Source organism: Pseudobutyrivibrio sp. AR14 (assembly GCF_900101325.1).
Classification (GTDB): Bacteria; Bacillota; Clostridia; order Lachnospirales; family Lachnospiraceae; genus Pseudobutyrivibrio.
Window position 1 is genome coordinate 115,343 of record NZ_FMUY01000005.1, and the last position, 86,206, is coordinate 201,548.

General features: G+C 40.0%; 78 protein-coding genes (1 of these 78 only partly in view). 13 read left to right on the top strand and 65 right to left on the bottom strand.

Translation table 11 applies throughout. The annotated features are described in order from the left end of the window. From BLP50_RS06040 to BLP50_RS06090, 11 genes are all read right to left on the bottom strand, one after another. Window positions 1-2,884 carry the 5' portion of a hybrid sensor histidine kinase/response regulator gene (locus tag BLP50_RS06040; protein WP_090152546.1) on the bottom strand. Its footprint begins 734 nt before the window's first position, so only the first 2,884 of its 3,618 coding nucleotides appear in the window; it begins with the start codon at window positions 2,882-2,884; the stop codon falls past the left edge of the window. Between the two features lie 27 nt (window positions 2,885-2,911). Then, entirely contained in the window at window positions 2,912-5,029 is a 2,118-nt protein-coding gene (locus BLP50_RS06045) for an HD domain-containing phosphohydrolase (RefSeq protein WP_090152549.1), read from the bottom strand. A gap of 194 nt (window positions 5,030-5,223) precedes the next feature. Then, complete coding sequence (locus tag BLP50_RS06050) at window positions 5,224-6,588, bottom strand: PFL family protein (RefSeq protein ID WP_090152552.1); 1,365 nt, start codon at window positions 6,586-6,588, stop codon at window positions 5,224-5,226. Window positions 6,589-6,636: 48 nt separating this feature from the next. Next, window positions 6,637-6,912, bottom strand: a complete 276-nt coding sequence (locus tag BLP50_RS06055) for an ACT domain-containing protein (RefSeq protein WP_090152555.1) — start codon at window positions 6,910-6,912, stop codon at window positions 6,637-6,639. 182 nt (window positions 6,913-7,094) lie between these two features. Beyond that, on the bottom strand, window positions 7,095-7,895 hold the full coding sequence (locus BLP50_RS06060; RefSeq protein WP_090152557.1) for an MBL fold metallo-hydrolase: 801 nt from the start codon (window positions 7,893-7,895) through the stop codon (window positions 7,095-7,097). Window positions 7,896-7,913: 18 nt separating this feature from the next. Further along, window positions 7,914-9,983 carry a cell division FtsA domain-containing protein gene (locus tag BLP50_RS06065; protein ID WP_090152560.1) on the bottom strand — a complete coding sequence of 690 codons (2,070 nt, stop codon included), beginning with the start codon at window positions 9,981-9,983 and terminating at the stop codon, window positions 7,914-7,916. Between the two features lie 4 nt (window positions 9,984-9,987). Next, window positions 9,988-10,590, bottom strand: coding sequence for a dephospho-CoA kinase (gene coaE, locus BLP50_RS06070; protein ID WP_090152563.1), 603 nt, complete (start codon window positions 10,588-10,590; stop codon window positions 9,988-9,990). A gap of 105 nt (window positions 10,591-10,695) precedes the next feature. After that, window positions 10,696-13,398: a DNA polymerase I gene (polA, locus tag BLP50_RS06075; RefSeq protein WP_090152566.1), complete on the bottom strand. Its 2,703-nt coding sequence runs from the start codon at window positions 13,396-13,398 to the stop codon at window positions 10,696-10,698. 45 nt (window positions 13,399-13,443) lie between these two features. Next, on the bottom strand, window positions 13,444-15,237 hold the full coding sequence (locus BLP50_RS06080) for an aminopeptidase P family protein (protein WP_090152569.1): 1,794 nt from the start codon (window positions 15,235-15,237) through the stop codon (window positions 13,444-13,446). Then, a complete protein-coding gene (locus BLP50_RS06085) occupies window positions 15,227-16,513 on the bottom strand; it encodes a glycoside hydrolase family 5 protein (protein ID WP_090152573.1) in 1,287 nt (428 codons plus the stop codon). Before BLP50_RS06085 ends, BLP50_RS06080 begins: the two co-directional genes overlap by 11 nt. Before the next feature lie 35 nt (window positions 16,514-16,548). Continuing rightward, the gene (locus BLP50_RS06090) at window positions 16,549-16,755 is read right to left on the bottom strand and encodes a hypothetical protein (RefSeq protein WP_090152576.1); all 207 of its coding nucleotides are present in this window, start codon (window positions 16,753-16,755) and stop codon (window positions 16,549-16,551) included. Window positions 16,756-16,907: 152 nt separating this feature from the next. On the opposite strand from BLP50_RS06090, the gene BLP50_RS06095 reads away from it, so the two are divergent. Next, window positions 16,908-17,153, top strand: a complete 246-nt coding sequence (locus BLP50_RS06095) for a helix-turn-helix domain-containing protein (RefSeq protein WP_090152578.1) — start codon at window positions 16,908-16,910, stop codon at window positions 17,151-17,153. 12 nt (window positions 17,154-17,165) lie between these two features. Then, a complete protein-coding gene (locus tag BLP50_RS06100; protein WP_090152581.1) occupies window positions 17,166-17,450 on the top strand; it encodes a hypothetical protein in 285 nt (94 codons plus the stop codon). Window positions 17,451-17,496: 46 nt separating this feature from the next. On the opposite strand, the gene BLP50_RS06105 is transcribed toward BLP50_RS06100, so the two are convergent. After that, window positions 17,497-17,691 (bottom strand): hypothetical protein, encoded by a 195-nt coding sequence (locus BLP50_RS06105; RefSeq protein WP_090152584.1) that lies wholly within the window; start codon window positions 17,689-17,691, stop codon window positions 17,497-17,499. 294 nt (window positions 17,692-17,985) lie between these two features. Between BLP50_RS06105 and BLP50_RS06110 the strand changes: the two genes are divergently transcribed. After that, window positions 17,986-19,866, top strand: a complete 1,881-nt coding sequence (locus BLP50_RS06110) for an OPT family oligopeptide transporter (RefSeq protein ID WP_090152587.1) — start codon at window positions 17,986-17,988, stop codon at window positions 19,864-19,866. Then, window positions 19,856-20,194, top strand: coding sequence for a PqqD family protein (locus tag BLP50_RS06115; protein WP_090152590.1), 339 nt, complete (start codon window positions 19,856-19,858; stop codon window positions 20,192-20,194). The genes BLP50_RS06110 and BLP50_RS06115 overlap by 11 nt, the downstream gene beginning before the upstream one ends. Window positions 20,195-20,259: 65 nt before the next feature. Here the strand turns inward: BLP50_RS06115 and BLP50_RS06120 are convergent, their stop codons facing one another. From BLP50_RS06120 to BLP50_RS06130, 3 genes are all read right to left on the bottom strand, one after another. Further along, window positions 20,260-21,429, bottom strand: a complete 1,170-nt coding sequence (locus BLP50_RS06120) for a MalY/PatB family protein (protein ID WP_090152592.1) — start codon at window positions 21,427-21,429, stop codon at window positions 20,260-20,262. A gap of 16 nt (window positions 21,430-21,445) precedes the next feature. Beyond that, window positions 21,446-22,330: a DUF3737 family protein gene (locus tag BLP50_RS06125; protein ID WP_176753701.1), complete on the bottom strand. Its 885-nt coding sequence runs from the start codon at window positions 22,328-22,330 to the stop codon at window positions 21,446-21,448. A 98-nt stretch (window positions 22,331-22,428) separates the two neighbouring features. Next, window positions 22,429-24,054, bottom strand: coding sequence for an Mbeg1-like protein (locus tag BLP50_RS06130; protein ID WP_090152597.1), 1,626 nt, complete (start codon window positions 24,052-24,054; stop codon window positions 22,429-22,431). Window positions 24,055-24,211: 157 nt separating this feature from the next. On the opposite strand from BLP50_RS06130, the gene BLP50_RS06135 reads away from it, so the two are divergent. Next, window positions 24,212-24,904 carry a phosphatase PAP2 family protein gene (locus tag BLP50_RS06135; protein ID WP_176753702.1) on the top strand — a complete coding sequence of 231 codons (693 nt, stop codon included), beginning with the start codon at window positions 24,212-24,214 and terminating at the stop codon, window positions 24,902-24,904. Here the strand turns inward: BLP50_RS06135 and sdaAA are convergent. The 3 genes from sdaAA to BLP50_RS06150 are packed head-to-tail and all read right to left on the bottom strand — an operon-like array spanning window position 24,873 to window position 28,291. Next, window positions 24,873-25,739, bottom strand: coding sequence for an L-serine ammonia-lyase, iron-sulfur-dependent, subunit alpha (gene sdaAA / locus BLP50_RS06140; RefSeq protein WP_090152604.1), 867 nt, complete (start codon window positions 25,737-25,739; stop codon window positions 24,873-24,875). The two genes, BLP50_RS06135 and sdaAA, sit on opposite strands and share 32 nt — an antisense overlap. 17 nt (window positions 25,740-25,756) lie before the next feature. Then, window positions 25,757-26,425 (bottom strand): L-serine ammonia-lyase, iron-sulfur-dependent subunit beta, encoded by a 669-nt coding sequence (gene sdaAB / locus BLP50_RS06145; RefSeq protein WP_090152605.1) that lies wholly within the window; start codon window positions 26,423-26,425, stop codon window positions 25,757-25,759. A gap of 15 nt (window positions 26,426-26,440) precedes the next feature. Beyond that, entirely contained in the window at window positions 26,441-28,291 is a 1,851-nt protein-coding gene (locus BLP50_RS06150; protein ID WP_090152608.1) for a DUF4163 domain-containing protein, read from the bottom strand. Window positions 28,292-28,507: 216 nt separating this feature from the next. Here BLP50_RS06150 and BLP50_RS06155 point away from each other — a divergent pair, with 216 nt between their 5' ends. Continuing rightward, window positions 28,508-30,361: a diguanylate cyclase domain-containing protein gene (locus BLP50_RS06155; protein WP_090152611.1), complete on the top strand. Its 1,854-nt coding sequence runs from the start codon at window positions 28,508-28,510 to the stop codon at window positions 30,359-30,361. A gap of 28 nt (window positions 30,362-30,389) precedes the next feature. Here BLP50_RS06155 and BLP50_RS06160 read toward each other — a convergent pair whose 3' ends face one another. From BLP50_RS06160 to BLP50_RS06200, 9 genes are all read right to left on the bottom strand, one after another. Further along, window positions 30,390-30,695 (bottom strand): YolD-like family protein, encoded by a 306-nt coding sequence (locus BLP50_RS06160; protein ID WP_090152615.1) that lies wholly within the window; start codon window positions 30,693-30,695, stop codon window positions 30,390-30,392. Next, the gene (locus BLP50_RS06165) at window positions 30,688-31,959 is read right to left on the bottom strand and encodes a Y-family DNA polymerase (RefSeq protein WP_090152619.1); all 1,272 of its coding nucleotides are present in this window, start codon (window positions 31,957-31,959) and stop codon (window positions 30,688-30,690) included. Before BLP50_RS06165 ends, BLP50_RS06160 begins: the two co-directional genes overlap by 8 nt. A 726-nt stretch (window positions 31,960-32,685) precedes the next feature. Next, a complete protein-coding gene (locus BLP50_RS06170) occupies window positions 32,686-33,237 on the bottom strand; it encodes a hypothetical protein (protein WP_090152621.1) in 552 nt (183 codons plus the stop codon). An 8-nt stretch (window positions 33,238-33,245) separates the two neighbouring features. Then, a complete protein-coding gene (locus tag BLP50_RS06175) occupies window positions 33,246-34,079 on the bottom strand; it encodes a metal ABC transporter permease (RefSeq protein WP_090152624.1) in 834 nt (277 codons plus the stop codon). After that, the gene (locus BLP50_RS06180; protein ID WP_090152627.1) at window positions 34,073-34,753 is read right to left on the bottom strand and encodes a metal ABC transporter ATP-binding protein; all 681 of its coding nucleotides are present in this window, start codon (window positions 34,751-34,753) and stop codon (window positions 34,073-34,075) included. Before BLP50_RS06180 ends, BLP50_RS06175 begins: the two co-directional genes overlap by 7 nt. A 12-nt stretch (window positions 34,754-34,765) precedes the next feature. Further along, entirely contained in the window at window positions 34,766-35,794 is a 1,029-nt protein-coding gene (locus BLP50_RS06185) for a metal ABC transporter substrate-binding protein (protein WP_090152630.1), read from the bottom strand. A gap of 93 nt (window positions 35,795-35,887) precedes the next feature. Continuing rightward, the gene (locus tag BLP50_RS06190; protein WP_090152632.1) at window positions 35,888-36,196 is read right to left on the bottom strand and encodes a hypothetical protein; all 309 of its coding nucleotides are present in this window, start codon (window positions 36,194-36,196) and stop codon (window positions 35,888-35,890) included. A 62-nt stretch (window positions 36,197-36,258) separates the two neighbouring features. Further along, window positions 36,259-37,128, bottom strand: a complete 870-nt coding sequence (locus tag BLP50_RS06195; RefSeq protein ID WP_176753703.1) for a hypothetical protein — start codon at window positions 37,126-37,128, stop codon at window positions 36,259-36,261. Window positions 37,129-37,247: 119 nt separating this feature from the next. Beyond that, window positions 37,248-37,808 (bottom strand): biotin transporter BioY, encoded by a 561-nt coding sequence (locus BLP50_RS06200; RefSeq protein WP_090152638.1) that lies wholly within the window; start codon window positions 37,806-37,808, stop codon window positions 37,248-37,250. A gap of 223 nt (window positions 37,809-38,031) precedes the next feature. On the opposite strand from BLP50_RS06200, the gene BLP50_RS06205 reads away from it, so the two are divergent. From BLP50_RS06205 to BLP50_RS06215, 3 genes are all read left to right on the top strand, one after another. Next, window positions 38,032-38,637, top strand: coding sequence for an HAD family hydrolase (locus tag BLP50_RS06205; protein WP_090152641.1), 606 nt, complete (start codon window positions 38,032-38,034; stop codon window positions 38,635-38,637). Between the two features lie 84 nt (window positions 38,638-38,721). Further along, window positions 38,722-39,495 (top strand): histidinol-phosphatase, encoded by a 774-nt coding sequence (locus BLP50_RS06210; RefSeq protein WP_090152645.1) that lies wholly within the window; start codon window positions 38,722-38,724, stop codon window positions 39,493-39,495. 39 nt (window positions 39,496-39,534) lie between these two features. Further along, window positions 39,535-40,317, top strand: a complete 783-nt coding sequence (locus BLP50_RS06215) for a histidine phosphatase family protein (RefSeq protein WP_090152648.1) — start codon at window positions 39,535-39,537, stop codon at window positions 40,315-40,317. 34 nt (window positions 40,318-40,351) lie between these two features. Here the strand turns inward: BLP50_RS06215 and BLP50_RS06220 are convergent, their stop codons facing one another. After that, window positions 40,352-41,041: a flavodoxin family protein gene (locus BLP50_RS06220; protein WP_090152650.1), complete on the bottom strand. Its 690-nt coding sequence runs from the start codon at window positions 41,039-41,041 to the stop codon at window positions 40,352-40,354. A 193-nt stretch (window positions 41,042-41,234) separates the two neighbouring features. On the opposite strand from BLP50_RS06220, the gene fliB reads away from it, so the two are divergent. Further along, a complete protein-coding gene (gene fliB, locus BLP50_RS06225; protein WP_090152653.1) occupies window positions 41,235-42,311 on the top strand; it encodes a flagellin lysine-N-methylase in 1,077 nt (358 codons plus the stop codon). Between the two features lie 43 nt (window positions 42,312-42,354). On the opposite strand, the gene BLP50_RS06230 is transcribed toward fliB, so the two are convergent. The 5 genes from BLP50_RS06230 to BLP50_RS06250 all read right to left on the bottom strand — a co-directional run bounded on the left by BLP50_RS06230 (window position 42,355) and on the right by BLP50_RS06250 (window position 49,914). Then, the gene (locus BLP50_RS06230; RefSeq protein WP_090152656.1) at window positions 42,355-44,466 is read right to left on the bottom strand and encodes a glycoside hydrolase family 36 protein; all 2,112 of its coding nucleotides are present in this window, start codon (window positions 44,464-44,466) and stop codon (window positions 42,355-42,357) included. A gap of 12 nt (window positions 44,467-44,478) precedes the next feature. After that, on the bottom strand, window positions 44,479-45,309 hold the full coding sequence (locus BLP50_RS06235) for a carbohydrate ABC transporter permease (protein WP_090152659.1): 831 nt from the start codon (window positions 45,307-45,309) through the stop codon (window positions 44,479-44,481). Window positions 45,310-45,313: 4 nt separating this feature from the next. After that, window positions 45,314-46,201 (bottom strand): carbohydrate ABC transporter permease, encoded by an 888-nt coding sequence (locus tag BLP50_RS06240; protein WP_242869226.1) that lies wholly within the window; start codon window positions 46,199-46,201, stop codon window positions 45,314-45,316. 77 nt (window positions 46,202-46,278) lie between these two features. Further along, window positions 46,279-47,577 carry an ABC transporter substrate-binding protein gene (locus BLP50_RS06245; protein WP_090152661.1) on the bottom strand — a complete coding sequence of 433 codons (1,299 nt, stop codon included), beginning with the start codon at window positions 47,575-47,577 and terminating at the stop codon, window positions 46,279-46,281. Window positions 47,578-47,712: 135 nt separating this feature from the next. After that, complete coding sequence (locus BLP50_RS06250) at window positions 47,713-49,914, bottom strand: alpha-galactosidase (protein ID WP_090152665.1); 2,202 nt, start codon at window positions 49,912-49,914, stop codon at window positions 47,713-47,715. A gap of 161 nt (window positions 49,915-50,075) precedes the next feature. On the opposite strand from BLP50_RS06250, the gene BLP50_RS06255 reads away from it, so the two are divergent. Beyond that, a complete protein-coding gene (locus tag BLP50_RS06255) occupies window positions 50,076-50,936 on the top strand; it encodes an AraC family transcriptional regulator (RefSeq protein WP_090152668.1) in 861 nt (286 codons plus the stop codon). Between the two features lie 44 nt (window positions 50,937-50,980). Here the strand turns inward: BLP50_RS06255 and BLP50_RS06260 are convergent, their stop codons facing one another. The 25 genes from BLP50_RS06260 to BLP50_RS06380 all read right to left on the bottom strand — a co-directional run bounded on the left by BLP50_RS06260 (window position 50,981) and on the right by BLP50_RS06380 (window position 77,017). Further along, window positions 50,981-51,733 (bottom strand): amino acid ABC transporter ATP-binding protein, encoded by a 753-nt coding sequence (locus tag BLP50_RS06260; RefSeq protein ID WP_090152671.1) that lies wholly within the window; start codon window positions 51,731-51,733, stop codon window positions 50,981-50,983. A 13-nt stretch (window positions 51,734-51,746) separates the two neighbouring features. Next, complete coding sequence (locus BLP50_RS06265) at window positions 51,747-52,424, bottom strand: amino acid ABC transporter permease (protein ID WP_090152674.1); 678 nt, start codon at window positions 52,422-52,424, stop codon at window positions 51,747-51,749. 21 nt (window positions 52,425-52,445) lie between these two features. Continuing rightward, the gene (locus BLP50_RS06270; RefSeq protein ID WP_090152676.1) at window positions 52,446-53,294 is read right to left on the bottom strand and encodes an amino acid ABC transporter substrate-binding protein; all 849 of its coding nucleotides are present in this window, start codon (window positions 53,292-53,294) and stop codon (window positions 52,446-52,448) included. Between the two features lie 16 nt (window positions 53,295-53,310). Beyond that, a complete protein-coding gene (locus tag BLP50_RS06275) occupies window positions 53,311-54,453 on the bottom strand; it encodes a trans-sulfuration enzyme family protein (RefSeq protein WP_090152679.1) in 1,143 nt (380 codons plus the stop codon). A 134-nt stretch (window positions 54,454-54,587) separates the two neighbouring features. Continuing rightward, window positions 54,588-55,073 (bottom strand): peptide-methionine (S)-S-oxide reductase MsrA, encoded by a 486-nt coding sequence (gene msrA, locus BLP50_RS06280; protein ID WP_090152681.1) that lies wholly within the window; start codon window positions 55,071-55,073, stop codon window positions 54,588-54,590. Window positions 55,074-55,088: 15 nt separating this feature from the next. Then, on the bottom strand, window positions 55,089-55,367 hold the full coding sequence (locus BLP50_RS06285; RefSeq protein ID WP_090152684.1) for an acylphosphatase: 279 nt from the start codon (window positions 55,365-55,367) through the stop codon (window positions 55,089-55,091). Window positions 55,368-55,461: 94 nt separating this feature from the next. After that, window positions 55,462-56,352, bottom strand: a complete 891-nt coding sequence (locus BLP50_RS06290) for a hypothetical protein (RefSeq protein ID WP_090152686.1) — start codon at window positions 56,350-56,352, stop codon at window positions 55,462-55,464. Window positions 56,353-56,495: 143 nt separating this feature from the next. Then, entirely contained in the window at window positions 56,496-57,278 is a 783-nt protein-coding gene (locus BLP50_RS06295) for an AAC(3) family N-acetyltransferase (RefSeq protein ID WP_090152689.1), read from the bottom strand. A gap of 22 nt (window positions 57,279-57,300) precedes the next feature. Then, on the bottom strand, window positions 57,301-57,753 hold the full coding sequence (locus BLP50_RS06300; RefSeq protein ID WP_090152692.1) for a GNAT family N-acetyltransferase: 453 nt from the start codon (window positions 57,751-57,753) through the stop codon (window positions 57,301-57,303). Window positions 57,754-57,787: 34 nt separating this feature from the next. Continuing rightward, window positions 57,788-58,408, bottom strand: a complete 621-nt coding sequence (locus BLP50_RS06305; protein WP_090152695.1) for a radical SAM protein — start codon at window positions 58,406-58,408, stop codon at window positions 57,788-57,790. 8 nt (window positions 58,409-58,416) lie between these two features. Beyond that, on the bottom strand, window positions 58,417-59,295 hold the full coding sequence (locus BLP50_RS06310; RefSeq protein ID WP_090152697.1) for a hypothetical protein: 879 nt from the start codon (window positions 59,293-59,295) through the stop codon (window positions 58,417-58,419). Between the two features lie 77 nt (window positions 59,296-59,372). Next, window positions 59,373-60,905: a ribosomal protection-like ABC-F family protein gene (gene abc-f, locus BLP50_RS06315; RefSeq protein ID WP_090152700.1), complete on the bottom strand. Its 1,533-nt coding sequence runs from the start codon at window positions 60,903-60,905 to the stop codon at window positions 59,373-59,375. 510 nt (window positions 60,906-61,415) lie between these two features. Continuing rightward, window positions 61,416-62,696: an AGE family epimerase/isomerase gene (locus tag BLP50_RS06320; protein ID WP_090152703.1), complete on the bottom strand. Its 1,281-nt coding sequence runs from the start codon at window positions 62,694-62,696 to the stop codon at window positions 61,416-61,418. A 28-nt stretch (window positions 62,697-62,724) separates the two neighbouring features. Next, window positions 62,725-63,528: a Cof-type HAD-IIB family hydrolase gene (locus BLP50_RS06325; protein ID WP_090152706.1), complete on the bottom strand. Its 804-nt coding sequence runs from the start codon at window positions 63,526-63,528 to the stop codon at window positions 62,725-62,727. Between the two features lie 4 nt (window positions 63,529-63,532). Continuing rightward, complete coding sequence (locus tag BLP50_RS06330) at window positions 63,533-64,516, bottom strand: carbohydrate kinase family protein (protein WP_090152708.1); 984 nt, start codon at window positions 64,514-64,516, stop codon at window positions 63,533-63,535. 90 nt (window positions 64,517-64,606) lie between these two features. After that, the gene (locus BLP50_RS06335) at window positions 64,607-65,746 is read right to left on the bottom strand and encodes a substrate-binding domain-containing protein (protein WP_090152711.1); all 1,140 of its coding nucleotides are present in this window, start codon (window positions 65,744-65,746) and stop codon (window positions 64,607-64,609) included. 23 nt (window positions 65,747-65,769) lie between these two features. Continuing rightward, window positions 65,770-66,975, bottom strand: coding sequence for a sugar ABC transporter permease (locus BLP50_RS06340; RefSeq protein ID WP_090152713.1), 1,206 nt, complete (start codon window positions 66,973-66,975; stop codon window positions 65,770-65,772). 32 nt (window positions 66,976-67,007) lie between these two features. Beyond that, window positions 67,008-68,543: a multiple monosaccharide ABC transporter ATP-binding protein gene (gene mmsA / locus BLP50_RS06345; RefSeq protein ID WP_090152716.1), complete on the bottom strand. Its 1,536-nt coding sequence runs from the start codon at window positions 68,541-68,543 to the stop codon at window positions 67,008-67,010. 36 nt (window positions 68,544-68,579) lie between these two features. Beyond that, window positions 68,580-69,803, bottom strand: coding sequence for an ROK family transcriptional regulator (locus BLP50_RS06350; RefSeq protein WP_090152719.1), 1,224 nt, complete (start codon window positions 69,801-69,803; stop codon window positions 68,580-68,582). Window positions 69,804-70,176: 373 nt separating this feature from the next. Beyond that, complete coding sequence (locus BLP50_RS06355; protein ID WP_090152722.1) at window positions 70,177-70,866, bottom strand: MgtC/SapB family protein; 690 nt, start codon at window positions 70,864-70,866, stop codon at window positions 70,177-70,179. A gap of 24 nt (window positions 70,867-70,890) precedes the next feature. Then, window positions 70,891-71,952, bottom strand: a complete 1,062-nt coding sequence (locus BLP50_RS06360) for an ABC transporter ATP-binding protein (RefSeq protein WP_090152726.1) — start codon at window positions 71,950-71,952, stop codon at window positions 70,891-70,893. Window positions 71,953-71,970: 18 nt separating this feature from the next. Continuing rightward, window positions 71,971-73,683 (bottom strand): ABC transporter permease, encoded by a 1,713-nt coding sequence (locus BLP50_RS06365; protein ID WP_090152729.1) that lies wholly within the window; start codon window positions 73,681-73,683, stop codon window positions 71,971-71,973. A 66-nt stretch (window positions 73,684-73,749) separates the two neighbouring features. Beyond that, window positions 73,750-74,886: an ABC transporter substrate-binding protein gene (locus BLP50_RS06370; protein WP_090152731.1), complete on the bottom strand. Its 1,137-nt coding sequence runs from the start codon at window positions 74,884-74,886 to the stop codon at window positions 73,750-73,752. 102 nt (window positions 74,887-74,988) lie between these two features. Then, window positions 74,989-75,642 (bottom strand): potassium channel family protein, encoded by a 654-nt coding sequence (locus BLP50_RS06375; protein ID WP_090152734.1) that lies wholly within the window; start codon window positions 75,640-75,642, stop codon window positions 74,989-74,991. Between the two features lie 10 nt (window positions 75,643-75,652). Continuing rightward, window positions 75,653-77,017 carry a TrkH family potassium uptake protein gene (locus tag BLP50_RS06380; protein WP_090152736.1) on the bottom strand — a complete coding sequence of 455 codons (1,365 nt, stop codon included), beginning with the start codon at window positions 77,015-77,017 and terminating at the stop codon, window positions 75,653-75,655. Window positions 77,018-77,209: 192 nt separating this feature from the next. On the opposite strand from BLP50_RS06380, the gene BLP50_RS06385 reads away from it, so the two are divergent. Then, on the top strand, window positions 77,210-78,052 hold the full coding sequence (locus BLP50_RS06385) for a DegV family protein (protein ID WP_090152740.1): 843 nt from the start codon (window positions 77,210-77,212) through the stop codon (window positions 78,050-78,052). A gap of 21 nt (window positions 78,053-78,073) precedes the next feature. On the opposite strand, the gene BLP50_RS06390 is transcribed toward BLP50_RS06385, so the two are convergent. From BLP50_RS06390 to BLP50_RS06410, 5 genes are all read right to left on the bottom strand, one after another. Further along, a complete protein-coding gene (locus tag BLP50_RS06390) occupies window positions 78,074-78,814 on the bottom strand; it encodes a response regulator transcription factor (RefSeq protein WP_090152744.1) in 741 nt (246 codons plus the stop codon). Between the two features lie 9 nt (window positions 78,815-78,823). Further along, window positions 78,824-80,482 carry a sensor histidine kinase gene (locus BLP50_RS06395; RefSeq protein WP_090152747.1) on the bottom strand — a complete coding sequence of 553 codons (1,659 nt, stop codon included), beginning with the start codon at window positions 80,480-80,482 and terminating at the stop codon, window positions 78,824-78,826. Between the two features lies 1 nt (window position 80,483). Next, a complete protein-coding gene (locus BLP50_RS06400; protein WP_090152749.1) occupies window positions 80,484-81,587 on the bottom strand; it encodes an extracellular solute-binding protein in 1,104 nt (367 codons plus the stop codon). Between the two features lie 104 nt (window positions 81,588-81,691). Next, window positions 81,692-82,975 (bottom strand): Gfo/Idh/MocA family protein, encoded by a 1,284-nt coding sequence (locus BLP50_RS06405; protein ID WP_090152752.1) that lies wholly within the window; start codon window positions 82,973-82,975, stop codon window positions 81,692-81,694. Window positions 82,976-83,240: 265 nt separating this feature from the next. After that, entirely contained in the window at window positions 83,241-84,080 is an 840-nt protein-coding gene (locus tag BLP50_RS06410; protein ID WP_090152755.1) for a sugar phosphate isomerase/epimerase family protein, read from the bottom strand. Between the two features lie 411 nt (window positions 84,081-84,491). On the opposite strand from BLP50_RS06410, the gene BLP50_RS06415 reads away from it, so the two are divergent. Then, window positions 84,492-85,136, top strand: coding sequence for a DUF4867 family protein (locus BLP50_RS06415; RefSeq protein ID WP_090152758.1), 645 nt, complete (start codon window positions 84,492-84,494; stop codon window positions 85,134-85,136). 89 nt (window positions 85,137-85,225) lie between these two features. On the opposite strand, the gene BLP50_RS06420 is transcribed toward BLP50_RS06415, so the two are convergent. After that, window positions 85,226-85,852 (bottom strand): flavodoxin family protein, encoded by a 627-nt coding sequence (locus tag BLP50_RS06420; protein WP_090152762.1) that lies wholly within the window; start codon window positions 85,850-85,852, stop codon window positions 85,226-85,228. Window positions 85,853-85,855: 3 nt separating this feature from the next. Then, complete coding sequence (locus BLP50_RS06425) at window positions 85,856-86,053, bottom strand: hypothetical protein (protein WP_090152765.1); 198 nt, start codon at window positions 86,051-86,053, stop codon at window positions 85,856-85,858. Between the last annotated feature and the right edge of the window lie 153 nt (window positions 86,054-86,206).

An 86,206-nucleotide genomic window follows, 5' to 3' on the forward strand; every position in this document is an offset into this window, starting at 1 on the left:
TAAAGGTAACACTTCCCTTTTTGGTGTACTTTACAGCGTTAGAAAGGAGGTTCAAATTAATCTGTTTTAACTTTCCAATATCTCCATACAAGCCTCTTGGCAACCTATCATCTACATCAATATTGAAAAGCAATCCCTTTTGATCACACCTTGTACGTATCATTTTTATCATGTTACGAATTTCTTCCTCCAGATTGTAATCCTGTTCAACAAGATGTATCTTTCCAGATTCGATTCGTGACATATCAAGTACATCATCGATTAACTTCAAAAGTGATTCTGATGCAGACTTAATGCCAGAAGCATAATTCATCATTGCCCTGTGATAAGAGGCAGGTATATCGCTAGCATCCTCACGCATCATCATTTCATCCATACCCATAATGGTATTGATAGGGGTTCTAATTTCATGAGACATATTGGCAAGGAATCGGGACTTAACAGAGTTTGCTTTCTCCACTTCCGCCTTGGCAGCCTGAATTTCTCTATACTGTCTGCGAATAACAGTCCCTGTCATGACTCTCCATACCAAAAGGCCTACCACTATTGCAATAAGAGCAACTATAAGAACCCTAAACACCATTAGCTCTGTAAGCTTTGGCTGTTTTTCAATTAAAAAGACTTCATCCTGATATAAAGTACCATTGCTCTCATCTAGAACCTGAATATGAAGCTTGTAATCTCCGTATTTGAGGCCTGTATACTCAAGGGCTGACATATCTGATTGATTGGCTGTTATACCTGAATCCTCATTCCCTTCAAGATACATATGTATCAATGGGTTGGACAGATTGTAATTAACAATAGATGCATTAATCTGAATACGTCCATCTGTGGCTGGAATCACATAGGTACCATTTTCATCAGGTTTAATCTCCTTATCATCCACCACTATACTTTTTACTGCCACTTTAATTCTTCCTGTATGGTGGGAGAAATTATTAATATATACTTTGTTTACGCCGCTTCGACCTGCTATATACAGATTTCCACCATCCAACTCACTAAATGAATTTCCTGTTGGAACACTTGTAAGACCTGTATCACTATTGTAGAATCTGTATTCAAAAGTTTCCTTCTGAATCATGTCATTTGCATTGGCGCAATATATTCCGTTTGAGGCTAAAACCCATGCATTATCCTCTAAATCTAAATAAATATCAAAGTTATTTGAATAAGGGAAATTCTTGATTTCGTATACAACTCCATCCTTCATATATTGGATTGAATTTGAAGTAATAATCCAATATATGCCTCGCTTCTCATCCCTTTTTATTCGAAGAATTACATCAGAGGTAAGGCCATCTTCCCTGGTAATCTTTTTTGCCTTACCATCAACCACACTATACATGCCACCGCCATCGGTGCCCACAAGTATTTCTCCGTCGAATCCCTCTTCTACTGTGAGAATAACGATATTGTCCATACCGTTTTCCTCTGTTATGGTCTTCTCCAGCTGGCCCATTCTCATAATTGCAACACCTTTATTGGTACCAATTATAACTCGGCCGTCAGCTGCAAGAATTCCACATCGAACTCCATCGCTAATAAAGCCATTTTCTTCATTGAAATTAGTAATGACTCCATCTTTGGAATAATGAACTAGTCCCTTTGCATTGTTATAGCAACAAATCCAAAGGTCATCCCAATAATCTCTTAAAATGCAGCGGATTCTTGTATCTCCAATATATTCAGTCAGCTCATTTTCTACAGGCTCCATTCGTTTGATATCAATTATTCGAAGCCCCTTGTCTGTGCCAACATATAGGTTATCCCTGTATAAGCATGTGGCGTTAACAACCTCAGGCTCAATGCCAGCCATGTCAGTTATGTCTTGGAAATTGTTTGTCACAATCTTAGCCACGCCCTGCCTTGTGGATACTAGCCAGAGATTTCCTTGATAGTCAGACTCAACCATCTCAATGGAACTGTCTATTGGCAAATGCTCCACCAATCTATACTTGCCTCTTGGATCAAAATACCCTACCTTGTCGTCAGCAATTGCCCAAATAGTCTCACATTCTCTAGAAATCCAACTTACATTAAGAGCAGGTGACACATCCATTTCTACATTCACGTCAAAAGTATTTCCATCTGCGCCAAAAAAGCCAGCATATACTTTTCCTTGGTCGTTACCTACGTATATATAGTCATCAGTACTATCTTCTGCATAGACAGAAGTAATCTTTCCTATACCAAGACTTTCTCCAGCATTAAATGAAACTAATTTTTTATCTTTTATTAAGAACAACTCTCCATTTTTAGTGGCACCTACAATCTGGCCTTGTCTGGTACAGTAGATTCTATTGATATAGCAATTTTTAAGGTCCTCATCCTCCATAACTTTAATGGTGCCATCTTCTAAATAGCAAATACCACCAGTTGTTGCTATATAGATAATCCCATTTTTATCCTCTGCAAAGCCACGAATTGAAGATGAAGGAAGTCCATCTTTATATGTGTAACGTTTAATATCTTCCCCAGATATTACAGCTACACCATTATCATTTGTTCCTACCCAGATTTTGCCTGATTTATCTTCAAAAAGAGTCTTTCCACTAGTAAGTCCCTTTGAAGAATCCATTCTCACAAAATTGGTTCCATCATATCTGATAATGCCGCTATAACTTCCTATCCAAATATAGCCATCTTTATCTGCCAAAATGCAACTGGCATCTGATGTTGGCATTCCATTGTTTGCATCATATAGCTGTGCTGCATAACCTTCCCCAAATATTTGCTTAGATGCCGCATATCCGCCACCAAAACGAGACGCCGTTTCAGTCTCAGGGATGTCATCAGCAAAAGCAACAAAGCTGCCCATGGTAAGTCCCATGGCCAGCGCAAATGCCCCTATATATTTAGCAAACTTTTTATTCATCATATGAATCCCCCTTTAGCCCCTCTTACGTCAGTCCTCTTGATATCTTCTAAGTACTAACCTAACCTCTTCTTCTGCCTCTGCAAATACTTCTACGCACTTTGGATCAAAATGAGTCCCTGATTCCTGCTTGATAATATCGATAGCCTCTTCAAAAGGCATTGCTTCCTTGTATATACGCTTTGAAGTAAGAGCATCGAACACATCTGCCACTGCCATTACTCTAGCTGAAAGTGGAATCACCTGGCCCTTTAGACCTTCTGGATATCCATTTCCATCCCACCACTCATGGTGATATGCAGCCATGTTCCTAGCCTCTTTTAGGTAGTTTTCACCCTTAACTGTATTAATCGCCTTCTCCATAATGTTCTTGCCAGCCGTTGTGTGAGTCTTCATAATCTCATACTCATCAGGAGTAAGCTTGCCTGGCTTATTTAATACAGTATCTGAAATGTTTATTTTTCCAATATCGTGAAGTGGCGCAGACATTACTACATCATTCATGAATTTTGGAGTGAGCTTACCTTCATAGTAGCCCTTTTTCTTAAGTCCCTCTAGGATAATCCTTACGTAGTCTGCAGTCTTTTGAATGTGATAACCTGTGTCAGAATCACGATTCTCCACCATGTCAGCCATGGTCACAATAAGACCATTTTGCATCTGGTTAATAGTCTGGTTCTGATAGCGAATGTCATTGACCTGCTCAGCAGTATCCTCCGTCATCTTACAAAGAGCATTGTAAAGATTTTCTAGCTCGTCATCTGTTTTAATCTTAAGTCTCTTGATTTTCTTAACATTGTCCTGAAGAACAGCCTGATTATCCATTTCATACATAAAACTATTGGTACAATCAACCATAGCATTAATAGGATGAACAAGATAATATCTGGAAACCCATAGGCCGATAGCCAATATTACAGCTAAATAGCCTGTAAAAATCAGAACAATTCTAATCAAATACTCCTTGATGAAATCGGAAATAATATCCATAGATACATCTGCTCTCACATAGCATTTCGTAACACCATCTGCATCTTCAACTGGATGCATGATAGTATTTTGCCAGCCAAATGTTTGACCAGACTGGATATCCTCAATTTCCTCTCCCGCCAAAAGTCTATCAATATATGGAACAAATGCCTCATCAAAAGGAATCACCTTTCCAAAGGCATCCTCAGTTTCTTCCAAATCATTTACATCAAATACAACCTGTAATCCATCTTCCCTAATAATGTAGACGTATAAATGCTTAATTCCAGGATAGTTATTTTTAACAGCAGTAAGGCGCAGCTTTGTCTCAACATAGCCCTTAGACTCCTGTCCTCGCTTAGAAAATTCTTCGATTCTGTTTACATCTATTTCAGTTGCCGCTAGGCGCACAGCTCCATGAGCATTTAAAGTATATTCCTTTTTAGTATGTTCAAAATAAATGCTCATACTAATCAGTACCATGACAATAGTAATAGCTACCGCTGCTCCCACAAGAAGTCTGGTAAATCTTCTCTGAAGCTTTCCGCTTTTCTTGCTTAATGCCCCATATTTTCTCATTGTCTCCCTAGAAAGAGGCCTCTGCTTCCAACCGAGATTTCTAAGTGTGTTTATCTTTTTAACTGGAATGAATTTGACAACTGAAAGTACCACAAAAACAGCAATACCCTTGTCAACAATATTTAAGCCTGAATTTAAAAGGAAAAAGTTAAAATAGTAATTAGTTCCAATAGAAGAAGTAAGCAGATCACATGCATCTGAAACTGATGCAAACTCAGGCTTACCAAGAAGCAACAATTGAATACTTGCTCCAAGAACGCCTCCAAGAAGACCAATTAGAAATGTAAATTTGATTATGTTAGAAATTTTTTTATTATCTCTATCTGTACTATAGTATGAAGAAATAATAGCTATAAACATGCTAATTAAGGTATAGTACATAGCCATACCATCAAAAATGACGCAAAAAAGATTTGTAAACACTGCCACAATCAAAGCTGGTAGAGTGCCTGCTATAAAGGCAACTCCAATAGTCCCTATAACATCTAAATAAATGGGAAAATTGAGTCTAGAAGCCAAGAATGCAAAAACAACGTTTACAAGAATACCACCTGCAATGGTGGCAATCATCATAAGCCTAGCCTTTGAAATTTTACTCATTATTTATAGCCCCTACTATTTAATCATATAAATTATAGCAAACCCCTTGCCATCAATTGTGAATAAACAGTTACTATTCATAATTATGGCCTGCCATAATCTATTGTATTCTCACAACAAAATTGTAATTGCAATGCACACATCCCTATTATATCAAAAAAAGACGACCAGTTAACCGGTCGTCTAAAAAATTTTTAATTTTTAAATGAATGGATAGGAGCTGGAATACGTCCCTCTCTGTTAACAAAGTCTGCGCAAGAGAACTTATTAACTGGCATGATTGGTGCATAACCAAATAATCCACCAAACTCTACTGTATCACCAACAGTCTTGCCAATTACTGGAATAAGTCTTGCAGCTGTAGTCTTCTGATTAACCATACCAAGTGCCATCTCATCAGCAATCATACCTGAAATTGTAGTTGCTGGAGTATCACCAGGAATAGCAATCATATCAAGTCCTACTGAGCAAACACAAGTCATAGCCTCAAGCTTCTCAAGTGTGATTGCACCAGCCTCAACAGAATTAATCATACCCTGATCCTCTGAAACAGGAATGAAAGCACCTGAAAGACCACCTACATAAGAGCTAGCCATAACTCCGCCCTTCTTAACCTGATCATTAAGCATAGCAAGAGCAGCTGTAGTACCTGGAGCACCTGCATACTCAAGACCGATTTCACATAAAATATCTGCTACCGAATCTCCGATTGCTGGAGTAGGTGCAAGGGAAAGATCAATAATACCAAATGGAATACCAAGACGCTTAGATGCTTCCTGAGCAACAAGCTGTCCAACACGTGTTACCTTGAAAGCAGTCTTCTTGATTGTCTCGCAGAGAACCTCAAAATTCTCTCCTCTAACCTTTTCAAGAGCCTTCTTAACAACACCTGGGCCTGAAACACCAACATTTATAATAGCATCTGCTTCAGTAACACCGTGGAATGCACCAGCCATAAATGGATTGTCGTCTGGAGCATTACAGAATACAACAAGCTTCATACAGTCAACAGAATCTCTGTCCTTTGAACGATCTGCAACCTGAAGAAGAATGTCTCCCATGAGACGAACAGCATCCATGTTGATACCTGTCTTAGTAGAAGCTAAATTAACTGAACTACAAACTCTCTCAGTCTCGCAAAGAGCCTGTGGAATTGAACGAATAAGCATCTCATCTGCTGTAGTCATACCCTTTGAAACAAGAGCAGAGTAACCACCGATAAGATTAGCTCCAACAGCCTCAGCTGCCTTATCAAGAGTATGTGCAAGTGTAACGAAATCCTCTGGCTTCTTGCAAGCAGCACCACCAATAAGAGCAATAGGAGTAACTGAAATACGGCGGTTAACAATAGGAATACCGTAGTCTCTTTCGATTTCCTTAGCTACCTTATCCAAATCCTTAGCTACAGTAGTGATGCGGTTATATACATTTTCATTAACCTTCTTAAGATCTGAGTCAATGCACTCAAGAAGGCTTATACCAATGGTGATTGTGCGGACATCAAGAGTCTGCTCCTCCACCATCTTATTAGTCTCAATTACCTCTTTTAAAGTTACCATGAAAATTTACTCCTTATAGTGAATACGGGAAAGTTGCACCCATGTAAATTAAATACGGTGCATTTCGTCGAAGATTGCCTGCTTCTGTGCCTTTACCTGAACTCCGATTTCGTTGCCAAGGCTCTCTAAATCCTTCTGAATATCTCCAAAATTCTTTGTAGCTTTTTCAATATCAACAATCATCATCATGTTGAAGAATCCCTGAACAATTGTCTGTGTAATATCAAGTACATTCACACCATTTTCAGCCAAATAAGTACAAATACGAGCAATGATACCTACAGTATCCTTACCAACTACAGTAATAATAACTTTGTTTTCCATTTTTTTCCCTTTCTATACTACGTTGGTTACGATAACAATCCTTGACCTACTTGTCAGTTACGGCAACAAGCCTTAGTATTTCTCCGGTCATCTAAAACGATTCCCTTGAGAAATCTAAGAGCTTGCTACCTACTGACGAGGTCAACAATTGTTATCTACCAACTTACTCACATAGTTACATATTATACGATTACGCGTTCGGATACCTCCGAGCGTGATGCGACGGTGATATCGAAATCTGAGCCTGAATATGGTGTCGCCTTGTCCATGGTAACCTCAAGGCGAACTGTCTCATAAGCTAAATCAGGGTAATTATTTTCATGGCTGAGATGCCCTAAAAATATATGCTTAATATTGTCATGAAGCACCTGACTAAGCAACTGACCACTGGCTTCATTTGAAAGATGTCCGTATTTTCCAAGGATTCGTTGCTTGAGCGGATATGGGTAAGCCCCCACCTCAAGCATATGAATATCGTGATTTGCTTCCAAAAGCATAGCATCCAGATTTGTTAAATTTTCAACAATATAGCCATCATAATAACCTAAGTCAGTGCAGACTGCAACCTTAGATTTAGTATTTTCTATACGATATGCAACTGGATCTGCAGCATCATGGCTAATCTTAAAAGGGTGAATATTTAGACTACCTATAGAGAAATCCTCATCAGCCTTGATAACATGAAAAAGTGTGTCATCAATAGCTCCGAGGCTTTTCATAGAACGTATTGCCCTAATGGTACCAGCAGTTGCATAGATTGGAATGTGATATTTTCTGGAAATCACTCCAAGCCCTGCCACATGGTCAGAGTGCTCATGGGTGACAAGTAGCCCCGCCATATCAGCTGTGGTGTAATCATATTGATTCATACCTGCCTCAATGCGCTTTCCAGAAATTCCAGCGTCTATCATTACATGAGTGCTGTCATCTCCAACACAAATACAATTTCCGCTGCTACCACTTGCAATACTAAAAAAATCCATTACCTAAAATCCTTTGTTTTATAAAGAAGACCATCTGATTTCCACTTCATCATTTTCCTGAAGTGTGTCAGAGTATCCACATTTTTGTCCATTAATCATAGTGATTAGTGAACGACCATTGCTCTCGCTTGGGTCAAAATCAATTACATTATATATATCTACGAAGATGTACTCCTTTTTGCCCTTAAGAGTTACCTTTTTGCCGTTGATTGTAACAGGCATATCAAGAAGCTCGTCTTTCATCTTAGTGTGTACATCTGAGACTGTCTCAGGCTCTGTTGGAACAAAGTCCTCTGGAAGACCCTCACCTTCTTCTGCCTCGTAGTCTCCAAAGGCAACTGGAGTAGTTGTAGTCCAATCGATAACGAAATTCTCATATACAAGAGAATCCAAGCTAGATGGACGGTTGTTAACCAAAATCTCGTAACGCTCATCCACATTAACATCCATAAACTCAGCCAACTGGCCTACTGTGTAGAATGGACGAGTCTCAATAACATCTCCCTCTTTTACCGAGTATGTAGGTGGCTCCATAGAACCATTAACCTCAACAAACTTAGGACACTTAACTCTGTGACCGCACACTGTAAAGTAGAGATACTCAGTTGTGAACTCAGCCAAATCAGCTATTGTTCCATTGCCTCCTGCTCCAACGGTAGATGGAGTAAGCTCAATATCACAATTGAACTCAAGAGGTGTATTGATGCCAACTGGCTTGCCGTTCATCTTGACAACTGCTGACTCCCCTTCTGTACCGCGAATCATTCGAGATACGCCATTGACTGTGAAATTAATCTCTCGACCACGACGTGGGAAAAGCTGCTCAGCAGAAAATCCTGCCTGCATAGCAGCATCCACAATTGTAAGCTGTCCATTATCATAGAGCTTCATCATCTCTCCATTGAAGTGAATCATGATGAAGTTGTTCTTGGTCTCAAAGTAATTCAAGCAGATTCCGATTGGTGTAACAAGAAGAGAATCCTTTTTAATATCATCCTGCTCAAAAATGATATTTTTCATAACCTCTTCTCCTCGAAGAGCCACACGCTCGCTAACTATCTTAAGCTCATCAGCAAGAGCATCTGTAAATCCATGAATCTTGCCGCCACCGCCTACTACGAATGCTGCTGAAACTGACTTGTCGCCATTGAGCTCCTTAATTTTAGCAGCAACCTCTGCAGCGATCTTTTTCATGATTGGGTCTGTAAGCTTCCAAACATCCTCTGATTTAATAGTGTGAGAAATGCCCATGATATCCTCATAAGTAATATCTCCCCCCTCAGTTGATGCACGCTTTATTGTCTCCGCTGTGGCGAAGTCAACAAGGAACTCGTGTACAAGCACCTCAGTAAGCTCGTCTCCAGCCATAGGAATCATACCATAAGCAATAATGCTGCCGTCCTTAGTCACACAGATATCAGATGTACCTGCTCCCACATCAATAAGAGCAATATTAAGCATTCTGAAATTCTGTGGAATAGCCACATTAATAGCTGCAATAGGCTCCAGTGTAAGGTTGGCAACTGAAAGTCCAGCCTTGCCAACTGCAGAATAAAGACCATCTACAACATCCTCAGGAAGGAAGGTAACAATAATATCCTCTCCGATAACATCAGCCTTGTGATCCTCAAGAGATGAGAATGGGTCTCCATTTAAATAGTATTTAACAGTAGAATATCCAACGCAGAAAAACTTGTATTTATTGTCTTCATCGCCCTTAATCTCCTTGCCGGCCTGCTCAATGCCAAGCATATCAAGGGTATGTAAATCCTCTCCAGTAACAACTGTCTCTTCAGGAAACTCAAGTTCCACGTGAGTTGTAATTGTACGAAGTACACGACCAGCGGCAGCTATACATACTTCCGAAAGAGTAAGACCTGTCTGCTCCTGAAGCTCCTTTTTAACCTCTTCACAAGTAGCTCCTACTCTGCCGATATCATGAATCTGACCATCAAGCATAGCTCTGGTATCATGTTCTTTAAGATTCTGGGCAATTACGTGAAATTCCTCGCCATCTAAATATCCTACAGTACCAATAACATTTCTAGTACCAATATCTAGACCAAAAACGATATCTTTCTTCTCCATAAACTTAGTCCCCTTTAGACTTAATATATTTTCTAAGCTGCTCTAATGTCTCCTGTGGGCTACCACTATTGTCGATGACAAAATCGCAATTAGCTCTAAAACTTTCATCGCTTCGCTGACATGCAATCATATTTGCAATGCGTTCCTTAGAGTACCCTCTGGATTCCATAAGACGCTTTTCTCTGATTTCAACGGTGGCAAAAACATACCACATCTCATCCACAAGTTTACCATAACCACATTCTATGAGCAATGCAGCCTCAAAGAAAAAGTACTCTATATTGTGCCTGTGCCGCTCACATTCTACCTGATTTAGTACTTCAGCCTCAACAGCGGGATGAACAATAGAATTGACCTGCTGTCTTAAGTCATTATCCTCAAACATAAACCTAGCCATCTTAGGTCTGTCTATTTGACCCTGAGCATCTAAAATGCTCTCCGGCCAGCCCAGTGCCACAACTCTGTCAAAGCACTGGTGTCCTGGTGTCATAAGCTGGGCCGCCACCTCATCAGCCAGCAGTACCTTGCAGTTGAAATTTTCCTTAAGAAGGGTAAGCACTGTGCTCTTGCCAGCACCTACGCCTCCGGTTATACCTATAAAATACATACATTACTCCTGCATACGGGAAAGCTAGGCCCATGCAAATTGCCTGCGGCAATGGGCCTGCTGTGGCAAGCGTTTCTGCAATCAAGTTGCAGAAATCACTTGCTTTTAATGAGCCTCCAGCCAGTTAGAGCCTTCGTTCATATCTATCTCTAATTTAACAGAAAGCTCAGCTGCATTTTCCATCTCTTCTCTAATAACAGATTCCACTTTTTCCTGCTCGTCGATATATGTTTCAACTAGAAGTTCATCGTGAACCTGAAGCAAGAGCTTGGACTTAAGTCCCTCTGCCAAAAGTCTGTCATGAACCTTGACCATGGCGATTTTGATAATGTCAGCTGCAGTTCCCTGAATAGGAGAATTCATAGCCACTCTCTCACCAAACTGTCTGTTCATAAAATTAGATGAGTTAAGCTCTGGAACAGGACGACGTCTTCCATATAGTGTAACTGCATAGCCCTTTTCCTTGGCACTTGACTTGAGTCCTTCAAGGAATGTATGCATCTTAGGGTATGCCTTAAGATAATTATCTATATATTCCTGTGCCTCTTTGCGCCCAACTCCAATATCCTTAGCAAGACCAAATGCGCTGATACCGTACACTATTCCAAAATTAACAGCCTTGGCGCTGCGGCGCTGTAAGTCAGTAACCTGATCAAATGGAGTGTTAAATACAAGTGATGCAGTAGAACGATGAATATCCTGCCCTGCCTTAAAAGCTCCGATAAGATTGTCATCCCCTGACATATGTGCAAGCACTCTAAGCTCAATCTGCGAATAATCCGCATCTAAGAACACGCATCCATCCTTTGGATAAAATACTCTTCTGATTTCCTTGCCAAGCTCCATTCTAATAGGGATATTTTGAAGGTTTGGCTCGATAGAACTGATGCGTCCTGTGGCAGTAACTGTCTGCATAAAAGTAGAGTGAACTCTGCCATCTTCGCCAACACATGGCTGCAATCCATCTGCGTATGTGCTCTTAAGTTTGGCAAGCTGTCTATACTCTAGGATGCTACCAATGATTGGGTTGGCAGGAGCCAGCTCCTCAAGCACATCTGCTGCAGTAGAATAACCAGTCTTGGTCTTCTTGCCCCCCTCTATTCCCATTTTCTCAAACAAAACCACACCAAGCTGCTTAGGAGAATTAATGTTAAATTCCTCACCAGCCTGGGCGTATATATCCTTTTCAAGCTCCTCTATTCTGGTGGAAAGCTTCTGGCTGAACTGAGCCAACGCTTCCTTGTCCATGGCGATACCCTGAATCTCCATATCAAAAAGAGTATAGAGAAGTGGCATCTCGATATCTGTAAATATATGTCCCATGCCAGCTGCTTCGATCTCTGCCATCACCTTTTCAAAGGCCCCATATGCAACGTAAGCCTCGTAGCAAGCATATGTGGTAACAGCCTCAAGTAAGCTATCATCTAAAAGAGCGTCCTTCAGCTTTTTCTTGCCAAATAAATCAGCTGCCGCTGGAATGATAATCCCAAGCATCTCATTTGCTACATCATCAGCTGTGTATTCCTTTTTAGTAGGATTAAGAAGGTAAGCTGCAACTGAAACATCAACTGCATTAGGGAAAATCTGGGACTTACCGCCCTTTTCCATAACTGCCTTTTTCTCATCATCTGACAAAATATTAGTAATCAGGTGCATTACATTTTTCAAATCCCAAAAGCACAGTCTCACACCGGCCTTGCAAATTTCCATTAACTTGTGGCACAGATAATCTGCAGAAATAAATCCCTGACATTCTACGTAAACAGTGCTCTCTCCGTCAGAAAGTGCTGCTCCGCGAATCACCTTATCATCCCCTGCCATAATGCTGGCACCGATAAAGGCCTTACCTGTCTTTTTAATATCCTCAAAGAATGTCTCTACTTCTGAGAAATCATTGACACGCTTAAAGCTATCAGCAGTGTTGTCTGTAACACTTGCGGTATCTGTATTTTCAAATCTAGGAAGAAGCTTTTTAAGCTCATATCTCTTACAGAGCAAATATGCCTCTTCGGTAAATAGATTGCCAAGCTTTGTAGAGCCCTCTTCTAATTCTATTGGAGCGTTGAGATTGATAGTGGCAAGCTCCTTGGAAAGAACTGCTGTATCCCACTGCTCTATAAAATTATCAACCACCTTAGCCTTTTTCATCTCTGAAACATGGGCGTGGCACTCTTCGATAGAGCCATACTGAGCAATCCACTTAAAGGCTGTCTTCTCACCAATACCTGCAACTCCCGGAATATTATCAGATGAATCTCCCATAAGAGCCTTTACGTCTATGTATTGCTTTGGAGTAACTCCGTAAGCTTGCTCAAAATCCTTAGCAAAATAGTTCTCTATTTCTGTACCTGTCTTTTTGGTCTTTGGGATAGAAATCTTTATTTTGTCTGTGGCAAGCTGGAGCAAGTCTCTATCTCCAGAGACAATTGTCACATCCATGCCCTTTTCCTGACCTATGCGAGAAAGTGTACCTAGGATATCATCAGCCTCCCAGCCTTCCATTGTAATTACAGGAACTCCCATAGCCTTGAGAATCTCCTGAATACGAGGCACCTGCTCTCTAAGTTCAGGGTCCATAGGCTTTCTTGTTCCCTTGTAGGCGTCGTACATCTTGTGTCTAAATGTAGGCGCATGTACATCAAAGGCAACAGCAAAATTATCTGGCTGCTCATCCTCGATAAATTTAAACATCATATTAAGAAAACCAAAAATGGCGCCGGTGTGTTCTCCGGCGCTATTTGTTAAGTCTGGTAATCCATAATAAGCTCTATTTAAGATGCTGTGACCATCCATTAAAAGTAACTTCATATCATCATCCTCTATAAACCATGTTCGTTACAGCTAAAAGCTGCTTTATATATCTCTAGTCTCACTAACCAACCATGCATATTCCTCATCAGTAAGGTATGGCTTAAGAGTATCACGAACCATGGCATGGTAATCGTTGAGAGTCTTCTTCTCTGCCTCTGTCATCATCTCAGGTATAACTGGATCAAGATCGATTGGGCAATATGTGATTGCCTCAAAGTGACGGAAGTCGCCGTACTCTGTAGTCTCACCAGCCACGCAAAGAAGCTCATTTTCAATTCGGATGCCAAATCCATCCTCTATATAAAGACCTGGCTCATCTGTTGTAATCATACCTGGCACAAGCTCTGCAGCATTCTGTCCCTTTGGTACTCTCCAACGGAAATTATTAGGTCCCTCGTGAACATTTAAAATATGTCCAACACCATGGCCTGTACCACAGCGATAATCAAGTCCCATATCCCAAACAGGTCCACGTGAAAGCACATCCAAGTTGGCTCCTGTAACACCCTTAGGAAAATTAGCAGCAAGAAGTCTCAAATGGCAACGAAGCACTACAGTATAGTACTCTTTCATCTGCTGAGTAAGTGGTCCAAGAGCAATTGTACGAGTGATATCAGTAGTACCCTCAAGGTAGTGTGCTCCTGAATCAACAAGTAAGAATCCCTCTGGCTTAAGAGTAGCCTCTGAGCCTGGCTTAGCACTATAGTGCATCATAGCAGCATTGCCGCCATAGGCAGAGATTGTACCAAATGAAAGATCCAGGAAATTCTCCTGCTCTCTTCTTCTAGCTTCATAATAATCAGAAGCAGTAATCTCTGTCATTGGCACCTTGCCAATATTTTCCTTTATATATTTAATTGCCTTTGTGCAGGCAACGCCATCCTTAATATGAGCTATTTTAGTATTCTTAATCTCTGTCTCATTCTTAATAGCACGCATAAGCTCAGATGGGTTCTTGCCATCGATGATTTTAGCTGAGCCCTTAAGCTCCTTGACAATGTTGTAATTAATAAGGCTCTCATCCAGAAGAACTCTTCTGTCAGCCATATCAGCACTCTGCATATAGTGATATACCATATTGTAAGGATAGAGCTTGACGCTATTGTCATTGAGATAACTCATAACCTCCTCAGGCCAGTTAGTTGTGTCTGTAAAGAGAATTACACTATCGTCTGTAATAAGAAGGAAAGACAAAAATACAGGAACATTTTCAATGTCATTTCCTCTGATATTTAAAATGTATGCTATATCATAAAGGCTTGAAATAAGGTGTGCATCAGCCTTTTTCTTTTTCATCTTGTCTCGGATGCGGTATATCTTAGCCTGCATGCTCTCTCCTGAGTACTCATCCTCAAGCACCCAAGTAGTAGCCTTTGGAAGTTCTGGTCTGTCCTCCCAAATGATATTTACCAAATCCTCTGTTGTAAAAAGTGTACCCTGCTTTTCAGTTGCAATATCATAATACTTAGCTGCATTTTTAGCAGAAACACATCTGCCGTCAAATCCAAGGCAACCCGCCTCTTCAAAATGTTTTTCGATGAATTCATCTATTTCTGGAACACCTGGCTCACCGATTCTCTCAAGAATAATCTCTGAATCAGCTATCTGCTTGGCAGCCTGAACGAAATAACGTCCATCAACCCAAAGGTGTGCCTCTGTCTTAGTTATAATTGCTGTGCCAGCAGAACCTGTAAATCCTGTAATAAAGCTGCGAGCCTTAAAATGCTCTCCAACATATTCTGAAGAATGGAAGTCATCTGTAGGGATAAGGTACATATCAATCCCCCTTCCACTCATTAATTCTCTGAGCTTTGCAATTTTCTCGTTAGTTGTCATTTTCTGTTTTGTTCCCCTCTGAAAGTTTGTCGAAGAAATACTTGCCCTCCTCTGAAAGGTCCTCATATTTCCAATCTAATGTACTCTGGCAATCTGCGCTAATGAGAGCTGAGCCCTCGTCCTTATTGGAAAGATTCCAGATACATGATGATAATTTATACTCGTCTATAAGGTCATACCATTTTTTTGCTTCCTTAGTGTCAACACTTCCGTTGCCATCTGCAGACACAAGTCCATACTCGGAAATGAACACTGGAAGGCCTGCCTCAAGGGCGCTCTCCAGCTCCGCTCTAGCATCATCCTTGTGGCTTGCTGCATAGAAATGATATGTATACATGATATTTTTGAAATTAAGCGGATCATCCTGAACTGACTCTAAATCGCTAGACCACTCAGGTGTGCCCACCAAAATAACAGCATCAGAATCTACGTTTCTGATTACTGGAATAACTTCCTTAGCGTATGATTTAATATCTGACCATGTAGTATCACCATTAGGCTCGTTGCAGATTTCGTATATTACATTGTCATTACCCTTATATTTGCGAACCATCTCGCCAAAGAACTGTATAGACTCTGCCTTGTATGTGTTAGGATTCTCATCGTTTAATGTATGCCAATCAATGATTACATACATATCATTCTCTGTAGCAGCATCAACTGCGCTACAAATTTTGTCCATCAAATCCTTTTGATTGTCACTGCCACCAACACAGTATCCGTTGTAATCGCTAGTATACATAGCAAGACGGATAACATTGATTCCAAAATTGTTTCTAAGGCTTGCAATAGTCTCAGATGTAGCAAACTCAGGGAACCAATTGATTCCGTGGGTACTGATACCAGTAAGCTGTACTTCCTTGCCATGTGAGTCTACAAGCTTGCCATCTGATACAGAAAGTGCACCGTAATAGTCCATTTTCACACCAGTATTAGCAATGCCATCCTCTGAAAGCAATGAATCAAAATCAACATCCTGCTCTTCTTCAGTGGTCTCTGGCTCCTCTACAGTAGTCTCAGGCTCTGGCTTAGTCTCCTCTGTCTCTACACTAGGCTTAACCTCTGGCTTCTCCTCCACTACTACTTCCTCAGGTTCTGATACTGTCTCTTCCTTAGAGAAAGCGATGGTATTATCAGCAGAGGTAACATTCTTAATCTGCCAAGGATATGAAACTATCCCCTTGTAATAACAAACTCCAAAAATGCCACCTACTATAGCTATGGAAAAAATCACTGCAAATATAAATGCACCAAATTTCTTTTTCTTAGAAACCATAACAACCTCCACATCAAATGATTCAAGTCAAAATTTTAGTCGAAAGTAATCTCAGCCTCTCCGCCGTGTGAATACTGAATGTAATCGTAAAGTCTAGAACTTGTAAGTAAATCTAATGCCTCAAGATCAAAATCATAATCTGCAAAATCAACTTCTTCTATAAACTTATCTAACTCCTCGTTGCTGAGGGAATTAACATAATCTTTGATTTCTACAATTGTTTTTCCTGTTAAATCGTACATATTAAAACCTCTTTCTATTTAAAAAATTAAAAAATATCTCAGTAAAGATTATAGTACATTCCACCTATTAAAAAAAGGATGTTTTTGTTGTGAATACTATTGTCTTGTGTTATCATATATGATAACTTAATAATATAAAACTGAGGTATGCCATGAAGAATCGATATTCAGATGGAGTTGTCACGCCCCAGGCATTAGCGGCTCGTAATTCCATCGCTAAGGAGCTTCGTGACACCCGCCACCAGCTTAATATGACTCAGTCAGCACTGGCTGACATAGCCGGCACCAAAAAGTCCAATATCTCCCGTATGGAGAGCGGCAAATACAATCCATCCCTGGATTTTCTGGTGAAGGTTGCCAATTCAATGGGGAAAAAAATAGACATTCATTTAAACTAAAGGACAGGACATATGAATAAGAAGCCAAAACTTTCAAAGAATATCGGAAATGATGTGGTCCTTTGTAGAACCACTAATAGAATCGTATCTAACAGAACCTCTGAGTTGCTTTTAGAGCAGTCAGTTGCTTTCACTAAGTCATGGCGCAGGGTTCCTTTCTTTAGACGCAGAATTTACAATGGAGCAAGCCGAGTCTGCATTATCTCCATCAATAGGACTCAGTACTCTAGAGCCCGTCGTATCTTGGACCTTCTTGAGGAGCGAGACTACAACAGACTTAAGCTCAACGTAATTTAATACTAGCATAAGTAAAAAAGAGTGATGAAAACATCACTCTTTTTCTTTAGGCTATGCTTAATGATTTCTTTTGCAATACAGTAATATTTGATGAACCCAATTTATCTGAAGCTGGCATGCTTACGATCTTGAGAGTGTTTCGCGCAACAAACACTGTCTTGATACCACTCAGAAGCAAGTCCTCAGCTTTTCTGTACAAATCTTCTGGTCCTGTGCATGTAATGATCTCACCTACTGTCATTCTCGTGCCTCCCCTATTCAATTAATAAGCCCTACTTTTGTTACATGTCCGTCTAAGACGACTTTTTACCCTACATTTATTATGTCGTCACGAACATGTTTTATATTACCCTCTAGGCCCTGAAAAGTCCACTTTTTAATTGTGAACTTTTCGTGATTTTTTCGCGGGTTTGAGTCATATTTCTCAAATGTGAATTTAAGTTTTGCTTTAGCGCTTTAATACATCAAATTGCAAACACTTTAAAGTGTCGGTATAATTTAAACCGATATTTAAAAATAAAGGAGAGTATATGACATGAATGAGGAATTCAAACCTTATATTCCTGCCAGTGAAATAACACCAGAGATGACACCTACATCTATAATCATGGGTATCCTCTTAGCCGTTATCTTCGGTGCAGCGAATGCTTATTTGGGACTTCGTGTAGGTATGACAGTATCTGCATCTATCCCAGCAGCCGTTATTTCAATGGCGGTTATCCGTGTTATCATGAGAAAGGATTCAATCCTTGAGAGTAACATGGTACAGACAGTCGGTTCAGCCGGCGAGTCACTTGCAGCTGGTGCAATCTTTACAATGCCAGCACTTTTCATTTGGGCAAAGGAAGGTGTAATGGACACTCCTTCACTTGTTACTATTACAGTAATCGCCCTCTTCGGTGGTTTACTTGGAGTATTCTTCATGGTACCACTTCGTAGCGCACTTATTGTACAGGAGCACGGTGTTCTTCCTTATCCAGAAGGAACAGCTTGTGCAGAGGTTCTTCTTGCCGGTGAGGAAGGTGGTTCTTCTGCTAAGGCAGTATTCCTTGGTATGGGAATCGGTGCTATTGTTAAATTCGTAGTTGATGGTCTCGTTGCTATCCAGAGCGTATTCACAGTTAAAATCGAGGCACTTAAGACAGAATTCTCAGCAGAGGTTTATCCTGCTCTTGTTTCTGTAGGTTATATCTGCGGACCTAAGATTTCTGCTTACATGTTTGCCGGTGGTATCCTTGGATGGTTCGTACTTATCCCAGCAATCGTTACATTCGGTGGTGACATCGTTATGTATCCTGCAAGCGTTTCAGTAGCTGAGCTTTATGCTACAAGCGGTGCTGCAGCAATCTGGTCTAACTACATCAAGTACATCGGTGCTGGTGCCGTTGCTTCAGCTGGTATCATCAGCTTGATCAAGACACTTCCACTTATTGTTAGAACTTTCGTAGCTTCTATCAAGAGCATCAAGACAGCTGGTCAGACTTCTAGCGAGCGTACAGCTCTTGATTTAGATATCCGCGTAGTACTTGGCGGAATCCTTTTACTTATCCTTGCAATCTGGCTTGTACCTGCAGTACCTGTTACATTAGTTGGTGCAATCATCATCGTAATCTTCGGTTTCTTCTTCAGTGCCGTAAGCTCACGTATGGTTGGTCTTGTAGGTAGCTCAAACAACCCAGTTTCAGGTATGACAATCGCTACTATCCTTATTGCAACAATCATCCTTAAGGTTCTTGGCGACACAGGCGTACACGGTATGCAGGGTGCTATCGCAATCGGTTCTGTTATCTGTATTGCAGCATGTATGGCTGGTGATACATCACAGGATTTAAAGACAGGTTACATCCTTGGTGCTACACCTAAGAAGCAGCAGATCGGTGAGATCTTCGGTACTATCGCAGCAGCTCTTGCAATCGGTGGTGTTATGATTCTTCTTGATTCAGCATATGGCTTTGGTTCAGATGCTCTTGCAGCTCCACAGGCTACAATGATGAAGATGATCATCGAAGGTGTTATGAACGGCAAGCTTCCATGGGCACTTATTTTCATCGGTGCATTTATTTCAATCGTTGTTGAAATCCTTGGTATTGCAGCACTTCCTGTTTCAATCGGTCTCTACCTTCCACTTGAGCTTTCTTCAACAATCATGATTGGTGGTCTCATCAGAAAGTTTGCTGACAAGAAGTTCGGTGCTCAGAACGATGAGTCAGGAAAGGGTATCCTCTTCTGCTCAGGTCTTATCGCTGGTGAGGGTATCGTAGGTGTATTACTTGCTATCCTTACAGTAACTGGTCTTACAGATGCTATGAACTTAAGCGCGGTAATTCCTACAGGAAATATCCCAGCACTTATTCTTATCATCCTTGTATCAGCAGCTGTTTTAAAGTCAGCAATGGGAAAAAAGAATGAAAAATAATAACAATTATTTAGATTTTGTATATGCTATAAAAGAAGACTTGTCCTGGTCCACAAATGAATCGGGACAGGTAGTTGTAGAAATGGAAAATAAGGGCTTTACCAATCGTATAGCTCAGAAGTTTTTCAAAAAGCCGGCTGTTAGCCATATCACTTTAGAAGGACTTGGAAGTTTTATCTTCTCTTCTATCGATGGCAAACGCAGCATCTATGACATAGGCCTTCTAGTCCACGATAAATTCGGTGATGAAGCAGAGCCTCTTTATGAGCGCCTCAGCACCTACATGAAGCGACTAGACCAGCTTAATTTCATACACAAAGTTGAATAGTTAAATAGGTAAGACCCTAGCAAGCGCTAGGGTCTTATTTTTAATAGTTGTTCACACAATATTAATTAATGCGCGTTAATCATGTTTATTCCAGCTTTCAAGCGTTCTAGTCCATCCATAAGAGTAGCTTTTGGACAGGCAACATTCATTCTAAGGAAGTATCTGCCGGCCTCACCGTATTCAATACCCTCGGTGATATATAATCCTGTTTCCTTTCTGATGAAATGAGCCACCTCATCGCTTGATTTGCCAAGTGATTTAATATCAATCCAAACTAGGTATGTCGCATCCCCCTTTACAACAGAAATACCAGGGATTTCCTTTGCCACATAATCCTCTACTATCTTTCTATTTTCAAATACATACTGACGCATCTCATCAAGCCAATCTGCCCCCTTAGTAAAGGCAGCAATTGTAGCAGTCTGCGCAAATACATTTGGCTCTGCAACCTCGTCAGTATTAAGTGCTCTCCATACCTTGTGTCTAAGGAAAGGATTAGCAGAAAAAACAGCTGATGTCTGAAGTCCGGCAATATTAAACGCCTTAGTAGGTGCAATGCAGGTAATACTGTTCATCGCGCAATCCTCAGATACTGATGCAAAAGGAATGTACTCAGTACCAGGGGCTGTAATATCGCAGTGAATCTCGTCTGAAACAACAACTACTCCGTATTTCTTGGCAAGCTCACCCACTTTTGCCAAAGTCTCTCTATCCCAGATTTTAGATGCTGGGTTCTGTGGGTTGCACAAAAACATAAGAGTAGCCTGTGGATTAGCCATCTTTTCCTCTAGGTCCTCAAAGTCCATTGAATACTCTCCATTCTCATATTTCAATGGATTCTCAAGAGGCTTACAGCCGTTATTTACAATGCTGTTAAAGAAAATATTGTAAACCGGCGTCTGTAGGATAACCTTTTCATTAGGTGTAGTAAGCTTTCTAACAATCGAAGAAAGAGATGGAATTACACCTGTGGAGAAAACCAGCCATTCCTTTTGGATTGTAAAATTATGGCGATTCTTCCACCAATTTTGATAAGCGCTATACCACTCTGGAACTAAATCAGAATAGCCAAAAACACCGTGCTCTATTTTTGCACTAAGAGCCTCTCTAATCTCAGGAGCAGCCTGAAAATCCATATCAGCCACCCACATAGGAAGCTCGTTTTCAGCCACATCCCACTTTAAAGAACCGCTGCCTCGTCTATCAATCTGCTTATCAAAATCGTATTTTCCCATATATATGCCTCCAGTTCTAGTTAGTTCGTCTCCATTCAACCACATCCTGCTTCTCGCCGATTGCATCACATGTAATCTTAGTATTAGATGGGTCTACCTGATCCTTTTCAACGATAAGTGTCTTAATCTCTGCCGCCTTAATCTCTCCGCTTTCTGGATTAAATACACTGTCTATTTTATTTGTTATCTCTGCATCAATATTCTTAGCATATTCAAATGCTAAAGTTGTATTAATCAACTTGCAGTTTTTCATTGTAATAGTATCAATATAGCAAAGTCCCTGGAGACTTTCGATTGTACAATTTACAAATGTAAGATTCTTTGAATTCCAACCTAAGTACTCACCACAGATATAAGAATCGTAAACAGTTACATTCTCTGCATTCCAGAATGAATCCTTAGAAAGTAAAACTGAATTTCTGATAGTGATATTTTTAGCACCATCAAAAGAATAATTACCGTCAAGTCTGAGGCCATCAACCTGAATATTCTCGGAGTTCATTGCAAAATAATGACCCTTGGCATTGACATTTTTAAGAGTAATATTTTTGCAATTCCAGAATGTCTCCTCCGCATTTGTAAGAGAAACATTATCGAGTGTTACTCCGTCACATCTGCGGAAATTCTTTGGTGCTGTAATAAGAGAGTCCTTAACTGTAATGTTATTGGTGTACCAAACTCCGGAACGTCCCATCTCAAGCCAATTACAGTTTTGAATCAGAACATTGTTAGAATACCAAACTGGGTATTTATATTTGAATTGAGAATTATATATCTCTACATTTTTGCTCTCCTTTAGTGGTGACTCACCCTCGTCAAAAATGCAGTCATATATCTTGGCGCCATCTACTGCAAAAAGCGCTCTTTCACCCTTAAAAAACTCTTCTCTATACTCTTTCATTTCCTTAATATAACCTCCAAAAAAGCTTTCTGGCCATGCCAGATTCCTGTGGACTGTTTCCTAAATAATTCCACATGAAGTCAGAGATATTGTAACACCTATTTTCGATTTTGTAAAATTAAATTTCGCAAAACTATTATCAGGTTTACAATTCCGTCAACCAGAAAAACTACTGCAAGGAAAGTCATATACCAAGTAAGTGTATCCTTTGGCGCCACAAAAATAAAGGCACTTAGGATAATTAAAACAACAATTTCTACAAGTAATTTTACCTTTTCCAGTCGCTGGTCCTTTTTCTCTGTGTTAGCACACAAATTCTTGTAAGCTATGGCATTTCTATAGGCCCAGAACAAGAATGCCACGCCAATAGCCACACTTCCTATAAAGAAAAGTGCATCCTCTTTAACTAGAAGCATCGCGTATACGCCTATCATTACAATGCATACATAGACTCGCCCCGATTCCTCCTGCAGGTTCCCCCCTGCCTTGTACAAGTGTCTGATAGTAACGCCTATTTCAAAAAGAATTATGGCAAGCAATACTAGACTAATGCCCACCTGAAGTATATATTCAGGCACCATAAAAAGAATGACGCTAAGCAAAATCATACATATTGATGACAGCCACTCTTTTTTCTTAACCTTTTTGCGAATAATATTGACCTTTTCTTCATCCGGAGCCCTATCTAAAGCTGCTGTGACAGGAAGCTTCATAAGAGTTCTAACGGTCTTTTTATCAAGAGCTAGAAGCTTAATAAGTATCTTTTCAATGGCAAAAGGTCCCTTTTCCATAATCTCAGTGGTTGTGGTATAACCACTTTTTTCTATGGAGTTGAATAGATTGTTTACAAAACTTATACGTCTTTCATTGTTAACACTTTCAATCCACTGATCTAGAATCTGATTTATAAAAACACTTCCCGGAGAAAAGCTATCGCTGTAGTCTGGATTACCATGGTCAACTGCCCAGCTTACGCAATCGTGCTGAGCCACACCCTCTGCGCTACTTTTTACTATCTTCCCAGGAATCTGAGTCTCCTCAAAAAGCTTGCCAAAGACAGAATACTCCGGCATAAATCTCATAGCTTTATTCTTAATACGGGCTACGCAGGTATTGTCGCAAACCTCTGGGCAAAGACCTGGTCCGTCATTGATATATACGTATTTAAGCTGCTTTTGAAGCTCCTCATCCTCCAGATGGGCTGCCGCATAGAGAGCTAGATTGCCTCCTTTGCTGTGGCCACCTACGTATACCTTGTGAACTCCATCAAAACTATCTTTCAAATACTCTAAGGACTTCTTCTGAGCTTCTGTCTCCATAAAGCTTATCATGAAATCCTCTTTCCAACCTGCCAAAGTCTCATCAGTACCACGATATGCTACAAATCTCACATCATCTGTCAGATCAAATGTCATGGCTGCAAACTGGGCAGAAATACTCTGGTCGTATATATCTAAATAGTTGCTGACATACATATCCCCATATCTTTTGGAATTGGCAGCATCAATAACTATCTGCTCCTTGCCGTAAAAACAGCCTCTAATACCGCAAGTAGCCTCCAATTTTTTCACAACATCCCTAAATCTATGAGGCTTGTCAAACTCGATTCCTTCTATTATCAAATATGCAATTTTTGTAAGGATAAAATTGTCTACCTCTGTAAGAGCCTTGTCTTCAAAGGAAAACTCACCGTACCATTTTATATAATCAAAAACACCATCCATAATAATCCCTTCCAGCGAATAATATACGCTTTAAGAAAATAGTACCTATATTAATTATTAAATACAATAAACTTTTTCTTAAATTTCTGTGATTGGATTGATTATATACACATAATTCAATATTATGGTAAATAGATTTTTAATGGAGAATGAGTATATGAAACTAGATAAAAATAAAGCAACTCCACTTCGAATGATCATAATGGTTCTTTTGGCATTTGGTTTTAATTGCATCACATATTACGGGACCCGCCTTATAACAAGCGGATTCCATCACTATAATATGTCAATTAAACTTGACTATATTATCCCTCTTGTACCATGGACTGTAATCATTTATTTAGGCTGCTATATCTACTGGATAGCAAACTACGCTCTTGGTGCTATTCAGGCTGAGGAAGAAGCTGCAGCTTTTTTGTGTGCAGACCTTTGTGCAAAGATAGTATGTTTCATTCTGTTTGTTGCATTTCCTACTACAATTGTGCGCCCTGAGATTGCTGACACAGGCCTTATGAATAAAGCAATGCTATTTCTTTATTCTATAGATACCCCGGACAATCTTTTCCCATCAATTCACTGTCTCACAAGCTGGTTCTGTGTAATTGCTGTAAGAAAGCAAAAGGCCGTGCCTGGATGGTACAAGGTACTTTCTGTTATTATCGCACTTGCCATTTGCATCTCTACTTTGACCACAAAACAGCACGTTATAGTGGACACATTTGCAGGTATAGCTCTTGCAGAGCTTGCTTATTTATTCGTTAAAAAAAGCGGCATTCTAGGCCCTTATAAAAGGCTAGTAGCCGCTATAGAATCATTTATTATTTCGATTTGCAAAGGGCGCAAGCAGTAGGTGTTGTGGCACAACCACCTTTTGCCGTCTCTCTGAATTCCGCAGGTAGACGCTTGCCCACGTTATACATACACTCAAGCATTTCATCAAGAGGAATCATCTGGGTGATGCCTGCAAGGGCCATCTCAGCAGCAATGAGAGCATTGGCTGCACCAGATGCATTTCTATTCTGACATGGATATTCCACAAGCCCCAGCACAGGATCACATATCAGTCCAAGCATATTCATAAGAACAGTAGAAGCTGCATATGTACACTGAAGAGGTGTACCTCCCATAAGCTCTGTTGCCGCGCTGGCAGCCATTGCTGCAGCTACGCCAATCTCCGCCTGACATCCACCCACAGCTCCTGCTATTGTTGCATTTTGCATAGCAAGATAGCCAATGGCACTGGCATTGAAAAGTCCATCTATAATTCTGTCATCATGGATATTGTACTCCTCCTGAAGTGCCAGCATAACTCCCGGCAGAACTCCTGCAGAGCCTGCAGTTGGAGAAGCCACAATAAGGCCCATTGATGTATTAACCTCTAAAACAGCCATCGAATAGGTGATTGCCTTGTTTACCACATCACCAAGTATGCTCTTTTGAGCTAGACGATGGTCTGTCAATTTCTTGGCCTCTCCACCAATCAGTCCGCCCATTGATTTAACAGCTTTTGTAGTAGGCTCAGTGGCAGAATCCTTCATAATCTGCCATGCCTGTTCCATCCTTGTTACTATCTCTTCCTCGGTGGTCTCAAACACATGGCATTCACGCTGCTTCATCACCTGAGATATTGTCATATTATTGCTATCACAAAGTGCTAGCATTTCTGCTGCTTTTTTAAAATCCATACAAAGCCTCTTTACAACTAAATTTGTACAATCATTACATCTTCAACGTACTGATTATCTAGAATTGCATCCTTTAAATCATCAGGCAAGGTGCCATCTGTCTCCACAATTGTATAGGCTCTCTCGTGCTTGCCCTCCCTGAAAAGTCTCATGAATGCAATATTAATATCTCTGTCGCTAACTGCGCTAGCAATGTGCTTAATTACACCAGGCATATCCTTTTGAACTACAATGGCAGCGCTGTACTCGCCGGTAAAATCAACAGGTACTCCGTCAATTCTCACTATGCGGCATTTGCCGCCTCCCACTGATTCTCCTCTTATATCAAGAGCTCTGCCCTCTTCTGTCTCAATAAAAATATCAACTGTATTAGGATGAATGTCCGTCTCTGTTTCATTTATCTCAAATGTAAACTCAACGCCTCTCTCTTCTGCAATGGCAAAGGAATCTCTAATCCTTGTATCATCGGTTTTGAATCCTAGAATACCACCCAACAGTGCCTTGTCCGTACCATGCCCTTTGTAAGTCTCTGCAAAAGAACCGTAGAGAATAAACTTCACCTTTTTTATATTGCCGCCAGCCATCTTCCATGCCAAATAAGCAATAGAACTAGCACCAGCTGTATGGGAACTAGATGGTCCAATCATATTAGGGCCTAACACATCAAATGCACTAATTAAAGCCATATTCATCTCCAATAATTATCTTGTTAATGTATTTGTGCCTAAGATTTCCTCGTATGTGAATTCATAATACTGGAATCCATCGGCATAGCTTGCTAAATCATAAGGATAGAAGTAGCAAATTACCTTGTCCTCTTGGAAAAGTATATTAGCATTATCCAAAGATACATAATCATATGCAGTGTTATAAATATCCTCAGCAGTCTCAGCAAAGTAATAAGGAGTCTGACCCTCAGCGCTTTGGCTCTCAAAATCTTCTTTAACCTTTGTGGCTACAAGATTCTTAAAGTCCTCTTCTGTGCCAGAATAGAAATCTGCAAATGTAAGCTCTTCGCCAGTAGTCAAATCAAAAATGTACTCCCCCATACCTGGCATGCCATGAGCTCCACCACCATACCAATAAGAGTCCATATCAATAATCAAATACTGGTCATTTATAATTCTAACATCAGAAACACTTTCATCATCTGACTCTTGATCAATCTCCTCCTGATGATACTCGCACTCGCTCTGCTCAGGAGTATATTCCATCGCAGCATCAAGCTTAGCCTTTAATGTATCATTAATCTGCTGTGCATAAGGTGAGTACTTGTCATCTAATACAAAAGCTTCTTCATATACTGTATATAGAGTAGCGTCGCAGTATTCACATTTAACTTCATTATAATCACTTATAACCGTACCATATTTAAATGCGCTATATGTTTTGATTGGGCAGTCTAAATCCCTTATATCACCTGATTTATCCACTTTATAAAGCTTTAACTGCTCACCATCTACATTGGCTACATAAATTGTATCACCATAGGCAACTGTGTAAGTAAATAAACTGCCAGCACCAGCCACGTGTTCAACTGTATAAATACACTCTGATTTATTTGTATCTAAATCATAAGCATAAATGTTGTAATCCAAATCATCTTCCCAGGAATCAGATTTTGCCTGGTAATAGAAAGTATCATTTTGCATTCCGATTATAGATGCATCAACAGGTATGTCTAACTCAGCTGTTTTTCCTGAGGCAAAATCATAGACAAAAAATCCCTCATCTGTATATGTCTCATCATCATAGCAACTGAAGACAAAATAGTTCTCGTTGTAGCATTTAGAACTATAACTTTTTTCTTTGAATCCTTCAACCTTCTCTACCTTCCCATCCGAAGTAAGCTTGCCGATTCCGTCTCGCTTGTCATTGATTCGTATTTCAACAAGGGCAAATCCTATGTCATCAAACATTCGATTTGCAAGGTTTACTTTGCCATCTCCGTTGTATAAAACATTATGATTTTCAATCTCAATTTCCTCGTCTTTAACTTCTTTAAATGAAAAGTCATCTCCATCCTTTTCATAAGCCGTTTCCTGATATACGTTTGTATCAAAATCATATTTAGCAGAATATATCTTGCCATCATAGCAACAACTGATTACAGTACTTGCATTATCAAGCAATCCATCTATGGCTTCTACCTGACCGGTTTTATAGTCTAAAGCTAAAAATTTATAGTCATCATTATCATAATCTGCATAATGGCAATATAAGACACCATCATCTGCAGCACTTACCCTTACAAAATCTGGCTTATAGCCAGCCTTGTCCATATATTCATTTAATTTATCTACATTAAACTCCTCTAGCTTGTTTCCATTTTCATCAAAAGCATAAAGTGTATTGGACTCATAGATTGAATTTACAATATATTCCTGTTTGCCTAGCCCGATATCACCCTCATCTGAAGACTCCTGACCTGATGCATAATTCTCTGTCTTTGAATCCTTTTCGTCTTTTTGCGATTTCTCATCGTCCTTGCATGCTACCAGTCCGAATATACAACTTGTAGCAAGAACCAAACTTAACAATCTTTTTTTCATAATTACTCTCCTTTGTACGTCCCCTCTATAAATATAGTATGCATTTAACAAAATATAAGCAACCTTATCCTTCCCTGTTTTACATTAAACACAAAGAAACCTGTAATCCAGTTACTATTCACAGTCCTCCACCCGCAATAGAAACAGAAAATTCATAATCATATAGTAAAATACTTCAAGACAGCTAATTCAAGGGCATAAGTATTGGGAGGAAAGATGATTAACGGAAAAACGATTATAGCCTTATGCGAATATCGTGTTTACGATTCACAGGAATTCAAATTTGTCACTGAGCTTAATGAACTTTTAAAGGTTCACGATTGTCGCATGTTCATTTATGCTATAAACAATGAGATTGGCAACAGCGGAGATAATCTTGCAGAGACAAAAGTATTTGATTTGATTCCCTATGACAAAGTTGATGTTGTTGTGATTAGAGATGAAAAAATCAAGAGTCGTAACACCGTTCAAAATATCATAAACAAAGCCAACGAAGCCGAGGTGCCAACCATTATCGTAGATGGAGAATACGAAAATGTTTCCTTGGTTCGATATGATTATAAAACGGGTTTTGAAAAAGTTGTCCGCCATATAATCGAGGACCATCATGTCACTCGCCCTCATTTTATGGCCGGAAAGCGTTTTAGCGAGTTTTCAAACGAGAGAATTGAAGTCTTTAAAAAGGTCATCGCGGAAAATGGCATCCCGTACGATGACTCTATGCTAAGCTACGGTGACTTTTGGTCTGTGCCTTCCCGCGAGGCTGCCTATGAGCTTCTTAAGCGTGACACATTACCTGAGGCAGTTATCTGTGCCAACGACATAATGGCCATCAATGTCTGTGACGTATTCCAAAGTGCAGGAGTTAAAATTCCAGAACAGGTTATTGTAAGTGGCTTCGACGGAATCGACGAGGCCTTTTGGTCTATGCCTGGAATTACCACCTCAATAACTGACAGTGCAGATCTTGCAGCCACAATAATGGATACAATTTTATCTGTACTTGATGGCAACAGAAATCTAGATAGATGGGTTGAACCAAAATTTATTCCTAATGAATCCTGCGGTTGCCCTCGATGCACCCAGGATTTACTCTCAGCCATAAGTGGTCTAAACAACCGATTCTATCACCATCAGGATGACATCCATATTATGCAGGTCATAACAGCAAAAGTCATGGCCAGCCAGACACTGAGCGAATGCATCCACTACCTGAGAAATCCTATGACAGATTACGTGTGCTGCGTAATTGAAAAGTCCTGTCTTGATTTAGAAAACAATTTCTTCTTAGAGGACATAGAGCCAGGTGAGAAAGTAATTTTCTATGATGCCTACGACTCAAAGGAAGGCATTAAACCATACAACCCAGATGAGATAATGCCTAATCTTGATCAGATTCTAGAGCTTGGCTATCCGATTATTTACAACAGCCTTGACTATATGGGTAAATCCCCTGGATTTGTCTGCTATACATATCCTCGATACCAGATGATAGAATACGCCAAAACACCTAGCATAACCAACAGCCTAAGCATGGGTATCGGCGGCTACGTCAGCATGCGCTATCAGCACTATCTGAGAAACAAGCTTCAGGAAATCTACCAGCACGACGCCCTCACCGGCCTCTACAACAGACTGGCTTTCCTAGAACAATTTGAAAAATTAAAATATGCACCAGAACACGACGGCCGAAAAGCAACTGTCATCATGTCTGATTTAAACGGCCTGAAACAAATCAACGACAATCTAGGACACGGTGCCGGAGACGCCGCAATTTCTGCTGTGGCTGAATCTCTAAAAGAAGCCTGTCCTAAGGGTGCTCTCTGTGCCAGATTTGGCGGCGATGAAATGCTCGCCTTCATACTGGGCGACTGCGATGTCAATCTTATAAAAACTATGATTTATGAAATCCTAAAAGATAAAAGCAATCTCTTAGGATTTACCGTCTCAGCCAGCATAGGATTTTACGAAACCACTATGCACGAGTCATTGGATTTGGACAAAGTCATCTCTATTGCCGACAGCAAAATGTACGAAGAAAAGAGAATCTACAAGAAAAACAAAAAATAAGGGCACAGACCGTGTCCTTATTTTTTGCTTAAAACTGTATATCCCTAATATCTTCAAATCCAATATCCGTAGTAACTACAGTCAAATATCCCGCCTGTGGATTTATCTTTGTAACCATGCCAGTCTTCTTAACATAGGCATCATCCTCGTAATATACCACGGTAACCCTATCCCCTACCCGAAGCTTACTAATCTGAAAATCCAAGTATTCTAGTGCATCCTCAGAAAGCTCCACCTTGGGTACAATTATCTTTTCTTTGGCAGCCAAGGCCTCTTCAAATCCCTTTAGTGCCGCAAATGGCATAAACTGGCTAGCTCTATCTGCTCTAGGCATTCTCATCCCTCCCGTTTGCAAGGTGACCACCGATTTGCATATTGCGCTCCATCTGAGTAGCCTCCTCCAGCAAATCAATCCCCTTTAATATGGCATTCTTGCCAAATTTATTTTTAAGCATATTTGCCGACCTGGTAATCTGTCTATCCTTTTCCATAACAACAGGGTCCACAAAAAAACTATATTGCTCGTAACACTCATCCACGATTCCATTGGCCGATATATTAAATCTCCTAATCAATCCATCTGGCTGGGCAAATTTCTTATACAGCTGCACAAAAGCATCCTGCATAATACGGATTGAATTGGTCCTGACCTGAATGGTCGTGCCCCCTCCCGTAGACATATAAGAATCATAGGAATATCCAATATAAAGTGAAAATGAATTGCTAACCACCTGATTGGCCACCATATCTGAAGACAGCTCTCCCACCATCTCCTTTAAAACCGTAATGGCCTCATCATAGGTATAATCCCTCATCAACACCTGCCCACAAGAAAGAGAATGGGACTTATTAGTGTAGTGCTTAATATCGTAAATAGTGCAGGATTCCCTACCCCAGGCATGGTCAATCAAAAACTCTGAATTGACACCAAAATGCTTGAGCAGCAGCTTCTCTGGTGCCTTAGCAATATCCTCCTGGGTAAAAAGTCCAAGTGTAGCCAAATGCCTCATAGTCCCTGGACCTATCCTCCAAAAATCAGTCAATGGCTTATGCTTCCAAAGTCGCCTCTTAAAGCTCTCCTCATCAAGCTCAGCTATAAAATCCGGCGAATGCTTAGCCAAAATATCAAGTGCCACCTTGGCCAAATACATATTAGTGCCTATACCACAAGTAGCTCTAATCTTGAGCTTTTCTTTTATCTCATCCATGATTTTAATAGCCAAATCATGGGCACTCATCCCGTACAAATCCAGATACGCCGTAACATCTAAAAACGCCTCATCTATGGAATATACATGTATATCCTCCTTTGAAATATAGGACAGATATATCTCATAAATCTTCGCCGACACATCAATATAGCGCTGCATCCTAGGCACTGCCGCAATATACTCTATAGACTTTGGAATCTCAAATATACGGCACCTATTTTTCACTCCAAGTGCCTTCATAGCCGGCGTAATCGCAAGACAAATAGTGCCCCGACTCCTGGCCACATCTGCCACCACCAAATTGTCCTTCATAGGATCCAGCCCTCTGTCCGCGCACTCCACCGAAGCATAAAAACTCTTTAAATCTATAACCATATACTGCTTCATAAACCAAAAAACTACTCCACTCTCGCCAAAATCGAATAACCGTTCCGAAACTACGTTCGAAATACCTACCTAAATAATACACCCACTTTCCAATTTAATCAATCACAAACCGTCACCGCCTACCATAATCTACATGGCCCCTCCACCGGCCCCGCCCCAAGGCTCTTAGAGTATCGATTACGCGAATATTTTTAGTTTTTCACGCGCAAAAATTGACAACAGCCATGTGTCTTTCTAAGAATGAACTGTTTTCAAAAATGTAGCTTTGTTGTGTGGACACCTATTTAATATCAATGGCAGTTCTACAAAATGATTCTAAAGAGGGTGCTATGGGCTCATGATACATTCGCTAAGAAAAATTAAAAAAAGAGTTTTGTATATATTGGCGCCGTACTCCATGCAACGTCCTGTTGCTTACGCACTCTCGCCGCCGTCCGTGGCGGCTCGTGCCAATAAATTACAAAACTCTTTTTTATTTTTCTAAGCTCATTCCAAAATCGCCCATAACACCCTCAGAACCATTTTTAAACTGCCACCATAGTGTACCGAGTGTCCACACATAAGCTACCTTTTTGAAAACTGTAAAGGCTTGAGAAAGACACATGAAATGTATGGCGACAATTTGCGCAGTAGAAAAACAAAATATTCATGCGTTGATACTCTAAGAGCCTTGGGGCGGGGCCGGTGGAGGGGCCATAAAAAAAATATGCGATGACGGTTTGGTTGCTAGATTAAAGTGGAATCAAGCATTGTTAGGTAGGTGTTTCCATTTTCCTGGTAGGTGGTGAAGGTTCCCTTGATGGTGATTTCGTCACCTACTTTTGGGTAGTCGTCTTCGGTGTATGTATTTTCGTCTAGGACGAACTCTAGGCCTTGGGAGCAGCACTGGGTGGCGTCCTGTACGATGCAGGCGTAGTATTTTTTGCCTGTGTCAGGGTCCTGGTACATGTTGCAGGTGCCTTCCATTTTTACAGTTTTGCCTTCGTAGTCTGCTGGGGATGTAACCATGTTGAAGACTTCAGAGTAAATGAGGGTAGATGAAAGTACTGTTAAGTCAACGTCTACACTTGGGTCACCGGCTACAGATTGTACTTCTTTGGGATCCTCTTCCTGTAGTTGGATATCATCTACTGCAGTGATGTCATCTGATATGTCTGCTGAAGCGTATGTATTAGTTTGTGAGTCCTCTTTTGAGGCCTTCTTCTCTGATGAGTTTCCGCAGGCCACTAGGCTATATGCCAAAAGCGCGCTTAGAATTATTACATTGATTTTTTTCATAAGTACTCCTATCCCTTGATTTTACCGACTATGTAACAGATTATGAACATTATTGCATCAACAGCAACAATGGTTGAGCCTACTGGTGTGCCCTGTAAAATGGAAACCAAGAATCCAATCAGTGCACATGTGACAGAAATGATAGCTGAAAAAATTGTTACTGCTTTAAAACTTTTTAGTATGCTCATTGCTGAAAGGGCCGGAAAAATTATTAAGGCCGATATAAGCAGCGAGCCAACTAGGTTCATTGCAAGTACGATAATTACAGCTGTTATTGTTGCTATGAGTAGATTGTAAACACTTACCTTTGTACCCACTGCACGGGCAAAGTCCTCATCAAATGTAACTGCAAATATCCTGTTGTATAAAAAGATAAATGCGACCACTACTAGGATAGATAGGATTCCACTTACCCATACCTCTGAGCTTGTAAGTGTCAGAAGTGAGGTGGAGCCAAATAGTGTGGAGCATACATCTCCTGATACATTTCCCGATGCAGGAAATAAATTCATAAGTAAATATCCAAAGGCTAATGCACCTACAGATAGCATGGCTATAACGGCATCCCCCTTTACCTTTGAGTTGTTTCCATTCTTCAGTATTAGTATTGCTGTAAGTACTGTAATAGGGAGAATGATAATCATTCTGTTGGTAAAATTAAGGACTGTGGCTATGGCTAGGGCGCCAAATGCCACATGTGATAGTCCATCACCAATATATGAAAATCTTTTAAGTACAAGTATTACGCCAAGCAGTGAGGAGCATAGAGCAATTAATGTACCTACAATCAAGGCGTATCTGACATATGGAAAAGTCATATACAAAGTTAATTTTTCTAGCATGCTCCCACCTCCTTGCTTGACTGAATTTCATCTGATATTTTTATGTCATCTAATTTATTTACGTCAAAAATCGCTGTGGCATATTTTTTTACATTTTCCAAATCATGACTAATCATGATGACAGTAAGGCCCTGGGAATTTAGCTGACCAATTAATTCATACATTTCCTTTGTTACGTTAGGGTCTAGGCCTGCCACAGGCTCGTCTAAAAGCAGCACTTTGGTGGTAGCGCAAAGAGCTCTGGCTAATAGAACTCGCTGCTGCTGTCCACCTGATAGTTGCCTGTAGCACTTGTTTTTCAAATGAGATATTCCCATTTTTTCAATGTTCTCAAGGGCCATTTTCTTTTGGGTCTTGCTGTAAAAAAATCCCTTTAGACTATTCTGGCAGCCTGAGAGAACTATCTCATATACTGTAGCAGGAAAATCTCGCTGCACATCAGACTGCTGTGGTAAATATCCAATCTGATTTTTCATAAGTCCCTGCCCCACTTCTATAGAACCTTCCACCGGAGGCAAAAGACCAAGAATGGTCTTCATAAGGGTTGTTTTACCAGAACCATTTTCTCCTACAATACAAAAATAATCTCCCTCTTCAATTTGAAAGTTTATATTCTTAAGAACCGGCTGTCTTTCATAACCTACTGCCAGCTCATTAGCTGTTAGAATAGCCATAGTATCTCCTTTTTACTTCAAAGCTTCTGTAAGAACCTTTAAGTTTTCTTCCATTACACCAAGATATGTAACACCATTTGCAACATCTTCACTTGTTGTAGTTTGCATAGAATCCATTGCCAAAATCTGAGCATCCTTATTTTTTGTATTAGAAATAATAGTCTCAGCTATTTTTTGATCTGAATTCTCAATAGTAAGCACTGTCTTTAAGCCAAGCTCATCTACTTTTTCTGAAAGGAAATTGATTGTCTCAAAGCTTGCCTCAGTCTCGGCTGAACAGCCTACAAATGCTGCATAGTAATTCAATCCATAGTCGTCTACAAGATATCTAAATGGGAATCTGTCACCAAATAGAATTGTGTCTGCAGTTCCTTCGCTAACTGCAGTTGCATACTTTTCGTCTAAAGCTGTAAGCTCAGTTACATAATTTGCAGCATTTGTCTTGTATGTATCTACGTTATCTGCATCAATCTCTGCAAGATTGTTTGCAATTTCATCTACAAGAATCTCAGCGTTCTTAAGAGAAAGCCAAACATGCTCGTCATATTCTACTTCTTCCTCTTCACCTTCTTCGCCTTCTTCTTCCTCTTCTTCCTCAGCTTCCATTCCCTCTACGACTTCTTCCTCCTGGACCTTGTCGCCTAAAGTTTCTAAGAGATTGATTACCTTCATATCAGGATTTGTTGACTCTGCAAGTGCATCCTCAACCCACTCATCTGATTCGCCACCAACATAAATAAACAAGTCACATGAAGCAATCTTCATAATATCCTCAGCTGTTGGCTGATAGCTGTGAAGATCAACTCCATTGTCAAGAAGCATAGTAATCTCTACATTCGAATTAGAGCCAACCACCTGACGCACCCAGTCATATTCAGGGAAAATAGTAGTTACAACCGAAATAGTCTTTCCATCTTCTGAAACCTGAGCTGCCTCAGTTGCTTTTCCTGCATCAGCTGGTGTTACCTCACCCTTTGCGCCACAACCTACAAGCATTAAACAAATGCAAAGTACTGCCAATATTAAATTTTTCTTCTTCATCTTAAAATCCTTTCATGCATGCAAAAATTTGTACTAAAACATAGAGTTTTGCTTAGCAAAACTCCTGTAATATAAGCCGGTCGTTGCATGGATTTAAGAATCTAGTCTTACCTTTTGGGAAACAAGTGTAGTCTGAACAGACTGATATTTATAATTAGAAACTGTAACAGCAGCCACGAAAAATACCATGGCTGCTACAGCTACCATAATCAAACCTGAGCCAACAGTATTTATGTTCTTCTCACACTGAAGTATCAATGAACAAATTGGACAGTCAGCCTCTCCGTGGCAATGATGATTAACATTTTCAGAAATCATCATGTTTGAAATAAGCACAACAAAAACAGTAGCAAGAAGTGCTACCAGAGAAATTATTCTATTTCTCGTTGTTTTTCCTGTCATTTTAATCTCAAACCTCACAAATTGCCTGTCATTTCTGATTAAAATTTATAACATAAATCGATTTATAAATCCAATATTTCTAAATCAATTTCCTCTTCATCGTCATCTTCCAGATATTCATCTCTATGTTTTTTATTTCCGCCCTTGCCCTTCTTCTTGTTTTTTAAAAGAATTTCAGGAATGAAATGCAAGAAGAATATGGCAACTATTATAAACAAGTGAACAAAGAAAATATTGGTGATAACACCATTGTGCTTAAGCAAATATCCTGTACTGTAACCGTAGAAACACATGATGCCAAGATAGGCAAGCCCCATAATCATAATAGGTATATTGGCTGCTGCAAGCTTGACACAGTTAAGGAAATCCTTGAAGCTGGCATCAAAATAAACAAAACGACCAATCATCAGCGTCAAGAAATATGCGATGAACATATCATAATTGTTATCCTCATAGATAAACTTTATATATCCAAAAATCAAAATCATATAAAGCATTCCAATAAGGCGAATAGATGCCATTTCATCCCTGTGAATTCTCTTAAGTCTTATTAACACATGGTCCAAAAATGAATTAAATACAATCGAGATTATCATAAACACAAGCAGTAGATAATCACTGTATTTATCCCAGAATTCAAAAAATGCACCTGAATGATTAAAGAAGTCCAGATAAAAATATACAGCCATGAAACCGATTATGCTTCCGCCTGAAAAAATCAATTCATAGAATCTCTCTGAGAGAAAGAAAAACTCCTCCTTTGCTCTCTGTGGATTTTTGTATTTTCCTTTTGAATAGGTATAAAAAACAGCATAAATAGCTACTAGTAATCCAAATGCAATTAATAAGAAAATAGTAAAATCACTTGGCTCAAAATAGTGTGCCACGTAATCTTGAAAACTCATATTCATAATAACAACCTCCGCTGTCATATTATACTCGTTTATTTATATTTGTCATTCTTTCTATATAAAACATTAATTTCCTTAACAGTGATTTTTTCTCACAAAAAAGCCTGAACCCATTAATGAGCTCAGGCCAATTCATTATTTTACTCAACAATTCTTTTAAAGGCTGGAATAATCTGTGCCACAACAACTGCCTTAACCAAATCCAACGGAATGAATGGAATAAATCCTGTTAAGAATGCTGTCTTCAAATCATATCCCAAGCTAGATTTAAGCCAAAACATACCAATTAAATCAATAATAAGGACACCTATTATGCCACAAATTGTATACCAGACTCTGTTGTATTTTTTACCTCTAATCAATGGAAGAACAACAAGAACAATAGGAAATGCCCAAGTATATGCTCCGTAAGGTGCAATCAAATATCCTATTCCACTGCCTCCACCGATGAACACTGGCAAACCAACAATTCCAAGTAAAAACCATACAAGTCCAATCAAAAAAGATTCTGTCACTGGAAAAAGAAGTGCAATGAGGAAAATCATAAAATTCATCAATGTAATCTTAGGTGCCATAGGAAGTGGAGTTGGGATGCTAAGGTATGCTGAAATACAAAGTATTGCTGCAAACAATCCACATAATACAAGTCTCTTTGTAGAAATTAAGCTTTTTGAGTTAGTTGAAATATTTGTGTTATCCATAGTAAGTCTCCTAAATTGTTTTTTACAACAAGTAAATATTAATGGAAGCTCTTCCTATTGTCAACCATTATATTGTTGGTAGTTGACAATTTATCCTTTGGATTATGATTATGCATGAGTCTCCTATCATTGACAGGAACTTTTTTATTAATTCTTATGATTGTATAAAATCAAAGTTATATTTATACTAGGCTTATTGAATATAGGTTTTGAAAGGAATGCTATGATTAAAACTATCATTTTTGACATTGGCGGTGTTCTAATCGGCTATAACTGGCTTGATTTTTTGACCCAGCTTTTTAATGGCGATGAGGACTTAGCCAAAAGACTTAAAGAACATATCTTTAAGAATTGGGCCGAGGTGGACAGAGGTGTTTTATCTGACGAAGAGCTCCTTGATCTCTTTTCAAAAGATGCCCCAGAACTTAGAAAAGAAATTGAATATTTCTGGGAACATGTTGGAGAGGCTTTGTGGCAGTTTGATTTCACCAAGGACTGGCTCAAAGAGTTAAAGGCAAGAGGCTATCAGCTTCTTTATCTTTCAAACTGGTCACAGCATGTGAGAGACTGTGCCGAAAAGCAGCTTGATTTTCTCCCACTTATGGATGGAGGAGTATTCTCCTACAAGGTAAAGCTCATCAAGCCAGACCACGCTATCTACCAGGAGATTATCAAGAAATATAATCTTACCCCAAGTGAATGCGTTTTCTTAGATGACAAATTAGAAAACTGTGAGGCCGCTAAAGAATGTGGACTTCACGCCGTACAAGTGGTTGACCACAATCACGATATCGCCCTTGCAGGTCTTGAGGCATTGCTTGAAAAATAGTTGTAACGGGACGCTTATTCTACTCCCTGAAGTAATATCATTATTGTACACTGACTCTAATAATCGGACTTTAGGAGACAAAACATGTTAGCAAATTATCACACACATACCCCTCGCTGCATGCATGCAGTAGGTGACGAACGCAGCTACATTGAAAACGCCATTAATAATGGATTTAAGGTTCTTGGTTTTTCAGACCATACACCACAGCCCTATCCTAGCGACTATACTTCCAATATACGAATGGGCATGGAGGAGCTTGAAAACTACGTAACCACTCTTCTTTCTTTACGAGAAGAATACAAAGACGATATTCAAATTCTCATCGGATTTGAGGTAGAGTACACCAGAAAGTATTTTGACAAGCTAATTAATGAGCTTAGAAATTATCCTGTAGATTATATTATCCAGGGTCAACATTTTATTCCCGATGAAATAGAAGGATTCTACTCAGGTGCACTTACATACGACGAGAAGAACCTTATCGATTATGTTGATTACACAATCGAAGGCATGGAGACAGGACTTTTTTCTTACCTTGCCCACCCAGATTTAATTAACTTCTATGGTGATGACGATGTATTTAAAAAGCACATGTCACGCATTGTTGAAGCATCAATCAATTTACATATTCCACTTGAAGTTAATATGCTAGGATTTCAGGACAACAGGAATTATCCTTGTGATCCATTCTTTAGTTTGGCATCTGAAATGGGTGCAGACTTTATCCTTGGTTGTGATGCTCACTCACCAGACAAAGTAATTCAGCCTGAGAGTCTTCCTGAATTCATGGAATTCCTTGCAACACACCATATTAAAATCGGTGACAATATTTGTAAGCTAAGACTTATCAAATAGTTATCACCAAAGAAATATAGAAAGATTAGAGATTTATTTATGAGATTATTATTTATCAGACACGGTGACCCTGACTACGAAAACGACACACTTACAGAGAAGGGCCACATTGAAGCAAAGCTTCTCTCTCAGTACATTAAGAACTATCACATTGACGAGGCTTTTGTTTCTCCTCTAGGTCGCGCTAGAGACACTGCCAAGTATTCACTTGATGCCCTTGGCATGACAGCTACTACTCTTGATTGGCTTAGAGAATTTCCAGGTCAGGTTGACCCAAATGTATCTGATACTGTTAAAAAAGCTTACGAAACAGCCCTTATTTATGATGAAGAATCTGGCAAATACAAAACACGTATAATGTGGGATATCTTACCATCATTTTTCAATGATCACCCAGAGCTCTTTGATAAAGAAGCTTGGAGAACTTCTCCTCTTCTTGAGGGCAGCGATGTTTTACCACTTTACGACAATGTTATAAAAGAGTTTGACGCATTACTTGCAAGAAATGGCTACGTTAGAGATGGCATCACATATAAAGTAGAGCAGAACAATGAAAAGACTATCGCATTTTTCTGCCACTATGGACTCACATGTGTTTTACTTTCTCACCTCTGGAATGTAGCGCCATTTGTTCCAATGCAATTTACAGCCCTTGCACCTACTTCTGTAACTGAAGTAGTCACTGAGGAGAGACAAAAGGGTATTGCAGTATTTAGAACACTTAAAGCAGGCGATGTAAGCCACTTGGCAGTAGGTGGCGAGGAGCCATCATTCTCCGCTAGATTCTGCGAACGATTCGAAAATCACGACCAGCGACACTAAGCAAAACGCACCACCTAAAAGGCGGTGCGTTTTTTTATTTCCAAGGACGTACACTCCCAGTCCATCCTTTTTCATCCCAATATTGTTTATCTCTAGGGAAAAAACCTTTGCGCTGTACCAAATGCATACCCCAAAAAAGTAACCTAGTCCTAAAGTTCGGCTTAATCTTGCCATTTCTTCTCTTTATCTTTGCTGCAAGCTTAGCAATCTTTTTATCAATAATAGCTTTCTTCCTTGGCGCAATCTGATCCCAGCTAACGGCTGCCACTGCAAAACCAAGGCCATATCTTCTTGCAACTCCCCAGAAAAACAGACTGTGCTTCATATCCATAATTGTAGACTTTATGCCTGCTCCTGCTGCAGTTGCAACACACACACCCTGCTTTTTAAACATAGCCTCATGTGGTCGATGAATCATCCACCTATATGCATAATGATCTAGAAAGGCCTTCATTGCTCCTGTTGCATGATATACATAAACAGGACTTTCTAGCACTATTAAGTCAGCCTCATCTATAGCCCTTGTAATGGGCTCCAATTTCTCATAATGAGGACACTTATCCTCTCCCTCCATAAAACACTTTGTACAACCAATACAAAATTCGCCAAAATCCCTTGGTAGGAAAAACTCCTTAGTTTCCCCTCCAACTTCATCTGCAAGCTGCCTTGCAATGTGGTAAGTAGACCCTTTATGGGACTGCCCGTGAATAATAACTGTTTTCATTTTCCATCTCCTTTTACTATCTCATCATAGCATATACCCTTTCTTTATTTCTATTATTCACTTGATTATTTTATGCTTATCTCATTCTTCATTAGTCCTATCCGATTGCCGTTCCTATCTGCCCCCCTCAGCTTGGCCAAACAATAATGGGTAGGGCTGTGCCTGGTGGGATTAGTATGATAGAATTATTTCTATGAAAAAACTATATCCAGATTATTATGAAAAGTTCAAATGTATTGCAGACAAGTGTCCTAAGACTTGCTGCGGAGGTTGGCAGATAGAGATTGATGAGGAATCTCTGGCAGCCTATAAATCCATGGGTATTGATAATGTGGATTATGAAAACGAAATCTTCAATTATGATGAGGATAAAATGTGCCGCAACTTAAGGGAGGATGGCCTTTGCAAGCTTATTCTCAAACATGGCGAGGGGATTTTGTGCCGCACATGCGCCACTTTCCCTAGGCATATAGAAGAGTTTCAAAATGTCAGAGAGTATTCCATGAGCATATCCTGTCCAGAAGTAGCAAGACTTATACTTAATAGGCAAGATTCCATATCCTTTTATGAAGAAGATGATGAAGAAAAAGATTTAGAGGACTATGATGCAGGGGAGCAGGAGGTCTACAAATACTTACAGGTTTTGAGAAAAAAGTTTGTGGATGTTATTCAGAATAGAAACTTGAGCCTGAAGGATAGAGGTGGCCTTATCCTCTGTATTGCCGATGCCTTCCAAAATGCCTACGATAATATCATCTTTGAGGATGGTGATTTAGACCAGCTTGATATAGATAGCATTTTAAATACAGATTATGCTTCTCTCAATCTCACATTCAAAAATAGAAAGGCTATGTTTGATGTGATGAAAGGCTGGGAGTTTACTACTTCTGAGTTTAGTGACCTCCTATCAGTTACAGAGGAGACTATTTACACAAAAGATACTGTCTCCAAAGAAAAGGCTGCCATGTGCAAATGTCTTGTAGGTCACGGTGTTGAATTATCTGTAGTTTTAGAGCAGATTCTTTTGTATTTTATCTACGCATACTTCTGTGGTTCTGCTTATGACGAGTTTTATTTTGGGCAGGCCCAGCTGGCTGTTTGCACATGCCTTCATATACAGGATTTGGCGCTAGCCCATTATATGAGAACTGGTGACATTACACTTGATGATTTAATTAGACTGACATATCTATATGCCAGAGAGCTAGAACACTCTATTCCTAATATCTTATACACTGAAGAATATATGGATGAGAATCCACTTGTTTAAATAAAAATCCGCGATGCCAATATAAGGCTATCGCGGATTCTTTTTATCTTTCTATTAACACTGCAAGGGCATCAAATGATTCCTTAAAGGAAACAACCATATTATTTCCTTCTATTGATACTCCATGATTGCTGGCTTCATAAATATCGCATATACGATATTTGCCATCTAGAGGAATCTGTATCTGTTGCACACCCTCATGCTCAAATGAATGAACTAAAACTAATGCTTTATTCTCGAAATATCTAACAGATGCCTGGTAATCTTTTAGGGCCCTGTTGGAATTTTGGAATGGACCAAATCTTTTTGTGATGCCACTTACGATTATAGGTGATACCTTTTTATAAAAGCTAACTCCATCAATTGCAAGCTTCCACTTCTCCTTTGATAAGCCCTCAACATCGCCTGAGATACAAAGCACTCCATACATTCCTGCACATACAGAATAAGCTATACGTTTTGGCTCATCATCCTTGCGAAGCACTGCCCAGATTTGGCTTTTTTGAGCAAGTATCAGATTCTGTAAATCAGCTGCTATAACAGGTATTTCCCTCTCCTCATGGGCATCTGAGAATGATAGAAAATCTCCTAGTTCCATAAAGCTAGGCTCCAGTCTGTGTCCACCTGAAGAGCATACTTCTATAGCGATATCCGGTACGCATTTACGTATTTTTCTAAAGAATGATTTGGTAGCCTCCACACATTGGCGCAGGCCTTCTCCGTAGCTTTCTGCTCCATCACAGCCCATTCCAATGGTGTCGTTGTAATCAATCTTGATATATTTAAAGCCATTGTCATTTAAAAAGTCGATGACCTTTTCAGTAAGGTAGTCTTCTACCCAAGTCTGTCTCATATCCCAGAAACGTCTAGTTCCAGAAATAACCACCTTGCCATCACGGGTTAAAAGATGAGGAGTGTCATCCACCATGTTAGAATCCTTACCAACAGTCTCCAGCTCAAACCAGATTCCTGCCTCCATGCCAGCCTGATTTATCATTTCAACAACAGGCTTCATACCATTTGGAAACAAATCCTTGGCAACATTCCAGTCACCCATATTGTCCTGCCAGCCCGTTATCTCATCAGCATACCATCCGGCATCTATGACAAAATACTTAAAGTCCGAACCCTTTATAACAGATAAAAGTTCCTTGATTCGCTGCTCACTAGGCTCGCCCCAAGTGGTGCAGTACTCGTTGAAAATAGCTGGAAGTTCACTTACCCTCTGATGAGAAAGAAGCTTGCTTCTTTGCACATCAAGAAGCCTATCACACGCCTTATCAATGAGCTTTGTTTCTACACTTTCAACATCTGCAAGACTCCCAGCAACAGCAGTTATATAGGCCTCTGGAGATGTAAATACCTCTCCAGGTCTTAGTTCCTTTCTCCAATGGCCAAACTCAAAATCAGCAAGGCCACAGGTGAGATTAAGGTTACTATCTGAGCGAGTTATCTCAAACTGCCATGAAGATGAGCAAGCTAGAGAAATGGCCCACATCACATTAGCTCCTACATCTTCTATTGCTGCAAATGGGAAAAATCCTCTTATTGGCATAGAGCCAAGGCAGCCAAACTTCTCGCATCTAAATCCAAAATTAGCCCAAGATGGCTCCAGTAAAAGTTCCTCTATAGTACGTGTCTCATGACGGCCCTCTGCGCTCCATCTGCTTCTGTATCTGTGAAGAACAAGCCTATCCCTTGCCACATCATCGGTGTATGGAGTGATGCCTGTAATATTTACTGATGAAAGGGCCTCTATCATTACAGACTCATTGCCTTCATTGAACACCTCTGTGTGGACTCTAACTCCGCGACTACCCTGGGTAAATTTAACCACATGCCTTGCAACCAAACCATTATCAGATTTTGTCGCAGTGGTAACTGTTTTTTCATCACCATCTTCCTTAACATCCATGGATTCATATTTCATATCCATAGTCAGTCCACTGTTGTGTCTAGTTTCTCCTGCGCTGAATCCCAAACCAGAAGAATCCCCTGTGCATGAAATCTGCACTAGGGGATCCTCATTAATTTTATCTAGGGACAGCGCATCTTCATTGTTAGGAAGGATGGAGAATGAAACCCTTCCCTCTTCTGAAATTATGTAAATTCCATTCATGTCACCTAATGGAATTATCTGCTGTCTTTTATCCACTTGGGTCCTCCTTTAAAGCTTTCCGCCTGATGTAGCAATACCCTCGATAAACTGCTTCTGGAAGATAATATAAAGAATTATCATTGGCACACATGAAATAAGTGCCGCCATCATAAGCTCAGGATATTTCTGCTGATACTGACCATTCATTTTTGCAAGAGCACTTGCAAGTGTTGTAGCTCTGTTATCAGGCGCTACAATCATTGGCCACATCAAATCCTTGTAAGCAAATACAGCTGTGAAAATACCAAGGGCTACCATTGCTGACCTGGTAAGAGGTGCCATGATATACATAAATGTCTGTGGAATATTGCATCCATCAAGTCGAGCTGCCTCTTCCAAATCTCTAGGAAGCTGTAAAAATGCCTGTCTAAGCAAGAATGTTCCAAAAGCTGAAACGATACCAGGGAAAACAAGTCCCATAATTGAGTTTGTAAGGTGAAGGTTACTTACCATTACATACTGTGGGATGATAAAAAGCTGAACCGGTATCATCATCTGGAAAAGTACAAGGGCAAACATTACATTCTTACCCTTGAAATTAAGGCGGGCAAATGCATATCCACTAAGGGAAGCTGTAACCACTGCAAATAAGATTCTAAGACCTACCATACCAAGTGTATTGGCATAAAGTCTCACAAAATCCATTGCCTTGATTACATTCTCAAAATTCTGAACCTGCCACACCTTTGGAATAATTACAAATGGGTCAATCTGCATTGTTTCTGAAACTGTTTTAAATGCTGTCAAAAACATCCAAACAAAAGGAACAAGCATTGTGATAGACACCAGTATTAAAATTATATACATAATAAAATTGCTAATTGTCTTTTTCATATACATGCTCCTATTCGTAGTGAACCCATTTCTTCTGTCCAATGAGCTGAATTACTGTGAGTATCATAATTACAACGAGTAAAACTACAACAACAGTAGCTCCATATCCCTTTTTATTCTGCTCAAATGAGTACTTATAGAAAAGGAATACAAGTGACTCTGTCTTTTTCCATGCTGGGTTATTTAAATCAATCATCATATAGATAAGATCGAATACCTGCATAGCACCAATAATTCTTGTAACAAGTACAAAGAAAATTGTTGGCGAAATAAGAGGAACTGTAATATGAATAAGCTGGTTAAATCCATTTGCTCCATCAAGGGCTGCTGCCTCATAGTAATCCTTTGGCACCTCTTGAAGACCAGCTAAAAACAATACCATGTTGTATCCAAGCACTGACCAAATACCAATTATTGCCAGTGAGTAAATAGCAAGATTTGGATTAGAAAGCCAATTTACCTTTATATGGAATATATTATTGATAAGTCCGAAGTTGGAGTTGTAGAGCCATTTCCAAACCATGGCAATTGCAGCTGGCGCCACAACCATTGGAAGGAAAAATATTGTTCTAAACATACTTCGTCCTTTAATTTTCTTATTTAGTAATACTGCTAAAAGCAAGGCTATTACAACTGAAAATGGAACTTCTATAATTGCATACTTAATTGTGTTCCAAAGAGCCTGCCATACTTCCGAATCACCTAAAACCTTTTTGTAATTATCTAAACCTACGAATTGACTACCTCTACCGAAATCACCCATCTTGCAGAAGCTTTGCTTGATGGTGTCAATCATAGGATAAATATTTAATACTATAAGTCCAAGCATTGTAGGAAGAATGAATATCCATCCCCAGAAGAATTCGCTTTTTTCTCTAGCTGTTATTTTCTTCTTCACGTGAGTCTCCTTTTAAAACAAATCTTTTTAAATATGAGGGTGCCAAAACGCACCCTCATATTCACATAACTCTAATATTATTCTTCTGCTAAAGCTGCATTCATCTCTTCTGCAATTTCCTTGCAAACATCCTCTACAGGAGTTGCGCCAGTCCATGCATCCTGGAGCTTTTCAATCATCATGTCTTCCCATACTGTTGTATCTCTAGAGTATGGTCTAAATACAAGCTTTGCATCAAGCATATCCATGTATGCCTGAAGATTGAAGCAATCAACACTATTTACCCAAGCATCAGATGTGCCAATGTATGCTGACATTGTAACACCGTTCTCAGCCTGCTTTGTCTGACCTTCTTTTGAACCAAGGTACTCAATAAGTGACCATGCTGCATCTGTGTTTTTGCCGTTTGCTGAAGCTGCCCATCCAAGACCGTTATAGATAGATACGCGGTCATCTGGAGTGTTTGTGTATGGAAGAACTGCGATGTCGCAGTTAGCTGCTGCATACTCATTGTCTCTGTAACCTGCAAGCATCCATGAACCATTGATAGCCATAGCTGTCTTTCCAGCGCAAAGAAGCTCGTTAGGGTCTGTCTCAGAAACTGTTGCAAGATCTGGGCAAGAACCTGCTGCAATCATGTCTGTAAAGAGCTTTACGCCCTTGATTGAATTAGGGTCATCCATACCAGATGTCTTCTTGTCATCACTGATTACATATCCACCCATTGAGTAGATTGTGTTGTAGTAACCTTCCTGGTTGTTACCTGGAGCTAATGCAAATCCCCAGTGCTCATCATTTGTAAGCTTAGCTGCTGCATCTGCAAAGTCATCCCATGTCCATGTGTCATCAGGATAAGCTACACCCATCTCATCAAAGATTGTCTTGTTGTACCAAAGAGCGATTGTATCGATATCCTTTGGAACAGCGTACTGCTTACCATTTGACTGATACAAGTTTACGATACCCTCATAATAGTTGCTCATGTCAATCTTGTCGCTCTCAGCAATCTTGTCTGTAAGATCAAGGAGAAGATCATTCTCCATGTACTTCTGAGCTACATTTGAATGCATCCAGAATACATCAGGAAGCTCACCGCCTGTTGCTCCTGCTTCGAGAAGTGTCCAGTAGTTATTCCAATCAACAACCTGAATTGTTGCCTTAACACCTGACTGCTCACTCCACTCATCAACGATTTTCTGAAGACCAGGTCTTTGACCCTCATCCCAGATTGCAATTGAAAGTTCGCCTTCAACGCTACCGCCAAGACTTTCAGCGCCGTCTCCCCCGGCTGCTGGTGCATCTGAGCCGCCGCCACATCCAATCATGGATAGGGCTGTAACTGCACTAAGTAAGATAGCAATGACTTTTTTCTTCATAAACATAACCTCCTTTAGTAAATACTACCTCTCTCTTATTCCCTCAATACTTAGTTATTACTATAGTTAAATCATAGTTTATATAGCTTTCTTTAGGCATGGTATTTCGTGTTCTTTTGATGTCATTTTGTGATATTACTTTTTAGCTTCCAAAACCTCCACATAAGATATAAAGTCTTGCCCTGTACTTAAACCATTATTACTGAGTTTCGTTAGGGTGACTCCAAGATTCATCAACTCATCTCCAAAATATTCCTCATCATTAAGAACGTATACCTTGTCTGCCGAAAGACCATCTAACTTTAAGAATCCTGGAAGCATGGTCACATTGGATCTCATGCAATAGAATCCAAAAATAGCTTTTTCTTTATCTTCTGAAACCACAATCCATGCTGCCTGATCAGCTTCAAAAGGAGATCTCAATCTGTAGAAAGTACCAAACTGAAATAGCTGTCTGTATTCTTTCATAAATTGAACCTGACTCTTTACCAGTTCAAACTCCTCATGGCTTACGTGGTTCAAATCCAATTCATAGCCAAATGTTCCAAAGTAGGCCACATTGGCACGAGTCTCAATTGATGTAGTTCTGCCTGTCTGTTGATTTGGCACAGCTGACACATGAGCACCTATTGATGAAACTGGATATCCATAAGAGGTTCCATACTGAATTCTGATTCTATCAATGGCGTCTGTGTTGTCTGAACACCACGCTTGTGGTGCATAGTACAGCATACCTGCATCAAATCTATTTCCACCTGATGAACATGACTCAAATAAAATATCTGGGAAGTCATTTCTCAATCTCTCGTACAAGCTGTAAACGCCCATAACATAGCGATGATAAACCATTCCCTGCTGCTCAGCAGGAATGTCTGCACTGTAAACTTCTGTAAGTGATCTATTCATATCCCACTTAATATAGCTAATTGGGGCATTTGAAATAATCTTGTGAAGCATTCCATAAATGTAATCCACAACCTCTGGTCGAGAATAATCAAGTACCATCTGATGTCTTCCAAGAGATGCTTTTCTTCCCGGTGTAGAAAGTGCCCACTCAGGATGCTTTCTATATAGATTACTGTCTGGGTTCACCATCTCAGGCTCAATCCAGAAACCAAATTTCATTCCCAAAGATTCTATTTTACGTGCAAGTCCAGGAATTCCCTGTGGCAACTTCTTTGGATTTTCAACCCAATCTCCTAAGCCTGCAAAATCATCATCTCTTTCACCGAACCAACCATCATCTAGGACAAATAGCTCAATCCCTGCTTCCTTTGCCTTGCTGGCAATCTTAAGGATTTTTTCTTCATCAAAATCCATGAATGTTGCTTCCCAATTGTTAATGAGAATAGGTCTCGGAGTGTTCTTCCATTTTCCCCTTACCAGATTGTTATTATATAGGCTGTGATAGGTCTGGCTAAGGTAGTTGAGTCCTGAATCACTATAGGCGATTACCACCTCAGGAGTCTCAAATGACTGCCCTTTTTCAAGGATCCATGTAAATCTATCAGGGTTGATTCCCATCAGTACTCTCATGCGGCCAAATGTATCCCCTTCGGCCTGTGCCAAGAAATTACCGCTGTACACAAATGAAAATCCTATTGCCTCACCTATAAAATCATCTGTGTTAGGTCTTTTTACTATTACAAATGGATTCTGGTTGGCACTTGAAATACCTCTCTTACTTTCTATTGAAACAGAACCAGGTCCAAGATTTTTTACTATTGGTGTTCGCTCTCTAGCCCAAGCTCCAGAAAACTGCATCCACTGATAGTTTTGATCCGGTAAGTCAAGACATGCACTTAGCGCTTTTGTTAACTTTACTTTGGAGGGACCAATATTAGTAAACTTTGCATGCCTTGTTACTACCGGATATCTATTGAATAGAGTGTAGGAAAGAGCAAGTGTTGTTTTGGCAACCACATCTTCCAAATAAATCTCAAGAGTCATGGCCTCACTATCATCAGCATAAGTAGCTGGAAGGCCCTCTAGTGGCTGCTTTCCCTTATAAATCTTGTGGTCTTTGTACACAAAAGAACTGACTTTTGAGCCATTTGAAATCTCTACCTCAAATGCTGAAGTACCAAAATCAGTAGTTCCAAAGGATGGGTACTCCTGACGATTCAACTCCATTGAGTAGCTCTCTGTATCTGCATCAACCGGTACATTAGGTAGAGAAAATCTATTGACCACATAGGACATATCTTCCTTGTCGTGAATAGCTTTTCCAAAATAAATATTTCCAAGCTCACCTATTGGAGAAACCCCAATAATGTAGCTTATCTCATCGTTAAACAAATGAAATTGCTTACTTTTTTCATGCCAAATAATGTTCATCTGCTAAACCTTTCCCTTTTGCTTATGTCTATACCTTTTTACTTCCTAGAAGTTATGTTTAGTGTAACTTAAAAACAAAAAGTCACTAATGGTATAATTTGATAAAACAATGTCAAAATGTGATATAATATTCCTACACATGTAAAAGGGGGAATAATTATATGGGGTTAAAGGCGAACGGATGTGACTTCCGTAAGTTTGTCAACTACGAAGATTCTGACGATTTATATCTCTACGAGGTAGGCCGCAACAAGTGCACACCTCTGTATTCTTACGAGCATCTTGTTAAAAATCGTATCATTATTCACATTATTAAAAAGGGCAAGGGAATACTTCGAATCAATAATAAGCAATATGACATCCACAAGGACCAGATTTTTCTCATTCCAGAAAACTACCGCTGCTTTTACCAGGCGGACAAGGATGACCCATGGGAGTATATATGGTTTATTATTGGAGGACCTAAGATACCGCTCATGCTCAAGGAGGCTGGACTGACTCCGGAACATCCAGTATACACTCCTATATCAGATTCTCGAGTTATTACAGAGCTGGCACTTGATACTCTGAAAAATTACAAAAGACAATACTACTGTATAGGAAACCTATATCGTATATGCGATTATATGATTGAGAATTCTTCTAGAAAAGAAGAAATAACAGTAAGTAATTCTCTACGATATGTTAAAAATGCCATTTCCTACATACAGCTAAAATATTCTGAGCCGGTTAAAATCGAACAGGTGGCATCAGCCTTAGGACTCAACAGGAGCTACCTTACCCGTCTCTTTAAAGACGCAACAGGCTATTCACTTCAGGAGTATCTCCTTACCTACCGCATGAAGATGGCTGTTAAGCTTCTTTCAGACAAGTCCTTAAGCGTGGCAGAGATTGCTAAAAATGTAGGCTACAACGACACATTTACATTCTCCAAGGCCTTCAAGCGCCACTATGGCAAGGCCCCTTCTGACTACCGCAGTGTAGAAATCAAAGTAAGCACCGGCACCATTACCAATGTCTAGACACAAAACAAAGGCTTTGCAACCAAACGCTGCAAAGCCTTTTCTTATATGACATATTCAAGTTTATCTGCAAAATGTCCTAAGAACTTGATGGTTCTCTCATCCTTTGGACTTTTTAATACTTCTTTTGCAGTACCTTTTTCAACTACTTCCCCATCAGCAATAAATACCACCTTGTCAGCCACATCAAGAGCAAACTCAAGCTCATGTGTTACGATTACAGATGTAATACGCTCCTTAGAGATTTCCTTTATTATCTCAAGGACTCCTTGAACTCGCTCCGGGTCCAGAGCACTAGTTGGCTCATCAAAGAGAATCACCTCTGGCTTTAGAGCTAGAGCTCTTGCTATACCAACTCTCTGCTGCTGTCCACCAGATAGCTGAGCTGGGTAGTGATCCTTCCAATCCTTAAGTCCAACCTTATCAAGATACTCAAGGGCTGTCTTTTCTGCCTCATGCTTCTCATACCCCTTAGCCTTGATAAGAGGCAGGGTAATATTTTGAAGAGCTGTCTTATTTTCATAAAGACTAAAGTTCTGGAAAACCATAGCTGTAGTCCTTCTTATTTCTGTTATCTGGTGCTTTGTCAGCTTGTTAAAATCATAGGTGTTTTTGCCTATAGTAAGCTCACCCTGGTCAGGTCTCTCCAAAAGATTAATGCACCTTAGTGTTGTGGACTTTCCTGAGCCAGATGGGCCAATAATAGCAACTGTCTCTCCCTCTGCCACATCTAAATCTATATTTTTTAAAATTACTTTGTCGCCAAATGACTTTTGTAGATTTCGAATCTTAATCATAATATTCTCCAGTCTATGCGGGACTTACTGAACTATTTTTACTAAGCTTCTTCTCAGTGTATTTCTGGAAATATGTAAGTCCTGTGCTAAATAACAAATAAACTGCTGCAACTTCAATATATAAAGCCAAAGGCTCATATGTCACTGCAACTATTCGCTGAGTTGCCATAAACATCTCTGTGATAGTTATGTTTGCTGCAAGTGATGTATCTTTCACAAGTGATATGAAAGAGTTAAAAAGTGCAGGGATGCAGTTCTTTATAGCCTGAGGTAAAACAATGTGAATCATTGTCTGCCATATTGTAAGACCACAAGCAACTGCCCCCTCTGTCTGGCTCTTTGGAATAGATAAGATAGAGCCTCTTATTGTTTCAGAGGCATAGGCTCCAATATTTAAGGAAAAAGCTATAATAGCTGAGGGAAATGCATCAATATTGAAACCTATATTAGGCAAGCCGTAGAAAATAATGAACAGCTGTACCAGCATTGGTGTGCCTCTAAAAACCCATACATAAAACTGAAAGAACTGTGATAATACCTTGATTTTCATTACTCGTGTCACTGCCACAAGTATGGCAATCACTATTCCTATAGTAAAAGAAATGAGAGTAAGTGGAATAGTATATGCTATGCCAGGCAATAATATTTTAGGTAATGAACCAACAAGTATTTCCAATAATCTTGAATTCATATATCTCTCCCAAACTGAAGACTAGTTAGGACTTGTAATATCCTCGCCAAAGTACTTCTCTGAAATGCTCTTTAATGTGCCGTCGTCTCTAAGCGCTTTTAAAGCGTCATTGATAGCTGCCTGTAAATCATCATCACCTTGTCTAATAAGGATTGCTGACTCTGTTGCCTCATCTGATGTGGCTACAATCTTTACATCTGCATCTGGCTGATTTGCCTTGAAGTCAAGGAATGTAACATTGTCGTTTACTGTTGCATCTGCACGGCCCTGGATTACAAGCTGAATTGACTCTGAGAATCCACTTGTTGAAACGATTGTTCCACCATAGCTTTCTGCAACCTCTGCCCAGTTACTTGTAACTGTAAGAGCTACATCCTTGCCATCTAAGTCCTCAAAGCTTGAGATGCTGTCATTGTCTCCCTTTACAACTACTGCACCATAAGCGTATGTATATGGCTCAGAGAATAAGTACTTCTGCTGTCTTTCCTCTGTGATACTTACCTGATTTGCAATGGCATCATACTTTTTAGCATCAAGACCTGCGATGATACCATCCCACTGTGTCTCTGTAAATCTAGCCTCAACACCAAGCTTTTCTGCAACTGCCTGAGCAACCTCTACGTCAAATCCAACAAGCTTGTCATCCTCATCATGGTATGAGTAAGGTGCGTATGTACCTTCTGTTGCAAATGTAATGTAGCCATTGGCCTTGATCTCATCAAATGTTGTAGCCTCTGCTGATGCACCCTCACCCTCTGTTGATGCCGTCTGGGCACCCTCTGCTGGCTTTGCAGCATCTGAGCTGCCGCATCCTACAAGTGTTCCTACTGAAAGTGCTGATATTAAAAGTAATGCTGTTAATTTTTTCATAATATTTTCTCCTTTTCTACTTTCTTGAATAATTAAATGCATCATCCAAATCCTTAATCAAATCATCTACATCTTCTATTCCAACTGAGAGTCTAATAAGATTTGGTGTAATTCCTATTTTCTCCTGAAGCTCCTTTGCGTATGACTCATGGGTCATGGTGCTTGGTCTACAGATAAGTGACTCAACGCCCCCAAGACTTACTGCAAAAGAGAATAGCTTTAACTTAGAGACAAACTTATCTAAATCGTAGCTGTTTTCATTGAACTTAAATGAGATAACTGCGCCGGCACCATTTGCCTGCTTCTTCTGTAACTCATATCCCTTGTGGCTCTTAAGACCTGGATAGTAAACTTCTTCAGTTGCATCGATGCCTTCTAAGTACTCTGCAATCTTCTGAGCATTTGAAAGATGTCTATCAAGTCTTACCCCCAGTGTCTTGATTCCTCGCTGAAGCAAGAATGAATCGATTGGTGAAAGGATTCCACCTAATGTATTGTTGATGAATTTTAATCTTGTAAATAATTCATCATCATTTAAAATCACAAGACCTGCTAATATGTCTGAATGTCCACCATAATATTTTGTAGCGGAATACTCTACGATATCTGCACCAAGGTCTAGTGGCTTCTGCAAATATGCTGTCATGAATGTGTTGTCAACTACTACAAGTATTCCCTTTTTATGAGCTGCATCTGCAACCTTTCTAATATCAGTAACTTCAAGTAGTGGATTTGATGGTGTCTCAATAAATACCATCTTTACATTCTCATCTACCTTGTCAAAATCATAATCGTTGAAGTTGTTTACTATTTCGTATTCAACACCTCTCTTTTCAAAAAGGTTTGAAACAAATCTCCATGTTCCGCCGTAGACATTGTCATTTATTAAAACTTTCTCACCTTTGTTTAAAAGTTCGAATACAAGGCTTGTAGCTGCCATACCTGAGGAAGTAGCTATGCCGTGTTTCGCTCCCTCGATATCAGCTGCAAGTTTTTCAACTGATGCTCGAGTTGGATTGTTGCCTCGGCTGTAACAATATTCTCCCTCGTGCTCAACATCCGGCTGAGCGAATGTTGATGACAAATAAATTGGATAGTTTACTGCCTTCTTTTCCTGGTCAATAAATCCGCCGTGAATTGCTGTAGTATTAAATCCCATCGCTTTTTCCCTCTGCTTTCATTTAACATGCTGTTATAATACACATACCTGCCTATCGGGTCAATAGGTTTATATATTGCAGAAATTAATAGAGGGCTATCAATAGAATTGATAGCCCTGCTCTTTACTATATATTAAATTGTCTTTCGGCCGCTTTCGATAAGCTCTTTTTCGAAGGCCTCAGGATTCTTGAGGTAGTAGTCCTGATGCTCCTCCTCTGCTGGATAGAATGACTTGAATGGCTCTAGTGCCACCTGGACCTTCTGCCCTGACTCTGCCTCGAGAGCACTGATTCTACTAGCAGCTATCTCTCGCTCTTCTTCTGTCTGATAGTAGATGGCGAGTGTGTATGAAAATCCCTTGTCGATATACTGGCCCTCTCCGTCAAATGGGTCCACGTTGGCAAAATAAATATCAAGTAACTTATCAAATGTGACATTCTCTGGCTCATAAGTGAGCTCGATAGTCTCTCTGTGGCCAGTCTTCTGTGCCTTAACATCCTCATATGTAGGAGCAACCTCGTCTCCTCCAGAGTATCCACATACAACAGAATCCACTCCATATATTTTATAAATTGGTGTGACGCACCAAAAGCATCCGCCTGCAAAATATGCCTTCATAACAATTACCTCTTATTAATATTGAGTGATGAAACCCCTCTCATCATCATCTACAGGAATCCGCTCTTTTGCAATGTCCATAATGTCTATGATTCTGTCATTTGCAAGTTCTTTTATTAGCATATAGATTTCCTGCTCCGTCCCCTGTACTTCCATGGAAACAGAACCATCATATTCGTTCTTCACGTAGCCTGTCAAGCGATACTTGTCCGCAATATAGCTCGCCTTATATCTAAATCCAACACCCTGAACTCGGCCGTTAAATATCATCTTGTAGCGCACTAATTCTCTCATCTAAATGGTACTCCTGTAGCTTATTTCTAGAGACAATTCTACTAAGAATCAGCCCACATTTCTACCCTTATAATTTAAGAAGCGTGACCTGCTATTAAAATAAATCAAGTGAGCTATCTAAATATATTTCCTCACGAACCTTAAGCTGATACTCTGGCCTGGTCATGTAATATAAGAGGAACTCTAAAATAATAGCGCTGCCAAGGCTTCGACCCTCGATTTTAAAATGCGAAAATCCCTTTTTGGCGTACATCTTTTGAATATCTTCTATTCCTATAAATCCAGGATTTTTCATAGCATCTGAGAATCTATAGCATCTCATGGATTCAGGCGCCACACAAATATGATCCTCGCAATCTTCGTCTAGATTTTTCCTGCTGACATTCTCGTAGCATCTCTTTCTATCAAAGCAATCATACCAGCAGCACTCGTTACATAAAAACTCCACCTTATTCTTTTGAGCCTCTGTCAAAGAATCAAGCTTATCAAATTCCTTGTTCAGTCTAAAATCAGGCACAACAAATTTAAAATCATCCCGATTTAGCTCATCTACAAACTGATTAAAATCTGTCAGCACCTTTGTTGTGGATGACACAAAGTAGAAGTTTGGATACTTTTCTTTAATATAATCAATAAGCAAGTCTGAGTGAACTATAATTCCACTTTGAGCGGATCCATTGTGTTCAAACAGACTGCAAAGCTGATTACATTTTTTATCCGAAAGATGCTCTTTTTCGAGCAAAGAATTACTAAAAGTAAGGCGCGCACTTACGCCATATTTTTCCATTAAGCGAGCTACTGCCTTAGGATCTGCATCACCAAAACCCACACGGCCTCCGCCCCACAAACATTCCTGTGGAGCGCCGTAAATAGAGCCTATTTCGCACCAATCATAGAAATATTCTCTATGATTAAAGAACAATGGCAAAAAGACTTTGTATAACTCATAAAATTCAAATAACCCAGGCAGGTGATAAAATACCATTTATAAATGTTTCTCCATTTCCACAATGGCGTTTTCAATCAATGCACCAATCTTATCAATGTCAGTCTCGTTCGCAAGTCTAAAATCCATATCTAGCCCTCCATGTAAGCAATTATACTATTATTGTATTTCATGTAAATCCTCTATTTTCTGTTTGCCTCAATCCATTTAACAGCATAGTCAACAAGCTCTCGCTGCTTCATAAATCTAAGAGTTGCATTTCCAAGAGTAGCCTTTTTTACCGGATGCTCCTTTTCAAATGCTGCTCCTATATCCACAAAATCCTCGCCATCCACAAATAGCGTCTCATATGCTTTCCAAACTCGTTTACCATTTTCCATGATGGCACTGTGCTCAACACAGTTGTGCTTGCTTGGATAATCAGCTCTCACATCTGCAAGATGAAGGGATGTATTCTTATCATAATCCACGCCAATTAATAACACATCACCATCTAATTCATAGAGCTTTGCCAAAGGTGAACCCTCGCCGAATATATTGGACAAGTCATGGTTAGAAACCAAATGGTTTGCATTCTTTCCCCATGCAGCTACAGACCTAGCAGGATGGTCGCTTCTTTCAGCTTTTGGCCACGAGCGGAACATCTCAGAAACTGCCCCCATTGTGTTTGTAGGTGTAATCTTTTTATCATATGCAGGCCAATTTTCTCTAACAATATCCCAATCCTTTTCATCCACATCCCAGTGAACTCCAGTCTCTGGATCAAGATTCTTCCAAGACTGAGTTGGCATCATGATGGTGCCTTCTTCGCCCAACACTTCAATAAGCGCCTCAATCACGGCCTGTGCTCCGCCACACACATAACCTAACTTAGAAAGTGAAGCATGCACCATAACATTGCTTCCTTTATTTAAACCGACCTCTTTAAAAGCTGAAATAATCTCATCTTTTGTAATTGCTTTCATGCCTTATTCCCCCGTTAAACATTTACAATAACTCCATCACCATACATTCATCAGATGCTTTAAAACCAAGACTCTCGTATAAAGGTCTACCCGATTCAGTCGCATCTAAACTGATTTCTGTAGCATGCTTTTCTTTAGCATCTTCAATCAGCAACTCGACCATTTTTTTCGCTATACCCTGTCTTCTATATTCCTTCCTGGTATAGACATTCATCAAGTGAGCTCTTTTGCCAGTTGGATGAGAAAAAGTAGGCATTACCTCAAAATAAGAAATGCTTGCACATCCAATCGCTTCATTTCCATCAAAAGCTAAACATGTAACCTGATTTCCCTCTAAAAAATATCTTTTACTACAGGAAATAAGTTCTTCAGTGAATGTTTGATTTTCATCCATTTCATTAACAATCCTAAGCATTTCTAATCGGATATTCATTAATTCATCGATATCTTTTTCTGTCGCTATCTTGTATTCCATTATGCCTCCCGTAACTAAAAACACCTACTATTTCTCATCGCTTAACGTATTCAAACAAGTCAAATCTCGTGACTCCAAGTTCCTTCAGACGATTAACACTATTTTGCTGTGCATCTTTTGTGTTATATTCCGGAATAAGAGGTACTCGAACTACAACTCTTTCAGGGCCTGCTTTTTCTATAAGGAATTGTAAATTTAACTCCATGAGAGATTGGTCCCCACCGGTATAAGAATGATATATTTCAGGATTCATATCCTTACAATCCACGATAAACTCATCGATTGATTGCTCAGCCAATTCTACCAGTGAGCGTGGCACGGCAAGGCTTGTCTCAGCACATAGCCGCCACGAATCACCACATATTTCACGGAAGGGCTCAAAAAAAGCAGCCTGCAGCAAAGATTCCCCTCCGCCGAAGGTAACCCCACCGCCGGTTGCCTGATAATACAAATCATCAATCTTCACACGGTCATATAATTCCTCAGGGCTTATCAATTCTACTTCATTTTTCTTTAATATCTCTTTATTAAGACACCATTTGCAATGTAGCGGACAAGAAGCCCCTGCCACAAGCGTTGTTACACCCTGCCCATCAATTCCCAAACGATGGCGAGCTATACGTAACAACGGAAATAAGTATTTTTGAACATTCATAACAATCTCTATCTATAGCAAGGTGTAAATTCACCTTCTACAGTTGTTTCTTCATCAGTGAAAAGCTCTACAGCGCCAATTTCCTCAGACTCAGAATTTGAGCATAAAGTTTCAGGGGCGGAATCAACTATGTGATAGATATGTCCTTCCTGTAAAGTGATATCTGGGAAAATATCCCAATACACATTTTGAGCGCCCTCTTCATCTCTAGAGGTAGCCTTCCAGGTTCCCAATAACTCATCCTCGCCATAAGTAACATCATAGATACGTATATAACCTGGAACCGTACCGTTGCCTTCATTCAAATGGTGTGTTGTCAGCGCGCACAACTTAATATCCTTATCTGGCATAAACATTGGACAGTATCTAGCAATTCGACAAACCTCGTCACCATTAACAGTACTTGCAAAAGTATGGAGGTTATCAAAAGCTCCATCAGCTGTCTTTTGAATCTCTCCTTCTGTAGAATTGCTCTCACAGTCACTCCAGTCTTCAGCTTCGCCTGCCAACTCCGGTATATATTGAGTGTCTCCTGCCAGTTCGTAATCATCTCCTGGATCCGCCATTAAACCTCCGGCATAATCATCGTCTGGAGCCACAGTCACATCACCTGAATAATCTCCACCATGTTCCTGTCCCGGTATTGAACAAGCCACAGTTCCAAAACTAATTCCTGTACAAAGTGCAGTTACAGCAACTGTTTTTCCAAGTTTTTTACGAGCTTCTAATTCCTGCTCGAGATAACGAAGTTCACTCTCACAACGTGGACATGTTCCAGAGCAATCACCCTGATAGGTGCATTCTCTTGTCACATACGGAATATCATTTTCATCTGCGATCTTCTGTCTAATCTCTTTTAAAATTTTACATTTTGCTTTCCCCAACATAACTCTTCTCCTCAGTTAAATACTTATATCCATTCTAACTGTTCCAATCCCCAAAAGCCACAAAATCAATGACTTTACTACAACTTAATAATCTCTGTAGCAATCTTTTCCTGGAATCGGGCATCATGCTCAACAATAAGCATAGCAGGACAGGCATCTAGAATCAGTTTTTCTATCTGCATTCTAGAAAACACATCAATATAGTTTAATGGTTCATCCCAAATGTATAGATGTGCAGGAGTTATTAGGCTAGCTGCTATTAGTACTTTTTTCTTCTGCCCCTCTGAGAAGTCTTCCATATTTTTGCCAAACTGCTCTCTGTTAAAATCAAGCTGCCTTAAGATGGCTAAAAACAAACTCTTATCCAAGCCTCTATACTGGCAAAAATCTTCGAGTGTTCCTCTCAAAAATGAGGTGTCCTGATTTATGTATGAGATAACCAAACCAGTAGTCACGGTCAATATTCCATCTACTATTTCTAAATTATCTAGTCCACCAAACTCTCTAGCATTATTGGCCTTCAAAATAGCTTTTATAATGCTTGATTTACCGCAGCCATTCTCGCCTGAAATAACAATTCGATCCCCTTGTTTAATCTGAAAAGTCAGGTTGTTAAATAATGGCGTCGAATCTTTATAAGAAAGTGAAAGCTTCTGAGCATCCACCAGAATATTCTTATGAAACTCCAGTGGCATGACCTTTAAATCCACAACGTTTTCTATATCCTGAAGCAATCCTTCCTTCTCTTCAATTTCCCGGTCCACTCTCTTTTCATATGCTTTGACTCGCGCCTGCATCTTCTTTGTCTTACCACCGATATAAGAACGACTCGATATACTTCTATCGGTTTCTTTTATAGGATCATAACCGATTTTTGACCCTTCACTTTTATCTGCCCATCTGCCAGTTCTGTCGGCTATTGCCTTAAGCTTTCCAATTTCCTTAAGATGCTTTTCATTTTCCGCCTTGGCAAAGGCATCACTTTTTTCTTTATTCTCCCACCAGGTCGAAAAGTTTCCTATCTGCACCTCTATGGTGCTTCTATTCATAACCAAAACATGATCACAAACAGCATCCAATAAATCTCTGTCGTGAGACACGAGAATGAAGCCCTTCTTGCTAGCCAAATAGTTTTTTACAATATCTCTGGCTGCCTGGTCTAGATGATTTGTTGGCTCATCAATTAATAGAAATTCATTTTCAGCGGCAAACAATACCGCAAGCATAACTCTGGTTCGCTCGCCATGGCTTAGCGTTTTAATTGGCCTGTATAAACATTCAGCATCTATCTGAATCTGATTCATCTGAATTAAAACCTGCCACTCTTCGACCCCAGGTTTCCACTTTTCTATCAGCTCACTGGCTGTCTTTTCCACATCCTCCCCCGAAACATAGTATGGAAAATAATCAAAATACGTGCTGGCAGTTATACTCCCCTGATATTTATAATCCCCCATAAGAAGTCGAAGAAGTGTAGTTTTTCCTTTACCGTTGCGGCCAATAAAACCTAACTTCCAATTTGTATCTATGTTGAATGAAACATTTTCTAAAACATCATCTGCACTTCCCTCATAGGAAAAAGTGAGATTGCTAACTTGTATTTGTGCCATAAACATCGCCCCTGTCTAAAAATAAGCACAAAAAAATCTGCTTTATACCTAAAGCAGATTAACGTACATATTTGAAATACACGCTATTATCACGTAGATATTTACCACGTGTCAAAAGCTTCAAAAATGAAAACGATAATCTAATTAGGCACACACAAACAGACCCTTTTGGGCCATAAATCTTCATTTGCATTTACCGAATTAAACTATCTAATTATCATTCCTCCACCTTCGCTACACATAGCGCCTTTCTTGAGTATAAACTCATATTAGCATCTTATTTAAAATTGTCAATAACTTCTAAACCAAATTTTAATAATTTGATAAAGAAAAAGTAACCGCCCGAACTGATATGTACCCCTTTTTCTGGACATCCAGAGAAAGGGGTACATATCACATTACTTGGCTTTTTTAATTAATGATAAAAACCCAAGTAAATGCAGATGGATCAATACATCTTTACCACCCACAAGCCCTTTTTCTCCTTTCAAGGGTGGTAAATCTCATATTTCAAACCTGTGGTCTCGCCACAGCCTTTGCAATCGATACTCCAATTGCTTCATTATAAGGAATCAATGTCGCCTGAAGTGCATGGTATATGTCAGACTTGCCTGGCCATACTGTGGTAAGGAGCTTGTTGTTTTGATCAAGCTGATGGAACCATGAACCATTTACATGGTCTACAACATAGGTATCTAAGTACTCCATGAATGCAGCATAATCATTACGATATTTATCATTCCAGGTCACCCTATAAAGTACCGCCGAGGTGTTAATCGCCTCTGCAAGTGTCCAATGCATTCTGTCATGAACAATAGGCTTGCCATCCCAGCCAGTAGTATAGCAAATACCTGGCGCTCCGTCTGCATTCCACGCATCAGAAGTAGCTCTGTTATAGAGGCATTCTGCTGCTTCAATGTAGTCTGTAAATTTCCCCTCTGGAATAGCTTTTGATGTGACCCCTATAGCATCTGTTTCATCATCTGGCTGTCCAAAACTTGATACTGCCCACTGGGTAATAAGTCTAGCCCACTCTATTCCATGGCCCGGTGTAGCTCCATAAGGCTTGAACTGATCATCAGGCTTTTCCTTATTACACTCTAAATCAGGAGTCCAATCACTGAGATAGTGCTCAGGAATTCTCCAGTCATTGTCCCTAGCCCATCCAAGGACGTGGTCTATTATCCTGCCTGCTCTGACTCTATATTTCTCATCACCTGTGGCATCTGCTGCAGCAAGAAAAGCCTCAACTGTATGCATATTAGCGTTGAGGCCTCTGTAGGAATCAAGTTCAGTAAACTGGGTATTCCATGTGTCTACAGAAAGTCCCAGCTTTTCATCCCAAAAATATTTATCGTATATACGAAGTGCATCTTGAAGCAGCTCCTTGCCCCCAGAAATACCGGCAAGCCTGGCAGATGAGCCTGCTAAAATAACAAAAGCATGGGCATAGCATGCCTTGTTAGGAAGCACCTGACCCTCAGCAGTCAATCCTGCGTACCAGCCACCATTTTCATGGTCATGAAGCTCTCCCATAAGCCCCTTAAGTGCAGCCGCAGCAAGTGCCCCACTGCCCTCATGGCCAAGCATAGCTCCCATGCTATACACGTGGCACATTCTACTGGTAATCCAAGTCTCCCTAGGTCTATCTGTCCAAGGTGTGCCGTCATCTCCCAGATAGTATGAACCGCCACCAGGGGATGGAAACCTATGTCCAAAGGAAAGTAGGTTGTCCCTCAATCCTAAAAGAAATTCTCTGTTTTCTGCTGAGTCTAATTCATACTTCCCCATGTAATATCCTCCAATACATTATATGTCTCTATTCAACAAGTCCTATCTTCTTTAATCCATAGTATATTCCATCTGACTCATTGCTTAAAGTTACATTCTCTATTTTCGCCTTTAATTCCTCTGGCCCATTTTCCATAATAAATGGCATGGCCACAGTTTCAAGCATATCTAAATCGTTGTAATGATCCCCAAATCCAACTGTTTTATCCAGTCCGATATTCCATTCATCACAAAGAAATCTTATGCTTCCCCCTTTAGATATACCCTTATTCATTATTTCTATTAAAAAATCTGAAGACCTTACAATTGATAGGCATGGAAATTTTGCCTTAAGTGCATTCTCAATTGCCCCCGTTTGCTTTGGATTACACATACACAAGATCTTGCCTACATTGGCCCCAGCTGGTAAATCTGAAATATCACCCTCTGTGGCCTCAGCCTCCACAATAGACTCTTCCCTCTTTACTCGCGGATCATTTTTGTTATTTACAATCCACATATTCATGGAATAAATATTCCACGTACAATCAAACTGCTCTGCCTCAATAAAATGAATAACAGTTGCTGCTGTCTTTCTTGAAAATCCATTAGACTGTAAAACATTGCCCTGTTCATCCATAACCAGGGCGCCGCTATAACACACCATTGGGCATGTAAAATTATATCTTTTGAAAATAGGATAAATCCCTGATGGCCCCCTTGCAGTAACAATTACAAAAGGAATATCCTTTGCTTTTAACTGCTTTATTGCCTGTATGGTGCTATCTAGCATCCTATGTTCATTATTTAGCAATGTACCATCTACATCACAAAAAACTATTTCATAATCCATTTAATCACCTTGTTTTTACAAGAGCCTCCACATCCTCTAGCTGTGGCATCACTCTAAGGGCGCCCTTTACTCTCGTGATTAAAGATGCTGCTGCATTGGCAACAGTAAGCATTGATTGAAGCTTTTTCTCATCCCAGTCCTCAAGTCCATTCTGAAGCAAATGATGGAGAACGCTTGCGCAAAATGTATCTCCTGCTCCAGTTGTCTCGATTGTATCTTCCGAAAGGAAAGGTGCTACCTCTACTATATGTTCAACACCTGTCTTTTTATTTAAATAGTATGCTCGGCTTCCATCCTTACCCATTGAAACGGTAATAAGTGGAATATCAAACTGAGCTCTGATTTTATTTACACCAGCTGTAAAATCCTCTTCTCCTGTAAGCCACTGGATTTCATTGTCAGAAATCTTAAGATAGTCACAGTACTCAAGGCCCTTTACAATCTGCTCCTTAGCCTCATCTAAACTATTCCAAAGAGGCTCTCTTAGATTTGGATCAAAAGTGATAATTGCACCACTTTTTTTCGCTATCTCTAACGCATATACGGTAGCCTCTCTTGGCATCTCATGTGTCATAGAAAGTGTACCGAAATGAAAAATCTTTGCCTGCTCGATAAGTGATGGATTCACTTCGTCTTTACGAAGCATCATATCTGCTCCAGGATTTCTGTAGAAAGAAAAATCTCTATCCCCATCTGCAAATGTCTTCACGAATGCAAGTGTTGTACGTACATCCTTATCCATCAAAAGATTATCTGTGCTAATACCAACTTCGTCCAAAGTGTCCTTAAGCTTGCGGCCAAATATATCGTCCCCAACCTTTCCAATGAAGCTAACACTATGTCCAAATCGTTTTAACATTGCAAGCACATTGCAAGGTGCTCCTCCAGGATTTGCCTCAAATAAATCGTTATTGCTTGCTGAAACACCATTGTTTGTCATGTCGATTAGAAGCTCACCTAATGCCACAACGTCAATCTTCTTTTCCAAAATAAAACCTCCCTGTGTTACCTAATTATTATTTAAGGGCAGTGGAATTACTCACTGCCCTTTTATTATAAGAGATAATGAAGAAATTGTTTACTTTAATAATTCAAGTCTTGAAGGATCATTTGCAAAAACTTCTTTAGCATTCTCTTTTGTAACAACTACTGGTGGAAGCTCATATACTGGAACATCAATAACACCATTGTTTGCTGTTACATCTGTTGCTGGCATACCATTGCCTGCCTGAAGTGAATCAATAATTTCGATTGTCTTAGCTACAAGGTCCTCTGTTGGCTTAGCAACTGTAGAGTACTGCTTGCCAGCCCATACCCACTCAACTGACTCATTCTCAGCATCAAGACCAGATACTACAGGGATATCCTGACCAGCGTTTTCGCAAGCTGTGATACATGCACGTGCGATACCATCGTTAGGGCAAAGGACACCATGGATTTCCTTGTCTGAATAGAATCCAGAAAGAAGTGTATCCATTCTAGCCTGTGCCTTTGAGTTATCCCAGTCAACTGTTGCACACTCTGTAAAGTCTGTCTGACCAGAAACGATTGTTACTGTGCCATCATCAATGTATGGCTGAAGTACTGACATAGCACCCTTGAAGAAGTTTGGTGCATTTGGATCAGCAGGACCACCACCGAAAAGCTCGATGTTGTAAGGGCCCTCACCCTTCTTTTCCTTAAGACCATCTAAAAGTGCCTGAGCCTGGAGCTCACCTGTCTTTACTGAACCGAACTGTACAACGCCGTCAACACCTGTTGTGTTCTCAAGAAGTCTATCGTAACCGATTACATATACGCCAGCTTCCTTAGCCTGCTCAAGTACAGAACCAAGCTGTGAGCCATCAACTGGACCAACAACGATAACCTTTGCACCGTTCTCAATCATAGACTCAATCTGCTGTTGCTGCTGTGTTACCTTATTGTCTGCTGCCTGAACAAGTGGAGTGTATCCAGCTGCCTCAAGCTGCTCTGTGAACATTTCCTCAGCTTCCTTCCAGTTCTGTGTGCCAAGCCATGGAAGAGAAATACCGATTGTTGCCCCCTTTTCAAATCCTGGAAGTTCTCCAGTTGTTGCCTCTGCTGTCTGCTCAGTAGAAGCTGATGTGTCTGTTGAAGCTGCATCCCCAGCACCTTCACGGCCGCCCCCGCAACCAACGAAGGTGGACATCATCATTGTTGCCGCCATCGCCATTGACAAAAGTGTTCTTTTTTTCATTTTCCTTCCTCCTTTAGTGAAAGTTATTTATTTGCGAAAAGTCTACCTATGATAGAACTCTTTCCACTCTTTTTGTTGTAGACATCAAATGCTACCGCTGCTAAAAGAACGAAGCCCTTGATAACCTGTGTACGGTCAGCTCCAACACCCATGAGCATAAGACCGTTGTTAAGTACTGCCATTACAAGACCACCGACGATAGTAGCAAGGATTGTACCAACACCACCTGATACTGCAGCACCACCGATGAATACTGATGCGATAGCATCCATTTCCCAGGAAGTTCCATCCGCAGGTCCTGCAGCTGTGGCACGACCTACGAAAAGAATACCTGCAACAGCTGATAGGAAAGACATATTCATCATTGTAAGGAAATATGTTCTTTTTACATTTACACCTGAAAGTGCAGCTGCTGCTTTATTACCACCCACAGCATACACATGACGTCCGAATTTGGTTCGCTGTGTAATGATGTGATAGATAATAGTGAGAACTAAAAGGATAAGTCCTGGAACAGGGAAGGAGGTTCCAACTCGTCCTGAGCCAAATAACCATGTAAAGTAACCAATAATTGCTGACATAAGCACAATTCTTACAACAAGAGCCCATACTGGATCTTTCACGCCTGTTGCATCACCTGAGTGCTTATGCTTTTTAATCTGAGCGAAAATGTAGCAAGCGATTCCGATAATTCCAAGCAAAAGAGTTGAATTGTTCATGCCTGTAAAGGATGGTCCCCATTCTGGTAAGTAACCAGAACCAAACCACTTAAGCTCCTGTGGAGCAGGCACTGAAATTGAACGTGAAATCCAAATAACACCGCCTCTGAAAATCATCATGCCACCAAGAGTTGTAATGAATCCTGGAATTCCAAGCTGTGATAAGAAAAATCCATGCCATGCACCAGCAAGTACGCCGATTGCAAGAGCTACTAAAACTGCAGCCCACCATGGTATGCTGTAATTTTTCGCTACAAGTGCCATTACCATTCCAGCAAAACCTGCAACTGAACCAACTGACAAATCAATCTGACCAATTACAATTACCATCAACATTCCAAGAGCAAGAATCAATACGTATGCATTTCCAGATAAAAGATTCTGGAAGTTAGAAGATGTAAGCATTCTTCCACCAGAAATAATATTAAAAATAATAATCAACAAGCCTAACGCTAAAACCATTGTGTACTGGCGAAGATCACCGCCCAATACTTGTTTAATGTATTTCATTCCCTTTTCCATCCTTTCATATATAGACATCCCTAGTTAGATGTTATGGTCATACGCTTCATAAGTCCTTCCTGACTTGCCTCACTGCTACCAATCTCACCAGTGATTGTTCCCTCGAAAATGGTATAGATTCTATCTGCCATTCCAAGAAGCTCAGGCAACTCAGAAGATACAAGAATAACTGCTTTACCTTCGTCAGCCAACTGATGGATAAGCTTGTAAATCTCGTACTTAGCGCCAACGTCAATACCTCGTGTAGGTTCATCAAGAATCAAAATATCTGGCTCTGTGAACATCCACTTTGAAAGTACTACCTTTTGCTGATTACCACCTGAAAGAGTAGTTACCCCTCTATCTACACTAGAAGTCTTAATCTTAAGTGAAGTTCTGTATTCCTCAGCTGCTTTTTTCTCATCATTTAAATCAAGAAGTCCATTTTTAGTTATCTTGTCTAAATTAGCTGCAACAACTGTTTTTCTAATGGAATCCAAAAGATTAAGTCCTAAATTCTTTCTATCCTCCGGTACGTAAGCTATACCGTTTTTAATTGCTGACTCAACTGATGTGAGCTTTACTTCTCTACCCTTTATCTTGATTGTGCCCTTATGATAGATACCGTAGTTGCGACCAAATATAGAGCGCATAAGCTCGGTTCTACCTGCACCCATCAGACCAGCGAATCCAACGATTTCTCCTGCTCTTACATTGAAGCTGGCATTTTTACATACCATTCTGCCTTCAACGTCTGGGTCCTCTACGCACCAATCATCCACCTCAAAAATGACCTCTCCAGGATTTGATTTATGCTCTGGATAACGATTCTCAATTGAACGACCAACCATTGCCTTAATGATTTTGTCCTCATCTACTTTTCCTGCTTCAACATCGTAGCTTTCAACTGTATGTCCATCTCTAATTACAGTAACTGCATCTGATACAGCTGCTATTTCGTTGAGCTTGTGAGAAATCATAATACATGTAATACCCTTATTCTTAAGGTCAAGCATCAAGTCCAAAAGATTTTCTGAATCAGCCTCATTAAGGGCTGATGTAGGCTCATCTAAAATCAAAAGCTTTACATTTTTAGAAAGTGCCTTTGCGATTTCTACCAATTGCTGCTGACCTACACCTAAATGTTTGATTAAGATGTCTGGGTTGATTGACAATCCAACCTTCTTTAAAATCTCATAGGTTCTTCTCTTTTCCTCGGCCCAATCCACCATGCCATGCTTGATTATTTCGTTACCCATGAAGATGTTTTCTGTAATGGATAACTCAGGTATCATGGTCAATTCCTGGTGAATAATGGCAATTCCTGCATGCTCAGATTCTTTGATATTTCTGAATTTCATTTCCTGGCCGCCAAAGATGATTTCCCCATCGTAAGTGCCATATGGATAAACACCAGATAAAACCTTCATCAGTGTAGATTTTCCAGCACCATTTTCACCGCATATAGCATGAATCGTGCCTGTCTTCACTGAGAGATTTACATCATCAAGTGCTTTAACACCTGGAAATTCTTTTGTTATACCTTTCATCTGAAGGATAAAAGAATTGTTCTCCATATATCTAATACCTCCCTATTTATGTACCACTGAGATCTAATCCTTGTTCAAAGTTAAATACTCACTTGGTTTCCTAAGTACTCTATCTGTAGCTATTGCCGCAGCCCCATAGAGGGTTGGGTCAATTTTAAGCTTTGAAATCTCTATTCTTACATTGCTGCTGATTGCCTTAAGGGTTCTCTCTTCAACTATCTTTTTAATAGTTGGAAGAAGTAGCTCATCACCCTGAGCTATGCTATCGCCAATCACAATAATCTCTGGATCGTATGCATTTATAAGTGTGACGCATCCGAATCCTAAATACTCAGCAATTTCATTTACAAGTTTGATTGCCTTTTTGTTGCCAGCTCTTGCAGCATCAAATATTCTTGCGCAGGCTTCTGCTCTGTTTTCATATGGCTTTTCAAAAAGCTCAGGCAAATCCTTTTCAGCCTTTTTAAGGAGTGCCATGGTTGAGCAGTAAAGCTCTAGACAACCTCTATTACCGCACTCGCAAACAGGTCCCTTATAGTCGATGCTGATATGACCAACCTCACTGGCTATTCCTAAGTTGCCAAGGAGAAGTCGGTCGTGATCTACTATTCCAGAACCAACACCTTCACCTATAAGAAAATATGCTAACGAATTAAGTGGTCTATCGTGATTGCCAAACCACCACTCTGCCAAGGCTCCGGCATTAGCATCCTGTTCTATAAACACTGGCTTATCAAACTCATGCTTGAACTCATCAATAAAGTTGACTGTTCTCCAATTTGGCATTCGAGTTACCATAGCAATACGTCCCTCACCTCTTAGATAAGGTCCCGGAACTGCAAGTCCGATTGCCACAACATTTTTATATTTTTTAAGAAGCTTATGAATCTGCTCTTTCATAGAGGCAATTACATCCTCAGCAAAATCATTAAGGCTATATTCCGTCTCCTGCTGTGTGTATAGCTTTCCAGAGATATCAAATACTCCTATTGCAAACACATGTCGTGAGAACTTTACGCCTATCACCAGATTCTTTTCTGCATTTAGTCTCAGTCCAATGGAACGTCTATTTCCATTGCCCTTAACTATTCCTACTTCTGAGACAATTCCCATATCTATAAGTGCGCCAACAAGCTTTGTTATAGACGCCTGGGTCAGTCCCATCATTTTAGCTACCTCAGCTCTGGAGCATATCTCCTTTTGCTGTAGGATTCTAACAATAGCTGAGCGATTCATCTCTGATAAATCGCTGGTGTTATTACCTGCAACTTCCTTAAATTTTTTCATTTTTTATCCTCGCTAGCGGTTGCTTTCAAGTGTTAATGACTTAACACTGTTAACACATTATCTCTTTTATTTTTCCTGGTCAATATGATTGACCCAACTTCGGCGATGTAAATAAATGACCCTGCATATTTTTTGTAAAAACCCGACAAATCCCATAAAATCAACGTTTTCAGTCCCTTCAATCATTAACCTAATCATCCAAATAATCAAAAATTGACACTTTTATGCTTCAAGTAATCAAGTCCTATGATTACTTTCAAATCACCCAATCAGTAACCCAATCAAAGGCCATGTGATTTTGCACAATAAATGCAAAAAGGAACTGTGCAATTTTAGACAGTTCCTCTTTCACCTATTTTATATCCAGTTTTTACTACACCTCTTCTACATAACTTACATAATCCAAATCACTGATCATGTTAATAACCTCTTGATGAGAGCGACGACGATCAAAATCTATATCGATAATTAGCGCTATGTCTGTGGATTGGATTGTTTTCTCACGGCTTTTAATCATACTGCTTATTTCAAATCCAGCATCCGATATGGCCTTTAGAAGCTTGGACACGCCTCGGCTTTTGCTGACTTCGATGTAGACACTCATATGTCTACTATTCTCCTCAACTCGTGAGCTAAGTCTGTAGAGGACGATGTTGGCAAGGAGTACAAGTAAGAAACATGCACAACCAACTATCATATAGCCTGCTCCTATTGCCATTCCCATGCAGGATGCAACCCAGAGGGACGCTGCAGTGGAAAGGCCCTTAATCTGTTGACGTCCTGTAACAAGAATAGTACCTGCTCCAAGGAAACCAATTCCGCTTACAACACCTGCTGGAATACGGCTTACATCAGCATTAAGTCCTGGTATCATAGCCAAATAAAGATTTAATACTGTAGCCACCGCCGAGCCTAGACTAACCAGCGCAAAGGTCTTAATACCAGCGCTGTGATGTCTTACAAGACGCTCCCAGCCAATAAGACTTCCAAACAATGTGGCAACCGTAAGTCGTATAACTACTGCAACTTCTGACATCGACTGTAATTCATTAAGTAATTGCATAAGCACAAACCTCGTATTCTAATTCTATAGTGCATAAAGTGTGTTTTCTTCAAAATTCAAGAATACCTTATCACCTACATTATATATCTTTTTGTTCTTAGGATTATACTCCTGAATCTTTACAAGATTATGTCCTACTCTCACATGGTAATCCTGATATGCTCCCATGAAGCAAGAATACTCAACTAGGCCTGATAAATCACCTTCATCTGCAAGGAATGCTCCCTCTGGTCTAAGTACGATATCGCAACGGCTGCCTGTAGAAAGTGTTCCTGTTGTGCATTTGAGATTGACCCCATCCACTTGAACCATATCCTGTGCGACAACAGTTGCCTCTATAAAGTTAGCCTCGCCAATAAAGTCTGCGACAAATTTATTCTTTGGATAGTAGTATGCCTCATGAGGTGTGGCAACCTGCTCTACTATACCCTTGTTCATAATAATGACCTTGTCTGAAATAGCCATAGCCTCTGACTGGTCGTGAGTAACATATACTGCAGTAATACCAGCTTCCTGCTGGATTCTTCTAATTTCAGTTCTCATAGAAACGCGAAGCTTTGCATCTAGATTTGAAAGTGGCTCATCAAAGAGCAATACCCCTGGCTCAATTACAAGGGCTCTTGCAAGAGCAACTCTCTGCTGTTGACCTCCTGAAAGCTGATTAGTCATACGGTTTTCCATGCCCTCAAGTCCTACAAGGGCAAGGATGTCTGCAACCTTTGACTTGATTACCTCTGGGTCCATTTTTCTAAGCTTTAATCCGTAGGCAACATTATCAAAAATGTTGTAGTGAGGAAGCAATGCGTATGATTGGAACACCATTGCTGTGTCTCTTTTATTTGGTGTCAGCGCATTAATTGGCTCTCCTCCCAGATAAATCTCACCTTCATCTGGACTTTCAAATCCAGCTATCATACGAAGTGTAGTTGTCTTACCGCATCCAGATGGTCCAAGCAATGTGACAAAGCTGCCTGGCTCGATTTCTAGATTTGTATCCTGCACTGCATAAAAATCTTTTCCTGATTTAGGATCTTTATATATTTTTGAAATATGTTCTAAGCGAACTCCTTTTTTCTCTTTTGCCATTTTATTCACCCTTCCAAATTATTCATCAAACTTTACTTTCTTACTTGTTCCAAAATACTTCATCAATAGATTCATAATCAAAACTGAGCCATAGGTAATCATGATAAGAATTGTGGCAAATGCACAGGCGATTCCGTATGAACCCTTTTCCGCAAACTCATTAATCTGAACTGTGATAAGTAAGTATGATGGTGTGACAAGTAAAATGATAGCTGAAATAGCTGTTATACTACGTACAAACGAAGTAATGAAACCACTTAAGAAGCTATTTTTTATCAATGGAAGTGTCACTGTCATAAACACTCTAAAACTATCTGCACCCATGTCGTAGGCTGATTCTTCAATGCTCTTATCAATCTGCCTCAGGGCTGAAATACCGCTTCTGGTTCCTGTAGGAAGGCTTCGAACTACAAAAACAATTACAAGAATTGCTCCGGTTCCGTAAAGGCTTTGAAGAATACCTGTACCAAATATTCCTCCCGCAAAACCTCTGATATAACCAATACCAAGAACTGTTCCAGGCACCGCCATAGCAAGCATTGAAACCGCTTCTATAAATCCCTTTGCCTTGAACTTTCTCTTAACTACAAGATAAGAGATAATCATTGAAAGAAGGGCTGTTATTGGTGCCGAAATCAGTGATAAAACAAAACTGTCCTTAAATGTCTTTAGTCCCTTATATCTGACAAATACCTGCTCAAACCACTTGGTTGTCAAATGGAAATCATATCCCCAGGTCTTGAACAACGCCCCAAATGGAACACAGATATACATTACGATTACAAAGATTGCCAGAGCGGAACATGCAATAGTTAGGGGAACAGTTACGCTCTTGTCTGTGATAAGCATTCTCTCTCTTGATGCTTTTCCAGAAAGGGTTGCAGTTGATTTTGCTTCCAAATAATATTTCTGAACCATAAACATCAAAAGTGTAATACCAAGGAGGACTACAGCCATGGCTGCTGCACCTTGCTTATCATAGGCACCTGTAATCTGCAGGTAAATGGTGGTGGCCAATGTGTCGTAGGAGCCACCGATAATCATAGGGTTGGCGAAATCTGCGATTGATTCTATAAAGGTTACCAAAAAGGCATTGCCTAAACCTGGCAAAATAAGTGGGAAGGTAACTGTCATAAATACCTTTAATCTAGATGCACCCATATCTCTTGCTGCTTCTTCAAGAGATGGGTCGATATTTTTAAGCAGTCCCTTCAGCATCATGTAACATACTGGGAAAAATGTAAGGGTTTGAACAATTGCAATTCCCCAGAATCCATAGACGCTGTTGTCATATATTTTAAGAAGAAAACGTGTGATTATTCCTGCTTTACCAAAAAGCATAATCATGGAAAGAGATAATACAAATGGTGGTGATACTACAGGAAGCATTGAAACCAATTTGAATAATCCCTCGATAAATCTGGTTCTAAGTTTTACATACACCTCAACATAGGCAAATAACAGACCTATCAATGTGGAGATGATACCCACTAAAAATCCTACCTTTAAAGTGTTTGTAATGGCTCTCCTAAAATTGGAAAGGCCCATTACCCTTTTGAAAATATCAGTTGTAATTCCATTATCTGAAACGAAGCTATCTACCAACAAAATTGCCAGCGGATACAGAATGAAAACTGTTAAGAATACAACAAGAAGAACTATTGTTGTACAAAGAATTGGATCCGCTAGAAGCTTCTTTCTTTCAAGACTGGCACTTTGACTCTTTGCCATCTTTTATTCCTCCCTCTTAATATATAAGGCGGATGAAAAACACCCGCCTTAAAAGTGATACGTGACTTATTCTGTCTGGAAACGATCGTCAGCTGCGCTACCTAATGCATTCATTACATCCTCAACATACTGAGCTGTATTTTCCTTTGCATCCTCGAAGTCATAATCCATTACATTGTCTGGATCAAGACCATATTCTGTAGCAACTTCTGGCTGTGTTGCATTATCAAGTAATAAGAACTGGTATGAACCATTCTGTGCTGCAAGTTCTACGCAGTCTGGGCTAAGAGCATACTCAATCCAAAGCTTTGCTGCATTTGGATGTGCGCATCCCTTGAAGATTGCTGTAGCACCGATTTCATAGGATGTGCCTGATGATGGAATGATAAGATTGATATTCTCATATCCATTGTCAACAATCTGAGCCAATGCATCATGTAAGAAACCTACACCTACTACACACTCGCCAGTTCCCACATTCTTAGATGGGCCAGAACCTGACTTTGTATAAACTTCTACATTCTTGTCCAAGTCAACAAGGTAATTAATACCCTCGTCATGTCCGTATTTTTGAACCATTGTGTTGATGATGAGCTTTGCTGTACCAGCTGTGTTGTAGTTTGACATCCAAACCAATCCCTTGTACTGATCATCTGTCAAATCTTCCCAATCTGCTGGAGCCTCAATTCCCATACGTTCAAGCTCATCTGTATTTACCATAAATCCAAGGATTCCTTTGTAAATTCCGTACCAATATCCATCAGCATCCTTGTATTCATCACTCATCAAATGTGTTGCATTCATTGCGTCGTATGACTCTAAAAGTCCCTCTGCTGCTGCAACATTGTAAGGATCTGTTGTTCCACCGAACCAAACATCACCTGATGGATTTCCATTTTCCTCCTCAATCTTGCTTTGAACTTCACCAGTGGATAATCTCTGATACTGAACTTCAATTCCATAAAGTCTCTCAAAGTTCTCACATGCTGCTGCAAGGTATTCCTCCTCGCAAGAGCCATATACAACAAGAGTGCCCTCTTCCTTAGCTGCGTCAATTAATTTCTGGAATTCATCTACATTCTCCTCAGCAACAATGGATGTTGCCTCCTCAGAAGTAGCTGCCTCCTTTCCATCATTCCCCCCACAACCAACAAGGCTACATGCCATTAATCCGGCAAAAAATAAAGCTAACCTTTTTTTCATGTTTTCTTCTCCTTTCGGTTAATTGATAATTACATGATAAAAAAGTTAGCTTTTTATAAATACCCAGTTTTCTGTTTTATTATCCGATTTTCTGAACTAGGTCTATTGTTTATTAATTCTATTTAACTGATCTCGCTCTAAAACAATAAGTAACTCATTGTCTGCCTCAAGTGGCTCTGCTGGATCAATGGTCTTCCAATGACCAGTTTTGTGATTCATATATGCGATAACGTTAATCTTGTAGTTTTTACGAAGATTAAGCTCTATCATATTTTTGCCTACCCACTTTGGCATAGGAAGCATCTCTACCATACACAGGTTTTCATCTACCTTAAAGTAATCTAAGAATGTATCAGAAGCTAGAATTCTTGCTGACTGCTCTCCGCCGTACTCCTCAGGAACAATAACCTTGTTGGCGCCGATTTTTTTCAGGATAGATGTCATTCTATCAGACGAACTTTTGGCAACAATAAGTGGCACCTTTAATTCCTTTGCAACTGCCACTGACATAATGCTGGCTGATAGATTTCCGCCCATTGCAATGGCAACAATATCCATGTTTTTAAGGCCAAGCATCTCTACCTCATCCTCGTTGGTAAGGTCGGCGCAAACAGCTGCTGTACAGTAGCCGTCCATATCCTTGAGCTTATCTCTATTGTTATCTACTACCAAAACGTCAGCGCCCATTTCATACATGCTTTTAGCAAGGCTGATTCCGTATTTTCCTAATCCTAAAACTGCTATTGTCTTTTTCATTTTATTCTCCTTATCCTACAAAGAAATCCCCTTCTAAATATCTACATTTGCTCTTATGATGACCTCTGCCAGCAAAAAAGATTGCCAGGGAAATAGGTCCTATTCGTCCCAAATACATGGCAACGATAATTATTATCTGACCGATTGAATCCAGGCTAGATGTAAGACCTCGGGACAATCCTACGGTAGCTGATGCGCTTATGACCTCGTAAAGTCCATCTTGCATATTTACCTTGTTAGTAACTATAAGTAAAAGAGTAAGCACTACAATTGCAAATGCTGCAACTGATACGATAACTGTGGCCTTTCGCATGCTTTCGTCTGTAACTCGTCTATTGAAAATGATACTTTGGTCATCATCATGAATGTATGAAATCACGTTAAGTAAAGCAAGGAAAATGGTAACTGTTTTAACACCACCAGCTGTTCCGATAGGAGAACCACCAATAAACATCAAAATATATGACATTACGCAAGAAAAGTCAGTCATATTTTCCTGTGGGAAAGAGCTGAACCCTGCAGTCCTAAGGGTGATTGACTCAAAAAAGCTGTTAATAGTCTTATCAAACAATGATAGATTTCCAATAGTCCCTGCATTTTTAAATTCTGCAATAAAGAAGAATAATGCACCTGAAACAATAAGTGTTACTGTTACTGTGACAACAAGCTTGGTATGCTCTTCAAATCTTTTGAAAATCTGTACTGGGGTAAATCGCTTTTTTATGCCAGCCTTAATTTTCTCCGACATATCAAACCAAACTACGTAACCAAGTCCGCCAAGAACTATAAGAAACATTGTGGTACACATCACCAGCGGATTGGACTTGTAGTCCATAAGGCTTCTATCACCAATAATATCTATCCCCGCATTACAAAAGGCTGAAACTGAGTGGAATATGGAGTACCAAATTCCCCTTGCCACGCCAAACTCAGGAATAAATGATATGGAATATAAAACTGCCCCAAATAATTCTACCTTAAATACATCCTTAAAAATTCTAATCAAAAGCCTAAGTATTCCCACATCTGTATCCAAGTTCAGGGATTCCTGAAGCATTTTTCTATCACCTAGTGAAAATTTCTTTTGAGTGATAAGCATTACCATGGATATAACTGTGATGATTCCCAGACCACCTACCTGTATGAGACATAGAATAATAATATGACCGAATGTACTAAAGTAACTGTAAGTGTCTACAACTACAAGGCCTGTAACACAAGTGGAAGTAGTTGAAGTAAAAAACGCCACAAGTGGATTGGTCCACTGACCTGCCGCCGAAGAAATCGGAAGCATTAAAATGAGCCCTCCTATGGCTATAGCAATAAGAAAGCTCAGTGGTATCAATTGAACTGATGAAATTTTCTTCTTTTCCATAAAATATCTCCGTAAGGGTCTCCCCTACAAAACCCGAGTGATATATCATCACTAAGATGAAATAATAGTATAAATACTCTCTATTGTAAACAAATTCCATTATAGCTTTGAGTTCCCACTCCACTTGTATTAAAATTTGTACTAATAAGGATAATTGTTTTGATTACATTAAGAGAATACTGGAGGATGGTTATGATTAAAATTCTAGCTGATAGTACATGCGATTTATCACCAGAATTGGTGGAGAAATATAATATTGGAATAATCCCTCTTTACGTTAGGCTTGGGGATGAGGAGTACAAAGATGGCATGAATATTGCCCCACAGGATTTATATGCCTGGTCAGATGAGCATGGCCAGACTCCTAAGACCGCTGCACCTAGTGTTGAGGATGTGGAACAGTTTCTTTCTAAAGACAGCGATGATGAGTATATCGTATTTACGATTTCAGCGTCTATGTCTGCAAGCTTTAATAACTGTAGACTGGCAGCAGAGGATTTAGAGATTTCTGATAGGGTTCATGTAATCGACTCAGCTAATCTATCAACCGGCATAGGTCTTCAGGTATTATATGCAGCTGAACTTGCAGCAAAGGGAATGAGCGCCTGTGAGGTTGTCGATCAGGTTATGGCAATCAGAGACAAGGTCCGTGCCAGCTTTGTAATAGATACTCTTATTTACCTACATCGTGGCGGTCGATGTTCTGGACTTGCTGCATTAGTAGGTGGTGCGCTAAAGCTCCATCCTCGTATTGCAGTATCAGATGGTGCCATGCATCCTGAGAAGAAATACCGTGGCAAAGATGTAAAATATGTTATGGATTATGTAAAAGATATGGAAAATGACCTTCTTTCTGCAAGACCTGAGAGAGTTTTCATTACCCACTCAGGCTGCAAAAAAGAAATAGTAGATTCTGTTTACAATTATCTAAATGGACTGAACCACTTTAATGAGATTCTTGAGACTAATGCAGGCGCAGTTGTTTCGTCCCACTGCGGCCCTGGCACTTTAGGTGTTTTATTTATAGCAGAATAAAAATTACATCAGGCAGTGTTTCTATTTGACAAATTCAGATGGAGCGCTGCCTGTATATCTTTTAAAAACAGAATTAAAATGCTTGTAGTCGGAAAAGCCTGTCATATCAGAGACCTGGTACACCTTGTATTTGCCTGTCTCTAGCAGCTTAATAGCCTTCTGCACTCTGTATTTATTTAAGAAATCTAGATAAGTAGAGCCGGTAGCTTCCTTGAATTTTCTAGATAAGTAACTGGCAGACACTCCCAGTTCCTCTGAGAAGCTCTCTATGCTTATTTTTTCTGAATATCTAGACTCAGTGGCACTTAAAATATGCTGCACATAGTCATTATCAGCATCAGTTTTTACATAGACTGTTTTCTTTTCTGAAATCTGCTTAAGCTGATTATCCTTTTCAATTTCCTGGATGATTTTTTCCACATTTTTCTTGAGCTCATCCTCATCCACAGGCTTCATCAAATATGCCGATACCCCTAAATCAATTGCCTGCTTGGCATACTCAAAATCTGCATAGCTAGTCATGATAATGGTTTTAAAATCTGACTCTGTGCCTGCAGTTTTTACCATTTCAATTCCGTCTACTATAGGCATTTTGATGTCAGCCAAAACTATGTCTGGCCGTAGCTCTTCTATTTTTTCAATGCCTTCTTTTCCATTTGCCGCCTCTCCAACAATGGTGCATCCCATAGATACCCAGTCCATTGTGTAGGCAATTCCCTTACGGATGATGTCCTCATCCTCTGCAATTAACACTCTATACATAACCATTCCCTATCTGTGCTTTGGTATTGTAACCCTAACTGTAGTTCCCCTGTCCTTCACGCTTTCGATATTCAATCCGTAGTCTCCCTTGTACATCAATTGAATCCTGCGATGAATATTGTAAAGTCCCAGGTGTGATGACTCATTTTTCTCTCCCTCCAGCTGTTGCTTAAGCTCAGCTAAAAGGGATTCATCCATTCCTGCGCCATCGTCCTCGCATACAAAGACAATATTGTCCTGATGCTGTGTGCCTCTTATTTTTACATCAAGAGTCTCTCTTCCCTCAAATCCATATTTTATGGCATTCTCAATAAGTGGCTGAATCACTAACTTTGGAATAAGGCAGTCATAGATTTCTTCAGACACATCTATACTGTAGGAGAATCTCTTGTTAAATCTGATTTGTAAAATATTAAGATACAACTGGAGATTGTGCAAATCCTCTCTCACAGTCACCTCATCTCTTGTCTCTCGGATACTGTAGCGAAGCAGTCCAGATAGAGAAACAATCATTTTATCTGCTGCCTTGGCGTCAATCTTTGCCATGAATCTGATGTTATCCAAGGTGTTAAACAAAAAGTGTGGGTTAAACTGACTCTCAAGCTGCTTTACTTGGGAGAATGCAGCGTTTTCTGCCAGCTCTTGATTTTGAGCAATCTCCTCCTTCAGTCCCTCAAGCATCTGATTAAAGTCTCGACCTATAGTCTGAAACTCCTTGCTACTGTCAATATCTAAGCTAACATCCAAATCTCCCTGCTGAACTGACTCAAATGCCTGCTCGATTTTTTTAACGTCTCTTGTATATTCCTTTGAACTGTTGTCTGCGTTTCTATAGGAAATCAAGATAATTCCAATGAATATTACAATGATAATAACTAAAATGGTCTCTACCGTCCGAATGCTCCTATGTATATCAGATATCGTATATACGGATATTCCCATATCGCTATCATTTCTATAGCTATAGAAGATATGGCCATCGATGGTAGTGTATCCATAGGTGTTTTCAAGCTGAGGCTCCACTCGCCCCAAATCATCCATCAGTACCTTGTTGTTGTATAAATAAACCCAGCCTAGGTTATCGGTGATGAATACTGTTTTAGCCTCACCCTTAAACTGATTTCTGATTACCTCTGGAGGCACTATGTAAAAAATACCGTATTGCAATTTATCATTTTCATATACACTTCTAACAACAAAAAGCTTGCCTTCAAAGAGAATAGTCCTGGTCTGATTTGGATTGTTTTTCGCCAACTTCCAAACGCCCCAGTTTGTCATGCCTCTTTTTGTTAAAAAAGGATAGGTATCATCACTGCTGGAGAAAATCTGATTGTTAGCCCCATCTAAAATAACCATTTCACCTAGCTCATCATAGTCGGAGGTTGCCTCGTACATTGCTGAAAATATAGCATCTTTTTTGTTGTTGGAATCAGAATCAACCATTACTGCACTTACATCATCAACCATTGAATAATAGTCATTCATAACATTTTCAATGCGTTTTGTTATACCTTCATTATCATCTCTGGTGGATTCCCTAAGACTAATTCCCCAGGCGGCAATAAAGATAATAAAAGCAGTAATGACAATTACAATAACCGGTGTCAGCGAGTACCAGATAAATGTCTTTCTGATGTTTTCCTGGAAGGATTTTATTTCGCCAGCCATACTAATCCCTCCTCTTTTCTGCTATATTGCTAAATTCTTCTAGCCATTTTTCTCTGCTATTTATAACCAGGCTTCTGTCAACTTCGATTATATTGATTTGAGCCTTGGCAAGGACCTCTGACGAGTTGGACACATCTGTCCTAACAGAGCGTCTGCCTAAATACTGGGCAACATAAACTTGGGTGTCATAGCTTAGCATAAAGTCTACAAAAGCCTTGGCCTCATCAGCTCGCTTGGTATTTTTATTTATATAAATACCATCGGGAGTAGACACTACTCCCTCTTTCATATAGACAATGCGCACATGTTTGCCAGCAGATAGCATAGTAAGGGCTGCCTCCTCAAAGGTGAGGCCCACCACATATTTTCCATTTGCAACACCTTCGTACACATCAGATGAACTATCAAGAAGATTGCCATCTAACTGATCTAGTAACGCATTTACGTATTTGAATCCTTTTTCTGAATCAACGGATGGAGTATCACTCTTGGTGTTTCCATTAGAATCATCTGAGCCCATGGCATAAAGCATATTTACAAGATGTTCATAGGAAGATGAGGATTTTGTAGGATCCGCAAATGCGATTTTCCCCTTCAATTCTGGCTGTAGCAAATCCTCATAACCTGTGATTTTAATATCACCAATCAAATCAGTGTTAATCATCAGCACACTAGGTACATCTGTAAAACAATTTGTGTTAAATGAATTGTCCTTGAACTGAGTGTAAATACAATCTGATGCAGTACTCCTATAAGGCAGAAAATCATCCTTGTATGGACCAACTGTAAGAACAGAACCGCCCCACATCAGGTCCACATTTTCATCCTCTTCAATCATTTTGATAGCCTCGGTGGTGCCGCAGCTTTTAACCTCCACCTGAATTCCGGTTTCGATTTCAAATTCATTTATAAGAGGCTCCATAAAGCTAACAGGATGGGGCGATACCACAACAAGCTTGTCATTTACACGATTTTTATTTGCCCACAAATTGCCGCCAATAGCTGCAACAATTCCTATAATAAAAAAAGAAACAAGGCAGACTGCTAGCACAATGTAGACTTTACCTTGTTTCTTTGAATTCAATTGATTTAACTTCCCCAACATATCATTCTCCCTAAGTGATAGACACTATAGTATAGAACTAGCTAAAATTTGTCAAAAAAGGATTGGATGCTAGGGAATTGTAAGCTTTATATAATTATCCCTCGTTATTCTGGAACATACTCGTCGAAATCATACTTGATTACGCCAAAGTCAGTCTTCTGCTCACGGATAGCGATTGACTTAGACATCTTCTTGATTTCATCAGCTGTTACTGAACGACCAAGCTCATTTGAAAGAACAACACCTTCTGAAAGGAATGCTGTCTGCATAGCGATATATGGTGAATCAATTCTTGTCTCATCTGTAAGATCGCCGCGAAGGTATGAATACCAATGAAGCTGGTTGTCATTGTACATTACCATCTCTGGGTGAAGTGCAAGCTCCTGCTGGCCTGTAATGTCGCCGATTGCACAATCAAGCTTTGTTGCAAATAAATTGCCATCCTCATCAACGCCGAAGTGCTCAAGCTTTGGAGTCTGAAGGTGTCCACCACCTACAATTCCGCCACCCTCTGGAACAGCCATAGGGCCACCTGTTGAGTCAACATCGATAAACTTGATACCACCGTTCTTACCTGCGATGAAGCTTGTTCCGATTTCATCCATGTGAATAGCCCAGTCCTCATAGATATCCATTGAAAGACCGCCCTTGAACTTAGCGATACCAATTCCAAGGTCCTCTACTGGAGCCTTGCGGTTTGTCTGTGCATCGATTGTTGGATGTGTCCAATAATCGCAAGACTGAACACCGTATACGCTCTCAAGCTCTGGCATACCAAGTACATAGAGCATCTGAGCAAGGTGATAAATACCAAGATCAAATAATGGTCCGTGTACACCAATCTCTGGATCGATGAAGTCCTTTGAGAAGAACTGCATATCATAGCCTGGACGGCCCTGACGTCTGTGACCTACTGAACGAGCGTGATAAACTTTTCCAAGCTTTCCTTCCTCGATCATCTTCTTAGCAATACGTGTCTGTGGATTGTAGATTGAGCTAATCTGAACAGCAAGCTTCTGGCCATACTTCTTCTGTGCATCATAGAGAATCTTTGCATCAGCATATGAGCAAGCCATTGGCTTCTCTGAGTAGCAAGGGAAACCTGCTGCCATAACTGCTGTTGCAACTGATGTGTGAAGGTTGTTGTGGACACAAACTTCAACTTCATCAATATCATCTCTCTTAAGCATTTCGCGGAAGTCCTGATAAAGGTCCTTCTCATCAATGCCATACTGCTTGCCCCAAGCTAAAAGCCTGTCCTTGTCGATTTCTGCAGCAGCTACAACTCTTAAATTCTCTCCTCTCTTATTGAGGTTCTCAATAACTGTCATGTGACGATGTGAAATCATACCACATCCAATAATCGCAATTCTAATTTCCTTTTTCATGTTTTCCTCCTAATTTATCGTGGCAGTACTTCAGTACTACGTGCTCCCGCAGGGCACCCTTCATACTCGGGCACGGGCCCCACCCGCCCGGTGTAGGTCCCTCCCATGCCCGGCATGACGCTTCCCTGCTCGCGCTCGCCAAGACTATGAGCTGCCACTATTAAATGAGCTGGTAGACATCAAGCTCTTAGGTCTCTCAAGCGAGACATGTCGTCGAGCGGAGAGACTCTAAGGCTTGTAGGCGTAACCAGCGGATTAACGTTTTTTACCAGCCAAGGATACGTAGGTATTCGCGGCTGCGGCGAGCGCACTCAAGTGGCTCAAGCTCGTAGTGCTCGTCCTGCTCTACGATGACCCACTGTGCGTTGGCTTCCATAGCTGCAGCGAGAACTGGCTCCCAAATCATCTGTCCAAATCCAACTGGGCGGAATCCAAAGTATCCTGTGTCGCCATCAGATTCCTCCTCATCGATTCCGATGAGCTTGTACATATTCTTAACCTCACCCTTTTTGATGTAGTCCTTAAGGTGAACTACTGGGATGCGGTCAGTGTATTTCTTGATGAACTCAGGTGCCTCACCTGTTGCCACATCGCACCAGCAAGTATCAAGCTCTGACTGAAGGTTCTCAGCTGGGATTGCATCAAACATCTCGTCATATCCCCATTTGCCATTTTCAAGCTTTACAAACTCGAAATCATGGTTGTGATAAAGGAAAGTCATACCTGCTTTATGAATCTTCTCACCTACTTCATTAAGAAGTGGAAGGAACTCCTTGAATCCTGCTGGATTAGCTGGACGATATTCCTCAGCCATGTATGGCATAACAAGGTACTTAACACCGATTACTGAATAGTCAGCAATAACCTTGTCGATGTCATCCATCATCTCCTGGAATGCTACGTGAGCTGAAATTGGTGTAAGTCCAACTTCATCAAGAGTCTTCTTAACAAACTCTGGCTCAAGTCCATAAAGGCCTGCAAGCTCAACTCCGTCATACCCCATTTCTTTTACTTTTGTCATAACACTTTTGAAATTTTCTGGTGTGTTTTCAAGTAAGTCTCTAAGACCGTAAACCTGAATACCAACTGGAAGCTTTTTTTCCATTTTCTTCTCCTTTTCTTATGTTAATATTTCTCTTTTTGTCATCTAGGATTCTCTTGTCTTTGACTAGCTTTATTCTATGAAAAAAAGAAGACGGCCACTTTAGAAATTTTTTTGATTTTAATTCAATATTTGCATAATTGGATTTTAATTAAATTTGCCTTGCAACAGATTTATGTCATTTCTTGCACATGACATTCAGTCACCGGCCTATTCTTTTATCAAACGCTGCCCGACAATTTTTTGACTCTATTTAGTTAATTATTTATAGGAAGTAAAAAAACATAAGCTGTATAATTTTATTCAAGAAAAAGTGGGACTTCTTGCCAAATAAAAGAGAAGGCATCTGGCAAGATTCTGGCATTCCCATGGTATCTATGGGACTAGTCCGACGATACGTAAAAGGAGGATATGATGAAAATTTATAATGTAACAGATCCAGAGTTTACTAACTATGGAAGAATCATTGAGGGGTATGAGGCTGAAAAGAAGGCAATCGTAGATGCACTTAGAGACAAGACTCCTATTCCAGCAGGCACAGATTATGTTGCAGAGGAGCAGGCACTTCAGTCACTTGCTGCAGCAGACAAGATTACAAATTCTTTATTTGGTGGTTCACCAATGCAGTTTGGATGGTGCAACGGTCACAACACAAAGCTCAACTGCCTTGAGTATCACCGTTCAAGCGAGATTAATTTAGGCGCTACAGATTTCATTTTACTTCTTGCAAAGAGAGAGGAAATCGTTGATTTCAAGCTTGATTCTAGCAAGGTAAAAGCATTCTTCTGCCCAGCTGGCACAATGATAGAAGTATATGCAACAGCTCTTCACTATGCTCCATGTCAGGCTCACAAGGATTCTGGTTTCCAGGTACTTGTTGGTCTTCCAAAGGGAACAAATGTAGGCTGCCCAGACTTCCCAAGAGTTAACACAGAGGACAAGCTCCTTACAGCTACTAACAAATGGCTCCTTGCACATGCAGAGGCATCTGAAGCAAAGGATGGCGCATGGGTAGGCATCACAGGAGAAAATATCGATATTGCAAATGATATTCAATAATTAAAAAAGAAAAAGCCTCGCTAGAATTTAGAATCTCCTTCTATCTTCTAGTGAGGCTTATTTTATTGATTATTATTTAGGGTCAGAGCTTATTTTCCATCAGGAAAGCTTGTGAAGCATCCAGTCTCAACTTCTGGATAGCCATATTTTTCCTTTGCATCGGAAAATGCCTTTATCATAAAGCTCATGTTTCTTGCAAGATTTCTCATGGTCTGAAGACCCTCAAGATCCTTTTTCACATCCTCTGCAGTAAATCCATGAACCTGATTCCAATAAGTTGATGAAGCCACAGGCATACCGCTGATAGTGAAGTACTTGTTTAGTACATCAAAGCTAGCAGTATTGCCACCTCTGCGGCAGCTCACTACTGCAACGCCAACCTTCATGTGCTTTGAAAAATGCGTACTATAAAAAAGTCTATCCATAAAGGAAAGAATAGTTCCGTTTGGAGAGCCATAGTATACAGGACTTCCCACGACCAAACCATCAGCCTCTTTAAATTTGGGAGCCACTTCATTTACCAAATCATCGAAAACGCATTTCCCAATCTGTTCGCACTTGCCACAAGAAATACATCCCCTAATATCCTTGTTGCCAAGTTGAATCACTTCAGTTTCAATACCCTCAGCATCAAAAATGCCAACCATCTCCTGAAGCGCAGTCGCTGTACAGCCCTTTGCATTTGGACTGCCATTTAAAATTAGAATCTTTGCCATACTCTAATCCTCATAATCATGCGTTAACATAGCTCCTGTCATATTGAGCACATCGCCCTGTGATGAATGCCACAATTCTTCTTGCAAATCATCTGGTAACTTCTTAGCACTCTCATACATGGAAATCCACTCATCATCTGAGATATTTGTGTATCCCTTATTCAATGTTTCCTTTATTTCCAAATAACTCATATTCGCCATCTAAAATTCCATCCTTTATAACCCTGCGGATTCTGCTATAGACATAATCGTGTTTTCTAATCACTTAATTATTCCGGGTACTAAAACAATATCTAATTCGAAAAATCTTGGTTCTAAGTTTTCTAATCACTTAATTTTTCCGGGTACTAAAAC

Coding starts and splice junctions, on each gene's coding strand:
- BLP50_RS06095 (WP_090152578.1), top strand. CDS start 16,908: ATGAAGAATCGATATTCAGATGGAGTTGTCACGCCCCAGGCATTAGCG.
- abc-f (WP_090152700.1), bottom strand. CDS start 60,905: ATGGCACAAATACAAGTTAGCAATCTCACTTTTTCCTATGAGGGAAGT.
- BLP50_RS06340 (WP_090152713.1), bottom strand. CDS start 66,975: ATGAAATACATTAAACAAGTATTGGGCGGTGATCTTCGCCAGTACACA.
- BLP50_RS06155 (WP_090152611.1), top strand. CDS start 28,508: ATGATTAACGGAAAAACGATTATAGCCTTATGCGAATATCGTGTTTAC.
- BLP50_RS06290 (WP_090152686.1), bottom strand. CDS start 56,352: ATGGTATTTTATCACCTGCCTGGGTTATTTGAATTTTATGAGTTATAC.
- BLP50_RS06135 (WP_176753702.1), top strand. CDS start 24,212: ATGAAACTAGATAAAAATAAAGCAACTCCACTTCGAATGATCATAATG.
- BLP50_RS06365 (WP_090152729.1), bottom strand. CDS start 73,683: ATGGCAAAGAGTCAAAGTGCCAGTCTTGAAAGAAAGAAGCTTCTAGCG.
- BLP50_RS06060 (WP_090152557.1), bottom strand. CDS start 7,895: ATGGATTTTTTTAGTATTGCAAGTGGTAGCAGCGGAAATTGTATTTGT.
- fliB (WP_090152653.1), top strand. CDS start 41,235: ATGAAAAAACTATATCCAGATTATTATGAAAAGTTCAAATGTATTGCA.
- BLP50_RS06055 (WP_090152555.1), bottom strand. CDS start 6,912: ATGGAAAACAAAGTTATTATTACTGTAGTTGGTAAGGATACTGTAGGT.
- BLP50_RS06425 (WP_090152765.1), bottom strand. CDS start 86,053: ATGGCGAATATGAGTTATTTGGAAATAAAGGAAACATTGAATAAGGGA.
- sdaAB (WP_090152605.1), bottom strand. CDS start 26,425: ATGGCTTTAATTAGTGCATTTGATGTGTTAGGCCCTAATATGATTGGA.
- BLP50_RS06325 (WP_090152706.1), bottom strand. CDS start 63,528: ATGGATTATGAAATAGTTTTTTGTGATGTAGATGGTACATTGCTAAAT.
- BLP50_RS06125 (WP_176753701.1), bottom strand. CDS start 22,330: ATGAAAGAGTATAGAGAAGAGTTTTTTAAGGGTGAAAGAGCGCTTTTT.
- BLP50_RS06300 (WP_090152692.1), bottom strand. CDS start 57,753: ATGGAATACAAGATAGCGACAGAAAAAGATATCGATGAATTAATGAAT.
- BLP50_RS06190 (WP_090152632.1), bottom strand. CDS start 36,196: ATGACAGGAAAAACAACGAGAAATAGAATAATTTCTCTGGTAGCACTT.
- BLP50_RS06200 (WP_090152638.1), bottom strand. CDS start 37,808: ATGGATAACACAAATATTTCAACTAACTCAAAAAGCTTAATTTCTACA.
- BLP50_RS06220 (WP_090152650.1), bottom strand. CDS start 41,041: ATGAAAACAGTTATTATTCACGGGCAGTCCCATAAAGGGTCTACTTAC.
- BLP50_RS06385 (WP_090152740.1), top strand. CDS start 77,210: ATGATTAAAATTCTAGCTGATAGTACATGCGATTTATCACCAGAATTG.
- BLP50_RS06310 (WP_090152697.1), bottom strand. CDS start 59,295: ATGTTGGGGAAAGCAAAATGTAAAATTTTAAAAGAGATTAGACAGAAG.
- BLP50_RS06420 (WP_090152762.1), bottom strand. CDS start 85,852: ATGGCAAAGATTCTAATTTTAAATGGCAGTCCAAATGCAAAGGGCTGT.
- BLP50_RS06085 (WP_090152573.1), bottom strand. CDS start 16,513: ATGGTTTCTAAGAAAAAGAAATTTGGTGCATTTATATTTGCAGTGATT.
- BLP50_RS06255 (WP_090152668.1), top strand. CDS start 50,076: ATGGGGTTAAAGGCGAACGGATGTGACTTCCGTAAGTTTGTCAACTAC.
- BLP50_RS06405 (WP_090152752.1), bottom strand. CDS start 82,975: ATGAAAAAGGAAATTAGAATTGCGATTATTGGATGTGGTATGATTTCA.
- BLP50_RS06045 (WP_090152549.1), bottom strand. CDS start 5,029: ATGAGTAAAATTTCAAAGGCTAGGCTTATGATGATTGCCACCATTGCA.
- polA (WP_090152566.1), bottom strand. CDS start 13,398: ATGAAGTTACTTTTAATGGATGGTCACAGCATCTTAAATAGAGCTTAT.
- BLP50_RS06245 (WP_090152661.1), bottom strand. CDS start 47,577: ATGAAGAAAAAAGTCATTGCTATCTTACTTAGTGCAGTTACAGCCCTA.
- BLP50_RS06380 (WP_090152736.1), bottom strand. CDS start 77,017: ATGGAAAAGAAGAAAATTTCATCAGTTCAATTGATACCACTGAGCTTT.
- BLP50_RS06305 (WP_090152695.1), bottom strand. CDS start 58,408: ATGAATGTTCAAAAATACTTATTTCCGTTGTTACGTATAGCTCGCCAT.
- BLP50_RS06090 (WP_090152576.1), bottom strand. CDS start 16,755: ATGTACGATTTAACAGGAAAAACAATTGTAGAAATCAAAGATTATGTT.
- BLP50_RS06415 (WP_090152758.1), top strand. CDS start 84,492: ATGAAAATTTATAATGTAACAGATCCAGAGTTTACTAACTATGGAAGA.
- BLP50_RS06165 (WP_090152619.1), bottom strand. CDS start 31,959: ATGAAGCAGTATATGGTTATAGATTTAAAGAGTTTTTATGCTTCGGTG.
- BLP50_RS06100 (WP_090152581.1), top strand. CDS start 17,166: ATGAATAAGAAGCCAAAACTTTCAAAGAATATCGGAAATGATGTGGTC.
- BLP50_RS06360 (WP_090152726.1), bottom strand. CDS start 71,952: ATGGCAAAAGAGAAAAAAGGAGTTCGCTTAGAACATATTTCAAAAATA.
- BLP50_RS06235 (WP_090152659.1), bottom strand. CDS start 45,309: ATGTATATGAAAAAGACAATTAGCAATTTTATTATGTATATAATTTTA.
- BLP50_RS06260 (WP_090152671.1), bottom strand. CDS start 51,733: ATGATTAAGATTCGAAATCTACAAAAGTCATTTGGCGACAAAGTAATT.
- BLP50_RS06355 (WP_090152722.1), bottom strand. CDS start 70,866: ATGCAATTACTTAATGAATTACAGTCGATGTCAGAAGTTGCAGTAGTT.
- BLP50_RS06050 (WP_090152552.1), bottom strand. CDS start 6,588: ATGGTAACTTTAAAAGAGGTAATTGAGACTAATAAGATGGTGGAGGAG.
- BLP50_RS06375 (WP_090152734.1), bottom strand. CDS start 75,642: ATGAAAAAGACAATAGCAGTTTTAGGATTAGGAAAATACGGAATCAGC.
- BLP50_RS06110 (WP_090152587.1), top strand. CDS start 17,986: ATGAATGAGGAATTCAAACCTTATATTCCTGCCAGTGAAATAACACCA.
- BLP50_RS06120 (WP_090152592.1), bottom strand. CDS start 21,429: ATGGGAAAATACGATTTTGATAAGCAGATTGATAGACGAGGCAGCGGT.
- BLP50_RS06215 (WP_090152648.1), top strand. CDS start 39,535: ATGAGATTATTATTTATCAGACACGGTGACCCTGACTACGAAAACGAC.
- BLP50_RS06370 (WP_090152731.1), bottom strand. CDS start 74,886: ATGAAAAAAAGGTTAGCTTTATTTTTTGCCGGATTAATGGCATGTAGC.
- coaE (WP_090152563.1), bottom strand. CDS start 10,590: ATGTATTTTATAGGTATAACCGGAGGCGTAGGTGCTGGCAAGAGCACA.
- BLP50_RS06265 (WP_090152674.1), bottom strand. CDS start 52,424: ATGAATTCAAGATTATTGGAAATACTTGTTGGTTCATTACCTAAAATA.
- BLP50_RS06175 (WP_090152624.1), bottom strand. CDS start 34,079: ATGCTAGAAAAATTAACTTTGTATATGACTTTTCCATATGTCAGATAC.
- mmsA (WP_090152716.1), bottom strand. CDS start 68,543: ATGGAGAACAATTCTTTTATCCTTCAGATGAAAGGTATAACAAAAGAA.
- sdaAA (WP_090152604.1), bottom strand. CDS start 25,739: ATGGATTTTAAAAAAGCAGCAGAAATGCTAGCACTTTGTGATAGCAAT.
- BLP50_RS06335 (WP_090152711.1), bottom strand. CDS start 65,746: ATGAAAAAAAGAACACTTTTGTCAATGGCGATGGCGGCAACAATGATG.
- BLP50_RS06285 (WP_090152684.1), bottom strand. CDS start 55,367: ATGAGAGAATTAGTGCGCTACAAGATGATATTTAACGGCCGAGTTCAG.
- BLP50_RS06295 (WP_090152689.1), bottom strand. CDS start 57,278: ATGAAAGCAATTACAAAAGATGAGATTATTTCAGCTTTTAAAGAGGTC.
- BLP50_RS06130 (WP_090152597.1), bottom strand. CDS start 24,054: ATGGATGGTGTTTTTGATTATATAAAATGGTACGGTGAGTTTTCCTTT.
- BLP50_RS06390 (WP_090152744.1), bottom strand. CDS start 78,814: ATGTATAGAGTGTTAATTGCAGAGGATGAGGACATCATCCGTAAGGGA.
- BLP50_RS06395 (WP_090152747.1), bottom strand. CDS start 80,482: ATGGCTGGCGAAATAAAATCCTTCCAGGAAAACATCAGAAAGACATTT.
- BLP50_RS06080 (WP_090152569.1), bottom strand. CDS start 15,237: ATGACAACTAACGAGAAAATTGCAAAGCTCAGAGAATTAATGAGTGGA.
- BLP50_RS06350 (WP_090152719.1), bottom strand. CDS start 69,803: ATGAAAAAATTTAAGGAAGTTGCAGGTAATAACACCAGCGATTTATCA.
- BLP50_RS06195 (WP_176753703.1), bottom strand. CDS start 37,128: ATGACAGCGGAGGTTGTTATTATGAATATGAGTTTTCAAGATTACGTG.
- BLP50_RS06170 (WP_090152621.1), bottom strand. CDS start 33,237: ATGAAAAAAATCAATGTAATAATTCTAAGCGCGCTTTTGGCATATAGC.
- BLP50_RS06400 (WP_090152749.1), bottom strand. CDS start 81,587: ATGTTGGGGAAGTTAAATCAATTGAATTCAAAGAAACAAGGTAAAGTC.
- BLP50_RS06160 (WP_090152615.1), bottom strand. CDS start 30,695: ATGCCTAGAGCAGATAGAGCTAGCCAGTTTATGCCATTTGCGGCACTA.
- BLP50_RS06275 (WP_090152679.1), bottom strand. CDS start 54,453: ATGGGATTTAATACTACAGCAATTCACGGCGGATTTATTGACCAGGAA.
- BLP50_RS06410 (WP_090152755.1), bottom strand. CDS start 84,080: ATGGAAAAAAAGCTTCCAGTTGGTATTCAGGTTTACGGTCTTAGAGAC.
- BLP50_RS06115 (WP_090152590.1), top strand. CDS start 19,856: ATGAAAAATAATAACAATTATTTAGATTTTGTATATGCTATAAAAGAA.
- BLP50_RS06320 (WP_090152703.1), bottom strand. CDS start 62,696: ATGGGGAAGTATGAATTAGACTCAGCAGAAAACAGAGAATTTCTTTTA.
- BLP50_RS06270 (WP_090152676.1), bottom strand. CDS start 53,294: ATGAAAAAATTAACAGCATTACTTTTAATATCAGCACTTTCAGTAGGA.
- BLP50_RS06150 (WP_090152608.1), bottom strand. CDS start 28,291: ATGAAAAAAAGATTGTTAAGTTTGGTTCTTGCTACAAGTTGTATATTC.
- BLP50_RS06105 (WP_090152584.1), bottom strand. CDS start 17,691: ATGACAGTAGGTGAGATCATTACATGCACAGGACCAGAAGATTTGTAC.
- BLP50_RS06250 (WP_090152665.1), bottom strand. CDS start 49,914: ATGAACATTATTTGGCATGAAAAAAGTAAGCAATTTCATTTGTTTAAC.
- BLP50_RS06180 (WP_090152627.1), bottom strand. CDS start 34,753: ATGGCTATTCTAACAGCTAATGAGCTGGCAGTAGGTTATGAAAGACAG.
- BLP50_RS06065 (WP_090152560.1), bottom strand. CDS start 9,983: ATGGAGAAGAAAGATATCGTTTTTGGTCTAGATATTGGTACTAGAAAT.
- BLP50_RS06210 (WP_090152645.1), top strand. CDS start 38,722: ATGTTAGCAAATTATCACACACATACCCCTCGCTGCATGCATGCAGTA.
- msrA (WP_090152681.1), bottom strand. CDS start 55,073: ATGAAGGCATATTTTGCAGGCGGATGCTTTTGGTGCGTCACACCAATT.
- BLP50_RS06185 (WP_090152630.1), bottom strand. CDS start 35,794: ATGAAGAAGAAAAATTTAATATTGGCAGTACTTTGCATTTGTTTAATG.
- BLP50_RS06205 (WP_090152641.1), top strand. CDS start 38,032: ATGATTAAAACTATCATTTTTGACATTGGCGGTGTTCTAATCGGCTAT.